83 protein-coding genes and 2 riboswitches are annotated in these 97,472 nt (G+C 44.1%); of the genes, 81 read left to right on the top strand and 2 right to left on the bottom strand.

The window, feature by feature from the left end:
- Positions 1–183 precede the first annotated feature (183 nt).
- From Ga0451573_RS15285 to Ga0451573_RS15685, 81 genes are all read left to right on the top strand, one after another.
- The gene (locus tag Ga0451573_RS15285; RefSeq protein WP_231685010.1) at positions 184–1,215 is read left to right on the top strand and encodes an LCP family protein; all 1,032 of its coding nucleotides are present in this window, start codon (positions 184–186) and stop codon (positions 1,213–1,215) included.
- Positions 1,216–1,685: 470 nt separating this feature from the next.
- Positions 1,686–1,934: a hypothetical protein gene (locus Ga0451573_RS15290; RefSeq protein ID WP_231685011.1), complete on the top strand. Its 249-nt coding sequence runs from the start codon at positions 1,686–1,688 to the stop codon at positions 1,932–1,934.
- A gap of 19 nt (positions 1,935–1,953) precedes the next feature.
- A complete protein-coding gene (locus Ga0451573_RS15295; RefSeq protein WP_231685012.1) occupies positions 1,954–2,733 on the top strand; it encodes an S-layer homology domain-containing protein in 780 nt (259 codons plus the stop codon).
- Between the two features lie 491 nt (positions 2,734–3,224).
- A complete protein-coding gene (locus Ga0451573_RS15300) occupies positions 3,225–4,262 on the top strand; it encodes an LCP family protein (RefSeq protein ID WP_231685013.1) in 1,038 nt (345 codons plus the stop codon).
- The gene (gene csaB, locus Ga0451573_RS15305) at positions 4,262–5,356 is read left to right on the top strand and encodes a polysaccharide pyruvyl transferase CsaB (protein ID WP_231685014.1); all 1,095 of its coding nucleotides are present in this window, start codon (positions 4,262–4,264) and stop codon (positions 5,354–5,356) included. Before Ga0451573_RS15300 ends, csaB begins: the two co-directional genes overlap by 1 nt.
- A 585-nt stretch (positions 5,357–5,941) precedes the next feature.
- Positions 5,942–8,554, top strand: coding sequence for an S-layer homology domain-containing protein (locus Ga0451573_RS15310; protein ID WP_231685015.1), 2,613 nt, complete (start codon positions 5,942–5,944; stop codon positions 8,552–8,554).
- Between the two features lie 235 nt (positions 8,555–8,789).
- Positions 8,790–10,883: an O-antigen ligase family protein gene (locus Ga0451573_RS15315; protein WP_231685016.1), complete on the top strand. Its 2,094-nt coding sequence runs from the start codon at positions 8,790–8,792 to the stop codon at positions 10,881–10,883.
- Between the two features lie 189 nt (positions 10,884–11,072).
- Positions 11,073–12,440 carry a sugar transferase gene (locus Ga0451573_RS15320; RefSeq protein ID WP_231685017.1) on the top strand — a complete coding sequence of 456 codons (1,368 nt, stop codon included), beginning with the start codon at positions 11,073–11,075 and terminating at the stop codon, positions 12,438–12,440.
- Between the two features lie 30 nt (positions 12,441–12,470).
- Positions 12,471–14,279: a glycosyltransferase family 2 protein gene (locus Ga0451573_RS15325; RefSeq protein WP_231685018.1), complete on the top strand. Its 1,809-nt coding sequence runs from the start codon at positions 12,471–12,473 to the stop codon at positions 14,277–14,279.
- 1 nt (position 14,280) lies between these two features.
- The gene (locus Ga0451573_RS15330) at positions 14,281–15,432 is read left to right on the top strand and encodes a glycosyltransferase family 4 protein (RefSeq protein ID WP_231685019.1); all 1,152 of its coding nucleotides are present in this window, start codon (positions 14,281–14,283) and stop codon (positions 15,430–15,432) included.
- Complete coding sequence (locus Ga0451573_RS15335) at positions 15,429–16,694, top strand: glycosyltransferase (protein WP_231685020.1); 1,266 nt, start codon at positions 15,429–15,431, stop codon at positions 16,692–16,694. Before Ga0451573_RS15330 ends, Ga0451573_RS15335 begins: the two co-directional genes overlap by 4 nt.
- Positions 16,695–16,736: 42 nt before the next feature.
- The gene (locus Ga0451573_RS15340) at positions 16,737–18,044 is read left to right on the top strand and encodes a glycosyltransferase family 4 protein (RefSeq protein WP_231685021.1); all 1,308 of its coding nucleotides are present in this window, start codon (positions 16,737–16,739) and stop codon (positions 18,042–18,044) included.
- Between the two features lie 84 nt (positions 18,045–18,128).
- Positions 18,129–18,854: an ABC transporter permease gene (locus tag Ga0451573_RS15345; RefSeq protein ID WP_231685101.1), complete on the top strand. Its 726-nt coding sequence runs from the start codon at positions 18,129–18,131 to the stop codon at positions 18,852–18,854.
- 17 nt (positions 18,855–18,871) lie between these two features.
- Positions 18,872–20,134 (top strand): ABC transporter ATP-binding protein, encoded by a 1,263-nt coding sequence (locus Ga0451573_RS15350; protein WP_231685022.1) that lies wholly within the window; start codon positions 18,872–18,874, stop codon positions 20,132–20,134.
- Positions 20,134–21,327, top strand: coding sequence for a class I SAM-dependent methyltransferase (locus Ga0451573_RS15355; protein ID WP_231685023.1), 1,194 nt, complete (start codon positions 20,134–20,136; stop codon positions 21,325–21,327). Before Ga0451573_RS15350 ends, Ga0451573_RS15355 begins: the two co-directional genes overlap by 1 nt.
- Positions 21,328–21,340: 13 nt before the next feature.
- Positions 21,341–22,393, top strand: coding sequence for a glycosyltransferase family 4 protein (locus Ga0451573_RS20105; protein ID WP_231685024.1), 1,053 nt, complete (start codon positions 21,341–21,343; stop codon positions 22,391–22,393).
- A 12-nt stretch (positions 22,394–22,405) separates the two neighbouring features.
- Positions 22,406–23,749 carry a glycosyltransferase family 4 protein gene (locus Ga0451573_RS15365; protein ID WP_231685025.1) on the top strand — a complete coding sequence of 448 codons (1,344 nt, stop codon included), beginning with the start codon at positions 22,406–22,408 and terminating at the stop codon, positions 23,747–23,749.
- Positions 23,750–23,865: 116 nt separating this feature from the next.
- Positions 23,866–25,911 carry an ArnT family glycosyltransferase gene (locus Ga0451573_RS15370; protein WP_231685026.1) on the top strand — a complete coding sequence of 682 codons (2,046 nt, stop codon included), beginning with the start codon at positions 23,866–23,868 and terminating at the stop codon, positions 25,909–25,911.
- Positions 25,912–25,965: 54 nt separating this feature from the next.
- A complete protein-coding gene (locus Ga0451573_RS15375; protein ID WP_231685027.1) occupies positions 25,966–26,694 on the top strand; it encodes a class I SAM-dependent methyltransferase in 729 nt (242 codons plus the stop codon).
- A gap of 6 nt (positions 26,695–26,700) precedes the next feature.
- On the top strand, positions 26,701–27,687 hold the full coding sequence (locus Ga0451573_RS15380; protein ID WP_231685028.1) for a lysylphosphatidylglycerol synthase transmembrane domain-containing protein: 987 nt from the start codon (positions 26,701–26,703) through the stop codon (positions 27,685–27,687).
- The gene (locus Ga0451573_RS15385; protein WP_231685029.1) at positions 27,688–28,689 is read left to right on the top strand and encodes a glycosyltransferase family 2 protein; all 1,002 of its coding nucleotides are present in this window, start codon (positions 27,688–27,690) and stop codon (positions 28,687–28,689) included.
- A gap of 93 nt (positions 28,690–28,782) precedes the next feature.
- Positions 28,783–29,640, top strand: a complete 858-nt coding sequence (gene rfbD, locus Ga0451573_RS15390) for a dTDP-4-dehydrorhamnose reductase (protein WP_231685030.1) — start codon at positions 28,783–28,785, stop codon at positions 29,638–29,640.
- Positions 29,637–30,362 carry a sugar phosphate nucleotidyltransferase gene (locus tag Ga0451573_RS15395; protein WP_231685031.1) on the top strand — a complete coding sequence of 242 codons (726 nt, stop codon included), beginning with the start codon at positions 29,637–29,639 and terminating at the stop codon, positions 30,360–30,362. Before rfbD ends, Ga0451573_RS15395 begins: the two co-directional genes overlap by 4 nt.
- Positions 30,363–30,400: 38 nt before the next feature.
- Positions 30,401–30,862, top strand: a complete 462-nt coding sequence (locus Ga0451573_RS15400; RefSeq protein WP_231685032.1) for a dTDP-4-dehydrorhamnose 3,5-epimerase family protein — start codon at positions 30,401–30,403, stop codon at positions 30,860–30,862.
- Between the two features lies 1 nt (position 30,863).
- Positions 30,864–31,832, top strand: coding sequence for a dTDP-glucose 4,6-dehydratase (gene rfbB / locus Ga0451573_RS15405; RefSeq protein ID WP_231685033.1), 969 nt, complete (start codon positions 30,864–30,866; stop codon positions 31,830–31,832).
- A gap of 48 nt (positions 31,833–31,880) precedes the next feature.
- On the top strand, positions 31,881–32,123 hold the full coding sequence (locus Ga0451573_RS15410; protein ID WP_231685034.1) for an AbrB/MazE/SpoVT family DNA-binding domain-containing protein: 243 nt from the start codon (positions 31,881–31,883) through the stop codon (positions 32,121–32,123).
- On the top strand, positions 32,123–32,467 hold the full coding sequence (locus Ga0451573_RS15415; RefSeq protein ID WP_231685035.1) for a type II toxin-antitoxin system PemK/MazF family toxin: 345 nt from the start codon (positions 32,123–32,125) through the stop codon (positions 32,465–32,467). Before Ga0451573_RS15410 ends, Ga0451573_RS15415 begins: the two co-directional genes overlap by 1 nt.
- Before the next feature lie 257 nt (positions 32,468–32,724).
- Positions 32,725–35,202, top strand: a complete 2,478-nt coding sequence (locus Ga0451573_RS15420; protein WP_231685036.1) for an S-layer homology domain-containing protein — start codon at positions 32,725–32,727, stop codon at positions 35,200–35,202.
- Between the two features lie 654 nt (positions 35,203–35,856).
- Positions 35,857–37,983: an O-antigen ligase family protein gene (locus Ga0451573_RS15425; RefSeq protein WP_231685037.1), complete on the top strand. Its 2,127-nt coding sequence runs from the start codon at positions 35,857–35,859 to the stop codon at positions 37,981–37,983.
- 204 nt (positions 37,984–38,187) lie between these two features.
- Positions 38,188–39,273: a GDP-mannose 4,6-dehydratase gene (gene gmd, locus Ga0451573_RS15430; RefSeq protein ID WP_231685038.1), complete on the top strand. Its 1,086-nt coding sequence runs from the start codon at positions 38,188–38,190 to the stop codon at positions 39,271–39,273.
- A 103-nt stretch (positions 39,274–39,376) separates the two neighbouring features.
- A complete protein-coding gene (locus Ga0451573_RS15435) occupies positions 39,377–39,913 on the top strand; it encodes a helix-turn-helix domain-containing protein (RefSeq protein WP_231685039.1) in 537 nt (178 codons plus the stop codon).
- A 193-nt stretch (positions 39,914–40,106) separates the two neighbouring features.
- On the top strand, positions 40,107–40,943 hold the full coding sequence (locus Ga0451573_RS15440; RefSeq protein ID WP_231685040.1) for an ABC transporter permease: 837 nt from the start codon (positions 40,107–40,109) through the stop codon (positions 40,941–40,943).
- A gap of 76 nt (positions 40,944–41,019) precedes the next feature.
- Positions 41,020–42,303 (top strand): ABC transporter ATP-binding protein, encoded by a 1,284-nt coding sequence (locus Ga0451573_RS15445; protein WP_231685041.1) that lies wholly within the window; start codon positions 41,020–41,022, stop codon positions 42,301–42,303.
- Entirely contained in the window at positions 42,300–43,340 is a 1,041-nt protein-coding gene (locus tag Ga0451573_RS15450) for a polysaccharide pyruvyl transferase family protein (RefSeq protein ID WP_231685042.1), read from the top strand. Before Ga0451573_RS15445 ends, Ga0451573_RS15450 begins: the two co-directional genes overlap by 4 nt.
- Positions 43,341–44,054 (top strand): class I SAM-dependent methyltransferase, encoded by a 714-nt coding sequence (locus Ga0451573_RS15455; RefSeq protein ID WP_231685043.1) that lies wholly within the window; start codon positions 43,341–43,343, stop codon positions 44,052–44,054. It begins immediately after the preceding gene.
- 20 nt (positions 44,055–44,074) lie between these two features.
- Entirely contained in the window at positions 44,075–45,001 is a 927-nt protein-coding gene (locus Ga0451573_RS15460) for a glycosyltransferase family 2 protein (RefSeq protein WP_231685044.1), read from the top strand.
- Between the two features lie 47 nt (positions 45,002–45,048).
- Entirely contained in the window at positions 45,049–46,215 is a 1,167-nt protein-coding gene (locus Ga0451573_RS15465) for a glycosyltransferase (protein ID WP_231685045.1), read from the top strand.
- A gap of 4 nt (positions 46,216–46,219) precedes the next feature.
- Positions 46,220–47,470, top strand: a complete 1,251-nt coding sequence (locus Ga0451573_RS15470) for a glycosyltransferase family 4 protein (RefSeq protein ID WP_231685046.1) — start codon at positions 46,220–46,222, stop codon at positions 47,468–47,470.
- A 4-nt stretch (positions 47,471–47,474) separates the two neighbouring features.
- Positions 47,475–48,413: a GDP-L-fucose synthase gene (fcl, locus tag Ga0451573_RS15475; protein WP_231685047.1), complete on the top strand. Its 939-nt coding sequence runs from the start codon at positions 47,475–47,477 to the stop codon at positions 48,411–48,413.
- Position 48,414: 1 nt separating this feature from the next.
- Positions 48,415–49,233 carry a glycosyltransferase family 2 protein gene (locus Ga0451573_RS15480; RefSeq protein WP_231685048.1) on the top strand — a complete coding sequence of 273 codons (819 nt, stop codon included), beginning with the start codon at positions 48,415–48,417 and terminating at the stop codon, positions 49,231–49,233.
- A gap of 13 nt (positions 49,234–49,246) precedes the next feature.
- Positions 49,247–50,167 carry a glycosyltransferase family 2 protein gene (locus Ga0451573_RS15485; RefSeq protein ID WP_231685049.1) on the top strand — a complete coding sequence of 307 codons (921 nt, stop codon included), beginning with the start codon at positions 49,247–49,249 and terminating at the stop codon, positions 50,165–50,167.
- Positions 50,168–50,208: 41 nt separating this feature from the next.
- On the top strand, positions 50,209–51,573 hold the full coding sequence (locus tag Ga0451573_RS15490; RefSeq protein WP_231685050.1) for an O-antigen ligase family protein: 1,365 nt from the start codon (positions 50,209–50,211) through the stop codon (positions 51,571–51,573).
- A 2-nt stretch (positions 51,574–51,575) separates the two neighbouring features.
- Entirely contained in the window at positions 51,576–52,685 is a 1,110-nt protein-coding gene (locus Ga0451573_RS15495) for a glycosyltransferase family 4 protein (RefSeq protein ID WP_231685052.1), read from the top strand.
- Positions 52,682–53,788, top strand: a complete 1,107-nt coding sequence (locus Ga0451573_RS15500; protein ID WP_231685053.1) for a glycosyltransferase — start codon at positions 52,682–52,684, stop codon at positions 53,786–53,788. The genes Ga0451573_RS15495 and Ga0451573_RS15500 overlap by 4 nt, the downstream gene beginning before the upstream one ends.
- Before the next feature lie 21 nt (positions 53,789–53,809).
- Complete coding sequence (locus Ga0451573_RS15505) at positions 53,810–55,201, top strand: undecaprenyl-phosphate glucose phosphotransferase (RefSeq protein WP_231685054.1); 1,392 nt, start codon at positions 53,810–53,812, stop codon at positions 55,199–55,201.
- Positions 55,191–56,060 (top strand): decaprenyl-phosphate phosphoribosyltransferase, encoded by an 870-nt coding sequence (locus Ga0451573_RS15510; RefSeq protein ID WP_231685055.1) that lies wholly within the window; start codon positions 55,191–55,193, stop codon positions 56,058–56,060. Before Ga0451573_RS15505 ends, Ga0451573_RS15510 begins: the two co-directional genes overlap by 11 nt.
- A 51-nt stretch (positions 56,061–56,111) precedes the next feature.
- Complete coding sequence (locus Ga0451573_RS15515) at positions 56,112–57,194, top strand: DUF362 domain-containing protein (RefSeq protein WP_231685056.1); 1,083 nt, start codon at positions 56,112–56,114, stop codon at positions 57,192–57,194.
- Positions 57,195–57,234: 40 nt separating this feature from the next.
- A complete protein-coding gene (galE, locus tag Ga0451573_RS15520; RefSeq protein WP_231685057.1) occupies positions 57,235–58,236 on the top strand; it encodes a UDP-glucose 4-epimerase GalE in 1,002 nt (333 codons plus the stop codon).
- A gap of 127 nt (positions 58,237–58,363) precedes the next feature.
- Positions 58,364–59,635 carry a hypothetical protein gene (locus Ga0451573_RS15525; RefSeq protein WP_231685058.1) on the top strand — a complete coding sequence of 424 codons (1,272 nt, stop codon included), beginning with the start codon at positions 58,364–58,366 and terminating at the stop codon, positions 59,633–59,635.
- Positions 59,636–59,782: 147 nt separating this feature from the next.
- Positions 59,783–60,940, top strand: a complete 1,158-nt coding sequence (locus tag Ga0451573_RS15530) for an efflux RND transporter periplasmic adaptor subunit (RefSeq protein WP_231685059.1) — start codon at positions 59,783–59,785, stop codon at positions 60,938–60,940.
- 12 nt (positions 60,941–60,952) lie between these two features.
- A complete protein-coding gene (locus Ga0451573_RS15535) occupies positions 60,953–62,092 on the top strand; it encodes a TolC family protein (protein WP_231685060.1) in 1,140 nt (379 codons plus the stop codon).
- Positions 62,093–62,145: 53 nt separating this feature from the next.
- Complete coding sequence (locus Ga0451573_RS15540; protein WP_231685061.1) at positions 62,146–62,742, top strand: TetR/AcrR family transcriptional regulator; 597 nt, start codon at positions 62,146–62,148, stop codon at positions 62,740–62,742.
- 316 nt (positions 62,743–63,058) lie between these two features.
- A complete protein-coding gene (locus Ga0451573_RS15545; RefSeq protein ID WP_231685062.1) occupies positions 63,059–64,159 on the top strand; it encodes a mannose-1-phosphate guanylyltransferase in 1,101 nt (366 codons plus the stop codon).
- A gap of 11 nt (positions 64,160–64,170) precedes the next feature.
- Positions 64,171–67,617, top strand: coding sequence for a S8 family serine peptidase (locus Ga0451573_RS15550; protein WP_231685063.1), 3,447 nt, complete (start codon positions 64,171–64,173; stop codon positions 67,615–67,617).
- 127 nt (positions 67,618–67,744) lie between these two features.
- Positions 67,745–69,055: an LCP family protein gene (locus tag Ga0451573_RS15555; protein ID WP_231685064.1), complete on the top strand. Its 1,311-nt coding sequence runs from the start codon at positions 67,745–67,747 to the stop codon at positions 69,053–69,055.
- Positions 69,009–69,800 carry a WecB/TagA/CpsF family glycosyltransferase gene (locus Ga0451573_RS15560; protein ID WP_231685066.1) on the top strand — a complete coding sequence of 264 codons (792 nt, stop codon included), beginning with the start codon at positions 69,009–69,011 and terminating at the stop codon, positions 69,798–69,800. The genes Ga0451573_RS15555 and Ga0451573_RS15560 overlap by 47 nt, the downstream gene beginning before the upstream one ends.
- Positions 69,801–70,339: 539 nt before the next feature.
- A complete protein-coding gene (locus Ga0451573_RS15565; protein ID WP_231685067.1) occupies positions 70,340–71,587 on the top strand; it encodes an S-layer homology domain-containing protein in 1,248 nt (415 codons plus the stop codon).
- Positions 71,588–71,972: 385 nt separating this feature from the next.
- Positions 71,973–73,505, top strand: a complete 1,533-nt coding sequence (locus tag Ga0451573_RS15570) for a hypothetical protein (protein WP_231685068.1) — start codon at positions 71,973–71,975, stop codon at positions 73,503–73,505.
- Position 73,506: 1 nt separating this feature from the next.
- Complete coding sequence (locus Ga0451573_RS15575) at positions 73,507–73,698, top strand: hypothetical protein (RefSeq protein ID WP_231685069.1); 192 nt, start codon at positions 73,507–73,509, stop codon at positions 73,696–73,698.
- Between the two features lie 171 nt (positions 73,699–73,869).
- Positions 73,870–74,793 (top strand): NAD-dependent epimerase/dehydratase family protein, encoded by a 924-nt coding sequence (locus tag Ga0451573_RS15580; protein WP_331459433.1) that lies wholly within the window; start codon positions 73,870–73,872, stop codon positions 74,791–74,793.
- Positions 74,794–74,797: 4 nt separating this feature from the next.
- Positions 74,798–75,940, top strand: coding sequence for a glycosyltransferase (locus Ga0451573_RS15585; protein ID WP_231685072.1), 1,143 nt, complete (start codon positions 74,798–74,800; stop codon positions 75,938–75,940).
- Positions 75,937–77,505 carry a murein biosynthesis integral membrane protein MurJ gene (gene murJ / locus Ga0451573_RS15590; protein WP_231685073.1) on the top strand — a complete coding sequence of 523 codons (1,569 nt, stop codon included), beginning with the start codon at positions 75,937–75,939 and terminating at the stop codon, positions 77,503–77,505. Before Ga0451573_RS15585 ends, murJ begins: the two co-directional genes overlap by 4 nt.
- A 92-nt stretch (positions 77,506–77,597) precedes the next feature.
- Positions 77,598–78,020 (top strand): 3-hydroxyacyl-ACP dehydratase FabZ, encoded by a 423-nt coding sequence (fabZ, locus tag Ga0451573_RS15595; RefSeq protein WP_231685075.1) that lies wholly within the window; start codon positions 77,598–77,600, stop codon positions 78,018–78,020.
- Positions 78,021–78,223: 203 nt separating this feature from the next.
- Entirely contained in the window at positions 78,224–79,306 is a 1,083-nt protein-coding gene (locus Ga0451573_RS15600; protein WP_231685076.1) for a glycosyltransferase family 4 protein, read from the top strand.
- 453 nt (positions 79,307–79,759) lie between these two features.
- A complete protein-coding gene (locus Ga0451573_RS15605; protein WP_231685077.1) occupies positions 79,760–81,181 on the top strand; it encodes a phosphoglucomutase/phosphomannomutase family protein in 1,422 nt (473 codons plus the stop codon).
- A gap of 113 nt (positions 81,182–81,294) precedes the next feature.
- Positions 81,295–82,458 carry a sensor histidine kinase gene (locus Ga0451573_RS15610; RefSeq protein ID WP_231685078.1) on the top strand — a complete coding sequence of 388 codons (1,164 nt, stop codon included), beginning with the start codon at positions 81,295–81,297 and terminating at the stop codon, positions 82,456–82,458.
- A gap of 11 nt (positions 82,459–82,469) precedes the next feature.
- Complete coding sequence (locus Ga0451573_RS15615) at positions 82,470–83,162, top strand: response regulator (RefSeq protein ID WP_231685079.1); 693 nt, start codon at positions 82,470–82,472, stop codon at positions 83,160–83,162.
- 160 nt (positions 83,163–83,322) lie between these two features.
- Positions 83,323–83,408: riboswitch (cyclic di-GMP riboswitch) on the top strand.
- A gap of 193 nt (positions 83,409–83,601) precedes the next feature.
- Positions 83,602–84,126, top strand: coding sequence for a glycosyltransferase family protein (locus Ga0451573_RS15620; RefSeq protein ID WP_231685080.1), 525 nt, complete (start codon positions 83,602–83,604; stop codon positions 84,124–84,126).
- An 18-nt stretch (positions 84,127–84,144) separates the two neighbouring features.
- Positions 84,145–84,229, top strand: a riboswitch (cyclic di-GMP riboswitch).
- 113 nt (positions 84,230–84,342) lie between these two features.
- Positions 84,343–84,525 (top strand): Flp family type IVb pilin, encoded by a 183-nt coding sequence (locus tag Ga0451573_RS15625; protein WP_231685082.1) that lies wholly within the window; start codon positions 84,343–84,345, stop codon positions 84,523–84,525.
- A 205-nt stretch (positions 84,526–84,730) separates the two neighbouring features.
- On the top strand, positions 84,731–85,261 hold the full coding sequence (locus Ga0451573_RS15630) for an A24 family peptidase (RefSeq protein ID WP_231685083.1): 531 nt from the start codon (positions 84,731–84,733) through the stop codon (positions 85,259–85,261).
- Positions 85,262–85,266: 5 nt separating this feature from the next.
- Positions 85,267–85,683, top strand: a complete 417-nt coding sequence (locus tag Ga0451573_RS15635; protein ID WP_231685084.1) for a TadE/TadG family type IV pilus assembly protein — start codon at positions 85,267–85,269, stop codon at positions 85,681–85,683.
- Positions 85,684–85,687: 4 nt separating this feature from the next.
- Positions 85,688–86,605 (top strand): pilus assembly protein TadG-related protein, encoded by a 918-nt coding sequence (locus Ga0451573_RS15640; protein WP_231685085.1) that lies wholly within the window; start codon positions 85,688–85,690, stop codon positions 86,603–86,605.
- Positions 86,606–86,692: 87 nt separating this feature from the next.
- Positions 86,693–87,646 carry a pilus assembly protein TadG-related protein gene (locus tag Ga0451573_RS15645; RefSeq protein WP_231685087.1) on the top strand — a complete coding sequence of 318 codons (954 nt, stop codon included), beginning with the start codon at positions 86,693–86,695 and terminating at the stop codon, positions 87,644–87,646.
- A gap of 33 nt (positions 87,647–87,679) precedes the next feature.
- Positions 87,680–88,426 (top strand): Flp pilus assembly protein CpaB, encoded by a 747-nt coding sequence (gene cpaB, locus Ga0451573_RS15650; RefSeq protein WP_231685090.1) that lies wholly within the window; start codon positions 87,680–87,682, stop codon positions 88,424–88,426.
- A gap of 14 nt (positions 88,427–88,440) precedes the next feature.
- Entirely contained in the window at positions 88,441–89,655 is a 1,215-nt protein-coding gene (locus Ga0451573_RS15655; RefSeq protein ID WP_231685091.1) for a CpaE/TadZ family protein, read from the top strand.
- 36 nt (positions 89,656–89,691) lie between these two features.
- Entirely contained in the window at positions 89,692–91,068 is a 1,377-nt protein-coding gene (locus Ga0451573_RS15660; protein WP_231685092.1) for a TadA family conjugal transfer-associated ATPase, read from the top strand.
- A gap of 28 nt (positions 91,069–91,096) precedes the next feature.
- Positions 91,097–92,068, top strand: a complete 972-nt coding sequence (locus Ga0451573_RS15665; protein ID WP_231685093.1) for a type II secretion system F family protein — start codon at positions 91,097–91,099, stop codon at positions 92,066–92,068.
- 16 nt (positions 92,069–92,084) lie between these two features.
- Positions 92,085–93,002: a type II secretion system F family protein gene (locus Ga0451573_RS15670; protein ID WP_231685094.1), complete on the top strand. Its 918-nt coding sequence runs from the start codon at positions 92,085–92,087 to the stop codon at positions 93,000–93,002.
- Entirely contained in the window at positions 93,003–93,368 is a 366-nt protein-coding gene (locus Ga0451573_RS15675) for a DUF192 domain-containing protein (protein WP_231685095.1), read from the top strand.
- 97 nt (positions 93,369–93,465) lie between these two features.
- Complete coding sequence (locus tag Ga0451573_RS15680; RefSeq protein WP_231685096.1) at positions 93,466–95,190, top strand: sensor domain-containing diguanylate cyclase; 1,725 nt, start codon at positions 93,466–93,468, stop codon at positions 95,188–95,190.
- A 183-nt stretch (positions 95,191–95,373) separates the two neighbouring features.
- On the top strand, positions 95,374–96,498 hold the full coding sequence (locus tag Ga0451573_RS15685) for a GGDEF domain-containing protein (RefSeq protein ID WP_231685098.1): 1,125 nt from the start codon (positions 95,374–95,376) through the stop codon (positions 96,496–96,498).
- A gap of 250 nt (positions 96,499–96,748) precedes the next feature.
- Here Ga0451573_RS15685 and Ga0451573_RS15690 read toward each other — a convergent pair whose 3' ends face one another.
- Both Ga0451573_RS15690 and Ga0451573_RS15695 read right to left on the bottom strand, forming a co-directional pair.
- On the bottom strand, positions 96,749–97,081 hold the full coding sequence (locus Ga0451573_RS15690) for a HepT-like ribonuclease domain-containing protein (RefSeq protein WP_231685099.1): 333 nt from the start codon (positions 97,079–97,081) through the stop codon (positions 96,749–96,751).
- Positions 97,071–97,358 (bottom strand): nucleotidyltransferase family protein, encoded by a 288-nt coding sequence (locus Ga0451573_RS15695; RefSeq protein WP_231685100.1) that lies wholly within the window; start codon positions 97,356–97,358, stop codon positions 97,071–97,073. Before Ga0451573_RS15695 ends, Ga0451573_RS15690 begins: the two co-directional genes overlap by 11 nt.
- Between the last annotated feature and the right edge of the window lie 114 nt (positions 97,359–97,472).

The following is a 97,472-nucleotide window of genomic DNA, read 5'->3' on the forward strand; positions in this document are numbered from 1 at the left end:
AACCTTATTTTACCACAATTGAGAACGAAAGGGAACTGGTGTTCGGGGAAAATATTCAGAACGGCGATTCATCTCACCACCTGAAGAGGTGGGAGTCTCCTCGCCGCATAGGATAAAAATATTCTGCATCATTCTTCCTCCTGTGGTCAATAATACTATTGTTTGACCAAAGGAGGAATTTTTATGAAGAGGATAAATCATAGGCTGCCTGTTATGGTTTCCCGAATATTTGTCAGCACATTAATGGCCGCCCTGGCGGTCTTTTTTTTACATAATGGCGGGATGGGGGCGGCATTTGTAAAAGGGTCCGCAGGAGCAATGCCTTTTTTTAAAGGGCCCGGAGAAGCGGCACCCCTCTTAAAAGGGCCCGGGGCAGCGGTTCTGGTAAAAGTACCGCCAGAGGAGGGGCACTGGCTGAAGACGGCGGATGACGGCTGGTATGTTCCGGCGATACAGGGGATAAAAGGCAGCCGGGGGAATAAAGTAACTCCGCTTGTACCTATAAAGGAGGCGGCGATGCCAACTGTGGTGCATCTGGAAGCGGCCCAAACAGCTCTAAACTGCTCTGCTGACACCCTCAACATTATGTACATCTGGACTGATGAAGATAAATTGAAAGTAGTCTCGGTAACGACTTTTAACCGGGAGACGAAACAGGCATCCATAGTGGTAATCCCACTTTATACGGCAACCGATACTAATGAGACAATTGAACTCAACAGGGACTACCGTACAATTGGGGACCTGTACAGGGAAAACGGGCGTGAGGGTGTCAGGCGGTTTTTGGAACAAAAACTGGGCCTCGAGATAAGCAATTTTGTCCATGTGAACCAGACAGCTCTGGAAAAACTGAGTGACGTCATCGGGATAATAGAAGTTAATGGGCGCAGGTCAAGCATGCTGGAGGCATTTGAGCAGACTACAGCAGGGCTCCGGACTGATGACAGGGATATTGTCAGTGCAGTGGCCTGTAAACTTGTGCAGCCCCGGATACTGACCAGGGTTCCCGAATTCCTGAGGATATTCAGCCGTGATATGACAACGAATTTTACCACAGGGGAAATGCTGGCGGTTTTTTACCTGAGCAGGCAGATGGAACTTCAGGAGATGCGTAAAACTGCCCTGGCGGGATATGAGTATGAGTCTCCCGGGTCAAAATACCTTTTTGTGTCGGAACAGACCTGGAAAAACATTATCTATGAGATGACTCAGTGAGGCATCCGGAAGCAGCACAGCTCCTAATATATATTTATTTGCTGAAAAATGAAGCCGGCAGAAAAGGAAATAGGTGACCGTTTCTCGAAGTTATAAGGGTACTTTCCAAACGACATTAAGCTCCCGGAAATGACCGGAATGAATATGGTGAGCTATTGTACCGGATTTTCGCACTGACGCCGGATAAATCTAACCTTATTCCTGGCGAAGCCACGGACTAAACCGCCAATTCGGCCTCCTGCCTCAATGGCGGCTTCACCATCCATGGTTCCGGTCCGTGGCTTCGCTTAGCGGAACTGCGGTAATATTTATCACGGCGTCAGTGCAAGAAAAATCTTGTACAACATCTCCCCATATTCTACGGTCATTTCCAGAAGCTAACCGCGTATGGGAAGATATCCAGTTCAAGGCGATAAGCCTTGAACCATAAAGGAAAAAATAATTTCCGCACATAATGAGGGGGAACGGTTATGTTTGGCAAAAAAGCGGTGATCATTGGAGCGGTATTGGTTCTGACACTAGCGGGTTTTGTGCTGGGCCAGGCTGTGAATGCAGCTATTGGCAGTCCGGGGGACCAGAATGACCCTTTGGTTACCAAGAGTTATGTAGATATAGAAGCAGGTAAGCTGCAGGTTCAAATTGATGAACTGACAAATGAGGCTGATACCCTTAGAGGTGAGATAGCGGGTCTGAGAAGTGAAATTGATAAGCTTAAATAGAAATTGCGGAGTGATATTAATGCGAAATAAGTTTAGATACCTGATTCTGCTGCCAGTGTTACTGGGGTTTCTTGCTGCTCAGGCGGTAAGCGCCGGCTCCGGACCGCCGGGAAGCAGTTCAAACCCGGTGATAACAAAGAGCTATGCTGATAAGGTATTAAAACCGGTGCAGGAGCGGGTTATTGCCCTGCAGACAGAACTGCAGTCTCTCAGGGGTGAAGCCTCTGATTTAAGAACTGCGTTGGCTCGTTTGAATGGGCCCATGTTTTCCGATGTGCCTGCTGAGCACTGGGCATTAGGTGATATAGAGTATATGGTGGACAGAGGCATAATCAACGGAATGGGTGACGGCACATTTGCCCCAGGCAGTGCGGCGCGCCGGTCTGAAGTTGCCGCGATGCTGGTTAAGGCCCTGGACCTGCCGGTGGCAGGGGCTGAGGTGAACTTTAAGGACGTCAGCGCCGGACACTGGGCCTATGGATACATAGCGGCAGCCCAGAAGGCGGGCATTATCTCCGGGTTCCCCGGTGGAGAGTTTAAGCCTAATGATAATGTGACCAGGGCCCAGATGGCTATAATGCTGGAAAGGGCATACGGGCTGGAGAAAAGCGGCGCTACCGCCGGTTTTAAGGACGTGCGCACTGATTACTGGGCATATAATGCGGTGCTGTCACTGGCTGATAACGGTATCAGCAGGGGGTATCCCGATGGGACCTTCCGTCCCGCGATATCTGTAAGCAGGGCGGAAGTTGCTGTGCTGCTGGCAAAGGCTATGGACCCGGACCGGAGGGCGAAGTGAAAAAGGAGACAGGAGATCAGGAGACAGGAGACAGGAGATAGGAGATAGGAGATAGGAGATAGGAGATAGGAGATAGGAGATCAGGAGACAGGAGACAGGAGACAGGAGACAGGAGATAGGAGACAGGAGACAGGAGACAGGAGACAGGAGACAGGAGATAGGAGATAGGAGACAGGAGACAGGAGACAGGAGACAGGAGACAGGAGACAGGAGACAGGAGACAGGAGATAGGAGATAGGAGATAGGAGATAGGAGATAGGAGACAGGAGATAGGAGATAGGAGACAGGAGATCAGGAAAAGGGATAATGAATAAGATAAAAGGCGGAAGATTGGTTGGTGCCCTGGTGGTTCGTTGCTGCCGGGGTTTTTCATATACGATAAAAAAAGGAAACAGGCGGATTTTGCCGAATACTGACTCTGGGAATCGGAATTGCGGGAATGAAATTAATTGGGATTAATGGGGAATGACATTTAGGAAGGACATCAGACTATGCAGGATTTTCGCAGCTTTGATCAGGAAGCTTATTCCAGGGATGCCAGAGTGCGGCACCTGAAGCTCAGGAGGGTAAGAAAGCGCCGGTTGTTTCTGACCACTTTGCTATTAGCAGCAGTTATGACCCTGGGAGTCTATGCCTATCAGGCGGACCTGTGGAGCGTGGCTGCAGAAATGTACTATAACAGCAGGGCGGTTGCCGGGGGAGCAGAGGCGCCGGTCATTGCAGAAACAAAATGGCTGAATGTGCTGCTGATTGGTGTGGACCAGCGGAAAAACGAACCGGCCAGGTCTGACACGCTTATGGTGGCAATGTTTAACACAGAAGAGAAGAAGGTTTGCGTAGTATCCATTCCCAGGGATACCAGGGTTAAGATAGATGGCCTGGAGCACGCGACCCGGATTAACCACGCCCATTCCAACGGCGGGATTGAGCTGACCCGGAAGACAGTGGAAGAGTTTCTGGGGATACCGATACACAATTATGTGGAAACTAATTTTGACGGTTTTGAAAACATAATTGACGTTATTGGCGGGGTAAACCTGGAGGTTGAAAAAAATATGTATTATCCACCTGAGGGAATTGATGTCAATAAAGGTTACCAGCGTCTTGACGGACATGATGCCCTGGGATATGTCAGGTACAGGAGCGATGGTGGGGGGGACCTGCCTAGAATCGAGCGCCAGCACAAGTTTTTGGCGGCACTCACTGAGGAGGTTTTAAAACCGGGCACCCTGTTAAAAATACCTGATATTGCGGGTGAACTGCGCAGTAATGTGAAAACGGATCTCCCTGTAAGGGAAATTATTATGCTGGCGGGGCGGTTTAAAAATGCCGGTGCGGAAAATATGAAGTTTGTCAATATTCCGGGAAGCCCCAAATATATAAACAGCGCCAGTTATTACGTTGTTGATGAAGCAGAGCTTCAGGTTTTCATGGATGAACTTATTGCCGGAGCTGCCGGTGAAAATAACCTGAATAATGATGTGAATATTAATGAAGGAAAAGTTTTACCGGAAAGGGACCAAAATTGATGAAAACTGTAGTGATATCCGGTTATTACGGGTATGAAAACACAGGTGATGAAGCGCTCCTGGCTTCTATTATAAAGGCACTCAAAGCAGAGATGCCGGGTGTACATATAGTTGTATTATCATTCAGGCCGGAAGAGACTGCCAGGCGCTATGGTGTGGAGGCTGTCAACAGGCTGGGCCTGTCTCAGATTTTCTCAGCATTAAGGCGTGCCGACCTTCTCATAAGCGGAGGCGGCAGTCTGCTGCAGGATGTGACGGGACCGCTGACCATACCGTATTACCTGGGTATTGTCGCTTTGGCCAAACTGCTGGGAAAGCCGGTCATGTTTTATGCCCAGGGGATAGGTCCGGTCAATGGCAGTATCGGTAAGCTGCTGATCAGGCTGATAGGCAGCAGGGTGGATATGATTACACTGCGGGATGAGGCTTCGGCGAGCCTGCTGCGGCAGATCGGGGTGAGGCGGCCGCCGGTTGAGGTTACGGCTGACCCGGTGTTTGCCATGGAGCCGGAAGCGTGTGCCATTAGTGAGGAAGTATTCAGGGCGCTGGGAATACCGGTATCTGCCGGACCGGTTGTGGGAATATTTATCCGGGAATGGCAGGGGCAGAAGGGGTACAAGGAGGCTGTGGCCGGGTTTGCCGATACCATGCTGGCAAAAGGGAGGCAGGTTATATTTGTGCCCATGCAGTACCCTGCTGATGTGGCCCCGGCAAGGGAAATTGCCGGGATGATGGATAATAAGCCGGTACTGATAGAAGAAGCCTTGGGTTTTTCCCGGATTACAGAGCTGGTTAAGGCAATGGATGTGGTTGTGGGGATGAGGCTCCATGCCCTGATAATTGCTGCTTCCTGTGCCGCGCCGATGGCCGGGCTCAGTTATGACCCTAAGGTAACTGATTTCCTCAGAAGTATTGGACAGCCGGTCCTGGAAGATCTGGAGAGTATTACTGGTGGACAGCTTGTGGAGGAAGTGGAGAAAGTATTCGATAACAGGGAAACTATCAGGAAAAAGCTGCAGGATATCAGGAAGGAACTGCGGCAAAAAGCACTGAGGAACAGTGAGATAGCAATACGGCTGATAGAGAATAGATAGTAGAGGAGAAAAATTTTGCTTCGGAAGTAAAAGGCTGTAAACCTGCCGGGAACCAGTCCTGGGTAGGGATGCAGCCTTTTCTTTTGGCAAAAAGTGAAAAATAATTAAAGAAAAAATTCTTTCCTACCCCGTTAAACCGACACATACCCCCGAATAAGTATGAATATAAAAACAGAGGGAGATTACTGAAACATTCCCTAAATATTGGTTGTCCGAAAGCTGTTGACTAGTGGGTCGGGAATTAGGTATAATTAATTCAGGTTTGTGGCACAATAATCCTTTTGAGTTAATGTAGTCCCAGTGCAGGAAGGGAACAGCAGCAGGCCTAAATCAAACCAGAACAAATAGTGACAAAAAAATAAAAAAATTCCGCTTTATTGAAGGAAAACTTATCCAGTATGTAGAATGAAAACGAATGGGCTAAAATTATGCAGCTTAAAATTTCTAAAGGTATAAACCTTTAGTATTATTGGTTCTAGATAAGTATCTCTTGAAGGGGGTGTTGCAACAAAAGATAGGTGAATAGGCGGATTTTTTATTGGTTTCAAAAGAAAGAGAAAATAAGCAAAGGGGGATTTTAGAAGAATGAGAAAGTTTAAAAGAATGATTGCTCTCGTAACTGTAGCTCTGTTCGTTCTCGCATTCGCAGCTCCTGCCGGAGCAGCCACCTTCTCAGATGTAAGTGGTGCATCATCCGACAGTGTCTACAGACTTAATGCTCTTGGAATTATTGACGGTTATCCCGATGGCACCTTTAAGCCTGAAGGAAACATAACCCGTGCTGAATTTGCAAAAATTGCTATGGCTGCTGCAGGTAACTCCAGCAGTGCAGATTTCCTGAAAAATGCTACCTCCAAGTTTTCCGATGTTAAGGCTGGCGAATGGTACACCGGCTGGGTTAACCTGGCTGCAAGCCTTGGTTACATTCAGGGATATCCCGATGGCACCTTCAAGCCTAACGCCAACATCACTTATGCTGAGTGCGTAACCATCCTGGTTCGTCTCCTTGGCTACAGTGACAAGCTCCCCGGCGAATGGCCGACTGAGTACCTGGTAAAAGCTGCTGAGCTTGGTATTACTGATGATGTTGCCTTCTCAGCTAATGTTCCTGCTACCCGTGGCGACATTGCCATAATGACTTCTGAGACTCTTGATCAGAACGTTGTAGTTTGGGATAAAGATGTTGATGACTTTGCATTCAAGAAAGATGCAGATGACAACACCTTCACACTGTTAGCTGACAAATTTGACGGCGCAGTTTATGATGAAGAAGATTACAAGGTTACTGCATGGGAAGTTGATTCCGATGGTCAGTTTGTAATCACAATTGAAGGCGAAGACAATCCGTTCACTTCCGCAGTTGAAGAAGGCTTTGCCAACAAGGATGTCACACTGGCTGAAAATGCCGTTGTTGACGGCGGAATGGCTGTTCCGTACCTGACCAACCACCTTATTAACTTCATCTACAATTCAGATGATGAAGAAGCTACATACGTTGATGTAGTATCAACCAAAGTTAAGTCTGACGATGTAGATGATGATGGCGCTAAACTGAAAGTCAACGGTACTTCTTACAAGTTTGCTGATGGCTGCTATCTTACAACAGCACCTACAGGTACTGCTACTGACGACATTAATTTTGAGCTGGAATACACTGATGAATCAGCCGGCGTATTAAATGATTTCTATGATGTATATCTCGATGCAGATGGTAAGATTTATTTTGCAGTTGAGAAAACAGCATCCGGAAGTCCTAAGATGGTTGAAGAACTTGAGTCTGACAACACCCTGAATTACATGGACAGCGGCAGTGTTGACCTTGACCAGGACGATGTACTGGTACTTAAGGATGGCAAATATGCTGATGTAGACGATCTGAAAGCTACTGATATTGTCTATGTAACTGAAGATAACTATGGTCTTGATGTATTTGTAGATGCATATTCACTCAGCAAGTCCGGCGAATTCGAAGCTGGTATGAGTACTGTAAATCCTGGTGATGCATACTTTGAGCAAGCTAGGATTGACGGCAAGAAGTATGACCTGGATGCAGATATGCTTCTCTCAACTGATGATGGCGACAATTGGGATGACCTCAGTGGTACAGGTAGCGACTTCTTTGATGATATCTATGATGAAGAAATTCAGTTTGCCCTTGACAGGAAAGGTGACATTGCCTTTATCCTGACCGATGCTGAAAGTGAAAGCAAAAACATCTATGGTATTGTTGACAAGGTTCTTGATAAAGACTTGGATAATTTCATCACAAGCATTAAGATTATGAAGTCTGATGGTGCTACTGTTTCCTACACTGTTGAAACTGCTGATGTAGAATTAACTTATAGTACTTCGATTGAGTCCTATTCTGCAGATACTGTAGTATTTGACGGTGCTGCTGTTAAGTTCCAGCTGAATGACAGTGGTAACATTGATGACCTTGAAGTGCTTGACGACCAGGCTAACAGTATTACTGATGGTGCAAAAGACCTGAAGAAACTGTATATCGATGGTTCTTGGTACTATGTAAATAATGACACCATAGTTCTTAACGGACCTACAGATGAAGATCCTGACGTAGTCAGCACAAGTAGTCTGCTTAGCGATGCTGAAGACCTTGAGTCAGGCGAAGAGATTCTCTGCTGGGCTAAGGTAGATGGCAACAAGGTTGAGTATGTAATGATTGTTGGCGCTACAGTTGAAGGTACCGCAGAAGACATGGCTATGGTTATCGATACCTACTACTATGATGGTGATGAGTGGGCAATCGTTGACATTCGCGGTGAAGAAGCTAAATACGAAATAGACGGTACTGTACCTAGTGAAGATACTCTTGTTGAGTACTCCTTAGCTGGTAGCAAGATTTCACTTGATGTTGGTGATTCTTACGTACCGACTACCTCCGGCAACGTTTACGGTGAGATAACGGATGTTGACACAACTAATAATGCGATCGAAGTTGCTAATACAAAGTGGTACGATATCGATGCTGACACCTACATCTACGATATGACTGAAAGTGATCCTGTTTACGTAGATGGCATTGACGGTATTGATGAGGGTGACGCCGTATTCGTAGTACCTGTAACTGGCGATGATGACCGCAAAGGTGTTGCCAATGTGATATTCATTGTAGATACAGATGACTATACTGGCTATACCTTTAGTAAAACAAGTGCAGCTACTGTAAATCCAATTTAATTTAAAAAGTAAAAAAAAGAAGGACCGGGTTAACCCGGTCCTTCTTTTTTCCATTACTAATACATAAACTTCCACAACAAAGGAAAGGCAAGAAATGGAGGGCCTAAAATTTACTTTTGCTAAAATGCAAATAAAGAAGGTGTTTTAGGAGGAATTTCGACACAAAGTGTGGAAAACTCATTAAGTTTAAAGCATTCCGGTGAACTACATTGAAAATATCGGAGGATGAAACAAAATGAAACGGAAAAGCGCCTGGGATAACGAAAATAAATTAGCCTTTTATGCACTAATTGGGATATTATTTATAGCACCTTTTTTTCAGGGGCTATTTTTTGATAAGGCCATGCATGTTGCTGAAATTGCTGTGGCTCTTGTTTTTGCCTGGTGCGTATTTAATGAGGGGTCAAAGGGGTTAAAGATAAAATTTGATGTCCTTGACACAGGTGTGGTATTGGTTTTAGTAGCCCATATAATAGCAACTTTTGCTGCTGTTAAGTTATCAACCGCTATTAAAACAGACATGGAATTTGCCGTATACCTTATGGCTTACCTGATTGTCATCAGGTCGGCGGTCAGTTTACCAAAGGTCAAGCAGTTAATGACTGTAGTTTATTTGTCAGGGGTAATTGTAGCCATAGTTGGGCTTGCTGCTTACGGTGGGGTCAAGATTACTGATGGTGTTCTGGCTGGTCGGATAGCCTCAACATTTCAGTATCCTAACTCTCTAGGGGCATACCTGGGAGCAATAGGTCTAATTGGGTGTTACCTGTTTCTTACCGAACCTGGGATAAGTTATCGTATGGCCCTGGCTGCATCCAATATTTTTGTTTTTACGGCATTGTTTGGGACTGCATCCCGGGGAACATTTGTCGTTTTACCGTTTGCTTATCTGGTGTTTATATTTCTTCAGCCCGGTGGCTATAAAATCCTGGCATTTGGTGCACTGACAATTAATTTTCTTTTGGGAGGAGCAACTGCATTTGTACTTAATGGGCTCGTGAGTAAACCACTGATATGGGTTTATGTAATAATGTTCTGCGTGATTAATGTTATGGCTAATATTGGCGTTGAGCGGCTGCTATCACTAGGAAGGAATGGAAGTTTCAAAATTGCTCCTAAATACGCAGCCTTTATTTTAGTTGGCATCCTTATAGTCGGCATTCTTGGAGGTTTTAATGTTTTGGGGCAGGCCGAGGGTCTTAAAAGAATCACAGATATAAGCCTTGAGGACAGGAACATTGTTGAACGGGGTTACTTCTACGGTGATGCGTTAAAAATAATTAAGGAGCATCCTATAATTGGTGTAGGGGGCGGAGGATGGTCTTCAATTTATAGAGAATACCAGAGTTATGGATATATTTCTAAACAGGCACACAACTTTTACCTGCAGACTTGGGTTGAGGCAGGTATTCTTGGGATATTTTCATTAGGGTTGATTATTATTGGAGTTATTGTCACGTATAGTAGGGTTTATAGAGGGAAGAAGCCGGAAGGGGTTCTTCTGGCAACAACGGTACTGGCTGCTCTTATGATAATAGGAATGGAAAGCGCTGTGGATTTTACTATGGCATTTGGTGCTGTGAGCCTGATTGTCTGGACGTTTTTTGGTATATTAAAAGGTTTGGCAAGGCATGGTGAGGTCCTGCAAAACGGTAAAGAAACTGTTCAGGGCGGCCGTGACAAATTAATGCGCTTTAGTGTGATCGCAGTCCCGTTATTGGTTGCTACCCTGTCGTTTTCTTTTTTACTAAGTATTATTTATAATGAGAAATCCATTGCAGCCCTTAAGGATAAAGATTATGATGCCAGGTTTAACTACCTAAAAAAGGCAACTATACTTAACCCGTTCGATGCCGATCATTATGCTAACTTGGCGGCTATGGACAGGGCCAGGTTTAAGGTCGAAAAAAAGCCGGAACAAATCAATTCTGCGCTGACATATGCGGACAAATCAATAGCCAGAAATAAAGGGAGTTATGTTTTCAGAGTGGAAAAGGTGAATATTCTTCTGGCTCAGCAAGATTTTAATGGCGCTGTACGGGAAGCCGAGATAGCCTCTCGGCTTGAACCTTGGTCTCAGGATAGTTACGACCTCCTCGGGTATGTTTACCTATCGGCAGGGAACCATTACCTTAATAAGGGGGACAATGAAAAGGCCGAAGCCTATCTGAAAAAGGCAGCAGAGATGCCAAAAGTAGTCAACTACAAGATGAAAACCATCACTGAAGAGGAAAGGAAACTTTGGGTTGCCACCCCACACCTGAGCTTCAGTAAGCGCTTGCAGCAGTATTCAGCTCAGGCGGTGGTAGCTTTGAGAAAGTTGTCGTGAAACCAATTAGAGGACTGCAACAATTGGCATTATTATTGAACTGTTTCTAATTGGTACAAATATGGGAAGGAACAATATTTCCCGGTCATAATATCACGAATCAGGGAGGAATTTTACCTCTGAAGTAGAAAATTAATAAAGTTACCTATAAATTAGCGAAAAATTACCCCCTTAGGGGAGGACTTGGCAATGTGGCTTTCAGATAGAAAAACTGGACGTTCTATAGTTATGATGATTATAGATGTCCTGATTATAAATATTGGCATAATCCTGGCTTATCTGATAAGGTTTAATTTCACTCTGCCACCCTATAACTTTGAGCCTTATCTGCAATTATTTTTTTGGATATCACTGGGAAGCCTCTTTTTCTTTAATATGTATCAGTTATATTCGGTGTCGCCCAGGACCAAGTGGGATAATCAGTTTTACTCAATAGTTCTGGCGGTATCCCTGACATTAATGCTGAGCATTTCACTTACATATATCAGCGCTAATTATGCCTTCCCACGATCTGTATTTCTGCTGAGTGGATTAATCCAGGTTATTCTACTAACAATATGGCGTTATTTTCTGTGGAGAGCAGCTAAGAAATCCCTGGGGGTGCAGAAGGCAGTAATAATCGGTAATGGGCCAGAAACTCTGGAAATGGCAGAGCGGTTTGCCGAGTTTTCTGAGAGTCATATTGAGATAATTGGGATAATATCAGAAAAAGATTCATTTACAGAAACCGGCAGTGAAAAATTTAGAGTGGTGGGCAGTTTAGATGAGTATGAACAGGTAATAAACAGTATTGTCTGTGATGTTGTTATTATCACCCCGTCTCTTGATGCCGTATTAAAAGAAAAAATAGTATGTCTCTGCTATTCATCCGGGAAAGAGGCCTTTTTAATCCCTGCTTTATATGAGGTTCTTCTTGTAAAAGCGGACTTAAATCTGATAGATGATATTCCGGTGTTTGGAGTAAAGAATAGTAATGGGGAAAGTATTTTTGTAAAGAGAATTTTGGATTTGTTTGTGGCAGCAGCTGCTTTTGTGATTACCCTGCCAGTAATGGCCTTGATAGGCCTGATCATTAAAGTGGATTCTCCCGGGCCAATTATTTATCAACAGGAACGAGTCACCAAGGGTGGCAAACTCTTTACTTTGTATAAATTCCGCACCATGGTGCAGGATGCAGAGCAGGGTACGGGTCCGGTATTTGCATGTGAAGATGACCAGCGGGCCACCAGGGTAGGCAGAATTCTCCGGCTGTCCAGGTTGGATGAACTGCCCCAGTTGGTCAACGTAATCAGGGGCGATATGAGTATGGTTGGCCCCAGGCCGGAGCGACCGTTTTTTGTGGAACAGTATGTGAAGGAAATCTATGGCTATGAGAACAGACACCGAATAAAACCAGGCATCACAGGGATAGCACAAATAGCCGGGAAGTACAATACCGGGCCGCGAGAGAAGTTAGTTTTTGACCTGCTTTACGCTAAGAGGAATAATATTTTGGTGGACCTGCAGATACTGCTGCAGACGGTGAAGGTTTTGTTTATGAGGGATAAGGCATCGTAATAAAAAAAATTTAAGCAGGGATAAGGTTTAATGAGTGATGTATTTGGATATGTAAGTGAATTATTCAGAAAAGGCCTGCGAATTTTGAGGGCTTACGGAGTGCTTTACTTTCTCCGGAGAACTTTCAAATTTTTTAAAAGGTATAAATGGCGCAGCTTTTTAGCTCCGGAAGATTTAAATTCTCAGTACCAAAAGTGGCTTGAGAAAAACGATGAAGGTGTAGGGACAAAGGGGATTGCCGGGGATGAAAGAACTGCCCGAGAAAATGAACTTCTTCCGTTGATAAGTATTGTGATATTGTTATCAAAGTTTGATAAAGATTCTCTAAAACTTACGGTGGACTCCATATTAAGACAGGATGCAGAACAATGGGTTCTGTTAGTCGTTGATGACGGGTCTTCCGTACCTGATGCCAAGGAATACCTGACTGAATTGTCTGGTGGAGATAACCGTATTGTGATTGTTAATAACGGGACAGGTGAGGACTTAGGCCTTGTTCTCAAGAGAGTAGTAAATAATTTAAAGTCCGAGTATGTTTTACTGCTTGAAGATAACGGTGTTTTAAGGTCTGATGCTATAGGGTGTTTTGCCAGGGAAGCGAGTGAATCAAATTATCCTAGTGTGATCTATGGTGATGAAGATACCCTGGATAATAGAACCAGAATACGCTTAAATCCTGCTTTTAAACCGGGATGGTCTCCCAACCTGCTATATTCCTTTAATTATGTGGGATCTCCGGTTATCGTCAGGAAAGAGTTGCTTAAGGAAGTTGGAGGATTCCGGCAGGCTTACGACGGATGTCTTAATTATGAACTGCTCCTGAGATTGACTGACTACAAATTAGATGTGAGAAGAATTCCCCGGGTATTATTCAGTAAAGTAAAAAAGGATAATTGGAGAGACGAAGTAGAAGCAAAAGACATTCAGGAGTCCAGGGCTGTCCGGGAGACTCTTTTTAGAAAAGGGTATGACTCTAGGGTTACCTATAGCAAGGTCACAGATACCTTTACTTATCGACTGAATATCATGAATGTGGAGCCGGTTTCAATCATAATCCCGACAAAAAATAATGCAGAAGTGCTGCGCAGGTGCCTGGAAAGCATTCAGAAGAAGTCTACTTACAGTAATTATGAAATAATAGTTATAGATAACGGCAGTACTGAAGAAGACACCCTGAATTACCTGAACTCACTTGAAGGCATGAGGGGTTTTAGGGTCTTAAGATATCCCGGTGAATTCAACTATCCGGACATAAACAATTTTGGGGCATCCGAAGCGCTAGGTAGTTACTTGGTATTTTTAAATGATGACACTGAGGTTATTTCTGCCGACTGGATGGAGGCTTTGCTGGAACACAGTCAGATGCCTGAGGTTGGGGCTGTGGGGGCGTTACTGCTGTTCCCCGGTGGGTTGATACAACATGCGGGGGTTGTCATCGGTATGAGAGGCAGCGCTTCACATGCTTTCTATAAATGTGATGGGAATTCAACCAGCTACATGAATTTGGCCTGCTGCGTCAGAAATGTCTCTGCCGTAACAGCTGCGTGTTTGATGATAGAAAAAACCAAGTTCAACAGGGTCGGAGGGTTTAACACATCATTTCGGGTTGCCATGAATGACATTGACCTGTGTATCAGACTGCTTAGCGCAGGATTTTATAATATATATACCCCGCATGCCAGGCTGCTGCATCATGAATCCCTGACAAGGGGAGAATTCGTGAATGAAGAGGAAATTAAACTGTTCACATCTGTTCACAGAGAGTTTTTGGAAAGAGGAGACCCTTATTATCACCCGGCATTAAGCCTGGAGCGAAACGATTATTCTCTGGCGGTGTAGTATGAAGATACTTGAAATCATAACTCTGGGTGAAATTGGTGGGGCTCAGAATGTTCTTGTTGATCTGGTTAAAGGATTTACAGAACGTTTTGATGCTGAGGTTGATGTGGTTTTTGGGGAAGGTAATTATTTAACCGAAGCCTTACCAAGTAATTTTAGAGGTGAAATAATACAGCTTCCTTATTTAAAAAGAAGTATTAATTTGAAAAATGACATTAAAACCCTCCTTTTTTTAAACAGGTTATGTCAAAACAAGAACTACGACATAGTTCACTGCCATAGTTCTAAAGCGGCTTGGCTGGGCAGGTTAGCGGGGCGGACAGCCGGTATCCGGAGAGTTTGCGTTACGGTACACGGTCTTTCTTATGTATCCGGGGATTCACCTGTCAAGAAACTAATTTATAAAAATATTGAGAGAATACTTTTGCCTTTAAAATCAGAATATGTTTTTGTTTCTACTGATGATATGTATGGCATGAATTCTCTTGGCGTTAGTCAAGAGAAGTGTAAAGTAATACCTAATGGGCGAGCGGTTCCTACAAAGCCGGACAAAGGTTTGCGGGAGTTATTGGGGATTGATGGTGCTGTGCCCTTGGTATGTATGGTAGGGCGGCTTTCGTTTCAGAAGAATCCGATGTTATTTATCAAAATTGCACAACAGGTTTTGCAGAAATGGCCAAAGGAACAGGCAACCCCACACTTTGTTCTGGTTGGGGATGGGCCCTTGAGACAGGAATGCCAGGCTTATCTCAATGTAGAGGCAATAACTGGCAATGTGCATTTAACAGGAGATTTGGAAAATGCCGGTCAGTACTTTTGGGATACTGACATTGCATTACTTACTTCAAATTATGAATCCTGCCCACTGGTTATTATAGAAGCAATGGCAACCGGAACTCCTGTGGTTGCAAGTAATGTAATAGGTACCCGGCATATAATTAACCATGGGGAGGATGGCTATCTGTTTTCTCTTGATCAGGAAGGGAAAGCTGCTGAACATATAATGCAATTATTGCTAGACAGAGAGTTAGCAGAAAATGTGGGTAATAAAGCTAAAGTCAGCTATGGCAGAAAGTATGTGATTGAGAGAATGGTGGATGATTATGCAGATTATTTCGGTCTAAAGCCGAAATCCGGAGAGGATATACAATGACTTCCGGTGAGAAAAAATTTGACGCTATTGTCTGCCTGTCACAAATTGATTGGGATTTTCTATGGCAGCGGACTCAGGAAATAATGAGCCAGTTCGCGGCGATGGGGTATCCGGTGTTGTTTGTTGAGAATACAGGGGTACGCATTCCGAATATCAAAGATGCACCCCGGGTCTGGCAAAGGTTGAAAAAGATTATTCGGCCGGCCAAGGGAACTAATTTATCTGAAAGTCACAATAATATTAAGGTATTGAGTCCAATGGCCCTGCCTTTCCCATACTCCCGGTCAGCTTGGAAATTGAACAGTGCACTGATTCGTCGGGAAATTGCACGGTTTAGCAGGAACACGGGAGTTCCAGTAAAAAGAATTTTGCTATGGTCATACATGACGACACCACTGGCAGTGCACCTGGCTGAAAGTGTGTCATGGGCAGGTGTTGTGGTTGATTTGGTCAGTGATCCATGTAAGGTTCCGGGCGCTGAGCGCATTGTGCCTTACCACCGGAAGATGCTGCAAAAGGCAAACGTGATTTTCTGTGCCTCGGTTCCTGTGGTGAATAATGCGAAAAACCACATTGGAAAGTCAGATCACAATAAGATTAAGCTGTTTGAAGACGGGTTTTCCACCAGATTGTTAGATATGGTAGAAAAGGATAAGAAACGTAGTGCATTACCAGATAAAACAACGGTCAGTGATGATAAACCGTTTGCTGCGTACATAGGTGGCGTTAATAATAAAATATGGTGGGATGCAGTTGCCGTGATGGCGAGGGCATTTCCTGATATCCGCTTTATATTTGCCGGGCCAAAACTATTAACCGGGTTCCAAAGGAATGCTGGGCAATTACATGAAGCTGATTTGCCCTGTGATGGAGCGGGCAGAAATGTTACCTGGCATCCACCTTTTAAGGAATATCAGCAGTTAGGGAGCTTTTTAACGGGGTGCTGTGCCGGGCTGATTCCATATGTGCCTACACCTTATGTTGCTGAAATGCGGCCTGCCAAGATAAATGAGTATCTGGTCATGGGGCTGCCGATAGTGGGGACAAGAATGCCGGAACTGGAGCGCCTGGCTGTGGACCATGGGTCGGGGATTGTATACCTTGCGGATAATGTGGATGAATTTGCGGAAAAGTTGCGAGAGGCATTGGATGAGGATTGTGAGAACCTGAGGGAGAAACGGATGCAGGTTGCCTGTAGCCGTTCATGGGAGAGAGTTTGTTCCATGATTGAAGATGACTTAATGATGCACTTGAGCAAATAAGAGGTATTTAAACCTTGTGCTTTGGAGGAGTAATGAAATTACATGAACAAATCTATTACTGAGAAGGCAAAGCACATTGTGTTAAGGGGAATTTTTAAAACCGGGATGGCGCTAAGACCTATTTTAGATAAAATACTCCCGAAGTTACTGAAGAATAAATTAGGGAGTTTAAACTCTTGGATAATTAAGACCACCTTTTCTTCACGTAATTTCAAAGTCAATAATAATATTGATAAAAATTTAAGGGCAGGAATCAATCTAATCGGTTACGTCCGGGCTGAGATGGGAATTGGCGAATCATGCCGTGTTGCGGCGAAAGCAATCGAAACGACCGGAATACCTTTTGGAATAGTAAATGTTTCTGTGGGGAACCCGGCCAGAATGAATGATTTATCATGGCGGCACAGAGAAATAGCATCACCTTTATACAATACCAATTTGATAGTCATTAATGCTGAACAAATTCCTATTGTATATACCCACCTTGGGCCAAGCAAGTTTGACGGATGTTACAATATTGGCTATTGGGCCTGGGAGCTGCCTGATTTTCCTAATGAGTGGTGTAATAGTTTTAATATGGTTCAGGAAGTATGGGTACCTTCAAAATTTGTTTTAGAGTCAGTTTCTCTTAAATCCCCGGTACCGGTTATCAGAATACCTCATGCCATAGAAGTAACTTATCCCCATAATATTAATCGCAGCTTTTTTGGCTTGCCCGATAATCAATTTTTATTTCTTGCAATGTTTGATACTCATAGTACCCAGGCGAGAAAAAACCCAGAGGCTGTGATTGAAGCATTCAGATTTGCTTTTAGTAAAAATGGCGGTTCTGTGGGTCTGGTTTTAAAAATAAATAACTCAAAAAGCTGTCCGGAAGAAATTGATAAGATCAAAGAGTTGATTAAGGGATACAGTAACATATACCTTATTGACGAAATCTTTAGCCGTGAAATAGCTAATGCTTTGATGAATGCAGTTGACTGCTTTGTATCTCTACATAGGGCGGAAGGGTTTGGCCTTATTATGGCGGAAGCTATGTACCTGGGTAAACCGGTTATTGGAACCAATTGGTCAGGAAATACGGATTTTATGGATAGTACAAATTCCTGTATGGTGGAGTATAAAATAATTAATGTTGGTAATGATTTCGGGCCATATAAATCTTATCAGGTTTGGGCTGACCCTGATATTGAGCAGGCAGCAAAGTATATGTTAAGGCTTGTTTCCGACCAGGAATGGCGGGAAAAGATTGCAAAAAAAGGACAAGAAAATATTCATAAAAATTTTTCTCCAAAAGTTGTGGGGCAAATGATTCAGAATCGTTTGAAACGGTTAGGATTGTTGAATTAGTTGTTTTGGAGATGCTAGTGAAAGGTTGAAGCTATGTTAGGCACGATAAAAGAAATAATTACTTATAGAGAAATGCTAAAAAACATGGTTATCAAGGAGTTGCGACAAAGATATAAGGGGTCAATATTGGGATTCCTTTGGACGTTCCTGAATCCTTTTTTAATGCTGGTTGTCTACAGTCTGGTGTTTTCCACTATCATGAGGATTGATATGGATAATTATTCCTATTTTTTATTTGCAGGTTTGCTACCCTGGATGTTTTTTTCAAACTCTATTTTAATTAGTGCTGGCGTAGTAGTTCAAAATTCAAACCTAATAAAGAAGATATATTTCCCACGTGAGATTTTGCCTATATCTGTAACTTTGTCAGGATTGGTAAACTACATTCTGAGTTTTATAATATTAATACCGGCCATGTTGATTTTTAAAATTCAACCTACCGAGGCTATAATAGCATTACCTATCGTAGTAATTATACAACTGGTTATGGTCATGGGTTTTTCTTTGTGGATTGCTGGTTTGAACGTCTATTTCCGTGATTTAGAGCATATTCTATCAGTATTTTTAATGGCGTGGTTTTATTTAACTCCAATAATTTATCCTTTAAAAATGATACCCGAAAAATATTTAATGCTAATTAATTTGAACCCTGTTGCGCCCGTTATGATAGCTTATCAGGATATCCTATATTATGGTGTTTTTCCTAAATGGACTCACTTAGGCTATGATTTATTATTTTCAGTAATTTTGCTATTTACCGGATTAGTAGTTTACGCACGATTAAAACGAAATTTTGCGGAAGAAATTTGATTAACAGTGGTGGTTTTATGGCTGTAATAGAAGTAAAAAATCTCTGGAAGAAATATCGGTTATATCACGAAAAAAGGCCTTCTCTTAAAGAGACGGTTTTATTCAAAGGAAGAGGCCGATGGGAAGATTTTTGGGTATTAAAAAATATTAACCTGGAAATTGAAAAAGGAACGACTGTAGGTTTAATAGGTGAAAATGGGTCTGGGAAGAGTACATTACTTAAACTATTAACCAAAATTATTTATCCAAATGAAGGAGAACTTAATATTAAAGGCCGTGTATCAAGTTTGTTGGAACTAGGTGCTGGATTTCATCCTGACTTTACCGGTAGAGAAAATATTTATTTTAATTCTTCTATTTTTGGACTTACCAAGAAGGAAATTGATAAAAGAGTTGATGATATAATCAGTTTTTCGGAATTGAGAGATTTTATTGACAATCCGGTACGTAGTTATTCATCTGGTATGTATATGAGACTGGCTTTTGCTACTGCGATTAATGTTGATCCTGATATTTTGCTTATAGACGAGGTATTAGCTGTTGGGGATGCAGCTTTTCAGAAAAAATGCTTTAACCGGATTAAAGACTTCAAAAACCAGAAAAAAACTATTGTTTTTGTTTCCCATGACCACAGTATTGTTGAAAAGCTTTGTAATAAAGCTGCTTGGTTGCATAATGGTGAATTAAAATTTTTTGGTGATACAAAGGAAGCAGTAAACTTATATTTGGATTGTTTATCAAGTAAACAGGAAAAGCGAATGGCAGTTGAACACGATTCTGAACCGGAAATAGTTGAGCATAATGAAACAACAGTTAACATTGATAATGTTAGAAAAGGACCTGAACGATGGGGTAGTGGGGAAATCATGATAACAGATGTTAAAATGTTTGGTATAGAACGAAGAGAAAAATACTTTTTTGAAACTGGGGAGCCTATGGAGGTTGCAATTCATTATAGAGTACAACGAATGGTTAATAATCCTGTTTTTGGGGTGGGATTTTTTCGGAATGATGGGTTGCAGTGTTATGGTACAAATACCTTTATTGACAAAATCAATACTGATGATTTGCAACTAGAGGGTGTTATAAAGTTTCAGGCTGATTCTATGAATTTATTAGAGGGTAAATACTATCTTGATGTTGCAGTACACGACGACCATGGTTGGGCTTATGATTACATAGTCAGAAGATGTACTTTTGAAGTAGCTTCCAGAACAATAGATGCCGGAGTAGCCAGGATACCACACAAATGGATAATAAATAACTTAGAGGTGCTTTAATGAAAGACGTCAATCCAAATGTTAAAAGTATTGTTAATTTAATAAAGAAGAATTTGCCTGACACTTTTAATAGTAATGGCAGCAGCGCTGAAACAGAAGGTGTTTACGATACATCGGAACTTATAAAGGCCGCTAAAGCGTATAATGATACATGGCATTATGAGCTCCATAGACCCTTGGTTTCTAATAGAAAGTTTGTCGGAAAGATAATTGTCTTTTTTAAAAAAGTTATTCGTAGAATTCTTCATCCATGGTTAACGAAGCCCTTATTTGAAGATCAGATTAGGTTTAATAGTTCAGTAACTTGGGCATTAAACGAAATCAAAGAAAATTTAGAGAGTATTAACAGAGATATGATAGAAATAAAACAGGAGAAAGACTCCTCAAAGAATTTGATTAATGAGATGACAACAAATATTAATAAGTTGAAAGTAGAAATGACTAATAAACTCGAAAAGACTTTGAACTGTATTAAACCAATTACAGAACAAATCAGAGATGTAAATGAGTTACAGGACTTTGATTACTTACTATTTGAAAATAGATTTAGAGGTGAACGTTCAGACATAAAAAAAAGACAGACCATTTATCTAAAGTACTTTTCGAATCAAGAGAATGTATTTGATATCGGGTGTGGCAGAGGTGAATTTGTTGAACTTTTAAAGGAACATAAGATATCAGTTCAAGGAATAGATGTAAATGAAGACATGGTGGCACTTTGCCAAAGTTTAAATTTACCTGTCACTAAAGCAGAGGCCTTAAATTATTTGGAAGAACTTCCCGATAATTCTGTAGGAGGCATCTTTTTGGGGCAAGTTGTTGAACATCTAAAACCAAGGGACTTGATAGAGATTATAAAATTAGCTTATCAAAAATTAAGACATGGGGCTTGTCTAATTGCAGAAACGCCCAATCCCCTAACTTTGGGTATATTTAGCAGCTTCTTTTACCAGGATATTACTCACTATCAACCGGTACATCCAGAAACTTTGAAATTTATTTTTGAAACTTCGGGGTTTAAGCCTCTCGATGTTATATTTCTTTCTCCTTTCCCAGAAGAGTCCAAGCTTGAGTTATTAGTGGATAACGAGAATTTATCAGAAACGGAAAAGTTAAACAAAAATATTGAAAAATTAAACAGTTTGTTATTTAATAGTCAAGATTATGCCGTGGTTGGCTGGAAACAAGCTTGAAAGAGGTGTCACAGTGAAAAAGAATAAGAGGGTGGTAATATGTACTGCTCAGGTTCCCTTTGTAAGTGGGGGTGCGGAACTCCATGTTGAAGCACTAAATAGAGAGCTTTTAAAAAGAGGTTTTAATTCAACTATCGTACGTGTTCCATTTAAGTGGTATCCTAAGGTGGAAATAATGAAGCATGCTTTTGCATGGCGGTTATTGGATTTAAGCGAAAGCAATGGGATGAAGATTGATTTAGTAATACCGACAAAATTTCCATCGTACGGGATAAAGCATGAAAACAAAGTAACCTGGTTAATTCATCAGTTTCGGCAAATCTACGACCTTTACGGGACCCAGTATTCAGATTTTACCAATGATCCTGAGGATATTGAAATAAGGGATATGATTATAAGGTTTGATAACAGAACTCTTTCAGAATCTAAAAAGATTTTCACCAATGCCCAAAATACTGCAGATAGACTGAAAAAATATAACGGTATACAAGGACAAGCTCTCTACCATCCACCACAGCATGTTGGTAATTACTATTGCGGTGAATATGGGAAGTATGTTCTTTCCATTGGACGACTTGATTCTATAAAAAGGGTCGATGTGTTGATTAATGCTATGAAATACGTGAAAAGTGATATACAGTGTCTAATTGGCGGGATTGGTCCTGATAAAGAAAAACTGGAAAAAATGGTTTACAAAAATAAGTTAGAGCATAGGGTGAAATTTTTAGGCTTTGTGGATGATAAAGATTTGATAGATTTATATGCTAATTGCCTTGCAGTATATTATGCCCCTTTTGATGAAGATTATGGTTATGTAACTTTGGAGGCTTTTCTTTCTAAGAAACCGGTTATAACCACTTACGATGCCGGGGGGGTTTTGGAGTTTGTTGAAGACGAAGTTAATGGTTTTGTTACCGAAGGTAATCCAAAAGAAATAGCTTATAAGATAGATTATTTGGTTGGTCATAAAAGTATTTGTATGGAGTATGGCCACAATGGTTGGAAGAAAGCATCCCCAATTAGTTGGGATGTAGTAATTGATAAATTAACTTCAACAATTAGATAATTGGAGGTGCAAATGAAAGTAGCTTACTTCTCCCCTTTAAACCCCCAAAAGTCAGGTATTTCCGACTATAGTGAAGAACTTTTATTACATTTAAAAAAGTACCTGGATATTCATCTTTTTATAGATGGCTTTAAGCTCAGTAACAAAGTTATCAAAGAGAAATTTCCAATCTTTAACATTAAGGAGTTTGAATATCAACACGCTAAGAACAAATACAAAGCTTGTATCTATCATATTGGAAACAACCATCAGTTTCATGAGAACATCTATTTACATGCTTTAAAGTATGCTGGAATTGTTATCATGCATGACTATGCAATCCACCATTTGATGGCAGGGATGCTGCTGCAAAAAGGTAAAACGGCAGAGTATTTAGAAGAAATTAGATACAATAATGGTGAAGAAGGTGCAAAAGAGGCACAAAAGTCTTTAAAGGGTGAAATTGCGCCACTTTGGGAAACATCTTCAATTGATTATCCTATGAACAAAAGGATAATTAATTCTGCAAGGGGGATTATTGTACATTCCAAGTTTGTACAAAGGTTAATTAATAAGATTCGGCCAGACGTACCGATTAGGGTCATTCCACACCATTGCGCAAATATTTTGGAAAATCCGGATGAAGCGAAAGCAGTTGCCCGGAAAATACTTGGAGTAGATATAAAAACCATTGTTTTGGCTTCATTTGGTCATATCGTTCCGGCTAAACGTATTGATACGGTACTAAGGGCACTTAAAAGGCTGAGTAATGAATATCCTGATTTCATTTATTACCTTATAGGTGAGCAGGCAAAAGGATATAACTTAAAGAGCCTGGTAAAGGAATTGGGTCTTTCAAATAAAGTAATATTTACAGGATATACGGATTTAGGTACATTTAAGGAGTACATGAAAGCCACAGACATATGCATAAACTTGCGTTATCCTATTCAAGGAGAGACTTCGGGCAGTTTGCTACGACTTATGGGGATGGGAAAACCTGTAGTAGTTTCGAATGTCGGCTCGTTTGCCGAACTGCCTTTGGGTACTGTTGAAAAAATTGATGTCGATGACACTGAAGAGGATCAGCTTGTACAGGTGTTGAGAAAATTTTTTAAAAACTTATCTTTGATTCAAGAGGTTGGAGAAAAGGCTCTAGGTTATGTTAAGAGTAACTGTTCATTGGAAAACTCAGCCTTTAGATACAGCAACTTTGTTGAAGAGGTTGTAAATATACAGGGAGAGCTTGAAACAATATCAGCACAAAAAATTATAAGGGAAATCGCCAAGGACATGGCTCAAATAGGAGTGATTAAGTATAATAATGATCTAATTTATAAATTCGCTAATTTGTTAAACGAAATTGGGATAACTTAGTTTGTTGGCTTAACCATGATTTGGTAATATTTAGAAAGCATGTGCGCAATATTTATAAAACTTTATATTATTTACTGATTCCGTAATTTACTAAAGCAAATTTTGAGGTGAATCTATTGAGCAAAGTAAAAAAGTTACTTATAGCAGTAATGGTTTTTGCATTTTTTTTAAAAATCGGCATTTCCCTTTATATGAAGTCACCATGGATATTTGCCGATGAAGTCATTTATTTTAAGCAAGCGCAACTTATTTTTGAAAATTTTAATTTCCTCTATACTACGGAGTTTGCTCAAACATATCCTTTTGCATATTCTTTAATTATTTCACCAGCATTTTTATTAAAAGATCCCAATGATGTTTATCATGCTATGTTAATAATAAATGCGCTATTATCAACCCTAAGTAGTGTGGTGGCATTTTTGCTTATTCGGAAATTTATAAAAAACGAATATAAGGCAGTGGCAATTGCATTTATAATTGCATTTATACCTGCTATTTTTATTTATACATTCACTTTAATGAGTGAAAATCTATATAACCTTCTGTTTTTATTATCTATTTACTTAGTTTATGTTTCTTTTGAAACCGAGAAGAAAATATATTGGGCTTCTACCGGATTAATAATTGCTCTGTCAATCTTGACAAGAATGTTTGCTTTAATACTAATACCAGCGATATTAATTAGTGTTTTGGCTTATTTCATCCATAATCTAGAAAACATTAAAAAGGCAATTCCTAATATTATCTGCTTATTTATTGGGTTAGTAATAGGTTTATTGCCTAAATTTGTACAGGCAAATACTCAAGTTACCGGATATAATAATAGGATTTACTTAGATAACTTATTAAGTATGTTTAGTAATACTGAAAATTTTGAACTTATGATGAAACTAATTCTTAATGAAATTAATTACCTATTCATTTCGAGCCTTGGAATTTTATTTGTTGCCACGTTATATATAATCATTTCTGCATTTAAAAAGAACACTGGTAGCAATGAAAAAGGTGTGATGATATATTTCATATCAAGTGTAATTTTTTCAATAGTACTAACGGTTGCCCATATGTATATAGCTGCCTCAAATCCTAGTCACAGCGAGCATTTATCTTATTTTGTTTTTGGAAGATATATCGAACCGCTTGTGCCAGTTCTGTTTATATTTGGATTTATTGGTTTGGAAAAGCTGAATCTTAAGTCTAAAATATTCCTAGTGTTAAGTTGTCTTCTTATTTTTTTTATTATCATTTTTACATTCCCTAAAAGCCATTATAAATTTCCGAATATGTTTAGTTTATGGTTTACACAAGTTAATTTGCGTTTTTTATCAATAGCGGTTTTTGCTTATATATTATCTGTCACTGTTCTGCTATCAAATATAAGATTCAGATATAAAGTTGTTCCGACTTTAATTATATTATTTTTATTTAACTTTGCCCCCTTGTTCAAAATAGTTAAAAGTTCATCTAATGCAAGAGAATTTATTGTTGCTTCGTGGTTTTATGAAAACAAAATATATGATAAAAAAATATATATTGATGAGCAGCGATATCATCCCACCCAGTATTTTGGAACGTTATTTTGGGCTAGAAGAAATTCGGTTCATGTTCTTAGTTTGAAGGAAATTAAAGATTATAAAAATGGATTTTTTATAACTACCGAACTTCTACCATATAAAATTGTAAGAAGTGAGAAGGATTATAAGTTATATAATTTAGCTGGTAATCTTGTTTCGGACAATCTAAAGGAATATATTAATTTTGGCGAAAATGATGAAAATGCTCATTTTGAAGGATTTTATGGTTCGGAACATAATAGTAAATTTAGCTTTAGATGGACGAATGGGAGTGCAAAAATACTTTTTCCAGTGAAAAGCCGTAATGTAAATTACGAACTTCAATTTAGAGCCAGTAGCAGGCCTGACATTACACCTTCGGATATGGGGATATTTGTAAACGGGCAACCAATTAGCCGGATTAAAACCGTTAAAGGAATTCATACCTACACTATTAAAATAAGTAAGGGGATTATTAAAAAAATACCAGACGAGTATTTTGAGCTTTCAATCTTCAATAAACCTTTTAATCCAAAAGAGTTAGATATTAGCCAAGATAACCGTGATTTAGGCTTGGCGTTTGATTGGATATCTCTAAAAGAAGATTGAAGAACAAAGCTGTTTCCCGTAATTAATCTATAATTTTTGAAAAGAGGTTATCCGATGAACATAAAAAATACACAACCCAGTTTATTAAATGCGTTAACAATAAGAAATAGTTTTAACCATTATAATCAGTGGATATATAATAAAATTAAAAAATTTCTTGGGGAAAAGATTATGGATGTTGGTTCTGGAACAGGGAACCTTGTTGAGTTGTTTCTTCCTCATTCTGACTACGTTTTATGCACAGACCTGTTTCCGGAAAATATTGATTATATGAAAAACAGATTTAAAAACAACAAAAATGTTGGGTATATATTAGGTGATTTTGTTGAAACAGACTTATGCCTTGAAGACTATTTATTGGATACAATTTCATGTATTAATGTTCTGGAACATATAGAAGAGGATTATAAGGCGTTAGAAATTATGAAAAACATTTTACAGCCCCATGGGAGAATAATATTACTTGTTCCTGCTTTTCAGTTCTTGTACGGCACTATGGATATAGCATCGGGTCACCATAGAAGATATGATTCCGGGGTCTTAATAAAATTTGCAGAGGAACTCCATTTAAAAATTTTGGATAATTTTTATTTTAACATTTTTGGAATCATTCCTTGGTATATCAATGGTAAGCTTTTAAAAAAAAACAAACCTTATTCTGAAACACTGGGCCAAAAAAAAATTGGCCTATATAATAAAGTAGTGCCTGTGCTTGAAAAACTAGATGAATTTAATCCCTTTCCAATAGGTATTTCTGAAATAATTGTTTTACAAAAGGATTGATTATTTTTGAAATTTAAAAAAATACTGCCTGTTATATTAACAGTTTTTATATTTAGTTTTTTCTTCCACTTTATCAGTTTTAGTCAGCTGATTATTATGTTTGAAAAGCTGTCCTGGATATCAGTTGTTACTGCTGCAACTTTATATTTCATAAGCAATTACTTCCGCGCAGAAAGGTTCCGCCTTTTATCCGGGCAACCAATAAGTATAGTTCAAATGCTGCGGATTGTATTTTTCTATGGGTTCTACAATAAGGTGCTACCCTTTAGAACTGGAGAGATTTCATATGTTTTTCTAATGAAAAGGTCTAATAATTCCACTTATACTGAAAGCTTGTCTGCGCTTTTGATAACACGTATATACGATATTTTATCAGCTTTTTTTTTATTGCTTATAGCTCTCTTTTTCGCCCGCAAAGTAGTCTCATTTTTCCATCCGTCTTTAATTGCCGGTTTACTGTTAGTGATTGTTGTCATTTTATTGAACTTACCTTTTATATTTAAAATTATTGAATCAATATTCCATAGGGCTCTGATATCTGGCCGATTTGGAATAAGTTCAGAAAAACTGCAGAATTACAATAATAGAATTAAATTTTTAATTGACTGGTTTACAAAAGCGAATAATTCCAGAGTCATGATAAAATTAATAGTATCGTCTTTTTTAATGTGGCTCAGTCTTTATGGAACATTTTTTGTACTCATGGGCCAACTAGGTTTTCACTTACCGTTTAGCAGGGTGGTTATTGGATCAGTGTTCGCAAATTTTTCTAATTTATTGCCGGTTAGCGGGGTAGGTGGGTTTGGGACAATGGAGGCAGGATGGGCAGTAGGGTTTACTTTGCTTGGCGTAAATCGCAATGATGCAATAGCCACAGGTATTGTCGTTAATTTATTTATTTTTTTGTGTACAGTTGGTTTTGCTTTAGTTGCTTTATTAATTGTTATTTACACAAAAAGATATTTGCATAGTTCTGATAAGGAGGAAATGTAAATGAAACTAATTGTTCAAATTCCATGTCTGAATGAAGAAAAAACCCTGCCGGTTACCGTCGGTGATATTCCCCGCAGTATCCCTGGGATAGATGAGCTCGAAATTTTAATAATCGATGATGGTTCCACTGACCGAACAGTTGAAGTTGCTAAGGAATGTGGTGTCAATCATATTGTAAAAATACCACAGACAAAAGGACTGGCTAATGGCTTTAAGGCTGGCATAGATGCATGTCTAAGATTGGGAGCCGATATAATTGTTAATACTGACGGTGACAACCAGTATAAAGGGCAGGATATTCCAAAGCTGATTCAGCCTATCCTTGAACACCAGGCCGAAATGATTATAGGTGACCGGCAGATAGATACAATTGACCATTTTTCTCACACAAAAAAATTTTTACAAAAGTTTGGCAGTTGGGTAGTTAGGCTTGCATCTGCAACAGATGTTCCTGATACAACGAGTGGTTTTCGTGCTTACAGCAGGGAAGTGGCATTGAAAATTAATGTTCTATCAGAATTCACATATACACTGGAAACTATTATTCAGGCCGGACAAAAAAACATAACTATTTCCCATGTCCCTATCGGTACCAATGAAAAGCTTCGCGAATCCAGGCTATTCAAGGGGATTAGAGAATATGTTAGTAGGTCTATTATCACTATTGTTCGCATCTATACTATGTACAGGCCCTTGAAGGTATTTATGAGGTTGGGGGCTATACTTTTTGGCTTGGGTTTTTTATTGGGACTGAGATATTTATATTTTATGGTAACTGAATCAGGTGAAGGTCATATTCAGTCATTAATTCTAACAGCTATACTAATTGTCATGGGTTTTCAGATATGGGTTTTCGGGCTCTTAGCAGATTTGATTTCTGCAAATCGTAAGTTGAATGAAGAGACTTTGTATAGAGTACGGAAATTAGAATTGGATAGTTATACTTTGAAGGAGACATTAGAAATGGTGGCTGCCTCAATGGATAAAACAACCAATGATTAATCGAAATCTTAAAAGAAGAGGGAAATATTTTTTTGTCTCATAGTAAGAGCGGAGGAACAGTCTGAGCGGTTTATAGTAAGGCAGGAGATATATATGAAACTCTTAATTACAGGTTCTAAAGGAATGCTTGGTCATGCTTTGGCTAACGATTTATCAAAAGAGCATTACGTTTCTGGGCTAGACCTGCCAAATCTTGATATTAGTGAACTGGGAAATCTTCGAAAGGCCGTATTTTCTTATGAGCTAGACTTAATCATCAACGCAGCTGCCTACACCGATGTCGACGGCTGTGAAACAAACGAAGACCATGCTTTTATCGTAAACGCTACTGGTCCCCGTAATTTGGCTGTTGTGGCTAACGAACTCAACATTCCCCTTGTCCATATCAGCACAGACTACATCTTTGACGGGACAAGCGCCATTCCCTATAAAGAATCAGATACACCCAATCCTCAAAGTATATACGGCAAATCAAAATTATTAGGTGAACAGCTTATCCGGGAATTGTGCAGCAAGCATTACATAATCCGTACCTCCTGGCTTTACGGTGAGCATGGCAAAAACTTTGTTGCTACCATACTGCGTTTGGCACAGGAACGCGACGAACTTGGCGTAGTCAATGACCAGACCGGGTCCCCGACATATACAGTGGATTTAGCCCAAGCTATCGCCAAAATTATTACAGAACCGGACTACGGTACTTACCACATTACCAACAGCGGCACCTGCACCTGGTATGAATTCACTCTTGAGATATTCAGACAGGCCGGCATCAGGGGGGGAAGGGTTAACCCTATCACCACAGAGGAACTAAACAGGCCCGCACCACGTCCCGTATATTCGGTTTTAGATAACAGCAAATGGCTTGCAATAGGGGGAACCCCTCTTCGTCATTATAAAGAGGCTTTAAGTGAGTATCTTAATTTGCTCACCAAGGAGGAAAAGAAATGAAAGGCATAGTACTTGCGGGGGGGACAGGTTCAAGGCTTTTTCCGCTGACGAAAGTGACTAATAAACACCTGCTTCCAGTCGGTCAGTATCCCATGATTTATCATCCGATTTTCAAACTAAGAAATGCCGGTATCAAAGAAATTCTTATTGTTACCGGCAAAGACCACATGGGAGATGTGGTCAACCTGCTGGGCAGCGGGTACGACTTCGGAATGGAGTTTACCTACCGTGTTCAGGATCAACCCGGGGGAATTGCCCAGGCCCTGGGACTGGCTGAACAGTTTGTCGGGGATGATTTGTGTACTGTCATTCTGGGGGACAATATTTTTGCTGATGAGATAACAGACAGTGTCAGGGATTTTAAAGCACAGAGAAAAGGAGCTAAAATACTCCTGAAACAGGTGGAAGACCCTCAGCGTTACGGGGTGGCCGAACTGCAGGGCTCGAATATCCTATCAATTGAAGAAAAACCCCAGGTTCCCAAAAGCAGCTACTGTGTTACTGGAATATACATGTATGATTCCCGGGTATTTAATATAATAAAGACATTAAAACCTTCCGAACGGAGTGAGCTCGAAATAACTGATGTAAATAATGCTTATATACAGGAAGGCACACTCACTTACGGGGTTTTTGATGGTTGGTGGACAGACGCCGGTACCTTTGAGTCTTTGTTAAAAGCCAATGAATTGGCTGACGGGCTTAAGCTTACAAGGGACTAAGACAATGCCGGATACTATTAAGTATAGGGGTGAATTTTATGAACCTCATAGATGGTGTAAAGACAAAAAACCTCAGGGTCATCCCCGATGAGCGCGGCCGTCTCATGGAAATGCTGCGCTGTGATGACGAACTGTTTGCCGGATTTGGCCAGGCCTATATGACTACTGCTTATCCCGGCGTCGTCAAGGGGTGGCATTACCATAAAAAACAGTTGGACAACTTTGTTGTTGTCAAGGGGATGATGAAAGTTGTCCTCTTTGACAGCAGGGAGGATTCACCGACCAAAGGAGAGGTCAATGAATTCTTTATGGGTACGCATAATCCCATCCTGTTGCAGATTCCCACTTATGTATATCACGGTTTCAAATGTATCAGTGATGAGGAAGCCATGGTGGTAAATTTCCCTACTAAACCATACAACTACAATGAGCCGGATGAATTCCGCGTGCATCCTCATGATAACGACATTCCCTATGACTGGACCAGAAAGGACGGGTAAAATGAACGGCAAAACACTTCTGGTCACCGGAGGGGCAGGCTTTATCGGGTCAAATTTTATTCTGTATATGTTTAACAGATATCCTGATGTAAAAATCATTAATCTTGATTTACTCACTTATGCAGGCAACCTGGAGAACCTCAAAGATATTGCGGATAACCCCAGTTACACCTTTGTCAAAGGCGATATTGCCGACACCGGGGTTGTTAACAGGGTTGTACCGGGAGCTAATTATATTGTCAATTTCGCTGCCGAATCTCATGTGGACCGCAGCATCGAGGACCCGCTCGTTTTCATTAAGACAAATGTGATGGGGACCCAAGTTCTGCTTGATGCTGCCAAAAAGCACGGTGTGGAGCGGTATCTGCAGGTTTCCACCGATGAAGTTTACGGATCCCTGGGGCCAACCGGATATTTTACTGAAGAAACCCCGATTGCCCCAAACAGCCCGTATTCTGCCAGCAAAGCAGGCGCCGATATGCTAGTCAGGGCTTATTATGAGACTTACGGTCTGCCGGTACTTATCACCCGCTGCTCAAATAATTATGGTCCCTACCAGTTTCCCGAGAAGCTAATCCCATTTTTCATCAAGAAACTGCTGAACGGCCAAAAGGTGCCCGTATATGGTGACGGGTTAAATGTCCGGGACTGGCTGTATGTTGAGGACCACTGTTCTGCAATTGATATGGTCCTGCAAAAGGGCATGGTTGGTGAGGTATATAATATTGGTGGTAATAATGAAAAGACCAATATGGAGATAACGAAACTCATCTTACAAGGCCTTGGGAAACCCGAGACTATGATAGAATATGTCAAAGACAGACTAGGCCATGACCGCAGGTATGCCATTGATTCAGGAAAGATTAAAAGTAAACTGGGGTGGCAGCCAGCAACATCTTTTGAGGATGGCATAGCAATGACAATAAAGTGGTATCTCGATAACAGGGATTGGTGGGAGAAAATAGGTTGACCGATGTATATACTTTGTATATACTAAGCTTAAAGGGAGGTGTGTTCAATGTATACCACTATTCACAGGTGGGGTAACAGTCAGGCAGTTCGTTTACCTAAAGGTATATTAGAGATAGCTTCCTTACGTGAGAATGATCAGGTAGAAATTACGGCAGAACACGATTGTATTATCATCAGGCGGGCCAAGAAAAAGCATTTAACAATAGAGGAACGATTCGAAGGATATTCAGGTGATTATCAATGTAAAGAACTGGATAGCGGCAAACCGGTTGGAAATGAGGTCTGGTAATGCCGTATATACCGGAGCAGGGAGATATAATTATTCTGAATTTTAACCCACAAGCAGGACACGAACAGAAGGGTAACAGACCGGCATTAGTGGTTAGCAATAAGACCTTTAACAGGCGTACCCGTATTGCTGTGGTTTGTCCGATCACAAATACGGATCGTGGGTTCCCTCTACATATATCCCTTGATGATAGGACTTTAACAACCGGTGTGGTTATGTGTGAACAGGTTAAGTCACTTGATATAAGCGCAAGAAATGCAGTTTTTAAGGAGAAGGCTCCTTTAGACATTGTTGAAGAAGTGACAGATGTAATTGTTGGATTTTTTGAAGGGCATTCTAAATGATAACAGGCGCTTGCTTAAACAGCAAGCGCTTTTTGCTTCCTGCTGCTGCCCGATTCTCCCAAAACACTACAAATTCCCCCTTTCTTTTTGTTTGCTTTCCTGTAATCGATATAGATATAATTTTGCTAGGAATATAATGGAAGGGAGGGAAACAATAGTAATAATTAGTTGTTGGGGCAGATAATATGTGAATGATAGTAGAAAATAGATAACACAGTGCGGGTCGGCATATGTGTTAAAAAGTGGAGGCGGTCTGCTTGTTTATTAGGTTACCAGAAAAAGGGTTACCCCAGAGGTTTTATACCGGTACAGTACTGCTGCTGTTTTTAATGTGTGTCAGCTGCCTTTTCCCGGCAGCAGCCCTGGCAGCCATAGCGACGCCGGCTGGTGTGGATGCAGATGTGACCGGTGATACCTCAGTCCGGCTGAGTTGGAGTTCTGTCAGCGGGGCCACAGGTTACAAGGTCTACAAAAGTGAAAACGGCACTACGTTTTCCGAGGCCGGAGAAGTTTCCGGAACTACAACTTCTTATACTGCGGAAAATCTGGTGCGCTACCGGACCTATTATTTTGCGGTTACAGCCCTGAAGGATCAGGAGGAGTCAACCCGAACCACAGTCAAGGTTCTTTTGGATGACGGGCGGCCAACAGACCCGACAAATTTAAAACTCAACGGATCACAGACGGCAAATGCCATACCGTTAATTTGGACCGGGTCGCGTGATGACAGTAATATCGTAAAATACAAGTTGTATTCTAAAAAGCAAAATGAAACCGAATATAAACTGCTGGCAACTACAGAGTCAAGCCAGTATACAGCACAAAACCTTCTTCCCAAGACTTCGTACTTCTTTTATGTGTATGCTGTTGACGGAGCGGGAAACATTTCGGCCAACCCTACCAATACCCTCATTGTGGACACCCTGGCTGCGGTCGTTGATACCCAAAAACCGGCTGCCCCCAGGATATGGGCAGCTGCAGTAAGTACCAGTAAAGTAAAAATTACCTGGTCAGGGGCTTCGGACAATGTGGGGGTTACCGGATATGACCTGTACCGGGCAGTGGGGAGCGGAGGCTTTTCCCGGATTGCCGGGCCGAGTTCCTCACCTTGCTATGACGACAGCCTGAGTTCCAATAAGACCTACAAGTATTATATCAAGGCAAAGGATGCGGCCGGAAATATATCTGATGCCAGTAACACTGTAACCGTAATTACGAATGGTGACACAACAAAGCCTTCAGTACCCAAGAATTTCAGCTATTCAATGGTAAGTGATTCGGAGGTCAAGCTATCATGGGGGGCTGCCACAGACAATAAAGGAGTAACCGGCTACAAGATTTACCGGGCTGTAGACTCAGGAAGTTATGCCTATTTAGGCGCAACTTCGGGGACATCATACAATAATAAGGGGTTAAGTGATAACAGGGAATACAAGTACTACGTAACTGCATATGACGCTGCAGGCAATGAATCGGACCGTACCGGTATTATTACAATAAACGGAGATACTGAAGCAGTAGAAAAGACTATTGATGAAGACAGGGACAGTTATGTGATTCTGGAAGATATTATGAGAATTGATGTACCTTCTGAGGCGATAACCAAAGATACCACTTTCAGGCTGGAAACAGGAAGTTTCGGTGAATACTCCAATTCGGGCTACAAGACAATTGGTCTGCCGGTGAAGGTTACGGCAAAGGCGGGAAGCTCAAAAGTTACCAGCTTCCGGGATGAAATAAAAATTACCATGTATTATACTTCATCGCAGTTAGGGAGCGCCAAAAGCAGCAAGCTGTGTATTTATTACTGGGATGAGGCCAACGATGTCTGGGCTCCCCTGGAGACTACGGTATCTTCTTCTTCCAAAAAGGCGACAGCCAAGACCGACCACCTGACTGTTTTTGCACTCCTCGCCGATACCTCGGAACCGGATAAACCAACCCTGAAAAATTCCTCTGCGACTGACAGGAGGATTATTAATCTGTCCGGGAACGCTGAGGAATACGCTGAAGTGGAAATAGAGTTAAACGGGGATGAATATGAGACTACTGCCAACGGGAAAGGCTCCTTCAGCCTTGAAGTGATGCTGAAAAAGGGAACCAATACTATTCAGCTGCGAGCTACAGATGCAGTCGGTAACCGGAGCAGCTGGTCCAAAGAATACACTATTCGCTGCTCCCCCGATCACAGCGCAAAAGATATTTCGGGACACTGGGCTGAGTTTAACATCCAAAAGGGCCTGGAAACGGGTATCATCAATGGCTATAAGGATGGCACCTTCAAACCGGACCGGACTGTCACCAGGGCGGAATTCTGCAAGCTGGTGGTCCTGGCCCTTGGGCAAAAGCCGGTCAGCAGCCCGCGCCTAGCGTTCAGGGACAGGGGGTCAATCCCTGACTGGGCAGAGGGATATATTGCCAGAGCAGTGGATAAGGGGTTGATTGACGGGTATACTGACGACACCTTCAGAGCGAACCGCCAGATCACCAGGGAAGAAATGGCAGTTATTCTGATTCGGGCAGCCGGCCTTGAGGACGAGGCCGAAGATGCCCGGAATGACAAGCTTAGTTTCCGTGATGCGTCCAAGATACAGAAATGGGCCCGGGGCGCTGTGGTGATCGCCGTGGATAAGGAAATTATCAGCGGGTATCCCAATGATAATTTTGGTCCCGGAAGGTATGCCAGCAGGGCAGAAGCTGTGACCATGCTGCTGAAGGCAGAAAAGATACTGTAAAATAATTTTCTATTGATTTTAAAGAAGGTCTCTTAAAGAGGCCTTCTTTAATACTTAAGGTTAGCGTAAATAATAATCTTACTTTGAAAGCAGCACAAATTTAATTAATACAATAGGCATTTGTCGATATTGTGTTTTTATGGTAAAATTTAGTTGTACAACTGCATAAGTGCGGGTGGGCGGCCAATCCCTCATAGAAAGGGGGTGAGGCCAGTGACAATTTTCGAGGCAATATATCTAATGCTATCCTTTGGGATGTATACTCTGGGTGTTGCGTCACTGATTATTTCACTGATTGTCTTAGTATACTACATAAGAAAAAAGTAGTCCCACCTGCAAAGTGTACTACTTCTTTCTTATGCTAACCGACCGCTCACTTGCGGTAGTTGTACGTGCTAGGGTGCTGGTAACACCTAGTTAATTTATGCTCAATTTGTACCCTTATTATACAACGGGTACACGATAAATTACAATACTTCCCTTTTAAAATTATTATCTAAAATTAATAGTATCATCCAGCAGCCGGTCTACTTTTTTACACGGTTCTTTTTCAGTTGTGAGAAGTCTATAGAGAGGGAGGATTTTACCGGATTTAGTCGAACCATATAGATTAACACAATAATACCACTACATATCATATTCAGGAGGACAAGTATGGCTGCAAAGAAGAAACCTGTGACTGATGAAAACAAGAAGAAGAAATTCGTGACTGATGCTAATCTGAAGATTATATTCTACCTGGTCCTGCCGCTGCTGCTGCTGCCCCCATTTTACAGGGGACTTTTTTTCGATTACGAGGCAGACCTTGCTCACATGTACACTGCTTTAGTGCTTGGAGCATATGTGTTTGTTCGCAAGGATTATATTAAGCTGCCGCGAAACCTGATGGATTACGCCTGGATTGGACTTGCAGCTGCATACATAATCTCCAGCTACGTCGCCTTTAACCAGAGGGCCGCCATGGAAGGAGCCCTAAGAGTATTTAATTTCTTCGTTATTTACTGGCTTCTTGCATATACGGTGACCAATCTCAGGGAAATCAAAACTGCCCTGTCGGTGCTTTTTGCCGCCGGGGTCGGAGTGGCCTTTGCCGGGCTGGGTACGGCATATGGTACTTTTGCCTTTAACGGAGCTTATGATAAAGGGTTGATACTTTCCACACTCCAGTATCACAATGCAGCCGCCATTTTCCTGATAGGGTGCGGGATAATCGGGTTTTACCTGGCGGCCTCGCTTGATAAGGTGTGGATGCGGGTTCTGGCAGGCGGCCTGAATTATATTATAATTGCCACTGCTTATGGTGCCGGATCCAGAGGGGCCATGCTGGTGGCTCCAATAGGGCTGCTCCTTCTGATAATTGGAATGCCAAAGGAATACCGCTTCCGGACTTTTATGGGTTTCCTGGCAGTCTTAATTCCTTTTGTGATTACGGCAAAACAGGTATTAAGTTTTGAAACTCATAGTGAGGTCTATTACTGGTCATGGCTGCTGGGCGGATTTGTTATTGGCTGCGGCTGCCAGTACCTTGTAGAGAAGATTGCGGACTTTTCTGCTGTCACACGTAAGCAAATAATTGCCGCCGGGGGTATCGGAATAACGGTGGTTTCGGTAGGGTTGATCCTTTTTATGGGGCCAAAAATTATGCCTGCTTCTATTGCCAGCAGGCTGTCCAATTTCAGCCTGCAGGACCTGAGTGTTGTGGAGAGGTTTTATTTTTACCGTGATGCTTTCGAAGTTGTCAAGGACTATCCTGTCCTTGGTGTTGGGGGTGGCGGCTGGAATTCTGCATATACCTCTTACCAGTCCCTGCTGTACTATACTACCGAAGTACACAGTCACCCGCTGCAGGTTTGGGTGGAGACAGGGACGCTGGGTTTTCTGTTTTATGTATTAATCTGGATTGGCCTGATGATTACGTTATACAGGATTATGAGAAAAGTGGAGTCACCCGAATACCGTGCCGCTGCATGGGTTTCAGGGGTGGCAGCTTTGACGGTGTCCATGCACAGTGTAATTGATTTCTCGCTCTCCCTTGGAGCCGTAGCTATCCTGATGTGGGCTCTGGTTGGTCTGACAAGGGGAGTTGAGCGACTGGGAACAAAAGAGGGGAATAAAGGAAAAACGATAGCCGGGCCAATAGTCCGAAAAGCCGCCGGAATCATACTGGCAGGTGTTTTCCTGGTAATATCAGGCAGTCTGTCCATTGCAGCTTACACGGAAAGACAGGCAGGCGATGCTTACAATTCGGGAAATGTGCAGCAGGCTATAGATCTGTTTGAAAAGGCCAAAAAATATGATCCGGTTAACTATAATTACCCTATGTACCTGGCGCAAATATATAATTATCAGGCCTACCAGCAGAAAAATATTCAGCTGACCAGGACGGCGGTGGAGAATGCCAAAAAGGCGGCAGAACTCAACAAAAAGAATGCCCAGCCCTTATGGGCCATGGCAGAGACCTACCTGGGCGCTCAGATGCCTATTGAAGCTGCGGCGGCTGCGGAAGAGGCTGTTCAGGCAGTGCCGTGGCGGCAGGATGCATATAATAATCTGGCACGCGTTTATTTATCTTCCGGAAATTACCTGATTCAGATGGGGCAGCAGGATAATGCCCGGACAGTCCTGGAAAAGGCGCTGACGATACCGGAAATGATTGACAGGCAGGTTGCCAAGCTTGGTCCGGAGGAGCGCAAGGCATGGAGACACGGCCCGATTCCCGCTGTTGATAAAAATATCACTGAGGCAATGGAACAGGCAGAACAGATGCTAAGCGGGATATAACTAAATGAACGACAACCCCCGGCCAAAGGTCCGGGGGTATTCTATGAGAATAAAGGACCAATAGAGGCAGCTTTTGAGATGGGATGGTAAGAAGGGAAACAGGAATAAATAGGAAACAGGCAATTGGCGAAAAAGAAGGAATTCTGGGGCGTTTTCCCGAATAAAAACTAACGAAAATAGTTATTCCCTAGGAGATGATATTTTTTGAAAAAGGCCTTAATTACCGGAATCACTGGGCAGGATGGCGCCTATCTGGCAGAGTTCCTTTTGCATAAGGGTTATCAGGTACATGGTGTCAAGAGAAGGTCATCTCTTTTCAATACTGACAGGATTGACCACCTTTATCAGGACCTGCATGAGGATAATGTTAATTTCTTTCTTCACTATGGCGACCTGACTGATTCCACTAATTTGATCAGGATTGTTCAGGAAGTGCAGCCTGATGAAATATATAATCTGGCTGCTCAGAGCCATGTGCAGGTATCTTTTGAGACCCCTGAATATACCGCAAATGCAGATGGCCTGGGGACTCTAAGGGTTCTGGAAGCAATCCGGATCCTGGGACTGGCGGAAAAGACCCGTTACTACCAAGCTTCAACAAGCGAACTTTACGGTAAAGTACAGGAAATTCCCCAAACGGAAAAGACCCCTTTTTATCCGCGCAGCCCTTATGCGGCAGCGAAGTTGTATTCCTACTGGATTACGGTAAACTACCGTGAGGCTTATAACTTGTTTGCCTGTAACGGGATTCTTTTTAACCATGAGTCACCTTTACGGGGAGAAACCTTTGTGACCAGGAAGATAACCAGGGCTATAGCACGGATTAAGCTGGAGCTGCAGGACAAAATCTACCTGGGTAACCTGAATGCAAAGAGGGACTGGGGCTTTGCGGGAGACTATGTGGAGGCAATGTGGCTGATGCTGCAGCAAGACAGCCCCGAGGATTTTGTTATTGCCACCGGGGAGACCCGTTCAGTCAAAGAGTTTGTTGAACTGGCCTTTGCTGAAGTTGGAATAGATATTGAATGGCAGGGTGAGGGAGTACAGGAGAAGGGTATAGATAAATCCACGGGTAAGGCGCTGGTGGAAGTTGACCCGAGGTACTTCAGACCCACTGAAGTAGAAATACTATTGGGTGATCCCACAAAAGCCAGAGAAAAGCTGGGCTGGAAGCCTCGAACAAGCTTTGCGGAACTGGTGAAAATGATGGTTGCAGCCGACCTGGAAGAGGCGAAAAGAGATTTGTTCTGCAGAAATGAAGGTTTTAAGGTGAACAGGTATTATGAGTGATCAGGTTTTCCCATGAAATGGTTGACTTAGCCGTGAAATAAGAGTAAAATAATTACTCAGAAGAAGATGGTTATTTTACTCTATTTTGTGTGGTGTAAATTGTTTGTTAGAATCGTTGATAACGTCAAAAACCAGAATAAAACTGCTGCTGAAGTTTTTCCTTAACCCCGAAAACCAGGCCTATCTAAGAGGCCTGGCGGAGGAATTGGGAGAATCTACGAATGCCATAAGGGTGGAATTAAACCGCCTTACTGAAGCCGGTCTGCTTGAGAGTACTACCAGCGGGAGGACCAAGCTATATCGTGCCAATCAGAAACACTCCCTGTTTCCGGACCTCCACAGTGTAGTGAAAAAATATTTGGGCATTGATAAGGTACAAGCCATCCTAAATGATATGGGTAAGGTGGAGCTTGCCTTCATAACAGGTGATTATGCTCAGGGAAGGGATTCCGGGATAATTGACCTGGTATTGGTGGGGAAGATAGACAAGGCTTATATTCAACACATTGTGGAGAAAGCGGAAGATATAATTAAACGGAAAATCAGGGTCCTGGTCCTGAACCGGGGAGAGTATCAGCGGCTTAAAGATAAACTGCAGTCTGAGAAGGCGTTGGTTATTTGGGAAGAAACGGTTCTCTAAATTAAGAGCTTGACAATTTAAATAACTATGAAGATATTAATCTGAAGAAAGCCAGGCTGAACCGGCTTCTGGAAACATCCGATTTTTCGTTTTGAAAAGGCTGACCTGGCTGATCGTGAAGAAATAGCCAGGATTTTTGTTATTTGCACCGAGTTATTGCGAAGTATAAGAATAAATGGGTGAAATGTGAATTATGAGTGATAAGTCTTCAGAATTTGAAATTATTATAGAGCCAGGCAAAGGGTTTGAACAATATTGGAAGGACCTTTGGCGATACAGGGAACTGTTCTATTTCCTTGCCTGGCGTGACATACTGGTGCGCTACAAGCAGACGGTTATAGGTGTTGCCTGGAGTGTAATCAGGCCGCTTTTGACGATGATAGTATTTACTGTGGTTTTCGGCAAACTGGCAAAGATGCCGTCAGAGGGTGTACCATATCCTATTCTTGTTTATGCGGCAATGCTGCCATGGCAATTTTTTGCTAATTCTCTTAGCGAGAGTAGTAATTCTCTGATAGTTAATGCAAACATGCTTTCCAAGGTTTATTTTCCCAGATTGATTATACCTGCGAGTACTGTCATAGTCAGTATGGTGGATTTTCTGATTTCCTTCGTCATACTTGCAGTATTGATGATATGGTATAAGTTTGTTCCTGACATTCGGATATTGGCTCTGCCAGTGTTTTTACTGCTGGCTCTGACAGCATCATTGGGTTTTGGTTTGTGGCTGGCTGCTTTAAACGTAAAATATCGAGATTTCCGCTATATTGTACCATTTATTGTTCAGTTTGGATTGTATATTTCTCCTGTTGGATTTAGCAGTAGTATAGTGCCTGATCAGTGGAGACTGTTATATTCGATAAATCCGATGGTAGGAGTTATTGACGGTTTTCGGTGGGCAATATTAGGAAGCAATGTCGATTTCTACTGGCCAGGCCTTCTTTTATCAATTGGATTAACGGTGTTAATATTTGCTTCGGGGTTAAGGTATTTTAGAAAGACAGAACGGTCTTTTGCTGATGTAATATAGTATTTTAGCACAATGAAAATTGTTGCAATTCCATGAATCGGAAATAACGTTGACTACTTAAGGTAAGGTATTATATATGAGTACAATAATTGAAGTTGAAAATTTAGGGAAAAAGTATATTTTGCGGCACCAAAAACAAGAACGTTACTCAGCTTTAAGGGACGTAGTGGCTGAAGGTGCCAAGAAATGGTGGAATAAGATACTTAATCCTTTTGCCGGGTTAGATAATAAATCCACCATAGAAGAGTTTTGGGCTCTTAGAGATGTTTCTTTTAAAATCGATCAGGGGGACCGTGTTGGTATAATTGGGAGGAACGGTGCAGGAAAGTCAACCTTGCTAAAAATTTTAAGCCGTATTACAGACCCAACTACCGGTCGTATACTGTTAAAAGGCAGGGTGGCCAGCCTGCTGGAAGTTGGAACAGGGTTTCATCCGGAACTCACAGGCAGGGAAAACATTTATTTAAACGGTGCAATCCTCGGAATGAGTAAGAATGAGATTAAAAGGAAGTTTGACGAAATCGTTGCGTTCGCTGAAGTCGAGAAGTTTCTTGATACTCCTGTTAAGAGGTATTCCTCAGGGATGTATGTTAGGCTGGCATTTGCCGTAGCCGCCCACTTGGAACCTGAGATACTTGTGGTTGATGAGGTGCTTGCTGTTGGTGATGCGCAGTTTCAAAAAAAATGCCTGGGTAAAATGGAGGAAGTGGGTAAAGAAGGCAGGACCGTCTTGTTTGTCAGTCACAATATGGCGGCAGTAAAGAATTTATGTACATCCTCAATATTGCTTACGCAAGGGCAAGTGGAATATATTGGTGAGACACAAACGGCAATCAACAATTACTTGAAGATGTCACCTTCTATTGAGTCTCCCAAAGAGTATTTAGCAAATAACAAGGAGTTAGGGGTAGTTTTTAAAAATATTGAGTTTCTAGACGATGATGGAGACGTCATTTCTTGTCCCCAAGTTGGTTTGCCAATGTCGTTCAGGATGTCGTTTAAATTGGCTGAATCATATGATAATGTTTTGGTTTCAATTGGAGTAGAAACCTCAAACGATTTGCGTACTTGTGTTTTTCATTCGAAAATTTCCGGAGCACAACTTAAGTTGGTTTCTCCTCGTACCAGTATTGTTTGTAGGTTGCCTAAATTGAATATATTTCCAGGGCGTTATTTATTGTCAATTAAGGTAATGTCAGGTGATAAAATGATTTTTTGGTTACCGTATGTTGTTGAAATGGTAATAGAAGATGGAGATTTTTTCGATACTGGTCGCCTCCCCGAAAGAGATTGGGGCGGATTATTTTTAGCAGAACATAATTGGACAGCTATTCATAAAACCAAGGAGGACTCCTTATGAACAAAAAATTAAAGATTCTTTGTCATGGAAGTTGCTGGCCAACCAATATTGGGAATGCATTTGTGCAACTTGGGATGATGAATTATTTAAAAAGAGCTTTAGGAGAAAAAGCTGAAGTTTATCACTATGGTAGCCTTTCTACATTTCTTTTTTGGAAAAATGGATATCCCCAAAATGATTTAAATATTAGTAATATTTCTAAATTCGATTATATAATCATTGGTGGAATGACTCAATGTGTTGATTATTATAAGTCTGTACAATTAATTTTGAAAAACTTTGTTAAGATTGGAACTAAAATAATCATTTCAGGTGGAGGAGGACAGGACTATAATCAAAAAGAAATTGAAGAAGTTAGAGGTTTAATGAAGCAAATCCCTATTTATGCTTTTATTTCCAGGGATACTTATTCCTTTGAAGAATATGGCGATTTGGCTGAAAAAAGTTTTGACGGGATCGACAGTGCATTTTTTGTAGGAGATAATTTTATTCCGATCCCTTTAGATATTTCTGATTTTAATGTGATTAACTTTGATTCTTTAGAGGAACCTGTCATATTTAACACATCTAATAATGAAGACCAAGGGGCACCACGGAAGATGGGGTTAAAGAAATATACTTTTGATTTATTAAAAACTATATTAAAGAAAAATTATGAGCTTGCTGTCCCATCACGTTTGGATATGGAAGGACGTAAAGTCATAAGAACTCACCATGCGGCGTGGCCTACAGAAATAAATGAAAACATGTATAAAGGCATGAATACGTTAATATCAGATATTCCAACAGATTATTTAACGCTATACTCACAAGTTCATACTGTATATTCAGATAGAGTTCATGCTTGTGTAGCAGCTCTAGCGTTTGGAAACCGTGCCATGTTGTTTGGCAAAGAAAACCCCAGAATAAGGATGTTTGAACGAATTGGAGCAGGGGGAATTTTAAAAGGGCCGGTTCAGGTGGATATGAATAGCTTGGAAGAAAATAAAACTCACCAAGTTAATTTTCTTAAAGAAATTTTTACTGAGGAGTATTAAATGCAGCAGCAAATTATTTGGGAGGAACTAAGTAAAGGCAAAACATTAGACGAACTTCTTGATATTTTTAATAACCGAAATTCATTTCAAGTAGAGTTTGCTGCTTTGCTTAACGGGTTATTTGACAAGGACAGAACCTGCTTGACAGCTATTGAAGTGGGATCTTCATTTGGGGTTACGTCTGCTCACCTTGATAAGCGATTCAATATTTCGTTATTAGATTTGGACTTAAATGCGTTAAATTTAGCGGAAAAATTATTTGGCTTTCTGGGTAAAGAAGTAAACACATACCATTTGGATATGTTTAAACTTGGCAATATTACAGGTGAATTTGATTTATTATTTAATTCAGGCGTCCTGGAGCATTTTAATTTTGATGAACGTGTAAAAATACTGACGGAAATGAAGAAGAAGCTTAACCCCGGTGGTAGAATAGTGATTGCTATACCTAATCACTATTCCTTACCTTATAGGTTAGGTTATCTATATCTCAATTTAGTTAATAGATGGCCATATCCAGAAGAATATAAAATTTATGATTTTAGCAGTGAAGTTAAGCAGATTGATGGGCTAAGGCAAACAGTCCGACTGCATATAAACAAGGCCAGTATTTATGATTTCCTTCCACTTCCTCTGAAATTGATCCTTCAGGCGGTTGGAAAATTGGTTGTTTTTGAAGGTTACCTTTCTGTTGTTGTTCTAGAAAATGTTTAATATTTTGGAGTGTACATAAAATGTCTAAACAGCCCCTGGTATCTATTGTTTTACCTACCTATAACGGCGAACGTTACCTGGCACAGTCTATAGAAAGTTGTCTATCCCAGACTTACTTGAACTGGGAGTTAATAATTGTGGATGATGCTTCCACTGACAATACTCCAAACATAATACTAAGATATGTGAACAGTGATACTCGTATTTTTTACAAAAAACATAATACCAACCGCAAGCTGCCTGCTGCGTTAAACACCGGGTTTAAAACCGCAAGAGGGACTTACCTGACATGGACCTCTGATGATAATTGCTACTGTCGGGAAGCAATAGCTACTATGGTGGAGTATTTAGAATGTAACCCGAATACAGATATGGTATATGCAGATTATAATATCATTGATGATAGGAGTAATATGCTGGAGTATGTCAGGGTAGGGATGCCCGAAGATTTATGGAAAGCTAATTGTGTTGGAGCTTGTTTTCTTTATAAACGAATAATCTATGATAAACTTGGTGGTTATGCAGAAGAATTGTTTCTTGCAGAGGATTATGATTATTGGTTGAGAGCTTCCATTGCGTTTAAATTGGAGCCACTTCATCAGCTGTTATACCTATACAGGGTGCATGGTAGTTCCCTAACCAGTAAAGAGAGAAAAGGTAGTATATTATTGGCTACAGAAAAGACACTGAGACACCACTTGCTTCATAATTCAATTCCCCCAGTCTTAATAGCTAAGGGATATTTTGGACTTGCCAACATTGCGAAAGAGACTAATGAAAGGCTCAAGGGATGCAAGTATATGTTATTGGCATTAAAAAATGCACCGGGTTCTTCTATTAATAATCTGGTGACCCAGGAACGAAGGCTGTTAAGTGAGCTATTGGTCGGCAAGAAGATTACTCATGGTATTTTTAGACTGTACAAACAATTCAAAAACGACCAATGACTTGAGCGGTGTTTTTGAGGGTAATTAATTGATGTGGATGTGTGGTAATGAAAAAATTTCTAAAAAAAAATTTGCCTCAGCCCATTATTAGGTGGATCCAGGATAGAAAAAAGAAATATAGATTTTACCAAAACATAAACGCTGATTTAGCTGCAAGCAGCCAAAAGAGGGTTCTTATTTCTTATATAACGGAGCCGTTTGAAGCTGATTTATCGTGCAGCCAACACACTAATGTTCATGAATGCGCCCAAATAATAAAAATATTTATAAATATGGGATACTGTGTTGATGTCATTCATTGCCAGGATAAAGAAAATTTACCTTATATATTAAACAAAAAGTATCATGTTATTTTTGGATTTGGTAACGCTTTTTATGAAGCAGGTCTCCATAATCATCAGGCAAAAAAAGTAATATATCTAACAGAATCTCATCCGGACTTTTCAATTATGCGAGAAAGAGAAAGGCTAGATTATTTTTACAAAAGACATGGTAAAAGGACCGGCTTTACTCGTTCTCATTTATTTTATAAGAAGGAATATATAGATGCAGCCGACTATGGAATTCTGCTTGGAAGTAAAACTACTTCCGAGACTTACCCATCTTTAAATAAGAGATTATTTATAACAACCCCGACGGGATTAATCAACAAGGATTACTTATATGAGGAGAGAGATTACTATAAATCGAGGAAAAACTTTGTCTGGTTTGGCTCTTATGGTGCGATCCATAAAGGGTTGGATATTCTTATTGATGTATTTAATGGTTTACAGGAATGTAATTTATATATATGCGGACTTTACCCGTCAGAAGAGAGATTGTTTTCAATTAATAATATAAATGTAAAAAACGTTGGATTTGTGGACGTGAATTCTTGTCATTTTATAGATTTGATGAACAAATGCAGTTTTGTTATATTGCCTTCTTGCTCCGAGGGTATGTCAACCTCAGTCTTAACATGTATGAATCATGGTCTTATTCCTATTGTAACAAGAGAAACTGGAATAGATCTCAAAGAATTTGGTGTTTATCTTGATGATTACAGGGTTGAATATGTTACAGAGGTCGTCAGGGGATATTCTTGTTTAGGTGTAGAAGAATTAAGCATTCAGCATAAGAAGGTGTACGACTATTCACGGGAAATCTTTAATATACGGGAATATACCATGCGCCTTTCAGCTATTTTACAAAAATTACTCCAATATGAGGATTAAGACTATGAATGTTTTACATTTGTCAACTAGTGCAATTTCACAGAGTGCAGCTTACCGCATTCACAAAGGACTTCTGAGTTCGGGGCTGAATTCGAAGATTCTTGTTGCCGGAAATTCTATAGATGATCCTACTGTGTTGAAGCCATTACACCAACATGAAAAAATCCTAAATTTTATAAGACATAAGCTTGAAACGTTACCTTTAAAGTTTTATCCCGATCGTTGCAGTTTTCCATTTTCCGCTGCTATTATACCGGACAATGTCTCTAGTTATATATCAAATATTAATCCAAGTTTAGTTCACTTACATTGGATTTGCGGAGGTTTTTTAAGGATAGAATCCTTGAAAAAAATAAACAGACCTATTATTTGGACTCTGCATGACAGTTGGGCATTTACCGGGGGTTGTCATCTTCCTTTTGATTGTGTTAGATACAGGGATGGGTGTAAGAAATGCCCTATTCTTAATAGTTCCAAAGAAAAGGATATTTCCAGCAGGGTAATGGAGCGTAAACAAAGGGCATGGAAGTCGATAAACCTGACAATTGTTACACCCAGCAAATGGCTTGGGGAATGTGCAAGATCGAGTATGTTATTTAAAAACAACAGAATTGAAACAATACCCAACGGAATAGACACCGGTGTTTTTAAACCTATAGGTCGCGAAGTCGCCAGAGAAATTCTTTCTTTACCCTTAGACAAAAAACTACTTCTTTTTGGCGCAGTTAATAGTACCAGAGATCCCAACAAAGGCTTTCAGTTTTTACAACAGGCTTTACAAAAAATGAATAGCAGTGGCTGGGGCGACATAGCTCAAGCGCTAGTTTTTGGTGGTCTCGAACCTGCAAACCGTCTGGAAATAGGGTTAAAAACAACATTCTTAGGCAGGCTGCAAGACGACATCAGCCTTGCCCTGCTGTATTCCGCTGCAGATGTCTTTGTTGCTCCATCTATCCAGGAAAACCTGCCCAACACTGTTATGGAAGCCCTTGCTTGCGGGACGCCGTGTGTGGCCTTCAACATCGGAGGTATGCCTGATATGATAGAACATCAGCGAAACGGGTATCTGGCCCGGCCTTTTGAGGCAGACGACCTGGCCCGTGGGATTGCCTGGGCGCTTGAAGACAACAGCCGGCGGGAGGCACTGTCACACCGCGCCAGGGAAAAAGTTGAGCAGGAATTTGATATTAAGCTAATTGCGGGAAAATACCATGAGCTTTATAGGGAAATTTTAAGCCGGAAACAGGGTGGATGATCACATGCAAAAACAATCCAAAATCTATATAGCCGGCCATAACGGACTCGTTGGTTCGGCCATCAAAAGAAAACTTGAAAAATCCGGTTATCACAACCTGGTGTGCCGGACAAGCGCTGAACTCGACTTAAGAAACCAGGTTGCAGTTGAGGAATTCTTTGCCCATGAGGGGCCGGAATTCGTTTTCCTTGCTGCTGCCAAAGTTGGCGGCATCTATGCCAACAATACCTACCCGGCTGAGTTTATTTATGACAATCTGGTCATTGAGGCTAATATAATCCATGCTGCTTACCGGCATAGGGTCAGAAAATTGCTCTTCCTGGGGAGTTCCTGTATTTATCCCAAGTTTGCCCCCCAGCCCATGAAAGAGGAGCACCTGCTTACCGGACTGCTGGAACCCACCAATGAGCCTTATGCCATCGCCAAGATTGCCGGGATCAAAATGTGTGAATCCTACAACCGGCAGTACGGGACTAACTATATATCTGTAATGCCCACAAATCTCTATGGCCCCAATGACAGCTTTGACCCAGAGAACTCCCATGTGCTTCCGGCTCTGATACGCAGGCTCCATGAGGCCAAAATCGCAGCCAGGCCTGTTGTCGAAATATGGGGTACAGGCAGCCCCAGGAGGGAATTTCTTTATGTTGATGATCTGGCCGATGCCTGTATTTTCCTTATGGAAAATTACTCTTACAAAGAGATCGGTTCATTTGTCAATATTGGCACAGGACAGGACCTGACCATCAGGGAACTGGCTGAACTTATCAAAGGTGTTGTGGGCTATTATGGCGAATTAAGGTTTAATACTGAGAAACCTGATGGTACGCCCCGAAAACTTCTGGATGTATCCCGGATGCGGTCACTGGGCTGGGAGGCAGGGACTCAGCTTGAGGATGGATTAAGAATGGCTTATGAGTGGTTTAAGTCACAGGGAGGATAAGATGCAGAACAATCAACAGCCTCTGGTCTCTATAATCACAGTGACTTTAAACAGTGAGAGGCATTTGGAAGATACCATCAGGAGTGTAATCAATCAGACATACCCAAATATTGAGTATGTAATCATTGACGGCGGTTCCACCGACAGGACACCGGACATTATCAGGAAATACGGGAAAAACATTGCCAGGTGGATAAGCGAACCTGATAAGGGTATTTATGATGCCATGAATAAGGGGATCAAAATGAGTACCGGTGAATTTATCGGCATTATCAATTCTGACGACTGGTATGAGCCGGATACCGTGGAAACGGTAGTCACGGAAGCTCTTAAGCGCCCTGAGGGAGAGGTATTTCACGGTAACCTGATGATGTGCTCCCCTGAAGGGGATAAAATATTTTTATACAAACCTGACCCTGGTTTTAAAAATATCTGGCATGATATGACCATTCTGCATCCTACCTGTTTTGTCAGGAAAAGCACCTATGAGAAACACGGCCTGTTTAGTGACCGGTACAGGATTGTTGCAGATTACGATTTAATGCTCCGGTTGTATAAAACAGGAGTGAGATTCCAATATATTGACAGGATACTGGCCAACCAGCGTACCGGCGGAATAAGCTGTACCCGGGACAGGGATGCCATTATAGAAAACAGGAAAATTGTAATCAACCACGGTCTTTCTCCTGTTACGGCCTATTATGATATGTTTTTTAAACTGGCCAAACGAAGGATTCATAAGTTTCTGGAAAGACACAACATGAAAGCGGTTATTGATTTCAAGAAAAGGTTTCAGAAACGGAAATACTACAGGCAGTAAGCTGGGTGATGATATGGATCTGTCAATTATTCTGGTGAATTATAATACAGGAGAACTCCTGCGAGACTGCCTGGAATCCCTGTATGCCAATAAGCCCGGGGTGCAATGTGAAGTCATTGTATCTGATAACGGCTCCACTGATGGCAGCCTGGAGATGCTTGCAGAGGAGTACCCACAGGTCAGGGTTATCGCTAATGGGGACAACCTGGGGTTTGCCGCAGCCAACAATAAAGCCATCAATCAATGCCGGGGAAAATATATTTTGCTGCTCAACAGCGATACTCTGGTAATTGACAGGGATTCATTTGACAATATGGTTAATTATATGGAGGCACATCCTGATACCGGAGTCCTGGGCTGTATGCTGTTAAACGGTGACCATTCATTACAGCTCTCACACGGGAAATTTCCCACAATTGTCACTGAATTTCATCAGAAGGCCCTCAATTTTATGTTTTCCGGGAAAATAGCGCCTTTCTATGGTAAGATTGCGGCAGATTACCGGGAGGAACATCCGGTAGATTGGGTGACCGGGGCGTGTCTGATGGTGCGCCGGGAGGCGGCTCAACAGGCCGGGCTTTTGGATGAAGAGTTTTTTATGTATTTTGAAGATGTTGACTGGTGCCGGCGGATAAATAGCTGTGGGTGGCGAGTCATTTATTATCCCGGAGCTAGGGTGGTTCACCTGCTGGGAGGGAGCGCTCCCAAACAGCAGAATATCTCGGTGATATACAAGGAGAGCCAGCTCCGGTACTACTGCAAACACAGGGGCAGGGCGGAGCTTAACCTGCTGCGGGTGATTCAGGTGGGTAAACATCTGGCCCTGTTGATGAAACTTAAACTCTGCGGCCTGATTGCCGGTAAGGATGTATCCGGTGATTCCAAAAGGATCATCGGAGTTATCAGGGTTTTTTGGGGCAAATCGATACAATAATTATCTGAGATACAATAATCATCTTAAGGTTGTGTTTGCTCATGTACGCTCAAACTGACAAGAACTTATACAGGTTTTTTGTGGTAGTGGCTGCCTTTATGCTGGTATTCCCCAAAGCCGGTGATACCATAAACGGAATCCCCCTTACGGCAGCTAACATGCTCCTAGGGATATTGATTTTATGGGTGATTTCTAAGAGGGTACGGCTGGAAATTCCCATTACTGATAGGGTATACCTGCTGTACATGAGTCTGGTCCTGCTGATACCATGGGCATTTTCTGCAGGAAACATTACTGCCTATGTTAAGACAGTAATGCCGCTCTTTGTTTCACTGGCGGTTTATTATTGGGTTAAACCGGTGACACAGGCTCTGGTTACCAACAGGAGGCGCTTGGATATCCTGATGAGAGTGCTGGCAGTTTCTGTTATTGTCATTGTTCTCTATGGAGCTGCCCAGAAGCTCTTCGGCCATTATGAAACTATCATCCCGGGAATTACCATGTCATTTTCTGATGCCGGGATTCCCGATGTATTTTACCAGAAAAAGAACCTTGTTGGTTTACCCGGATTTTCAGAAACTGTTCACAAAGTAACTTCCACATATCAGAATGGGAACTTGTTTGGCGCTGTCCTGGTAATGCTTATGTTTCCGATAACGGCAGCATTTCTGCACGCCAGGGACCTGAATGATAAAATCATATATGGGACCGCCACAGTCCTGGCTTTTGCCATAATTCCTTTTACCCTTGCCCGCAGTGCTCTCTTTGGCGCTCTAATCGGCGCCGGGATGCTTTTTTTAATGCAGCGGGACAGAAGGAATAAGATAATCTTGGTTTTCCTGGTGCTGCTGATGTTTGCTGTGACTCTGCCCAGCCCTTTTATGAGAACAAGGATGATTATGTCGTTCTTCGACCCATCAATGAACGGGCGGATAGAGCGGATGGTTACTGTCAGCAGCCTTGTTTCTGAGCCTGTTTCTCAAGCCGGGGCGGAAGAAAACAACAATTTAATTGAACCGGGAAAAGTTGTATCCAGACTCTTTGGATTTGGGTTTGCCGGGGAGGGGGCCAAAAAGGTTAAGAGTTTTTGGGATCTTTATACTGAAAATATGTATTTCACTTCCTATATTTTCACCGGTCTGGCAGGTGTATTGCTTTTTGCCGCTGTAGTTGGCCGGTCACTTTTCGTTATTTTTCAATATCTAAGAAACGGACTTGCTCGGATTAATATCTTAACCGGCCTGGCAGCCGGGGTATTCTGCGGTCTGGCGGCATTTTTGTGCCAGGCATTTATAGAAGGCCCGCTGAGCCTGCCGCCAACTGGGTTTGTTTTCTGGTTTCTGCTAGGCCTGGGACATTCGGTGGTGAATTTGGAATTTAGAAACAGTTGGGTTGTGAGGATTTAATTATGCGGATAGTTATTGATGCCAGGATGATAACAGAAGCCATGCACGGTATAGCGAGGTACACCTATAATCTGGCAGACCGGCTGACCCGTATAGACCAGGAAAATGAATATATCCTGCTGACCGGCGGTGACTCCCTGGCAGAATTTGCGGCAGGCAGGTCCAACTGCCGGCTGGAACGTATTGGTTCAAAGTTTATCTCTGTGGCTGAACAGGTGGAACTGCCTCGCGTATTAAGGAGGTTAAAGGCAGATCTTTTTCACAGCCCGTCGTTTATAGCCCCCCTGTTTTGTCCCTGCAGGCTGATCATGACAGTTCACGATGTGAACCACATGGTATTTCCCCAATATTACGGCAGGATACATCAGCTATACTACAGGCATATTGTCAGGCCTTCAGTCCAGAAGGCTCAAAAAGTACTGACAGTATCCCAGTTTTCCCGCAATGAAATCATAAAATTTTTAGGCGTTTCGCCCGAAAAAATGATTGTAACATATAACGGTATTGATAGTGCATTTAAAGTGATTGATAAACCTGGTGTCCTGGAAGGTGTCAGGCGCAGGTACAAGCTTCCCCCTGAGTTTGTTTTATATGTAGGGAATAGGAAGCCACATAAAAATGTGGAGCGGCTGATAGCGGCATTTTCCAAAGTCAGGACAGATTGCAGTCTGGTATTGACCGGGGCGGCCGACAGACAGCTGAGCGGCCTGGCAGCAGACATGGGGCTGACAGGCAGGGTAGTATTTGCCGGTGCTGTAGCCGAGGACGATCTTCCTGTTTTGTATAACCTGGCCGGACTCTTTGTTTTCCCTTCGCTTTATGAGGGTTTTGGCCTTCCGCCGCTGGAGGCAATGGCCTGTGGGACCCCTGTTGTCACTTCAAACCGGTCCTCATTGCCGGAAGTAGCCGGAGAGGCTGCCATTTTGGTTGACCCTTACAGTCCCGGGGAACTGACCGCTGCTATTGAAAGGGTTCTGCAAGATGAGAGTTTATACAGCCAGATGAGAGAAAAAGGCCTGGTACAGGCAGCAAAGTTTTCCTGGGAGGATACCGCCAGGCAGACCCTGGAGGTTTATGAAGAAGTTCTGAAGGGGGGCGGACATCAGCTATGAAAGTTGCCATAGTCCACGAATGGCTGGCCAACATGGGCGGTTCCGAAAAAGTTGTCCTGGCCTTTAAGGAGCTATTCCCCGATGCCCCTATATATACCACTGTGTACAATCCGGATAAGGTTGATTCGGCCTTTCATAACATGGATATCCGGACCTCCTTTATCCAGAAACTGCCGCGGGGCAGGACTGCCTACCAGTCTTACCTGCCGCTGATGCCTACTGCAGTTGAACAGTTTGACCTCAGCGGCTATGATGTGGTCCTCAGCAGCAGCCATGCAGTGGCTAAAGGTGTGCTCACAGGGGCCAATACCCTGCACATCACTTACTGCCATACACCCATGCGTTATGCCTGGGATTTCTACCATGAGTACCTGAACGGGCCGGGGGTGGGCCGGGTCAAGAAAATGCTGATCCCCTGGCTGATGAACTATATTCGCATGTGGGACAGGCTTTCTGCTGACCGGGTTGACTATTTCATAGCCAACTCCGGCAATGTGGCCGGGCGGATCAGGAAGCATTACCGCAGGGAAACAACGGTAATTTACCCGCCGGTGGATACTGAGTATTTTACTCCTGCTGATGAAATCGGGGATTACTATTTCATTGTTTCCCGTTTGATACCTTACAAGAGGATTGACCTTGCCGTCGCAGCCTTCACCCGGTTGGGGTTACCCCTCAAAATAGCCGGAGACGGCCCGGAGCGGAAGAGACTGGAGGAGATAGCCGGACCCAGTGTGGAGTTTCTGGGCCGGGTTTCTGATGCCGAAATGAAGAAACTATATGCGGAGTGCAAGGCCTTCATTTTTCCCGGGGAAGAGGACTTTGGCATAACTCCGGTGGAGGCCCAGGCTGCCGGCAGGCCCGTTATTGCCTATGGCGCAGGCGGCTGTCTGGAAACTGTCGTTTCCGGAGTAACGGGAGAGTTTTTTCAGTCCCAGACGGCAGATGCCCTGGCTGAGGTTGTCACCGGGTTTGACCCGGGCAGATACCAAACCGGGTTAATCCGTCAGCATGCTCTCAGTTTTGACCGGGAATTATTTAAAAAACGCATTTATATTTTTGTTGAAAATAGATACAGGGATTTTATAAAAAATGGCAGATAGTTGTTTTTGGGGGAGATAGCTTTGCTTAAAAAGTACCAGCGGTTTTTCAACCTGATAATATTTGCCCTTGACGGGCTTGTGCTGACAACATCATATTTTGCCGCTTATGTCTTTAAGTGGGGATTCTATCCGATCAGCCAGATGGACTACCTGTACCTTAAAGCTCCCTTATGGATGATTCCCCTGGTGCTCACGGTATACTTCTTTATGGAAGTATATTCACCCATGCGGAGCCGGATGCTCCGTAAGGAAATGCTGCTGGTCATGCGGTCTCATGCAGTAGGGATGATACTTATTTATGGCCTGCTTTACCTGACCAAAATGTACATTTACTCCCGGGTAGTGCTGTTTACCTTTGGGGTTGTTTCACTGGCGCTGATACTCATGGACCGTTTCATCATGCGCCGGGTGCTGCGTTACCTGCGTTCCATCGGCTATAACCAGAAACATTTGCTGATTGTGGGAGCTGGGACGGTAGGGCTGGAATTTGCCCAAAAGGCCATGGCCCACAAAGAATTTGGCTACAATGTAGTGGGGTTTTTGGATGACGATAGGGATAAGAAGGGCAGTGAGGTCCTCAGCCGTAAGGTTTTGGGGGACTGCGCCATACTGCCGGAACTGCTTGCTTCCAAGAGCGTGGATGAGGTTATTATTGCTTTGCCCCTGAGCGCTTATCAAAAATACCACGGTATTGTGAATGTGTGTGAAAAAGCCGGAGTAAGGGTGCGCATTATCCCGGACTACTTCGACTATCTCCCGGGGCGGCCCAAGGTGGAGGAATTTGATGAAATCCCCCTGCTCAATATCCGCCACGTCCCCCTGGATGATCCCTTTAACAGGTTTATTAAAAGACTGTTTGATGTTGTGGTATCTCTGACGGCAATAATAATTACCCTGCCGCTGATGGTAATCATAACAGCCGGAGTTGCCCTGACCTCCCGCGGGCCCATCCTCTTTAAGCAGGAGCGGGTGGGGCTGAACAACAGGCCCTTCAATATGTATAAATTTCGCTCCATGCGTGTTGCTGAGGATTCATCCTCAGATACCGGATGGACGACTGCAGATGACCCGCGCAGGACTTGGTTCGGGGCCTTCATCCGGAAAACCAGCCTTGATGAGCTGCCGCAGTTTTTCAATGTCCTGCTGGGGGACATGAGTGTTGTCGGGCCAAGGCCGGAGCGTCCCTTTTTCGTGGAGCAGTTCAGGGACGAAGTTCCTAAATACATGGTTAAACACCAGGTGAAGCCGGGTATCACCGGATGGGCTCAGGTCAACGGCTGGCGGGGGGATACCTCGATAGAAAAACGCATTGAGTGTGATGTCTATTACATTGAAAACTGGGATTTATTGTTCGATATCAAGATAATGCTGTTAACTGTTGTAAAGGGATTGGTTAACAGAAATGCATATTAGCGCCCTGCAAACGACCATGACAATTAAAACCATGCGTCCGGTTCAGTGGACCAAGAACCTGATTATTTTTGCCGGGGTAATTTTCTCTGAAAAGCTGTTTGTCAGCGGCTATTTTCTTAAAGCCTTGTCTGTCTTTATTGTTTTTTGTCTGTTGTCCGGCTCTGTATATATAATTAACGACCTGGCAGATATGGAAGGAGACAGGGTCCACCCGGAAAAGAAAAACCGCCCTCTGGCAGCAGGTATGCTGAGTACCGGTTTTGGGGCGGTTTCTGCTTGTATAATTGCTGTGACGGCTATTTCGGGAGCTTTTCTGATTAACACCGGGCTGGGCTTTCTGGCAGTAAACTACTTTGCTCTTACTCTGGGGTACAGCCTTTTTCTGAAGAATATTGCCATAATTGATGTGCTTATAATTGCTGCAGGTTTTATCATCAGGGCTGCTGCCGGAGCAGTGGCCATTAGTGTCAGCATTTCCCCATGGCTGCTGGTATGTACCTTTCTCCTGGCGCTGTTCCTGGCATTGGCCAAGCGCAGGCATGAATTGCTTTATGACAATGTTTCCCGGCTGTGCCGGCAGAGCCTTTGCCAATACAGGCCCGGGACGCTTGACGTATTGATCCATGCTGCCGCTTTGGCCACCATTTTGGGCTATTCACTGTATACGGTCAGCCAGAATCACTCAGAATACCTTGTGGGAACCGTACCTCTGGTGGCCTTCGGTATATTCAGATACCGGTACCTGACATACCACGGGCATCTGGGGGGCAGCCCGGAAACCGCGCTGCTGGGGGACAGGCCCCTGTATCTAACGGTGTTATGCTGGGTTCTCAGTTTGCTGATAATTATTTATACATAGAGAAACATTTATACATAGAGAATCATTTTTATACATAAAGGCGGGAGACCGATGAGCAGGGTTTTTGTATTAAAAACCAATCCGGAAACAGTGCTTGACGACTATGTCAGGTTGTTAAAAATGGCTGCGGTCAGCCAAACTCTTGACCCCGGGAGAACAACAATTCTCAAAGATAACATTTCCTGGCATTTTCCCTACCTCAGCGCTAACACTACGCCGTGGCAGCTGGAAGGGGTTATTAAGGGACTTCGGGAACAGGGTTTTTCTCAGCTTACCTGTGTGCGTAACAAAACAGTGGTTACTAACCCCTTTAAGGGGGAAAAATTGAACAAGTATCAGCCTTTGCTGCAGAAGTACGGCATCCCTGTCCGGTATAATTTCAGAACTGCGGATATGAATTGGGTGAGGTATGAACCAAGGGGCGAAATGCTCGCTCTGGACAGGATATTTCCGGAAGGCATATATATTCCTGATTATTTCATAGGTAAAAATATAGTGCATCTGCCCACAGTCAAATGCCATGCCTATACCACCACAACCGGGGCTATGAAAAATGCCTTTGGAGGGTTGCTGAATACTAAAAGGCATTATGCCCACAGTGATATCCATAAAGCCCTGGTTGACCTCCTGATGATCCAGCAGGAGATTCACTCCGGAATATTTGCAGTGATAGATGGCACTGTCTGCGGCAGCGGTTCCGGGCCGCGCACTATGAACCCGATTGAGAAGGATTATATCCTGGCCGGCGCTGACCAGGTAGCCATAGATGCCATCACAGCCAAAATGATGGGGTTTGACCCAATGAAGATACCATATATCCGGATTGCCCATGAACGCGGCCTTGGAATTGGCAGCCCTAAGGAAATTGAAGTAATCGGGGCAGATATCGAAGGGGTAAAGTTCGGATTCAGCGCCGATGCCAATCCGGCATCAGGGGTAGGCAGGCTGCTCTGGTTTGGGCCTCTGCGCCGGCTGCAGCATTTGTTTTTCCATACACCCCTGGTGTATTTGTTCATTTTGGGGTCGTTTTTATATCATGATTACTTCTGGTGGCCTGTGAAGGGCAGAAAAAGGATGGCGCATTTGCGGGCACAGGGCCGCTGGGGGAAGCTGTTTGAAGATTACTCTGAGTAAGGGAGCATTCAACTTATTCTTGTCAAAGGAGGTTTTTACCTTGCGCGTACTCGTCACCGGCGGCGCCGGATATATAGGCAGCCATACAGTGAGGGAATTGATGCGGAATAAACATGAGGTTGTCATTCTGGACAACCTGTGCAAGGGGCATGTTGGCGCGGTGCCTGCAGGCATTTCCCTGGAACAGGGGGACATTGCTGACCGGGCGCTGGTGGATGATATCCTGCGGCGTTATGGTATCGAAGCGGTCATACATTTTGCCGCCTTCAGCCTGGTGGGGGAGTCTATGGCTGACCCGGCGCCGTATTTCAGGAATAACACAGCAGGCAGCCTGGCCTTATTTGAGGCCATGGTGCAGCATAAAATCAACAAGGTGATTTTTTCATCAACCGCTGCCGTCTACGGCGAACCTGAACACTGGCCGATTACGGAAAACGACGCTAAGACGCCGACTAATAATTACGGCCTGTCCAAGCTGATGATAGAAGAGATTCTCAAGAGCTTTGACCGGGCCTATGGATTAAATTATATCAGCCTGCGCTATTTTAATGCCGCCGGGGCGCACCTTTCGGGAGAAATAGGTGAAGACCATGACCCTGAGACCCACCTGATTCCCCTGGTGCTGCAGGCTGCCCTGGGTCAGCGGGACAGCATTAAGATCTTCGGGACTGATTATCCCACGCCTGACGGGACGTGTGTCAGGGACTACATCCATGTAACAGACCTGGCCAATGCCCATGTCCTGGCCCTGGAGTACCTGGCCCGGGAAAACGCCGCCAATATCTTTAACCTGGGCAATGGAGAAGGCTTTTCCGTCAGGCAGGTAATCGATGCAGCGCTCAGGGTGACCGGACGGGAGATAACTGTTGTGGAAGATGAGCGGCGGGCAGGCGATCCTGCCGTGCTGGTTGCCGGGTCTGACAGGATAAAAAAGGAGTTGGGGTGGAAACCGCAGTTTACGGGTATTGATACCATTGTGGATACAGCCTGGAAATGGCACCTGAATCACCCGGCGGGGTTTGGGGACAGGAAGTGGAAATGAGCAAAAAGCGGCTGTAAGGCAAATTATTCTGTATTGTAATTGACCAGACTTTTTGCTATCTTTATATGTGGAACTCCTTTATACTTATCTCATTATCTGATATAAATTAAACTTCGGAGGTATGATTATGCGCAGGTATCTATGTATAAGTCTAATCATTTTTTTACTGCTGCCCTCCTGGTCATGGGCTGCCCAGAATAATCAGGAAGTCAGCCTGATTGACCCGCAGGTATTAAATGATGTTAAGGGGCTTCAACTGGCGGGGAAGCAGACTGTTATTACCAATAACGGTAAAAGTGTTAAGCTTACCGGGCTGTACCGCTTTCAGAACACCGGGGAAGATGTCGTGGTGTTGTTGGGACTGCCTGAGTCATTAAAAAAGCTTTCTACCGGGTTTGACACTGAGTTAAAACCGGAAAATGTGAAATTTGTTGCCGGAGGAAGTCTCCAGAAGGCGAAAACCGCGGAAAAGTCAAAAACCATTTCCGGAAAAGAGCTGAAAGGGGCCTGGATGACCTGGGAAGTTCCGGCCAAGGCCAAAACTGTCGTCGAAATCAGACTGATTTATTCAATTGATAAGATACCTTTTGGCAGCAGTGTTCAGATTCAGTATCTTCCTGCAGCAGAGCCCAGCCCGTCGCCAAACCTGAAGAGTGTCCGGACAGTTATGGATTTGGGACCGTTCTCGCCTGCTGAGGTAACAGAATTACAGCCAGAAGGGTACAAACTGAATCCGGCTTCAGTTGTCTGGGATTCTTCTGTTAATAGTCCTGACTCTGGAACGACCGAAGGGGAAGAGAGCTATATAATCAGACTGGACAATTCCCTGAGGACAGCTTACGCTAAATATTTTAAGGGCGAAGACAAAAAAGCCCTGGATGAAGCGGTAAGTCTATTAGCAGCCAGAAACTTCAAAGAAGCTGCTGCCAAGCTGAAACCCTTGTCCGGGAAGCAGGGCTTTAATGCCGAACAGAGGGAATACCTGAGTTTTGCTACTGCCGCCGTTGATTTGGGGCAAAAGGATTATCCGGCAGTTATTGATGACCTGAAGGCTGTAGACCCTGACAAGCTGCAATTATCTGAAGACCAGACCGTATTTAAGGGTTTGTATTTTTATTATTTGACCCAAGCCTACAAAGACAGCGGCAAATTTGATGAACTTCAGGATTTGGCCGATAGAGGGCGAAAGGCCGGTCTGAGTTCGTTAATGCAAGAGTGGCTTGGCGTTACCTCAAAACGGATGCAAAATGTGGAAAACATCATGGAAGGGAAATCTCCTGACACGCCTGTCTATGGTTCCGATAATATTGACGGAATAACAGTCTGGGTTATCTTTTTAGTTGTGCTTCTGGCTGCCGGTGCAGGCGGGGCGTGGTATTCCCGAAAAAAGAAGAAGTAGCTGTTACTTACCGGGCAGGGACAACCTGTCCGGTTTTTGCGTTTTGGCCACACGTTTTCGCCGGCTCCTTATTGACAAATATAGGGCACAGAGGTATACTGATTTTAGACTGACCCGTCGGTCGGAAAATTAATGGAGGGGAATATTATGGTCTATAACAGGGTGGTCAGACTTCCGGTCTTACTGCTGATGGCCTTCGCTTTAATTTTAGCTGTCGGATGCGGGAGCAAAGACAATAAGGCCGCAGGTGAGGACAAAGCTGTACCGGTTACGGCAATGGAGGCCACGAAGGACAATATTTCGGCAAAGACGGTGATAACCGGAAAGGTTGCCCCGTCCTCTGAAGTAATAATCGTTCCCAAGATTGGCGGAAGGGTTGCCCAGGTATCGGTGGATATCGGTTCCAAAGTGAAAAAGGGTGACCTGCTGCTGAAAACCGATACTACTGACCTCGAGATACAGCTTACTGCCGCGATAAATGGTCTTACTAATGCAAAGCTGACCCATGACCAAGCCGTACTTAGCCATAACAATGCTAAAGCAAATTATGAACGTATGAAGTCCCTGTTTCAGGAAGGGGCTGTATCCCAGCAGCAGCTGGAACAGGCCGAACTGCAGTATAACCTCGCAAAGGATGCTATGAGCCAGCCGGTAGCGGAAACTGCCATGAATCAGGTTGACGGCATCAGACAGCAGATTGCAGATGCCGCGATAACTTCACCCATAGATGGTGAAGTTGCCACCAGGCAGATTGACCCCGGTGAGATGGCCGGATCGTCTGCACCGGTAATGAGTGTAGTCAATATTGACACGGTATTTGTTGAAGGGACGATAGCAGAAAGCGATATTGCCCTGGTTAAAGAGGGGCAAGAGGTGATTGTCAGGGTAGATGCGACCGGAGGCAGTTTCACGGGAAAGGTAAAGCTGCTGAGCCCTGTGGCCAATCCCCAGACAAAGGGATATTCTGTTAAGATTGAGATAGATAATACAGACCGCAAGCTTAAACCGGGGATGTTTGCTGAAATTGAACTGATAACCAAAAGCAGGGAAGGTGTTGTGGTAATTCCCAAAGAAGCCCTTGTAACCAGGGATTCCGGGAAGGTAATCTATGTGGTAAAGGGCGGCGCCGTGGAACAGCGCCAGGTGGAGACCGGGATTGAGACAGATAAAATGACAGAGATTGTGAATGGGCTGTCAGAGGGTGAAAAATTCGTCACAGAAGGCCAACACTCACTTGCAGACAAGACTAAGGTGACCGTCACAAATGCAAATGATACCGACAGCAGTAAAAATAATGATAATTAAGGGGGAGAGCCAATGTTAAGGCAGATATTGACGAAAAAACTATTTTTAGGGTTCCTGGTTTCTGTCCTCATGCTATCGGCTTTCGGAATCAACTATGCAGTTGGTGTCGATGGACCGGAGGTTAAGACCATCAGCCTGGAGGAAGCTACCGAATTGGCCATGCAGAACAATCCGGATATGGAGATAGAGAGCCTGGCAGTTGAGAAAGCCCAGATTGAGCATGATGGCGCCAAGGCAACAGCAAAAACACATGAAAAGAAAGAAAAAAGGGACAGAGAGCACTATTATCTTACGTATGAAGTTGGGTTGCTAAGGTGGTTCAACCCCAAGGCAAAGGAAGTTGCCCTGGTACTGGCGGAAAAAAGGCAGGATGTAAATGAAAAGAAATTGAAGCTGGATGTGGAAAAGGCCTATTATGATGTCCTCAAGGCTGAGAAAGGCCTGGAGATAGAGCGGGCTGGCCTGAAATACTTCCAGGACCAGCTGAAAATAGCCCAAACGGCCTTTAAAGTGGGCACAAAGGCAAAACTGGATGTCACCACTGCTGAAGCTGCCGTAGCCGGTTACCAGGCCGCTGTAACCCGTGCTGAAAACACCTACCGGACCTCTGTGTTGGATTTGAACCGCATTATCGGACTGGACCTGGATACACCGCTGAAACTAACCTCAAAGTTTGCCGTGGAAAAGGCCGGGGATTCCATAAACCTGCAGGAAACTATTACCCAAGCCTTGGAAGATAATATGGGCATTCTGTCAGCCAGAAAGACCCTGGAGCTTAATCAGGTAAAGTCTGATGTGACTAAAAAGTTTTATAACCAGGGTGTAACTGTTTATGAGACCGCTGAAATTGATAAAAAGAGCGCTGAGGCGAGTGTACGCAAGGAAGAAGTTGATACAACGGCCTCTGTCCGGAAAAGTTACCTGACCCTGTTCAGCCTGGAGAAAATGATTGATTGGCAGACCAAGGAAGTGGAAAAAGCCAGGGAAAATGCGCGGGTCTTCATGCTAAAATATGAAGCCGGACTGGCTACCGCTCTGGATGCCAGAAACGCAGCCATAGATCTGGAGACGGCTGAACAAAACCTGACAAATACTATTTATGATTATAACTTAACCAAGAGCCAGTTTAAATACCAGCTATTCACACCCTAAGCAGAGAATGTCCCCGATAAAGGCAGGCAGGATTTCAGAAAGCAGGTGAAACAATGGACCGCCCGGCTGAAAAAGATAAGCGGATCAAAATTATTAGAGCAGCAGTCAAGGTGTTTTCCCGGAAGGGGTTTCATGAGGCCAGGGTTGAGGAAATAGCCCAACTGGCCGATGTTGGGAAAGGTACGGTATACGAGTATTTTTCCAGTAAAACGGAACTGTTTCAGGAGATGTTTAAAGCCGGGATTCGGTTTTACCTGGACAGCCTGATTGACGATATCAGTCCTGACCTGTCCTCTAAAGAGAAACTGTCCCGAATTGCCCTGCTTCACCTGAGGTTTGTCAGCAATTATAAGGACCTGGCGAAAGTCACCATGACGGAACATACGTACTTTAATGAGGATTTCCGCAAATGGATGTGGGAGTACCGGGCCCGAAAGCTTGAAATGCTGAAACGGATAATTGATGAAGGCATTGACAGAGGGGAATTCCGGAAAATTGATTCCCGGGCAGTTGCCCTGGTTTTTATGGGAGCGCTTGGAGCCATGTTTTCGCCGCTTATATTTTCTGAAGAGCATGAAAATGCCAAAGCTTTAATCGAACCGGCCCTGGATATCATTATGAACGGCCTTATCGCCCCTGAAGGGCAGTAAGGTGAAAGGGGTTTCATATTTCTGACGCTGATTTTAACCTAAATAGGGGTAGATGTATTCCCGGACGGCGGACAGACCCCGCGTTCCGGAAACCATCTGCCCCTATCTTCATCACAGCTTAATGGTTCCGGAGCAGGCAGCGCGCTCAATGACAGAACCTTGCAGTTCCGGTAACAATTCCCGACGCAGGAAAAATGGCATCATCTGTCGAAGAACTAATATGATTTACCAAAAATAAGAAGGCAGCTAAAGGTGAAACCTTACTTAAGGAGAAAACTGATAAAGTGAAACATAACTAAAGGAGAAGACTGATTAAGTGAAACAAAAACAGCAGGTATCACATAAAATCAGTATTGTGATTATGGCGGGGGGCAGGGGGGAACGCTTCTGGCCCCGCAGCAGGGTTGGCAGGCCCAAACAATTTGCTGACCTGACGGGAAAGGGCAGTATGCTGTACCTTACTTATAACAGGGCGCTGAAGCTGGTTCCTCCGGAACGCATTTTTGTCGTTACCGGGGCTGAGTACCGGGAGGTTACCAAAGAATGCCTTCCCGAGCTGCCACAGGAAAATATTATCATCGAACCTGAGGGAAGGAACACCGCACCCTGTATCGGACTGGCTGCAGTTACCCTGGAGCAGCGGCAGCCCGGAGCCATAATGGCAGTCCTTCCTGCTGACCATCTGATAACAGGTGAAAATGAATTTGTCGGAGCCCTGGAGGTAGCTGCCGGGCTGGCAGAAGAGACTGGTGGGCTGGTTACCGTCGGAATCAGGCCCGACAGGCCGGAGACCGGTTATGGATATTTACGGGTAGGGAAACCAAGTTCAACAGCAGATGGAAAGACTGTTTATCGGGTTGACAGTTTTGTTGAAAAACCCGATCCGGTCAGGGCGCAGTTGTATCTCCAGGATGGCGGGTATCTCTGGAATGCGGGCATTTTTGTGTGGCAGGCCTCTGCTGTCCTTGACGAATTTAGTAACCACCTTCCCGGGATATATGCAGGGCTGCAGCAAATATGCAGTTATCTCGGTACAGAGAAATACGAGGAAGTGCTGCAGAGGATTTACCCCTGTTTAGATAAGATTTCCATAGACTACGGCATTATGGAAAAGGCAGACCGGGTTTACACCGTACCAGGTGAATTTCATTGGGATGATGTGGGTACCTGGATGTCTCTGGAACGCGTTTTCGGGACTGACAATAATGGCAACATGTTCCGTGGGAAAGTGGTCTCCCTGAACACAGAAAACAGTATTATTGACTCCAGCGGGCGCATGGTTGCCCTAATTGGCGTCAAAGACTTGGTCATTGTGGAAACTGATGATGTAACTTTTGTCTGTCATAAAAATGAAACTGACCGGGTCAGGGAACTTTTAGAAGAACTTCGTCGTCTAAATATGGAGGAGTACCTGTAGGGGGAGAATTAATGTTTCTGAGACCTTTTGCCAAATCTGTTGTTACAGCAGCAGTAATTTTTAGTTTGATTTTATATAGTGTTGTTCCTGCGCTTGCAGTTTCTTTCAGCGATATTTCCGGCTACTGGGCCAGGGATTCTGTTTTGCGCCTGGCTGCCCTGGATATTGTCAACGGCTATGAGGGAAGGTTTAACCCCCAGGCTGGAGTTACCAGGGCTGAGTTTGCGGCCATGATTGTCAGGGCTCTGGGACTTGCCGGTGAGGCCGGGACTGCCCGCGGCATGTCTAGCGGGTACACTGATGTTGGTACAGGTTACTGGGCATCAGGCAGCATTTTAGTGGCCAGGGAAAAGGGTTTGATTCAGGGCTATTCTGACGGTACCTTCAAGCCTGAGGCCAAAATCCGCCGGGTGGAAATTACTGCTATCCTGGTAAGGGCTCTTGACCTGGCGGCAGGGAACGGTCTGAAGGAACCCGGGGAGGTCTTTACCGACAGTGATCAAATTCCCCAATGGGCTTATGATGCAGTGAAGATTGCCTACGGCTATGGTCTGATCAACGGATATCCTGATGGGAGTTTTGGTCCGGACCGTAATGCCACCAGGGGAGAAACCGCAGCGCTAATTGAAAAGGTACTCAGGGAGATGGGCGCGGAATTTACTTTTTATGGCAGTATCCAGTCGGTTGACAAATCCTCCCGCCTGATGACCCTTGATATTCACGGGCAGTCAGAAGCGTTTCATTTCAGGCCTGATACTGAGATCAGGATTGACGGAGTGGATGGAGATATTGCCGGACTGAAAACCGGAGATTATGTGGCGGTAATTCTGGACCGGGAAGGATATATCAGATTTATACAGGAAGAAAACGAAGAGACTTCAGTGATAATCATGACCGCAGCGGGTGAGACAGATACGCTGAGCGCTGTAATTGCTGAACAGGGAGGACGGGTGAGCTTTGTTGACGGCCGGGTTGATCTGCTGTTAGCTGATGTCAGCGCTCCGTTACTAAGGGCTCTGCGCCAGGATAGACTGGTTGAGGATATTACTGCTGACCGGAGGGTCAGAGTTGAGAACCTGGCTGTAGAAGAAGAATCAGGGCTTCCGGCAGACGGCATGGCAGTTGCTGGTGCCAACCCGGGTCAGAGTCTGAATGTTACCAAAAAAGCTATCAGCGCCCCTGAATTTGTTAATTTTACCGGCTCTGACGGGAAGAATCAGGTTATTGCCATAATTGATACAGGCATTGATGCCGGACACCCCGACCTCCAGCTTACCTCGAATAATAAAAGAAAAATTACCGATTGGAAGGATTTTACCGGAGAAGGGGATATTGATACCAGTTCTGTGGCTATCCGGGATGGCAAAAACCTGAACCTGGCTAATGCCCCCTATTTTATCGGTGATATTACTTCCCGGAGCGGGAAGATCCGGTATGGATACGTCAGGGAAGTTGACTTCATGAATGTGAATGAACAAGGTCTCGATATGAACTTTAATGGCAGCAGCAGTGACGTTTTTGCTGTTATTGCTGTCGATACCCTGAAGGCAGGTGTTTATGACAGCGTTTTTGTGGATACTGATAATGATTATGACTTAACCGACGAGAAACAGCTCCGGGTTTTTTCCCTGAAGCCGGAATTTGGCAGCTTTAACGGGGCAGGCGGGAAGGACAGGTTTAATTTTGTGATCACTGAAATTGACCCCGGGGGCGCTGCCATTAATATTGGTTTTGACGGAAGTGACCATGGTACACATGTGGCCGGAATAGCTGCCGCCAACGGCAGGATTAAGGGTGTGGCTCCCGGCGCTCAGCTAATGTCCCTTAAAGTGCTTGATGCCGGCGGCTACGGTGACCTGGGTACCATAGTTGAGGCCATGTCATATGCAGCTTCCCGAGGAGCCGGGATTATTAACCTGAGTATGGGTTTTCCCTCAACTGACGAGGATGGCGGTACTGTGCCGGTACATCTGCTGAACAGCCTGACGGAGAAATTTGGGGTTGTTTTTGTCATCGCAGCGGGGAACGAAGGTCCCGGGTTGACAACGGTTGCCACACCCGGTGACGCGGAAGCTGTCCTGAGTGTGGGAGCCTTCAGCAGCCCGGAAATGTGGCAAACAGATTATGGCTGGGACGTACCTAACGAAAACCTGTGGTTTTTCAGCGCTGCCGGACCCCGCCGGGATGGGGTTATGGCGCCGTCAATTGTGGCCCCGGGCAGCGCCGTGTCGACAGTATCACTCCGGGGCGGAGTACAGTATTCCCTGAGTGAAGGCACAAGTATGGCTGCTCCTCACGTATCAGGGGCAATTGCCTTATTAATGGAGGAAGCCCGAAAGAAAAAGCTGAACATTTCACCACACCTGGTAAAACGGGCGGTGGAATCAGGTGCCAGGGTAATTCCTAAATATACCGTTGCTGAACAGGGGTATGGGGTACTGAATTTAACCAGGGCCTGGGCTGAACTCCTGTCTCTGAAGGACACTCCCCTGATATCGGCAACAACTGCCGGTGACGGCGGGGGCACCAATGGAGGAATATTTTTCAGGGAACACCTTCCGGGGATGACCACTCTATACCTGGAAAACAAATCAGAGAGGTCTGTTGTCCTGGACCTTGAAGGGGGGTCATGGGTCAGTCCTGGCCAGGAAAGAGTTAACCTGCCTGCCGGACAGAAACGTGCTGTTGAAGTATTTATTGATGTCCCCCGGGAGAAGGGTATATACTCATCATTTATTTCGGGTGATAATCCGGATACCTATGATAAGGAGTTGGAAGTTCTTACAACAGTAATCAATCCATATCAACTAACCCGGGAAAATTCTTATGGTTTCAAAGACTCCGGGGTTCAAAACGCCGCTCAGTTTAAGAGATATTTCTTCAAGGTACCTCCAGGGGCGGAAGCGGTTACTGCTAAGCTTACCGTGGACGAGAACAGGGGCCGGTCGATGGTGTATCTTTATAATCCATCAGGGCGATTAGTCAGTGAGTCCGGTTATGCCGGCAATAACCCCGCAGGTTATGTGGCGGAGGCAGCGGCAGTGGGCGGGTTCCCTTCTGCAGGTGTATGGGAGGCGGTTGTATATACCTCGGCTGCCCTCAGCGCCTATGACCTGAAACAATCAAATTATGACCTGGAGGTATCCCTTAAAGGTCAGGATATCGGAAAATATAAACACGAAGGTCGTAACCTGATTGTTGGGGTTGCTCCAAAATTGATAACTCCCGGCAGGAAAAACTTAGTTACCGTTCAGGTAAGGGACAGAACTACCAAAATACCCTTTGAAGGATTTATAGAAATTAACGGTATGCTCTACTTTACCAGGGGGGGCAGAGCAACAATTCCGGCGGAGGCTGATGGCGCCGGTGTTGCCCTGAGGATAAGGACTGTCCCTGACGCGCCGGATATTGAGCCGTGGGAGCTTGATTTTACCCTGCCGGTCGACAATGGACCATAAGTTTATTTCTCTGTCTGCCGGAGAGCTATTTCCAGTAAGTTGGTGTTGATTGTGATAGTAAATTACGGTAAAATTATTTGAGGGACCAATTCAGTGAGTATTTCGAGTGATTTGAGGTGATTGCGGGATGATGCCAGCCAAACGCAGAAAGGCTTCTCCTTTAAAGATTCTGGCTTTATTGCTGGTTTTTGCGATTTCATTCTTTGGGGGGAAATTTATAGCAACCCTGGCTGGGGATTCAGGTCTGGGAGAGAGTGACGGCTTAGAGACCGTTACCCAGGATGAAGCGGAGTTTCCGGTTAACAGGTTAAATGTACTCCTTTTGGGAGTTGATGCCCGTCCCGGTGAAGCAGATGCCAGGACTGATTCGATGATCCTGGTCAGCATTGACCGGGATACCAAGAAAATTGCCATGGTTTCTATTCCCAGGGACACAATGGTGGAAATACCCGGGCATGGCACAGACAAAATTAATTCTGCCAATGCCTTTGGCGGAGCTGATCTGGCAACAGAGACCGTTGAAGGTCTGCTTGACATCAAGATACCCTATTATGTAAAGACAAATTTTGAAGGTTTTAAGGACATAGTTGATACCCTTGGCGGGGTAGACCTGGAAGTGGAAAAGAGGATGTACTATCCTCAGGAGGATATCGATTTAAGGCCCGGACAGCAGAGGTTGATGGGTGATGACGCCCTGGGTTATGTGAGATACCGGCATGATGCCCTGGGTGACATTACCCGGGCAGAACGCCAGCAAAAGTTTTTAGCTTCCCTGACCAGGGAAATGCTCAGGGCCAAGACTATTATTAAGCTGCCAAAGCTGGTGCCGCAGCTTATGGATGCTGTGGAAACCAACTTGGGTATCAAGGATGCCATTTTCCTGGCAAAAGCAGGGGCAAGTCTGGATTCAGACAGTATAGTCACGGCAACACTGCCCGGAACTTTCCTGAATTATAAGGGAGTCAGTTACTGGAAGGCTGATGATGAAAAGGCCAAAATCGTATTAAATGATCTGTTCCGCGGAGTGAAACTGGCTACTATTACGGGACCTGATATTACCGTGCCGCGGGAAAATAAGAAACCTGAGGAATCACCACAGCAAACGGAAGACCCGGCGAATGGAGATTCTGCAACAGGGGAACCCGGTACCGGGGAATTGGGAAATCCAGAGGAAACCGGTGACAATCCGGTACAGGGGTCTGGTAATAACGGAGCAGGTACTGGCGGCCAGCCGGGCCAGACTGACCCGAACCTGCCGCCTCAGGGGCTTCCTGAACCTGTTAACCCGGTGGGAAACAGCACAACCCAGCCGGTAGACCCGGCTGCTCCGACAATTCCTGTCAGTCCGCAGCAGGATTCTTCGGTGGATGAACAGGACCAGCCGGTTAGCAGTGAAACTACAACAAACAGCGCCACAACCCCGGTTGTTAATGGGTAATAATGAGATGCGCAGGACAGAGCAGGTTTTGGTCCTCGGAGTCGGTATTGATAACGTAAATTTGGCTGAGGCTCTGAGGAAAATTGAGGAATACGTTAAAAACGGGGAACCCGGGTTGGTAGTGACCGCTAATCCGGAGATTGTCATGCTGGCAAGAATGGATCCGGATTTTAAGGCTTGTCTTGATGATGCCCTGCTGGTGACTGCTGATGGGATAGGGATAGTTATTGCTGCCAGGCTGCTGGGCAAGCCCCTAAAACAGCGGGTTACCGGGATTGATCTAACAACTGCCTTATTTAAACAGGCCGTCGCTAAGAAGTACAGACTCTATTTTGTGGGGGCAAAGCCCGGAGTTGCGGAAAAGGCAGCGGAAAACATTAGAAATTCTTACCCTGGTATTGAGATTGTCGGGACGCAGCATGGCTATTTTACTGATGATAACGAAATCATTAAGGATATTAAAAACAAGAAGCCGGATATTCTGCTGGCAGCCCTTGGCATGGGCAAACAGGAGAAGTGGATTGCTGAAAGGGTGGAGCCTGCCGGGATCCCGGTAAGCATAGGGGTTGGCGGTAGTTTTGACGTTTTTGCCGGGGCAGCTAAAAGGGCACCCCAGTGGGTGCAGGATGCCGGTGTTGAGTGGCTGTACCGGCTGGTCAGGCAGCCATCCCGCTTCCGGAGGATGCTCCAGCTCCCCAGATTCCTGGTTGCTGTGCTGTTATCAAGGTTTTTTCCCGGTAAATAATCGAGTTTCTTTTCTGGTAATAGCTGGGGATTATTTTCTGGTAAGTAGTTGAAGATTCGCAGAAACCACCATGGTATTGCAGCAGGGTTTCATAATGTTTTTCCTTTGCAGTGCCGCCGTTATGAGTCTTGCTGCAAGGCGGCCGGACGATTATGCATGCAGTCCCCGAGTATAATTGAGGAAGGGGTAGATGTGTTCCGGAGGGATGTGTCTGACGTCAGCCGGCCCACGAGCTGTGCGAGTGGCTAGCCGGCTGAGTTGTAGCCATCCCGGAGGAATATATCTACCCCTTCCTTACTGTGCATTTCGGGGGATGCATCATTCTAACGGCCTTGCAGCTTAGACGCATAGGCGGCAGCACAAAGGAAATCTTGTATAACACCCCGCTGCAATATAATGGCCATTTCTGTGTCTCCGGCCACTAATTACCAGAAAAGAAACAACCTCCAAAAGCAGGACATTTCTAGGGTGCGTAGAATTTAATACCCTTAGAATTTAATAATAGTAATCGAAGTAATTAATATTTGGAGGAAGTACATATGAAAAAAGCGGCAGCAGTTGCATTAATGGTTGCAGTACTGGTTTCTCTCTTTTATGTACCTGTAACGGCTAACAGGACAGATCACCTTACAGGGAATTTTTATGACCTCACAGATAAAAACGGTGCCAGACACTGGGCATATGAAGAAATGACTGAGCTTATCGCCATGGGGATACTCCAGGGGTATGCAGAAAAGGTTTATGACCGGAATACGGGAAGGTACATAGAGGTCCAGAAAGCTAAACCTTACCAGGACATTACCAGGGCGGAGTTTGCCAAAATACTCTATGAAGCCCTGAATCTTGAGCCGGTTGACACCAGGGCCCAGTTTAATGACCAGATTCCCTCCTGGGCGGAAAACGCAGTAAACACCCTATATGCAAATGGGATAGTGATGGGGAATCCGGACGGTACCTTCCGCGCAGGGAAACAGATTTCCAGGGCGGAAATCGCAGCCATGCTTGTCAGGGCTGTAACCGATGAGTCGGCTGTCAATGAGAGTGAAGCTGAAGCTGATATTGAAGAGCCGGCAGTCGATGACAGTGAAGAGCCGGCAGCAAATGACAGTGAAGAGCAGAGTGCAGAAGATAGTGAGCAGCCAGCCAATGTAGATGACAGCGCGACTGATGACAGCGCAGCTGTGGATGACAGCGCTGCTGTAGAAGATGCCGCCCCTGCAGAAGAAGAAAGTATTTTCCCTGATGTAACGACCGGGTACTGGGCTTATCCGAGCATCCAAAAGGCTTCGGAGATGGGTTTGATTACAGGTTTTCCCGATGGCAGGTTTGCCCCCGGGCAGGGCGCCAAACGTGCTGAGGTTATGGCAATGCTGTACAGGCATCTTATGAATGATAAGTCCGCCGTACCGGATAATAAGACGCTTCTTTCACAGGCCGATGAGGTAAGCAGTGGTATCGAGTCATTGGTGAATGACGGTAGTTCTGCAGGTGTGGAAAGTTTGCTGCCATATTTGACAGGGGAGATGGCTGCATACATGGCGGATCCGGAAACCCTGAAGATGATAGATGCCATGAAACAGGGAGAGTTTCTCGGCTATCATATAGCCTCACGGGGCCGGGTAGTTAATAAGAGTTCATACTGGGCTGAAGTTGTCTATGACAGTCTGGCCACATTCCAGAAGGACGATATCTCTGTAGAGGCCGATATGCCGATACATTACTACTTGATGAAGACAGGGGATAAATGGCAGGTATATAAGGAGTCCTATGAGTCTGAAGGCAATTAGGCTATAATTATTAGTATGGTATTTTCGGAAACTAACCGCCTCTAAACCCGAACCGGGTTTGGGGCGGTTGTTTTTATGTTTATGAGGCGTATTATGCCAGATTATTCCTGCAATATTTCCTTAGGTAACAAACTATTTATTATAAAGACTTGAGTTCTAGAGGAATAAGCTTAATTAATGTCGAATAATGACCTGGAATTGAAAATTTTTGGTACTTTTTTGGTACTAATGTAGAAACAAAACCGTATATTACAAAGAGATGTTTCTGACTTGTTTCCCTGACTCTTCTACCCAATGTTGGAAATATATGTTTACAATGTCGCTGCGTTGAGTTATACTAAAATAGTGATGTAATTTTCTGAAAAGTCAGTGGGAGAGATTCAAGTTGGTTGATCAAAGAATACTTAATTCTGATATTTTAGTGATTTCCGACCAAAAGGATGAACAACAGTTTCTGGATTATATAGATGGTGGCATTGATAACAGAGGGAAACAGAAACTAATAGAATTGTTTAGACTGATGCCGAAGCCAATAACAGTTGTCGTTGAAAATTATTATGTTGACAAGGTGTTTCGGGATTCTTATTATAATTATTTTTCCAGTAAACATTTTGATACGTTTAGAAACTGTAAGAGGATTTCTTTTTTTGAGGGAGACAACATAGATTTCGAAGATTTTATTTTAGTCGAAGGCCATTCTAAGTTGCAGCAAAACTTTATTGGATATACAGTAATTAAACCAATATCACCGGGTAGTATTGGTAGAACTATGGTTGATCCCAAAAGACTAGCAATACCTAAATGCTTTGTAAGAACAACGACTTTTTCGGCAGTTATTTTAGGGGCGAAATTATATTTGGATTCTTTTCCTTTTTCATCTCAAGATACTGAGACAATGACCTGTGCTGAAACAACAGTTTGGAGTATCCTGGAGTATTTTGGTACAAGATATCCAGATTACAAAATAATTTACCCTAGTAACATAATAGAAGTATTAGGTAAACAGTCTTATGAACGAATCTTGCCATCCAAAGGCTTAAGTTACTCCCAAATCTCAGCCTTAATAAAGGACTTTGGTTTTTCGCCGAGGATATACGTTGATAATGCTTTTCCAGTAAACGATTTCAAAAGAATATTTCATTATTACATTGAGTCGGGTTTACCTATTGCGGTAGTAATAAAAGGTTTTGAAAATGGCAGAGAGATTCGTCATGCAGTTGTTTGTATAGGACATTCGAATCAAACAAAAAACGTCTCAAGTATTAAAATAAATGATTTAGATATAATAAATTCGGCTGATTTATATGACGATTACGTAATAATGGATGACAATCAGATTCCATTTAAAGTCCAAAACTACTCCAATTTATCTGTATTTAATAACACCAACGTTGAAGGTATTATAGTTCCCTTATACAAAAGGATTTTTTTAGAGGCAGGGGATGCTTCTACTATTATATATAATACATTACTTAACTCTGGATACGGTATAAAGAAATCTTTGCAATCCTACGATAATGGAGGTGAAAACTATTCCGAGAATAATCCGTTAGTTGTTAGGATATTTCTTACTTCTTCCAGATCCTATAAAAATTTCCGGGCGATTAATTGTAGTGAACAGGAATTGGCAAAGGTTTATTCGCACTTACCGCTACCTAAATTTATTTGGGTTGCTGAAATTTCCTTAAATAGCCTATTTAAGCAGGGGCAGATTTTTGGAGAAATTATCATTGATGCAACTGCTTCCAGATATTCACATGCTAATAGTCTGGTAGCGATTCACTATCCGGGATATCTTGGATATAGATTGCCTGACGAGCCGCTAAATAAAATTTTTGATATGATGGCATTCTACTCTAAGGAGTTTTCAAATACTTATCCCATGTATAATATGAATTTGATAATAGGAGGTCAATAATATGATCAAAAAGACGCCTAAGTTTAAAGATATAAAATTTGAAAAAAGTGAAACTTATAGCTTTACGTCCCAAGAAAGAGACAGACATGTGGAAGAAATTCTTGAAGAAACAAAAAAGGGCATTCAATTAAACGAAATGCGTGAGATTAAAAGTCGCGATTTTGCTTCTAAGGTAATTATTAATAATGTCTAGTAGACATTATTAAATAAAATTGGTGTAGCAAAGAGCAGTTAGTTGACTGCTCTTCTTTATTTGCGGTTGACAGCCGGGCCCTGACTGTTGCCACTTGTTAAACCTATTTCTAACTGATAAAATATAGTAATAGGGGAGATGAGACCCTGAGAAAGGATGAAGACCTTGAAAGTGCTGGTCACAGGCGGGGCCGGTTTTATTGGTTCCCATACGGTGGATAAATTGATTAGCGATGGGGCAGATGTTGTGGTGCTTGATAATCTGTCAACCGGAGCAAAAGAAAATCTTCATCCCCGGGCTGAGCTTGTTACCATGGATATTGCCTCAGAAAAGGTCTCTGAGGTTTTTCAGCGCCACAGGCCTGAATATGTCATTCACCTGGCTGCACAGGTAAGTGTCCCCGGGTCTCTCGACAATCCGGTGAAAGATTGTCTGATAAATGCGGCCGGTTCAGTAAATATCCTGGAAAACTGCAGGACCTACGGGGTGAAGAAGGTGGTATATGCATCATCTGCAGCTGTGTACGGGAATCCGCCGGGCATTACCGTTTCCGAAACAGATCCCCTGATACCTATGTCCTTTTATGGAATTTCCAAACTGACTCCTGAATATTATCTGAGGGTATTTGGCAGGCTATATGGACTTAAATATACAGTGCTTCGTTATGCCAATGTGTTTGGACCCAGGCAGGGGGCCTCAGGTGAGGGCGGCGTTGTCTCCATATTTGCAGGCGGGCTGTTTAGTGGTGAAAAACTTTGTATTCACGGTGACGGGGAGCAGACCAGGGATTTTATTTATGTGGGTGATATTGCCCAGGCTAATGTTAAGGCCCTGAGCAGGGGAGACGGGTTAACCCTAAATGTGGGTACCGGACTGCGGGTCTCGGTTAATAAGCTGTACGACACGATGTCAGGAATAGCCGGGGTTGCTTCCGCTCCTGTCTATAGCGCTGAGCGTGAAGGCGACATCAGGCATATGTGCATGGATATTAAGAATACGGTTGCGGCCCTGGAATGGCAGCCGCAGTTTTCACTTGAAGAGGGTCTGCGAAGGACACTGGCTTTTTGGAGACCGGACAGCATGGGCAGGGGGTAGGCAGATGGGGCGGACTAAGGTACTGCATATAATCGGTGGTGGTGAGTTCGGAGGTGCGGAACAGCACCTGCTCACCCTGATGAGGCACGTAAATCCTGCAGAATTTGAGCTGCATGCCGCCTGCTTTTTTTCGGGGCCTCTGGCGCCACTGGTTGTAAATGAGGGTTTTCCGGCTCATGTTTTTCCGATGCAGAGCAAATTTGATCTGTCGCCTATCAATGAGATAGCCTCTCTAATTAGAAGGGAGGGCTTTTCTATTGTACATACCCACGGGGTCCGCGCTAATCTGATTGGGCGCCTGGCAGCCAGACGTGCCGGGGTCAGCCGGGTGGTGACAACTGTCCACAGTGTCCTGCACTTTGATTACCCAAGGCGTTTGGACAGGTTTGTGAACACGTTGTGTGAAAACCTTACCAGGCGGTTTACATCCAGGTTTATTGCGGTTAGTGAAATGCTCCGGGAACAACTGGTAAGGGAAGGTATTCCGGGGGACAGGATTACAACTGTGTATAATGGGCTGGAACTCGGCCAATACAATCCTCTGTTGTCAGGCCAAACAGTAAGGGAAGAACTGGGCTTGAGTCCGGACCAGACAGTTGCGGGTATTATTGCCAGGCTGCACCCGGTAAAAGGGCATGACAGCCTCCTGGAAGCCATGGCGAGGGTGGCCCCGGATTTTCCGGATCTGGCGCTGTTAGTTGTGGGTTCCGGGTTAGAGCGCCAGAGGCTTGAACAGGCAGCCGAAGGGCTGGGAATTAAGGATAAAGTGATATTTACCGGGTTTCGCTCAGATGTTCCTGAAGTTATTGCGGCCCTGGATTTTCTGGTATTGTCGTCTCAATCTGAAGGCTTGGGACTTATTGTCATGGAGGCTATGGCAATGCAGAAACCGGTCTTGGCAACCCGGGTCGGGGGCATTCCTGAGGTGGTCACCTCAGGGCAGGACGGGCTCTTGGTTCCTCCCGGAGACTCCGAGGCCCTGGCCCAGGGCATCAAGACCCTGGTCGGGAACAGAGAACTGGCATCACAGTTAGCTGCCGCAGCCAGGCTTACCATTGAGGCGAAATTTACGGCTGAAAAAATGGGCGCAGATACAGCAGCCCTTTACCAGAAAATGACTGAGACTGGAAGCGGGCTGAATATATGATTACAGGGAAGTCGATAGCAAAGGGAGCTTTGGTAGTGATGGCAGCAACACTGTTGAGCCGTCTGTTCGGGTTCTTCAGGGAGATGGTTATTGCTAATCACTTCGGTCTTACCTGGGAGACTGATGCTTATCTGGTAGCTTTTGCTGTTCCCAGTGGCATAGCCATGGCAATTTCTGCCGGGACCAGTGCGGGATTTATTCCGGTTTTGAACAGTTATCTGGTCCAGGATAAAAGAGATGATGCCAACAAAATTGCCAGTACTCTGATAAATGTGCTAGCTGTAATTCTGTTGTTGTTGGTTGCAGCAGCGATGGCATATGCCCCTCTGTTGGTGAAATTGCTGGCCCCCGGTTTTGAGGGTGAAAGTATCCCTCTGACGGCAGAAATGATTAGGATCATGTTTCCGGCGCTAATTTTTGTCAGCCTGATGGGTGTTGCCTCAGGGTTTCTTAATTCCCACCAGCATTTTCTTTTTCCGGCGCTGGGACCAATGATAACAAGTGTGGTAATTATAGCTTCGGCTGTTATTTTAGGCCCGGTTATGGGTATCAGGGGACTGGCCGTGGGAACCATGGCCGGGTTTGCCTGCCAGTTTCTGCTGCAGGTTCCGGTAATGTATAAGAAGGGTTTTCGTTACCGGCTGGAATTTGCTCTTGACCATCCCGGAGTAGTCAGAGTCTTTAAACTGATGCTTCCGGTTCTGGCAGCCTCAATGGCTCCTTCGTTAATATTGATGGTTGAGCGCGGTCTGGCTTCAGGACTTGATACAGGCAGTATTTCTGCTTTGAACTATGCCTTCAGGCTGATGCAGCTGCCCCTGGGATTGTTTCTGATGGCGGTTAGTGTGCCGCTTTTTCCTGCTTTGTCAGCCTTTGCAGCCCAAAACAGGCTGGACAGGCTCAGGGAAACACTGGTCAAGGGTGTGAAAGTCCTATCCCTGATTATGCTGCCAGCCTGTGCCGGCTTGATAGCGTTAAGTGTTCCAATAGTAAGGCTGCTTTTTGAACGGGGGGCCTTTGATGCCGGTGACACAGTGCCGACTGCATATGCACTGTCACTGTATGCTCTTGCTCTGCTGCCTTTTTCAGTCAGGGATATCTTCCGGAGGGGTTTTTATTCACTGCAGAATACGCTTATCCCTGTTATCATTACTGTAGTTGCATTTATCTTGAATGTGGCGTTGGATTTTCTACTGGTCAGATTCATGGGTCTTGGAGGCCTGGCCTTGGGTGCGGTCCTTACTGCCCTGGCTGAGGCAGCAGCTCTCTACATCCTCCTGTCAGGCAAGCTAGGAGAACTGCAGGGCAAAAGCCTTGCTGTCCTGCTGGTTAAACTGGCAGCAGCATCAGCTGTCATGGGTGTTTTAACGTATTTTTGCAGTGGTATTATAGGTTTAAGGGTTGACATAACTACAGGAGTGGGGAGAATGATTCAGGTAGGGAGTTCGGTAGTTTGCGGGCTTTTGGTCTATATTGCTGCATTGGTGATCCTGAAAGTACCGGAAATAAGGGAAGCTATGGATATACTCAGAGGAATGTATAAAAAGGTCAGGGGGCAGGCATGACCTGATCATTACCATTAGAGGATATTATTTTTAAATGTAGAATTAATAATATAAATCTATTTATCAATTTAAATTGTCTGGAGGTTGCGTCTGTGCTTGATATCAAAGAAATTCAGGAAATTTTGCCCCACCGTTATCCGTTTTTGCTTGTGGACAGAATACTGGAAACGAACGACAATAAAATTGTGGGGCTTAAAAATGTCAGCGCCAACGAATCTTTTTTTCAGGGGCACTTTCCCGGTTATCCGGTCATGCCCGGAGTGCTAATTATTGAGGCCATGGCCCAGGTGGGAGCGGTATGGATACTGAGCAAACCGGAGTATAAAGGGAAGGTGGCGTTCTTTGCGGGTATTGATAATGCCAGGTTCCGCCGCCAGGTCATTCCGGGGGACAGGCTTATTATTGAGGTAGAGGTTATTAAGCTGCGGGGGAAAATCGGAAAAGCAAAAGCAAGGGCTGTGGTTGAAGATGAGTTGGCAGCAGAGGCGGAGTTTATGTTCGCCATAGGCCAGTAATTTAGTATGCCGGAAGACAAAATTTTGTTTTTTTTGGTGACATCTGCAATGACTTATGATAAAATTTTTAATTAGGGGACAAGGATTTATGATTTTTTACAGAATTCCCGCATAAAAATAGACGGGACATCACCTTGTCTGTTTGCTTTGTGGTTTTGGACAAATAGAGAGATAAACAAACTGTACCGGAGAGGAGACTCATAATGGCGGGGCTGTATCAAGGCTTTATAATTGCGTTTCTGATTTCCCTGGCGGTTACCCCTGTTATCCGGAAACTGGCATTTCGGCTTGGCGCAGTAGACCGGCCTGATGCCAGGAAGGTTCACTCGAGGTTGATGCCGCGTATGGGAGGGCTGGCAGTATATCTTGCTTTTACTGTTACGGTACTTATCATGGGAGATCTAACCGATTCCATGAAGGGGCTGCTTATCGGCGGAACTCTGATAATGCTGCTGGGATTGGTTGATGATATCAAGGATATTTCGCCAAGGGTTAAGCTTTTGGGACAGATTATTGCAGCAGCTGTGCTGGTGGCTTTCGGGATTCAGGTTGACTTCATCACAAATCCATGGGGCGGCACTTTTAGCCTGACACATTTCGGGATTAATTTCGGCATTCCGTTAACCATATTGTGGATTGTGGGGATAACCAATGCCGTCAATCTGATAGATGGCCTCGATGGCCTGGCCGGCGGCCTGGCTTCAATTGCAGCCCTGACCCTGGCGGTTGTGGGATGGGTCAATGGCCAGATGTGGATAGTACTTCCTGCGGTTATTTTAAGCGCCGCTGTGATAGGTTTCCTCAAGTATAATTTTTACCCGGCAAAAATATTCCTTGGGGATTCAGGGAGCCTTTTCTTAGGTTTTATGCTGGCAGGCATGTCTGTAATTGGCCTGACCAAACAGGCTGCCATGTTTTCAGTATTTGTCCCTGTTTTAATTTTTGGGATTCCCATATTTGACACACTGTTCGCTATTCTCAGGAGATATATCAACAACCAGCCGATATTTTCAGCAGATAAGGAACATTTACACCACAGGCTGCTGGCAATCGGGCTTTCCCACAGGCAGACAGTACTGGCAATTTACCTGGTCAGCTGCTTGCTGGGTGGCAGTGCGGTAATGATGACCTTCATGACCAGTGAACAGGCTTTTGCGGCATTTATCGGAATTACCCTGCTGGTGCTGATCGGCGCCAACCGGGTGGGTGTCCTCAGAACAAGGGCGGGACGCCGGGCACAGCGTCAATATATTGAAACTGAGAATAAATCAAATTACGGAGCATAATGTTAAGAGCATAAAATGTTACACAGTATGATAGAAAGCGGGCTGATGCCTGCTTTTTTTGTACTACAGGAAATTACCGTTTTGCAGGGTTGTGGATAATTTCCTTAATAATGGGGGTTATAGGGGGTATGCCCCCTATTCTCCGGGGGTAACAGGAGCGAAGCGACGTCATAGGGGGCTGGCCCCCTTTGAACAAGAAAATTGACATCGAAGATAAATTTGACGAAGTCAATTTTCTTGTTGAATGGCGGAATGGATGGACTTTCAGGCATAATCAGCTTCACAGATACGAATAATGATTGTTGAGTATAGCAATTATCAAATAAGCAATATAAAATGGGTAAATATAAACAGGAAGAAACTTTTGGTTCCCCAAAAGGAAATATTTGTACATATACAGAAATAGAATATAAAGGTCTGTTTTTTGGAATTCCGAAATAAGGGGGACAGGTAATGTCAAAAATCAAATTTGGAACAGATGGTTGGAGAGAGATTATCGCCAGGGAATTTACCTTTGAGAATGTCAAGTTTGTATCCCAGGCCATTGCGGATTATGTGTCCGGCCATGGGATGTCCGGGCGCGGTGTGGTTATCGGTTATGATAACAGGTTCCTTTCAGAACACTTTGCCAGGGCAGTTGCCGAGGTGTTATGTGGAAATGGGGTCAAAGTCTGGATGACCGGGAGGGCTACACCTACTCCGGTGACTGCTTTTGCGGTGAAACACCTTCAGGCTGCCGGGGCGGTTATGCTTACTGCCAGCCATAACCCGCCGGAATATAATGGGATTAAATTTATTCCGGAGTATGCGGGGCCTGCGCTGCCATATATCACAGACGAGATTGAACGACATCTCGAAATGGTTACCGGGAAAGGGAGATTTACCGAAATACCTTATGATAAAGCGGTTCAGCAGGGACTGGCTGTCGATATAGATCCATTTGATGACTACATTGCACACCTGAAGACGGTAGTTGACCTGGAAGCTATTCGCCGGGCAGGTCTTAAGGTCATTGTTGACCCTATGTATGGGGCGGGGATCGGATACCTGTCCCGGGTTCTCGAAGAGGCCGGCTGTCGGGTGGAGGTTATTCACGGCTACCGGGACCCGCTTTTTGGGGGCTCTATGCCAGAGCCCTCTGCCAGCGTTCTGACTGAACTCCGGGACCGGGTGGTTTCTTCCGGGGCTGATTTGGGGCTGGCAATGGACGGGGATGCCGACCGTTTTGGCATTATTGACAGTGATGGAACATACATAATTGCTAACAAGGTTCTCTACCTCCTATATTACCACTTGATTAATTTCCGCGGGCTTAAGGGACCGGTTGCCCGATCTGTGGCCACTACCCATATGTTAGATAAAATAGCCGCTCACTACGGGCTTGAAGTTGACGAGACTCCGGTTGGTTTTAAATATATCGGTGAATCTATGATGAAGAGAGGCAGTATTTTAGGTGGCGAAGAAAGCGGCGGCATGAGTATGACCGGACACATTCCGGAAAAAGACGGGATTCTGGCTGCTGCCCTGATTGCTGAGCTGGTAGCGGTGGAAAAGCTGCCGGTGCGGGAGATATTGCAGAAGCTGGAAAAGGAGTTTGGAATCCTCATTAGCCAGAGACTGGATATCAGGACAACTGCGGAAAATAAGGAAAAAGTACTCACAACCTTACAGGGACTAGCTCCCAGGGAAATTGCCGGGAAAGCAGTAACCCGGACTGTGGCCGTTGATGGGAAGAAGTTTATCCTGGAGGACGGCAGCTGGGTTCTGATAAGAGCTTCAGGAACAGAGCCTCTGTTCAGAATTTATGTGGAAACAGAGAATGAGGCAAAGGTGAAGCTAATACAGACTGCTACCAGAGAAATGCTGGGGTTGTAAGCAGAGAGGGGCTGTAACGGCTCCTCTTTTTTAGTTAAGTTTACCATGGGAAGGGCTTCCTGTTTGCAGGATTTTAGAAAAATATATCGAATTTTGCTATAAGGAGGTATATTATGACTAATGTTGGCGGCAGTGGGAGTCCTTTTGAGCTGACGGCTCTTGACACAGTAATAAAAGAGACCATGAGGACTTTGGGTGCGGGCAGGGAACAGTTATTTGCCGTGGCCGAAAATGCCCGCAGCGAATGTTCGCGGATTAAGAACAGCATGGCAGAAACAAATAGCCAGTTGGCGGCTCTTAATTCGGAACTGGCAGCAGCTCAAAAAGAGGAAAGAATCGTCCAGGAACGGGTAGCCCTGGTTACCGGAGCTTTTGAAAGGCATTCCGAGGCAGAGATTAAAGCTGCCTATGAGGAGGTCAGGGAACTGCAGGTCAGGCTGACCCTGTTAAAAGAGCGGAGGGACCAACTGCTGCACAAAAAGGAGGACTTTGAAACCAGCAGGCAAAATCTCCAGCAAACGGCAGAAAAGGCTGAAAATATGGTTTCACAGGTTGGCGTTGTCATGGATTTCATCGGGGGGAACCTGAGAGATATAAATATTAAGCTGGAAAGCCTGCAGCAGCGTCAGCAGATGGGTCTGCAGATAGTAAAGGCCCAGGAAGAGGAACGCAAGCGGGTTGCCAGGGAAATTCATGACGGTCCGGCTCAGTCTATGGCGAATGTTGTCCTCCGGATGGAATTTTGTGAAAAACTGATGGAAGTTGAGCCGGCCAAAGTGAGCCAGGAGTTGCAGGAGCTGAAGGGTATTGTGCGCAGTAACCTTCAGGATATGCGGAAAATCATTTTTGACCTGCGCCCGATGGCTCTTGATGATTTGGGTGTGATTCCGGCTCTGAAAAGATATATTGAAGATTTTCGCGAAAAAAACGATATAGATATAGAGATGAATTTTTTTGGGAAAGAGGCCAGGCTGGAACCTGTTTTGGAAATTGCCCTGTTCCGCCTGATTCAGGAGGCCCTAAACAATGTTGTAAAACATGCCCACGCCTCAAAAGTGAAGGTTGTTGTGGAATTGGATAATGAACTGGTGAGAGCATTTGTTGAGGATAACGGGATAGGTTTTGACCTGAATGATTACCACGCCAATCAGACCGGAAACAATTTTGGACTGGTTAGTATGAGAGAGCGAACCGACCTTCTTGGTGGGGAGATGAAGCTTGAGACTAAACTGGGTAAGGGAACAAAGGTCTATTTTGTAGTTCCGGTAGCCAGGTAGGAGGAGGTTATATGGACCGGGTCAGGGTTCTGATTGCTGATGACCATCCGCTAATCCGCCAGGGGCTTGTCAAGGTTATAAGGCTTGACCCGTCACTTGATGTTGTCGGTGAAGCGGCTGATGGAGAAGAGGTCATCGAAAAAGCTGCACAATTAAGCCCTCACATTATCATCATGGATATTAACATGCCTAGGATGGATGGTCTTGAAGCTACAAAGCAAATTAAACAAAGGTTCCCCGATATCAAGGTGGTTGCGCTTACTGTTGAAGACAGCGAGCAAAAGGTAGTTGAGGTTATCCGGGCGGGGGTCAGTGGCTATATACTCAAGGATGTTGATCCAGATGCCCTGGCCTCAACCATTAAGGCAGTGTATAAAGGGGAGATGGTGGTCCACCCGGGGATTACGGCAATGCTCTGCAGGGAACTGGGCCAGGAAAGCAGTGAAGCAGAGCGGAACTATGGGCCATGCGGCCTTGCTTCACGGTGTCCGGGGGGCAGCCTGGATGTCAGCCTTACTGCGAGAGAGGTGCAGATATTGAAATACATTGCCAGCGGCGTACATAACAAGGATATTGCCAGCCACCTTTTTATCAGTGAGAAAACGGTGAAAAATCATATTACGAGCATCTTCAGGAAACTGAACGTAGAAGACAGGACCCAGGCGGTAATATCTGCAGTTAAATTGAAGCTAGTCAGTCTTTAGGCGGCAAATGCAATAACAGGGTGAAATAAATTTATAGTGAAAAAAATTTATAGTGAAGGAAAATTATTTTCTAAGAAAAAATTAGAAAAAAGTGTGGACAAGTTTGGTAAAATATAGTATTATAAAATAAATTAGTTGTGTGAATTTAATATAGCATCTCTGTCGATAATAGCAAAACCGCCGAAAGACGGTGACGCAAAGCTATGGGTCTAAGGTGTCTGACACTATGACTGCCAAGCTGCCGAAAAAGAGCCGGGGTAACTATACCTTTCTCTTGACTGCAGTTTGGAGAAAGGTTTTTGTTCTTTCCACTGCCTTTAATAGTTCGGTTCCCAAAATAATAAAGGGGGACGCCCCTGTTTATCACTTATCTGATTAGCGGCTGAGACCTTTCTTTCATAAGATGGTGTGAGGAATAATCTTATGAGAGGTGAAAACAATGCACCTTGGCTGGTTAATTGGGGCAACCGTACTGTTAATTGTTATATATTGTTTCACAATTTATACACGGACGGTGGTGATGTGCAAGAAGTCAGGGAACAGTAAAGGTTTTCAAAAGACAAGTTTGGTATTGATGGTGAGGAATCAGGAAGGCATTATCGAAGGCCTGGTACGTGAAATTTTTGCATACGGCTATCTTATTCCAATTGAGGTTGTGGTTTTTGATTTTGGGTCTGCCGATAAGACCGGCCTGATTCTGGAACGGCTGGCAAGGGACTACCCGGGTCTAAGGTTTTTTGCCTGCTGTGGGGAAGAAAAAGGTGTCCCCAAAAAGGTAATGGATTTGTGTCACAGTGATATTGTTTATTGTTTTAATTTGACGAGTTCGGTAAACTACAGTTTGATTATCAGAACGGTTGAGTCGATACTGGGGGGTACTAAAATGAGTTTATATAGGACCACGGTCCTATATAAAAATAAGACCCAGGGTCGATGTACAGTTAGTAGAAATGTGTTAAAATAAAACTGAAAATGATACCTTCAGTGAAAAAGGCAAAGCCGTTGAAAGACGGCGGCGCAAAGCCATGGGTCTAAGGTGGTAACACTATGATCGCCAGGCTGCCAAAGGGGGGAGTGTATAAAAAGCAACCCTTCTCTACAGGCAGTGTGGAGAAGGGTTTTATGTTTTGGTTAAAACAAGGACGGAATAAATCAAAAAAAATTGAGGGAGGTAATAATTATGTTATCAATGGTTAAAAGATTGTGGAGTGAAGAAAGAGGCCAAGGCATGACCGAGTACGGACTGATTTTGGCGCTAATTGTAATTGGTGTTATCGCTGTTTTAATTACCATGGGCGACACTCTGATAGAAAAATTTACAGCAATCAGTGATGGCCTGAACGGAACTGCACCGACTCCTTAAGATAATTTGTACCGGGGCGGTGGACAATCCACTGCCCCATCCTCTATTCAACGGTGACGTAAAGGTATGGGCCCAAAGTGAAATATTACTATGGTACCGCTGCCGGGATGGAGTGGTCATAAAGAAGATATGGTTACGTGTATTAAAAATGACAGGCCCTACTTTTTCAGCAAGTAGGGCCTGTTTTCGAAAAGGGTTGATGCCATTGACAGTTCAGGTTACCAACCTGATAGATATTGCTGTAGCAGCTATTGTAATAATATCTGTTTACACGGACCTAAAGGAACGAAAAATTTACAATGTAGTAATATTGTCCGGGGTGCTTGCCGGGCTGTTGCTTAATTTACTGAATGACGGTAGCAGTGGTGTCCTATTCAGCCTGAAGGGCCTGGGAGCAGGTATGGCTTTGCTTTTTATTCCCTTTGTGCTCGGCGGGTTTGGGGCAGGGGATGTAAAGCTGCTTGGTGCCATAGGGGCAATGAAAGGAACAGTATTTGTATGCAAGGCGTTTTTGGCTACCGGGATTGCAGGGGGGGTTCTGGCTGTCTGTGTATTGATTAAGCAGAAAAGGTTGTTTGCAACACTAAAACGTATCGGAACAAGTTTTTTAGTCTTAGTTACCAGTGTTTTTAAAGTGAATACCCTGAAAAACCTGGATAAAGCCGAATTCCACGAATCCCTGCCATACGGCTTAGCAATTGGAATTGGTACGTTGGCAGCGTACCTGGTGGGGTGATGAAAATGTTATGGTTCCATGATTTTCGTAGAAATCAGCGGGGCCAGGCCGTTGTAGAAATGGCTTTGGTACTGCCAATTCTTCTTATGTTGATTTTTGGTATTGTAGAGTTTGGTCGTATATTGAATACCTACATGATAGTAACAAATCTATCACGTGAAGGAGCCAGAGAAGGCGCTGTAGGGGGAACCGATACGGAAATTGTTAATGCTGTGGAAAGCGGTACTAATGCTGATCAGTTTGATACTGCTTCCATGGGCATAGCAATTGATCCCCCGGCCACCTTGAGTGGAAGACCACGGGGTAGTGCCGTTAAGGTTACTGTGTCATATCCAGTGGATATAATTGCTCCAATAATTGGACCGATTATAGGAGACCCTTTTGTTGTTACCTCCCAGACAACTATGCGAGTGGAGGGGTGACGGTATGGATATGTTCAGAAGGATGATAACCGGGGAAAATGGAAATGTTGTCGTTATTTCTGCGATAATATTCACAGTGCTGCTGGGGTTTGTAGCGCTGGCGGTTGATGGAGGGCTCCTTTATCTGGAATTCACCAGGGTGGCCCGTGGAGCTGATGCCGCTGCTTTGGCGGGTGCCCAGGAACTGCCTGATACTGTAAAGGCTGCGGCCCGGGTGTCAGAGTATCTTCAAAAAAACAGTATTAATGCTAATGAGCCTGACAATCTTGTTATTGCTTTTTCGCCCAACAACAGGGAAATTACGGTAAAGATACAAAAACCTGTACAACTTCATTTTGCAAAAGTGTTAGGTTTAGATAGGGCCAATGTAGATGGAGCAGCCGCTGCCCAAATTTCTCCTGTGTCAAAAATAAGTGGGCTGATTCCCCTTGGGATCGATGAAAGCTTGCTTCCTCTGGAACATGGACACCAATATATTATTAAGGTCGGTAATCCAAGCACAGGATGGACAGGAATTATGGAATATCCGGGTCAATCAGGAAAAGATGACTATAAGGAGGCAGCTCTAAATGGTTATGATGGTTTGGTGGCTATTAATGATATTGTAGGGAAAGCTCCCGGAAATGCCACCGGGCCTACTATTGAAGGTATTCAGACGCGAATTGACCAAATCATTGAATCTTGGAGTGATTACAATCCGGACAGCCCACGGATAGTATTAATTCCTGTTTATCGTAACCTTGGCGTCCTTCCCAATGAAGGTGTCCAGATTGTTGGTTTTGCCAGTGTTTTCCTGGAGAAGGTTGTCGGGCACGGGCTGGAAAACGATGTTTATGTGAGATATGTCAATTATACGGTATCTGGGGAAACGGATGATTCTATTACCGGATCGTATTTAAACAGCGTCAAACTTATTGGTTGATTGTGGGTTCCATGTATCATTGTTTCGGCAAACCTCTTTTGCTGGGGCCCTCATCAGATTTGGTGAGATGAAAAGAGGTGTTCAAAAATGCAAAACTTAATAAGCAGATTTTTTAACAATGAAGAGGGACAGGTAGTTGTCATCATAGCTGTTGCCTTTACCGTACTGCTAGGTTTTGTCGGGCTGGCTGTAGATACCGGGGTAATGTACCTGGAACACAACCGCCTTGTCAGGGCGGCAGATGCTGCCGCCCTGGCAGGGGCCCAGGAACTGCCGGCTAATCCCATAATGGCAGAGGAGATAGCTGAAGAATATGCAGGCAAGAATGGCATCGATCCTGAACAGTTAAGTGTTGATATCAGTGACGACAAAAAAACTATCGCAGTTTCTGTTGGTAAAACCGTTAGCCTTGTCTTTGCGAAGGTTTTTGGTTATGAGTCCCGTCAGGTAAGTACTGAGGTCAGCGCCAAGGTGGCTCCTGTGAAGAGTCTTCGCGGAGCGGTCCCTTTTTCTGTAAAAGAGCAGATATTTAATTACGGTGATCCTTATGTATTAAAAGAAGGGGCCAGTGGGCCGGATTCTGACGGGGCCAGGTGGTGCGGCTGGTTTGGCGCACTTGACTTTACAGGCGGTGGTGGCGGTGCCAGGGAATATGAAGATATGATTGCACAGGGTTTTCCCGGAGAAATTTCAATAGGGGATATTATTAATATTGAACCGGGAAACATGGCCGGGCCTACCGCTGACGGTGTTGAGGAGCGTATTGAGAGCTGTACCCATGTCCCTTCATGTACGTGGAATAATCACGCATCAGATTGCCCCAAGGTAATTTATGTGCCCATTGTGGAAGAGTATTCCGGGAGCGGTGGCAACAGAAGGGTTGAGGTGGTGGGGTTTGCCGCCTTTTTCCTGGAAGGAGTGGAAAATCACCAGGGCAACAATGGTGATGTTGTGGGCCGGTTTATTTTTGAGACAGTATCTGCAGAGACAGATGATTCCGTCGACGGATATGGGTTGCAAAGTGTTAGGCTGCTGGAATAAAAATTTTTATTATGCTGGAAAGAAGGGAAAGGAATGTCCAATAAGAAAGTCTTGCTGCTGGCACTCTTGTGCGGTCTTTTGACTGCAGTTGCACTGAATTTCTACTTGAAGTCAGTTCAGGAAGCAGCTACCAATATAAAAACCAGGGCTGTGGCAGTTGCCAGCGCCAGGATTCTGGAAAGGACCCTGATTACTGCTAATATGGTTACCGTGAAAGACATTCCGGTAGAATATGTCAATAGCTATGCGGTCAATGATGTATCTCAGGTTGTAGGTTCGACAGCGCGGGCTGAAATTGAGGCCGGAGAACAGATACTACAGACCAAAATTGTCAGAAGGGATAGCAATCGGCAGTCTTTGGCTTATTCTATTCCCCTTGGAATGCGGGCGATATCAATTGATATCAATGAACAGACAGGTGTCGGGGGATTACTCAAACCCGGAGACTATGTTGATGTACTTGGTACGGTGGAAGTGGAGATTTTTAGCGTTGACCCTAATGTAAATACTGTGCGGGAAACAAAGACCCATGTTATACTTCAGAATGTTGGGGTTTTGGCTGTAGGGACCGATATTGGAGACCCGGGAAATGTCGAGGGGGAGGAAAAAGACAGTAAATCGGATTCTGCCGGAACAGTGACTTTGGCTGTACCTGCTGAAAAAACACAGATGGTAGCTCATATAGCATCTAAAGGAGATTTATATCTGACACTGCGTGCGCCTGCGGATAATAGCGTAGAAGACAGGCCGTCAATCGATTCACTGGAACTTCTCAAATAACGGAGGCGAGTCTGATGGCAATAAAAATCTTAATAGTTGATGATGTTACAGAAACCAGGGAAAACATAAAACGGCTGCTTTATTTTGAAAAGGACATGATGATTGTCGGAGAGGCTGCAGATGGAGAAGAAGCCATTAGGCAAACAGGTAAGCTTAATCCCGATATACTGTTAATGGATATTAATATGCCGGCAATGGACGGAATAACTGCTACAGAGGAAATCTCCCTTAAGTACCCCAAGGCGGCAATTATCATTATGTCGGTTCAGGGGGAGCAGGAATACCTGAAAAAGGCCATGGTGGCCGGAGCGCGTGAATACATGGTAAAACCCTTTAGCACCGATGAACTGGTTAACACTATCAGGAAAGTATATGAACTGGAACAAAAACGCCGAATCCAACTAAGTGAGCCTTCCATTGTCAGGGAAATGCAGCGGGACCCACAGATAATTACCGTTTTCTCTACCAAGGGCGGTGTAGGCAGGACAACCGTAGCCACCAATTTAGCCATAAGCCTGGCTGAGCAAACCCGGAAAAAAGTGGCTATAATTGATTTGGACCTGCAGTTTGGGGATGTGGCCATAATGCTGAATGTGGTCCCTAAAAGGACTATTACCGAGTTAATTCAGGATATCGGGCAAATGGATGCAGAGCTCATGGAAAGTTATCTGGTGACACATCCGACGGGTATAAGGGTTCTGCCGTGTCCTACCAGGCCCGAATATTCGGAACTGATATCCGGAAGCCATGTGGAAAAAATTCTTGGTACTCTCAAACAAATTTATGATTATATTGTAGTTGATACCCCGTCGTTTTTTCACGAGACAACCCTTACCGCTCTTGACCTAAGCCACCAGATTATGGTTCTGATTTCATTGGATCTGCCAACTATCAAGAATGTCAAACTAGGGCTCGAAGTATTGGACTCACTGCACCTGAAAGGTAAGGTCAAGTTAATTTTGAACCGGTCCTCCAGCGATATCGGAATAAAGTGTGAAGATATGGAAGAAAGTATTGGCCTTCAGGTTGCTGCACATGTTCCCAGTGACGGGCGGACAGTTATTGGTTCTGTTAACAAGGGTAACCCATTTGTAATATCCAACCCCCATGCCAGGATTTCTGAAAGCATTGGGGAATTGGCACATATGGTTATGCAGGGTGAGCCCCAATTGCAGAAGGTGCCTGATGTGGAGAAAAGGAGAGGCCTGTTTGGGAAACTGTTTGGATAGTGTTGTTTTACATAATTTAGTAAGGGGTGTCAGGGTATGTCACTGTTAAAACGGCTGGAAAAAGAAAAAACTGCCCTCGGAGAGGGGATAGAAAAAGCCGACAAGTCTGCAAAGGCAGCAGTCGTCAAACAGGACCCTTATAGAGAACTTAAAATTCAGATACATAAAAGGGTAATTGAGGAATTAGACAATGAAGCGATGCAGGCAGATAGTCAGGATGAAGAAGACGCTAAAAAGTTGAAGGAGACTATTGATATCATTGTCAACGACATGCTTGATCAGGAGGCTGCATATATTCCCAGGGCTGACAGGACTAAAATTATTTCAGAAATAATTGATGAGGTTATCGGACTAGGTCCGATAACCCCGCTTCTTGATGACTCCACTGTATCAGAGGTAATGGTTAACAGTCCAAATCAGGTTTACATTGAGCGGAATGGTAAGCTTGTTTTGACAGAAGTGACCTTCAGGGATAATGAACACGTTATGCACATTATTGAAAAGATTGTTGCCCCTATTGGCAGGCGGGTTGATGAAAGTTCCCCTATGGTTGATGCACGGCTTCCTGACGGTTCTCGTGTTAATGCAATTATTCCGCCCCTCGCCTTAAAAGGGCCAAGTATAACTATAAGGAAGTTTTCTAAAGACCCGCTGAAAATCGAAGATTTGATCAGGTTCGGCTCCCTTACTCCTGAGATGGCAAAATTCCTGGAGGTATGTGTTAAGGGCAGGCTTAATATAGTGGTATCAGGAGGTACCGGGTCAGGAAAAACAACTACACTTAACGTGTTGTCTTCCTTTATTCCCAATGATGAGCGAATTGTTACCTGTGAGGATGCAGCTGAAATCCAGCTTAGGCAGGAGCATGTCATCACCTTAGAAACCCGTCCGCCAAATATAGAAGGTAAGGGTGCCGTGACCATCAGGGATCTGGTTAAAAACTGCCTGAGGATGAGGCCTGATAGAATAGTTGTCGGAGAGGTCCGGAGTGGTGAGGCCCTCGATATGCTCCAGGCTATGAATACCGGTCATGACGGTTCACTGACAACAGGACATGCCAATTCACCGCGGGATATGCTGGCAAGGCTGGAAACGATGGTTTTAATGGCTGGGATGGACCTTCCTGTAAGAGCCATCAGGGAGCAGATGGCCTCAGCGGTCGATATGATAGTTCAGCAAAGCAGGCTGAAAGACGGATCCAGGAAGATTACTCACATTACTGAAGTTTTGGGGCTTGAAAGTGATACCATTGTGTTGCAGGATATTTTTATTTATGAGCAGAAGGGCATTGACGAAAACGGTAAACTGATAGGGCGATTCAAGCCAACGGGTATCAGGCCTAAATTCCTTAATAAGCTGGAGACCGCGGGTATAAGGCTGCCTGATGATATTTTTTTGATGCCTCCGCTATAAATATAAGGTAATTTCGGGAGGGAACATTATGTATCTTTCTCTAATATTAGTGTTGGTCTTCCTGTTTGTATCGCTTCTGGTTTATGGCGTTTATCTCACTGCTACCACCGGTAAGCGTGAGTTAAGCAGCCGGATGAAAACTTACACTGCTAAAACAGGTGAACTGGCTCAGGACACAGGTTTAAGAGAGCGGGTAAGTAATTTTGACTGGAAGATGACATTTAAGGAAGCCAGCAAGGTATTTGCTGCCAAGCAATTTACTAAAAAAGTGGAAATTGAACTTATTAAGGCAGATATCCCGCTCAGGGGGGAGGAATTTGTCCTCATCATTGTGCTGGTTATGGCCGGTATGGGACTTTTATTTAGCCTCATTTCCCAGAACATTATTTTCGGCTGGCTGGGAGCAGTAGTAGGGTTTATTCTGCCAAGGTATGTTATTAAACGGGCAAAAACAAAAAGGGCCCAAAAATTCAATTCTCAGATAGGGGATTCTCTTGTGGTTATGGCAAACTCCATGAGGGCAGGCTTTAGTTTTATGCAAGCCATGGAAATGGTTTCCAAGGAAATGCCGTCACCGATAAGTGATGAATATAGCCGGGCACTCAGAGAAATGAACCTTGGAACTCCGACAGAGGAGGCTTTGCTAAACATAACCGAAAGAATAGAAAGTGAGGATATGGACCTGGTTATCACTGCGGTCCTAATTCAGAGGCAGGTCGGCGGAAATCTGTCAGAGGTGCTTCAGGGTATTTCACACACCATAAGAGAACGCATAAGAATTAAAGGTGAAATCAAAACCCTCACAGCCCAGGGAAGGATATCCGGTATGGTTGTGGGATTTCTTCCTATTGCCATAGGAATTATTCTTTCTGTAATAAATCCGTCATACATCGGTACTTTGTTCACCAATCCTATTGGTTGGGGGCTGCTTGTGGCAGGTGCCATCTCACAAACCATAGGAATCGCTCTTATCAAAAAGTCTGTTGATATTAAGATATAAATAGGGGGTGCCTTAAATGAAGTACCTGATTTTATGCTTTAGTTTCCTCGCGGTATTCCTCTCCATTTATGGGGTATATTTGTTAATTTACCAGGAGCGTTTTACGATAACCCGTAGGATGCAGGAAATTGCCAGCAATATGCGCCGCAAGCCTCAACTCAATGATGAACTTAGTAAGCCGTTTATTGAGAGGATTTTCCGCCCTCTTTTGCTGAAAGTGTCCTCATACATAGGTAAACTGACACCTACCAAGAAAAAGGTGAGCCTGCAAAAAAAGCTGGTAATGGCCGGAAACCCCGGAAACCTTTCACCAAGTGAATTTGCGGTTATCCAGTATGGGTTCACAATTGTGTTACCTATAGCTGTTTTATTAGTATCCCTGCCTTTGAGCTGGAGCCCGGGAACGGTTCTGCTGTTCATGACTTTGGCCTGCATGTCAGGTATAATTCTTCCCGATTACTATCTGAAGATGTGTGCTGGCAGAAGAAGGGAAGAGGTGCAGGACAACCTTCCTGATGTACTGGATTTGCTTACCGTAAGTGTGGAAGCGGGGCTGGGGTTTGATGCTGCACTGGTAAAAGTTGTCGAAAAAACTAAGGGGGTAGTTTCACGGGAGTTTAATAGGGTGTTACAGGAGATAAAAATGGGCAAACCAAGGCGTGACGCGCTGCGAGATTTAGGCAACAGGTCTGGGGTTGATGACATGGTAGCATTTGTCGGATCAATTATCCAGGCGGACCAGTTAGGGGTTAGTATTGGTAATGTGCTCCGGCTACAGTCGGAACAGATGCGCCAAAAAAGAAGGCAGAGGGCAGAGGAAAAAGCAATGAAGGCACCTATTAAAATGCTGATACCTTTGATTCTCTTTATTTTTCCCACAATTTTTATTGTGGTTCTCGGTCCTGCTGCAATTCAGATAATGGATATCTTTTAAATGACAGATCAACTCGTAAATCTTACCAAAAACACTACTCTCGCCAATCGGGTGGAAATTGCCGGGACGTGGCTAACCCGGCTGAAAGGTCTTCTGGGTAGGGACCGACTTCCGGAAGGACACTGCCTGGTAATTACCCCCTGCAGGTCTGTACACACCCATTTTATGAAGTTCAATCTTGACATTCTGTTTATTGATGCCTCCGGAAGGATAGTTTACCTGGCGGAAAACCTGCCTCCTTTCAGAATTACTCCCAATGTCAGGCAGGCCCGCTTTGTTGTAGAATTACCCGCAGGTATAGTTAGTTCTACGGGAACCTCAACAGATGACTGCCTGAATATTTTGCCTGCAATGCTGAAAAAGTGAACCTCTCCTGTCTATACCTACAAATGCTTGTCTTTATTTGGCAAATTTGCAGGGATTAGTATGCTGCATGTCGAATATGGCAACAGGGGGTGTGACCATGAGTGGGGCCAGAAAGAGTTTTTTTCACGGACTTTATGTATGGCTGATTATCTTTTTGGGATATGGTATGCTTACTGCCATGCTGAAGGCAAAGCCCCTGGATGTTGACCTCTGGAGAGAGTATGCAGTATTGGTGGTTCTCGGGGTCCTGGCTGAATGGTTCGTAGTCTCTGTACCCCAGGGAAGTCTCTCTCTGGGGTTTGCTGTTGTCTTTGTCTCCTTTATCAGGTTTGATGCAACCACAACAGTGCTGGTAAGTGTCCTCAGCGCTTTTATTGCTAACAGCATCATCAGCAAAGACAGTTTTTTCCGGTCGACACTTTTCAATGGCGCACAGTATACAATTTCTGCCGTAGCTGCGTCGACAGTGTATTTATATACAGGCGGGCAGGTTGTTGATAAGATATCGGCGCCTAACTTTATTCCACTGGCGCTTTTTGTCCTGATCTATTTCTTTGTAAATCATTTTCTGGTTACGCTGTTTCTGTGGCCATCCTTTCGGATGCAGAGGTGGAATATCTGGAGATCAGCTATGAAATGGGACTCCCTTACGTACCTGTTTGCGGCTCCGATAGGGGTTTTGATGGCCATGATTTATGAGAAAACGGGAACTCTGGGTGCGGTGCTGCTATTTATTCCCCTACTGACTTTAAAATATCTGCTCAGACTTTATATTAACCTGGAGACAGCTAACAAGGAGCTCTCTGCTCTTTACGAGGTAGCCAAAAACCTCGGCTCCAACCTGGAACTGTCCAAAACACTGGGCTTGGTTCTTTCTGAAACCAAGAGGGTGGTTAATTACCATACGGGTATAATTTACCTCTGGGAGGAGGAAGACCGACTGCTGGTCCCGGCAGCTATCAGGAGCCCCTTTGCAGAAAAGCTTAAGAGTATTGTCTATCCTTTGGAAGAAGGGCTGATAGGGCAGGTTGCCAAAACGGGTCAGCCGGAAATTGTTTTTGACTCTAAAAGGGACCGCAGGCTGAGGAGTATTCCCGGGATAAATCAGTTCCTCAGGTCACTCCTGATTATTCCGCTGTCTATGGATAATAAACTGATAGGTGTAATTGCCATTGGTAAAAAGGAACCATATGCCTTTGGGCAGAAGCAGGTTCAGATATTGAGCAGTTTGGGTGGTCAAGCTGCAGTTGCTATGGCTAATGCGATGCTTTATAAAAAGATTGAAAAACTGGCTATTACGGACGGCCTTACCAGGGTATACAATCACAGGTACTTTTATAAGAAGATGGAGGAAGAAAGGGAGAGATACCGCCGCTATGGTACTGTTTTTTCCTTCATTATGCTTGACCTGGATTATTTCAAGAGATTCAATGATAAATATGGCCACCGTGCCGGAGATCATGCTCTGTATACTGTGGCCCAGGTGATTAAAAAAAGTACACGGATGCTTGATGTGGTCAGCCGTTACGGGGGGGAAGAGTTTGCTGTTATCCTGCCGGAAACTGATGCTGCCAGCGCCAGGGTGGTTGCCGAAAGAATCCTCCATGCAGTCCAGGATACCTACTTTTCTGTTTCGGAGGACCATCCTCCGGTACATGTTACAGTAAGTATAGGTGTAGCCACCTGCCCACAGGATGCTGAAAGTACTAATGACCTGATTGAATTGGCTGATAAGGCACTTTATTATTCAAAAGAAACCGGCAAAAACAAGATCTCGGTCTGGTCTGAAGTACCTGTCAACGCACTGGTGGATAACGGCTAAACAGGCATTCACCGGTGTTAGGGCAAAATATGACAAAAAGCAGCTTGGATGAAGGAAATTTGCGTTTTTTAGCGAAATACTACCATGTACCGACAAACTTCCGAAGGGCTTTAGGGAACATAACCGGAGCAAAGAACAAGGGTTTTTGGGAACGAATGCTGATATGTGCAGGGGGAAGGGTTAATGACCGGAGACAGCAGTACCAACAGAAATTTATGGATTACCACAGGTGTAGCCAGTGTGCCTTTTGCCATCCTGGCCTTTAATGACTTAAGCCTGTTAAAAACTCCTTATATTTATTACTTGTTTGCCGTGGCAGTTATTTTTAACGGGTTTTTGGTCCCATTTATATTGTTTAAGGAAGAACCCAACTGGCTGAAAAAGACTATTGCACTTGGCATTAACATGATAATAGCTGTATTGTGGATTGAGTTTACAGGAGGAATACAGAGCATCTTTTACCCTAGCTTTTTCCTGCTGCCAATTTTCGCGGCAACAATATACTGTGGCATGCTCGATGCGCTCCTGACCGCATTTTTCGGAAGCGCTCTGACACTGTTTTTCAGGTATAATCAGTTGGGGTCAATCAAAGAGTCTTTTGGTGATGCCGCTGTATTGGTCAATATTATATTCTTTTTCCTCATAGCGGCAATTGTCGGTTACATTGTCAGGGTATTAAGGGAACAGCAGGCCAGTACTATGAGAATAACTTCTGAACTGGAGACTGCTTATCACCAATTGTCATCTTCCCATGAGCAGCTTCAGAGCTATACAGAAATCATCGAAAAGATGAACAAAGAGATGGAACAACTGGCTATTACTGATGAACTCACAATGCTGTACAACTACAGGTATTTTCAGATAGCGCTGGACAAGGAACTCAAAAAGAACAAAGCAGGCAGTGTCAGCCTGCTGATGCTGGATGTGGACCATTTCAAACAGTTTAATGAGTCTAATGGGCATTTGACCGGGAATAAGCTGTTATCAGAGGTAGCCCGGATAGTGCGGGAGAATGTCCGGGACACAGATGCGGTTTTCCGGTATGGCGGCGAGGAGTTTGCCGTAATTTTCCCCGGGATTGAGCCGCTGCAGGTTATGGAAACTGCCGAAAAGATTAGAAGAATTATCGAAAATACCACAATCAAAACGGCGGCCGGCAAACAGGTAACTTTTACTGTCAGTGAGGGAATATCGCATTATCCTGGTGATTCCAGAAATAAGAGTGAACTGATCAGCCATGCTGACCTAGCCCTGGCAGAAGCAAAACAGGGCGGGCGGAATCAGGTCAGGATATTTGCCATTGGATAAGAAGGCAGGGGTGTCTCAGATGAGGCGCCCTTATTTGTTTTATAGTAGTGGAAGAGGCAGGTGTATTCCCCGGGCGGCTACAACTCAACCGGCTTCCGCTCTCGCCTATCGGCGACTTGCGGGCCGGTTGACGTCAGACTCGCCCTTGGGAAAACACCTGCCTCTCCCTTACAATAAAACAGATGAGCGATGCCCTGGATGAATAAAAAATGCCCATTAACCGGGCTAAAAGTTGAAAGCGTTCCTGAGTTTATTTAATAAGGCTTGCCAATTGTGCTTTAAGAACAGGAATGTCGTGCTTTACCGTCTGCCACACATCACCCATTTTAAGAGTTTGATATTTGTGGGCTGTAATATCCCTCATCCCAGCAATGCTTTTCCATGGGACTGAAGTAGTTGCTGCCTTGAAATTATATGTAAGATTCTTGACAAGCTCCCCTATATTGATCAGGGTCATACATACTGCGCGTTTCGTTCTTTCATCAGCAATAAAATCGAGGGCATCAAGGCCGGCAATCAATTGTTCAATTACTTCTATTTCTAATAATATTTTTATTATTATCTGTTTATCTCTATTGTTCATAGATTCTGACCACCTTGGTTGGGTTAATCAAAGCATTTTCGTCAAGTGGAGCATGAATAACATCTACGTCTTTACCCAACTTTTCCTCAATTGCAAATTTCAATTCAAGAAGAGTGAATAAAGAAATGCTTGGTGTCAAAAATTCAACCAAGATATCAATATCACTGTTTTCGGTAGCTGTATCTTCTGCATAGGAACCAAACAACGAAACTGTTTTTACCGGATATGAACCGGCTACTTCAGTTATCGCAGTTTTTATTTGATTAAGGTTTAACATTTATAATGCCCTCCATAATTTTAAACCCTTTAACTAATTATAGCACAAAACCCTTGGTGCTTAAACATGTAGAATTACCATTTCGCCTGTAGTCATTTCATACAGCGCATCATT

Source organism: Phosphitispora fastidiosa (assembly GCF_019008365.1).
GTDB classification, from domain to species: Bacteria; Bacillota; Thermincolia; order Thermincolales; family UBA2595; genus Phosphitispora; species Phosphitispora fastidiosa.

What these genes read in the sequence shown, in the direction of transcription:
- Ga0451573_RS15285 (WP_231685010.1), top strand. Translation starts at nt 184, where the DNA reads ATGAAGAGGATAAATCATAGGCTGCCTGTTATGGTTTCCCGAATATTT.
- Ga0451573_RS15290 (WP_231685011.1), top strand. Translation starts at nt 1,686, where the DNA reads ATGTTTGGCAAAAAAGCGGTGATCATTGGAGCGGTATTGGTTCTGACA.
- Ga0451573_RS15295 (WP_231685012.1), top strand. Translation starts at nt 1,954, where the DNA reads ATGCGAAATAAGTTTAGATACCTGATTCTGCTGCCAGTGTTACTGGGG.
- Ga0451573_RS15300 (WP_231685013.1), top strand. Translation starts at nt 3,225, where the DNA reads ATGCAGGATTTTCGCAGCTTTGATCAGGAAGCTTATTCCAGGGATGCC.
- csaB (WP_231685014.1), top strand. Translation starts at nt 4,262, where the DNA reads ATGAAAACTGTAGTGATATCCGGTTATTACGGGTATGAAAACACAGGT.
- Ga0451573_RS15310 (WP_231685015.1), top strand. Translation starts at nt 5,942, where the DNA reads ATGAGAAAGTTTAAAAGAATGATTGCTCTCGTAACTGTAGCTCTGTTC.
- Ga0451573_RS15315 (WP_231685016.1), top strand. Translation starts at nt 8,790, where the DNA reads ATGAAACGGAAAAGCGCCTGGGATAACGAAAATAAATTAGCCTTTTAT.
- Ga0451573_RS15320 (WP_231685017.1), top strand. Translation starts at nt 11,073, where the DNA reads ATGTGGCTTTCAGATAGAAAAACTGGACGTTCTATAGTTATGATGATT.
- Ga0451573_RS15325 (WP_231685018.1), top strand. Translation starts at nt 12,471, where the DNA reads ATGAGTGATGTATTTGGATATGTAAGTGAATTATTCAGAAAAGGCCTG.
- Ga0451573_RS15330 (WP_231685019.1), top strand. Translation starts at nt 14,281, where the DNA reads ATGAAGATACTTGAAATCATAACTCTGGGTGAAATTGGTGGGGCTCAG.
- Ga0451573_RS15335 (WP_231685020.1), top strand. Translation starts at nt 15,429, where the DNA reads ATGACTTCCGGTGAGAAAAAATTTGACGCTATTGTCTGCCTGTCACAA.
- Ga0451573_RS15340 (WP_231685021.1), top strand. Translation starts at nt 16,737, where the DNA reads ATGAACAAATCTATTACTGAGAAGGCAAAGCACATTGTGTTAAGGGGA.
- Ga0451573_RS15345 (WP_231685101.1), top strand. Translation starts at nt 18,129, where the DNA reads ATGGTTATCAAGGAGTTGCGACAAAGATATAAGGGGTCAATATTGGGA.
- Ga0451573_RS15350 (WP_231685022.1), top strand. Translation starts at nt 18,872, where the DNA reads ATGGCTGTAATAGAAGTAAAAAATCTCTGGAAGAAATATCGGTTATAT.
- Ga0451573_RS15355 (WP_231685023.1), top strand. Translation starts at nt 20,134, where the DNA reads ATGAAAGACGTCAATCCAAATGTTAAAAGTATTGTTAATTTAATAAAG.
- Ga0451573_RS15365 (WP_231685025.1), top strand. Translation starts at nt 22,406, where the DNA reads ATGAAAGTAGCTTACTTCTCCCCTTTAAACCCCCAAAAGTCAGGTATT.
- Ga0451573_RS15375 (WP_231685027.1), top strand. Translation starts at nt 25,966, where the DNA reads ATGAACATAAAAAATACACAACCCAGTTTATTAAATGCGTTAACAATA.
- Ga0451573_RS15385 (WP_231685029.1), top strand. Translation starts at nt 27,688, where the DNA reads ATGAAACTAATTGTTCAAATTCCATGTCTGAATGAAGAAAAAACCCTG.
- rfbD (WP_231685030.1), top strand. Translation starts at nt 28,783, where the DNA reads ATGAAACTCTTAATTACAGGTTCTAAAGGAATGCTTGGTCATGCTTTG.
- Ga0451573_RS15395 (WP_231685031.1), top strand. Translation starts at nt 29,637, where the DNA reads ATGAAAGGCATAGTACTTGCGGGGGGGACAGGTTCAAGGCTTTTTCCG.
- Ga0451573_RS15400 (WP_231685032.1), top strand. Translation starts at nt 30,401, where the DNA reads ATGAACCTCATAGATGGTGTAAAGACAAAAAACCTCAGGGTCATCCCC.
- rfbB (WP_231685033.1), top strand. Translation starts at nt 30,864, where the DNA reads ATGAACGGCAAAACACTTCTGGTCACCGGAGGGGCAGGCTTTATCGGG.
- Ga0451573_RS15410 (WP_231685034.1), top strand. Translation starts at nt 31,881, where the DNA reads ATGTATACCACTATTCACAGGTGGGGTAACAGTCAGGCAGTTCGTTTA.
- Ga0451573_RS15415 (WP_231685035.1), top strand. Translation starts at nt 32,123, where the DNA reads ATGCCGTATATACCGGAGCAGGGAGATATAATTATTCTGAATTTTAAC.
- Ga0451573_RS15425 (WP_231685037.1), top strand. Translation starts at nt 35,857, where the DNA reads ATGGCTGCAAAGAAGAAACCTGTGACTGATGAAAACAAGAAGAAGAAA.
- Ga0451573_RS15440 (WP_231685040.1), top strand. Translation starts at nt 40,107, where the DNA reads ATGAGTGATAAGTCTTCAGAATTTGAAATTATTATAGAGCCAGGCAAA.
- Ga0451573_RS15445 (WP_231685041.1), top strand. Translation starts at nt 41,020, where the DNA reads ATGAGTACAATAATTGAAGTTGAAAATTTAGGGAAAAAGTATATTTTG.
- Ga0451573_RS15450 (WP_231685042.1), top strand. Translation starts at nt 42,300, where the DNA reads ATGAACAAAAAATTAAAGATTCTTTGTCATGGAAGTTGCTGGCCAACC.
- Ga0451573_RS15455 (WP_231685043.1), top strand. Translation starts at nt 43,341, where the DNA reads ATGCAGCAGCAAATTATTTGGGAGGAACTAAGTAAAGGCAAAACATTA.
- Ga0451573_RS15460 (WP_231685044.1), top strand. Translation starts at nt 44,075, where the DNA reads ATGTCTAAACAGCCCCTGGTATCTATTGTTTTACCTACCTATAACGGC.
- Ga0451573_RS15465 (WP_231685045.1), top strand. Translation starts at nt 45,049, where the DNA reads ATGAAAAAATTTCTAAAAAAAAATTTGCCTCAGCCCATTATTAGGTGG.
- Ga0451573_RS15470 (WP_231685046.1), top strand. Translation starts at nt 46,220, where the DNA reads ATGAATGTTTTACATTTGTCAACTAGTGCAATTTCACAGAGTGCAGCT.
- fcl (WP_231685047.1), top strand. Translation starts at nt 47,475, where the DNA reads ATGCAAAAACAATCCAAAATCTATATAGCCGGCCATAACGGACTCGTT.
- Ga0451573_RS15480 (WP_231685048.1), top strand. Translation starts at nt 48,415, where the DNA reads ATGCAGAACAATCAACAGCCTCTGGTCTCTATAATCACAGTGACTTTA.
- Ga0451573_RS15485 (WP_231685049.1), top strand. Translation starts at nt 49,247, where the DNA reads ATGGATCTGTCAATTATTCTGGTGAATTATAATACAGGAGAACTCCTG.
- Ga0451573_RS15490 (WP_231685050.1), top strand. Translation starts at nt 50,209, where the DNA reads ATGTACGCTCAAACTGACAAGAACTTATACAGGTTTTTTGTGGTAGTG.
- Ga0451573_RS15495 (WP_231685052.1), top strand. Translation starts at nt 51,576, where the DNA reads ATGCGGATAGTTATTGATGCCAGGATGATAACAGAAGCCATGCACGGT.
- Ga0451573_RS15500 (WP_231685053.1), top strand. Translation starts at nt 52,682, where the DNA reads ATGAAAGTTGCCATAGTCCACGAATGGCTGGCCAACATGGGCGGTTCC.
- Ga0451573_RS15510 (WP_231685055.1), top strand. Translation starts at nt 55,191, where the DNA reads ATGCATATTAGCGCCCTGCAAACGACCATGACAATTAAAACCATGCGT.
- Ga0451573_RS15515 (WP_231685056.1), top strand. Translation starts at nt 56,112, where the DNA reads ATGAGCAGGGTTTTTGTATTAAAAACCAATCCGGAAACAGTGCTTGAC.
- Ga0451573_RS15525 (WP_231685058.1), top strand. Translation starts at nt 58,364, where the DNA reads ATGCGCAGGTATCTATGTATAAGTCTAATCATTTTTTTACTGCTGCCC.
- Ga0451573_RS15530 (WP_231685059.1), top strand. Translation starts at nt 59,783, where the DNA reads ATGGTCTATAACAGGGTGGTCAGACTTCCGGTCTTACTGCTGATGGCC.
- Ga0451573_RS15535 (WP_231685060.1), top strand. Translation starts at nt 60,953, where the DNA reads ATGTTAAGGCAGATATTGACGAAAAAACTATTTTTAGGGTTCCTGGTT.
- Ga0451573_RS15540 (WP_231685061.1), top strand. Translation starts at nt 62,146, where the DNA reads ATGGACCGCCCGGCTGAAAAAGATAAGCGGATCAAAATTATTAGAGCA.
- Ga0451573_RS15550 (WP_231685063.1), top strand. Translation starts at nt 64,171, where the DNA reads ATGTTTCTGAGACCTTTTGCCAAATCTGTTGTTACAGCAGCAGTAATT.
- Ga0451573_RS15555 (WP_231685064.1), top strand. Translation starts at nt 67,745, where the DNA reads ATGATGCCAGCCAAACGCAGAAAGGCTTCTCCTTTAAAGATTCTGGCT.
- Ga0451573_RS15565 (WP_231685067.1), top strand. Translation starts at nt 70,340, where the DNA reads ATGAAAAAAGCGGCAGCAGTTGCATTAATGGTTGCAGTACTGGTTTCT.
- Ga0451573_RS15575 (WP_231685069.1), top strand. Translation starts at nt 73,507, where the DNA reads ATGATCAAAAAGACGCCTAAGTTTAAAGATATAAAATTTGAAAAAAGT.
- Ga0451573_RS15585 (WP_231685072.1), top strand. Translation starts at nt 74,798, where the DNA reads ATGGGGCGGACTAAGGTACTGCATATAATCGGTGGTGGTGAGTTCGGA.
- murJ (WP_231685073.1), top strand. Translation starts at nt 75,937, where the DNA reads ATGATTACAGGGAAGTCGATAGCAAAGGGAGCTTTGGTAGTGATGGCA.
- Ga0451573_RS15600 (WP_231685076.1), top strand. Translation starts at nt 78,224, where the DNA reads ATGGCGGGGCTGTATCAAGGCTTTATAATTGCGTTTCTGATTTCCCTG.
- Ga0451573_RS15605 (WP_231685077.1), top strand. Translation starts at nt 79,760, where the DNA reads ATGTCAAAAATCAAATTTGGAACAGATGGTTGGAGAGAGATTATCGCC.
- Ga0451573_RS15610 (WP_231685078.1), top strand. Translation starts at nt 81,295, where the DNA reads ATGACTAATGTTGGCGGCAGTGGGAGTCCTTTTGAGCTGACGGCTCTT.
- Ga0451573_RS15615 (WP_231685079.1), top strand. Translation starts at nt 82,470, where the DNA reads ATGGACCGGGTCAGGGTTCTGATTGCTGATGACCATCCGCTAATCCGC.
- Ga0451573_RS15620 (WP_231685080.1), top strand. Translation starts at nt 83,602, where the DNA reads ATGCACCTTGGCTGGTTAATTGGGGCAACCGTACTGTTAATTGTTATA.
- Ga0451573_RS15625 (WP_231685082.1), top strand. Translation starts at nt 84,343, where the DNA reads ATGTTATCAATGGTTAAAAGATTGTGGAGTGAAGAAAGAGGCCAAGGC.
- Ga0451573_RS15635 (WP_231685084.1), top strand. Translation starts at nt 85,267, where the DNA reads ATGTTATGGTTCCATGATTTTCGTAGAAATCAGCGGGGCCAGGCCGTT.
- Ga0451573_RS15640 (WP_231685085.1), top strand. Translation starts at nt 85,688, where the DNA reads ATGGATATGTTCAGAAGGATGATAACCGGGGAAAATGGAAATGTTGTC.
- Ga0451573_RS15645 (WP_231685087.1), top strand. Translation starts at nt 86,693, where the DNA reads ATGCAAAACTTAATAAGCAGATTTTTTAACAATGAAGAGGGACAGGTA.
- cpaB (WP_231685090.1), top strand. Translation starts at nt 87,680, where the DNA reads ATGTCCAATAAGAAAGTCTTGCTGCTGGCACTCTTGTGCGGTCTTTTG.
- Ga0451573_RS15655 (WP_231685091.1), top strand. Translation starts at nt 88,441, where the DNA reads ATGGCAATAAAAATCTTAATAGTTGATGATGTTACAGAAACCAGGGAA.
- Ga0451573_RS15660 (WP_231685092.1), top strand. Translation starts at nt 89,692, where the DNA reads ATGTCACTGTTAAAACGGCTGGAAAAAGAAAAAACTGCCCTCGGAGAG.
- Ga0451573_RS15665 (WP_231685093.1), top strand. Translation starts at nt 91,097, where the DNA reads ATGTATCTTTCTCTAATATTAGTGTTGGTCTTCCTGTTTGTATCGCTT.
- Ga0451573_RS15670 (WP_231685094.1), top strand. Translation starts at nt 92,085, where the DNA reads ATGAAGTACCTGATTTTATGCTTTAGTTTCCTCGCGGTATTCCTCTCC.
- Ga0451573_RS15675 (WP_231685095.1), top strand. Translation starts at nt 93,003, where the DNA reads ATGACAGATCAACTCGTAAATCTTACCAAAAACACTACTCTCGCCAAT.
- Ga0451573_RS15680 (WP_231685096.1), top strand. Translation starts at nt 93,466, where the DNA reads ATGAGTGGGGCCAGAAAGAGTTTTTTTCACGGACTTTATGTATGGCTG.
- Ga0451573_RS15685 (WP_231685098.1), top strand. Translation starts at nt 95,374, where the DNA reads ATGACCGGAGACAGCAGTACCAACAGAAATTTATGGATTACCACAGGT.
- Ga0451573_RS15690 (WP_231685099.1), bottom strand. Translation starts at nt 97,081, where the DNA reads ATGAACAATAGAGATAAACAGATAATAATAAAAATATTATTAGAAATA.
- Ga0451573_RS15695 (WP_231685100.1), bottom strand. Translation starts at nt 97,358, where the DNA reads ATGTTAAACCTTAATCAAATAAAAACTGCGATAACTGAAGTAGCCGGT.